Source organism: Pleomorphochaeta naphthae, from assembly GCF_055396005.1.
The window spans coordinates 1251104-1366446 of record NZ_AP042457.1 but is presented as its reverse complement, the minus strand read 5'-3'; the positions used below and the strand labels follow the sequence as shown (position 1 = coordinate 1366446).

At 28.2% G+C, this 115343-nt stretch carries 99 protein-coding genes and 2 pseudogenes (2 of these 101 running past the window's edge); 56 read left to right on the top strand and 45 right to left on the bottom strand.

Annotated features, from left to right (window positions below):
- From ACZ5SO_RS06235 to ACZ5SO_RS06215, 5 genes are all read left to right on the top strand, one after another.
- On the top strand, positions 1–594 hold the 3' portion of the coding sequence (locus ACZ5SO_RS06235) for a carbohydrate ABC transporter permease (protein WP_464627510.1). Its footprint begins 312 nt before the window's first position; the window shows 594 of its 906 coding nt (coding positions 313–906); its start codon lies off the left edge, out of view; its stop codon occupies positions 592–594.
- A gap of 36 nt (positions 595–630) precedes the next feature.
- Positions 631–2043: an ABC transporter substrate-binding protein gene (locus ACZ5SO_RS06230; RefSeq protein ID WP_464627509.1), complete on the top strand. Its 1413-nt coding sequence runs from the start codon at positions 631–633 to the stop codon at positions 2041–2043.
- Between the two features lie 74 nt (positions 2044–2117).
- Complete coding sequence (locus ACZ5SO_RS06225) at positions 2118–3392, top strand: CehA/McbA family metallohydrolase (protein ID WP_464627508.1); 1275 nt, start codon at positions 2118–2120, stop codon at positions 3390–3392.
- Positions 3393–3797: 405 nt separating this feature from the next.
- Positions 3798–4964 carry an AAA family ATPase gene (locus tag ACZ5SO_RS06220; RefSeq protein ID WP_464627507.1) on the top strand — a complete coding sequence of 389 codons (1167 nt, stop codon included), beginning with the start codon at positions 3798–3800 and terminating at the stop codon, positions 4962–4964.
- Positions 4965–5124: 160 nt separating this feature from the next.
- Entirely contained in the window at positions 5125–5424 is a 300-nt protein-coding gene (locus tag ACZ5SO_RS06215; RefSeq protein WP_464627506.1) for a hypothetical protein, read from the top strand.
- A 166-nt stretch (positions 5425–5590) separates the two neighbouring features.
- Here ACZ5SO_RS06215 and ACZ5SO_RS06210 read toward each other — a convergent pair whose 3' ends face one another.
- From ACZ5SO_RS06210 to ACZ5SO_RS06195, 4 genes are all read right to left on the bottom strand, one after another.
- Positions 5591–6232, bottom strand: coding sequence for a helix-turn-helix domain-containing protein (locus ACZ5SO_RS06210; RefSeq protein WP_464627505.1), 642 nt, complete (start codon positions 6230–6232; stop codon positions 5591–5593).
- Between the two features lie 208 nt (positions 6233–6440).
- On the bottom strand, positions 6441–7712 hold the full coding sequence (ltrA, locus tag ACZ5SO_RS06205; protein ID WP_464624523.1) for a group II intron reverse transcriptase/maturase: 1272 nt from the start codon (positions 7710–7712) through the stop codon (positions 6441–6443).
- A 569-nt stretch (positions 7713–8281) separates the two neighbouring features.
- Positions 8282–8464 (bottom strand): IS3 family transposase, encoded by a 183-nt coding sequence (locus tag ACZ5SO_RS06200; protein WP_464627836.1) that lies wholly within the window; start codon positions 8462–8464, stop codon positions 8282–8284.
- A 161-nt stretch (positions 8465–8625) separates the two neighbouring features.
- The gene (locus tag ACZ5SO_RS06195) at positions 8626–9900 is read right to left on the bottom strand and encodes an ATP-binding protein (RefSeq protein WP_464627504.1); all 1275 of its coding nucleotides are present in this window, start codon (positions 9898–9900) and stop codon (positions 8626–8628) included.
- Between the two features lie 1405 nt (positions 9901–11305).
- Between ACZ5SO_RS06195 and ACZ5SO_RS06190 the strand changes: the two genes are divergently transcribed.
- Positions 11306–12397 carry an AAA family ATPase gene (locus tag ACZ5SO_RS06190; RefSeq protein WP_464627503.1) on the top strand — a complete coding sequence of 364 codons (1092 nt, stop codon included), beginning with the start codon at positions 11306–11308 and terminating at the stop codon, positions 12395–12397.
- A 116-nt stretch (positions 12398–12513) separates the two neighbouring features.
- Entirely contained in the window at positions 12514–14772 is a 2259-nt protein-coding gene (locus tag ACZ5SO_RS06185; RefSeq protein WP_464627502.1) for a S8 family peptidase, read from the top strand.
- 271 nt (positions 14773–15043) lie between these two features.
- Here the strand turns inward: ACZ5SO_RS06185 and ACZ5SO_RS06180 are convergent, their stop codons facing one another.
- The 6 genes from ACZ5SO_RS06180 to ACZ5SO_RS06155 all read right to left on the bottom strand — a co-directional run bounded on the left by ACZ5SO_RS06180 (position 15044) and on the right by ACZ5SO_RS06155 (position 23949).
- A complete protein-coding gene (locus ACZ5SO_RS06180) occupies positions 15044–17944 on the bottom strand; it encodes a cellulase family glycosylhydrolase (protein WP_464627501.1) in 2901 nt (966 codons plus the stop codon).
- A 3-nt stretch (positions 17945–17947) separates the two neighbouring features.
- Positions 17948–18778 carry a carbohydrate ABC transporter permease gene (locus tag ACZ5SO_RS06175; RefSeq protein WP_464627500.1) on the bottom strand — a complete coding sequence of 277 codons (831 nt, stop codon included), beginning with the start codon at positions 18776–18778 and terminating at the stop codon, positions 17948–17950.
- Positions 18775–19656, bottom strand: coding sequence for a carbohydrate ABC transporter permease (locus tag ACZ5SO_RS06170; RefSeq protein ID WP_464627499.1), 882 nt, complete (start codon positions 19654–19656; stop codon positions 18775–18777). Before ACZ5SO_RS06170 ends, ACZ5SO_RS06175 begins: the two co-directional genes overlap by 4 nt.
- Positions 19657–19711: 55 nt before the next feature.
- Positions 19712–20971, bottom strand: a complete 1260-nt coding sequence (locus tag ACZ5SO_RS06165; RefSeq protein ID WP_464627498.1) for an ABC transporter substrate-binding protein — start codon at positions 20969–20971, stop codon at positions 19712–19714.
- An 85-nt stretch (positions 20972–21056) separates the two neighbouring features.
- Complete coding sequence (locus ACZ5SO_RS06160) at positions 21057–22166, bottom strand: response regulator transcription factor (protein ID WP_464627497.1); 1110 nt, start codon at positions 22164–22166, stop codon at positions 21057–21059.
- Entirely contained in the window at positions 22156–23949 is a 1794-nt protein-coding gene (locus ACZ5SO_RS06155; RefSeq protein ID WP_464627496.1) for a sensor histidine kinase, read from the bottom strand. The genes ACZ5SO_RS06160 and ACZ5SO_RS06155 overlap by 11 nt, the downstream gene beginning before the upstream one ends.
- 355 nt (positions 23950–24304) lie before the next feature.
- On the opposite strand from ACZ5SO_RS06155, the gene ACZ5SO_RS06150 reads away from it, so the two are divergent.
- From ACZ5SO_RS06150 to ACZ5SO_RS06090, 13 genes and pseudogenes are all read left to right on the top strand, one after another.
- Complete coding sequence (locus ACZ5SO_RS06150) at positions 24305–25648, top strand: DUF6880 family protein (protein WP_464627495.1); 1344 nt, start codon at positions 24305–24307, stop codon at positions 25646–25648.
- 717 nt (positions 25649–26365) lie between these two features.
- Positions 26366–26566: pseudogene (locus ACZ5SO_RS06145) on the top strand (nucleotidyltransferase domain-containing protein); the annotation flags it as partial.
- Between the two features lie 231 nt (positions 26567–26797).
- Positions 26798–27061: a hypothetical protein gene (locus ACZ5SO_RS06140; RefSeq protein WP_464627494.1), complete on the top strand. Its 264-nt coding sequence runs from the start codon at positions 26798–26800 to the stop codon at positions 27059–27061.
- A complete protein-coding gene (locus ACZ5SO_RS06135) occupies positions 27054–27425 on the top strand; it encodes a hypothetical protein (protein WP_464627493.1) in 372 nt (123 codons plus the stop codon). Before ACZ5SO_RS06140 ends, ACZ5SO_RS06135 begins: the two co-directional genes overlap by 8 nt.
- A 681-nt stretch (positions 27426–28106) precedes the next feature.
- Positions 28107–29354: a WG repeat-containing protein gene (locus tag ACZ5SO_RS06130; RefSeq protein ID WP_464627492.1), complete on the top strand. Its 1248-nt coding sequence runs from the start codon at positions 28107–28109 to the stop codon at positions 29352–29354.
- A gap of 366 nt (positions 29355–29720) precedes the next feature.
- The gene (locus ACZ5SO_RS06125; RefSeq protein ID WP_464627491.1) at positions 29721–30317 is read left to right on the top strand and encodes a hypothetical protein; all 597 of its coding nucleotides are present in this window, start codon (positions 29721–29723) and stop codon (positions 30315–30317) included.
- A gap of 706 nt (positions 30318–31023) precedes the next feature.
- Positions 31024–31905: an ROK family protein gene (locus ACZ5SO_RS06120; RefSeq protein WP_464627490.1), complete on the top strand. Its 882-nt coding sequence runs from the start codon at positions 31024–31026 to the stop codon at positions 31903–31905.
- Between the two features lies 1 nt (position 31906).
- Complete coding sequence (locus ACZ5SO_RS06115) at positions 31907–32629, top strand: GntR family transcriptional regulator (RefSeq protein WP_464627489.1); 723 nt, start codon at positions 31907–31909, stop codon at positions 32627–32629.
- A 24-nt stretch (positions 32630–32653) separates the two neighbouring features.
- Entirely contained in the window at positions 32654–34396 is a 1743-nt protein-coding gene (locus ACZ5SO_RS06110; RefSeq protein ID WP_464627488.1) for a class I mannose-6-phosphate isomerase, read from the top strand.
- Between the two features lie 89 nt (positions 34397–34485).
- On the top strand, positions 34486–35754 hold the full coding sequence (locus ACZ5SO_RS06105) for an ABC transporter substrate-binding protein (RefSeq protein WP_464627487.1): 1269 nt from the start codon (positions 34486–34488) through the stop codon (positions 35752–35754).
- Positions 35755–35772: 18 nt separating this feature from the next.
- Positions 35773–36636 (top strand): carbohydrate ABC transporter permease, encoded by an 864-nt coding sequence (locus tag ACZ5SO_RS06100; protein ID WP_464627486.1) that lies wholly within the window; start codon positions 35773–35775, stop codon positions 36634–36636.
- A gap of 2 nt (positions 36637–36638) precedes the next feature.
- Positions 36639–37469 (top strand): carbohydrate ABC transporter permease, encoded by an 831-nt coding sequence (locus ACZ5SO_RS06095; RefSeq protein WP_464627485.1) that lies wholly within the window; start codon positions 36639–36641, stop codon positions 37467–37469.
- Positions 37470–37480: 11 nt separating this feature from the next.
- Positions 37481–39937: a glycoside hydrolase family 38 N-terminal domain-containing protein gene (locus ACZ5SO_RS06090; protein WP_464627484.1), complete on the top strand. Its 2457-nt coding sequence runs from the start codon at positions 37481–37483 to the stop codon at positions 39935–39937.
- A gap of 381 nt (positions 39938–40318) precedes the next feature.
- On the opposite strand, the gene ACZ5SO_RS06085 is transcribed toward ACZ5SO_RS06090, so the two are convergent.
- Positions 40319–41473, bottom strand: a complete 1155-nt coding sequence (locus tag ACZ5SO_RS06085) for an IS110 family RNA-guided transposase (protein WP_464624022.1) — start codon at positions 41471–41473, stop codon at positions 40319–40321.
- Between the two features lie 254 nt (positions 41474–41727).
- Here ACZ5SO_RS06085 and ACZ5SO_RS06080 point away from each other — a divergent pair, with 254 nt between their 5' ends.
- On the top strand, positions 41728–42015 hold the full coding sequence (locus ACZ5SO_RS06080) for a DUF3892 domain-containing protein (protein WP_464627483.1): 288 nt from the start codon (positions 41728–41730) through the stop codon (positions 42013–42015).
- Positions 42016–42116: 101 nt separating this feature from the next.
- Here ACZ5SO_RS06080 and ACZ5SO_RS06075 read toward each other — a convergent pair whose 3' ends face one another.
- The 8 genes from ACZ5SO_RS06075 to ACZ5SO_RS06040 all read right to left on the bottom strand — a co-directional run bounded on the left by ACZ5SO_RS06075 (position 42117) and on the right by ACZ5SO_RS06040 (position 51401).
- Positions 42117–43094 carry an ADP-ribosylglycohydrolase family protein gene (locus tag ACZ5SO_RS06075; RefSeq protein ID WP_464627482.1) on the bottom strand — a complete coding sequence of 326 codons (978 nt, stop codon included), beginning with the start codon at positions 43092–43094 and terminating at the stop codon, positions 42117–42119.
- Between the two features lie 8 nt (positions 43095–43102).
- Positions 43103–45205 (bottom strand): ADP-ribosylglycohydrolase family protein, encoded by a 2103-nt coding sequence (locus ACZ5SO_RS06070; RefSeq protein WP_464627480.1) that lies wholly within the window; start codon positions 45203–45205, stop codon positions 43103–43105.
- A gap of 184 nt (positions 45206–45389) precedes the next feature.
- Positions 45390–46859, bottom strand: coding sequence for an extracellular solute-binding protein (locus tag ACZ5SO_RS06065; RefSeq protein ID WP_464627479.1), 1470 nt, complete (start codon positions 46857–46859; stop codon positions 45390–45392).
- 21 nt (positions 46860–46880) lie between these two features.
- Positions 46881–47768: a carbohydrate ABC transporter permease gene (locus ACZ5SO_RS06060; RefSeq protein WP_464627478.1), complete on the bottom strand. Its 888-nt coding sequence runs from the start codon at positions 47766–47768 to the stop codon at positions 46881–46883.
- 1 nt (position 47769) lies between these two features.
- Positions 47770–48693 carry an ABC transporter permease gene (locus tag ACZ5SO_RS06055; RefSeq protein WP_464627477.1) on the bottom strand — a complete coding sequence of 308 codons (924 nt, stop codon included), beginning with the start codon at positions 48691–48693 and terminating at the stop codon, positions 47770–47772.
- A 9-nt stretch (positions 48694–48702) separates the two neighbouring features.
- Positions 48703–49017 (bottom strand): DUF4387 domain-containing protein, encoded by a 315-nt coding sequence (locus tag ACZ5SO_RS06050; RefSeq protein WP_464627476.1) that lies wholly within the window; start codon positions 49015–49017, stop codon positions 48703–48705.
- Positions 49014–50384, bottom strand: a complete 1371-nt coding sequence (locus ACZ5SO_RS06045; protein ID WP_464627475.1) for an acyclic terpene utilization AtuA family protein — start codon at positions 50382–50384, stop codon at positions 49014–49016. The genes ACZ5SO_RS06050 and ACZ5SO_RS06045 overlap by 4 nt, the downstream gene beginning before the upstream one ends.
- Before the next feature lie 3 nt (positions 50385–50387).
- Complete coding sequence (locus ACZ5SO_RS06040; RefSeq protein WP_464627474.1) at positions 50388–51401, bottom strand: LacI family DNA-binding transcriptional regulator; 1014 nt, start codon at positions 51399–51401, stop codon at positions 50388–50390.
- A 694-nt stretch (positions 51402–52095) separates the two neighbouring features.
- On the opposite strand from ACZ5SO_RS06040, the gene ACZ5SO_RS06035 reads away from it, so the two are divergent.
- Positions 52096–52227, top strand: a complete 132-nt coding sequence (locus ACZ5SO_RS06035) for a hypothetical protein (RefSeq protein ID WP_464627472.1) — start codon at positions 52096–52098, stop codon at positions 52225–52227.
- A gap of 171 nt (positions 52228–52398) precedes the next feature.
- On the opposite strand, the gene ACZ5SO_RS06030 is transcribed toward ACZ5SO_RS06035, so the two are convergent.
- Positions 52399–52956, bottom strand: a complete 558-nt coding sequence (locus ACZ5SO_RS06030) for a CD3072 family TudS-related putative desulfidase (protein WP_464627471.1) — start codon at positions 52954–52956, stop codon at positions 52399–52401.
- 534 nt (positions 52957–53490) lie between these two features.
- Here ACZ5SO_RS06030 and ACZ5SO_RS06025 point away from each other — a divergent pair.
- The 5 genes from ACZ5SO_RS06025 to ACZ5SO_RS06005 all read left to right on the top strand — a co-directional run bounded on the left by ACZ5SO_RS06025 (position 53491) and on the right by ACZ5SO_RS06005 (position 57166).
- Positions 53491–54111, top strand: coding sequence for an ECF transporter S component (locus ACZ5SO_RS06025; protein WP_464627470.1), 621 nt, complete (start codon positions 53491–53493; stop codon positions 54109–54111).
- Positions 54112–54163: 52 nt separating this feature from the next.
- Positions 54164–54973: an energy-coupling factor transporter transmembrane component T family protein gene (locus tag ACZ5SO_RS06020; RefSeq protein ID WP_464627469.1), complete on the top strand. Its 810-nt coding sequence runs from the start codon at positions 54164–54166 to the stop codon at positions 54971–54973.
- Positions 54958–55809, top strand: coding sequence for an energy-coupling factor ABC transporter ATP-binding protein (locus tag ACZ5SO_RS06015; RefSeq protein ID WP_464627467.1), 852 nt, complete (start codon positions 54958–54960; stop codon positions 55807–55809). Before ACZ5SO_RS06020 ends, ACZ5SO_RS06015 begins: the two co-directional genes overlap by 16 nt.
- On the top strand, positions 55809–56621 hold the full coding sequence (locus ACZ5SO_RS06010) for an energy-coupling factor ABC transporter ATP-binding protein (RefSeq protein ID WP_464627466.1): 813 nt from the start codon (positions 55809–55811) through the stop codon (positions 56619–56621). Before ACZ5SO_RS06015 ends, ACZ5SO_RS06010 begins: the two co-directional genes overlap by 1 nt.
- Before the next feature lie 119 nt (positions 56622–56740).
- Positions 56741–57166 (top strand): C-GCAxxG-C-C family protein, encoded by a 426-nt coding sequence (locus ACZ5SO_RS06005; RefSeq protein WP_464627465.1) that lies wholly within the window; start codon positions 56741–56743, stop codon positions 57164–57166.
- 87 nt (positions 57167–57253) lie between these two features.
- Here ACZ5SO_RS06005 and ACZ5SO_RS06000 read toward each other — a convergent pair whose 3' ends face one another.
- From ACZ5SO_RS06000 to ACZ5SO_RS05990, 3 genes and pseudogenes are all read right to left on the bottom strand, one after another.
- The gene (locus ACZ5SO_RS06000; RefSeq protein WP_464627835.1) at positions 57254–57613 is read right to left on the bottom strand and encodes a TIGR00366 family protein; all 360 of its coding nucleotides are present in this window, start codon (positions 57611–57613) and stop codon (positions 57254–57256) included.
- Positions 57610–57873: pseudogene (locus ACZ5SO_RS05995) on the bottom strand (IS3 family transposase); the annotation flags it as partial. The gene ACZ5SO_RS06000 and the pseudogene ACZ5SO_RS05995, both read right to left, overlap by 4 nt.
- Positions 57874–58059: 186 nt before the next feature.
- Positions 58060–59091, bottom strand: a complete 1032-nt coding sequence (locus ACZ5SO_RS05990) for an ArsR/SmtB family transcription factor (RefSeq protein WP_464627464.1) — start codon at positions 59089–59091, stop codon at positions 58060–58062.
- Positions 59092–59407: 316 nt separating this feature from the next.
- On the opposite strand from ACZ5SO_RS05990, the gene ACZ5SO_RS05985 reads away from it, so the two are divergent.
- Positions 59408–59569 (top strand): hypothetical protein, encoded by a 162-nt coding sequence (locus tag ACZ5SO_RS05985; RefSeq protein ID WP_464627463.1) that lies wholly within the window; start codon positions 59408–59410, stop codon positions 59567–59569.
- A gap of 60 nt (positions 59570–59629) precedes the next feature.
- Positions 59630–59818 (top strand): hypothetical protein, encoded by a 189-nt coding sequence (locus tag ACZ5SO_RS05980; protein WP_464627462.1) that lies wholly within the window; start codon positions 59630–59632, stop codon positions 59816–59818.
- Between the two features lie 90 nt (positions 59819–59908).
- On the opposite strand, the gene ACZ5SO_RS05975 is transcribed toward ACZ5SO_RS05980, so the two are convergent.
- Positions 59909–60895, bottom strand: a complete 987-nt coding sequence (locus ACZ5SO_RS05975; protein WP_464627460.1) for a phosphorylase family protein — start codon at positions 60893–60895, stop codon at positions 59909–59911.
- A 190-nt stretch (positions 60896–61085) separates the two neighbouring features.
- Between ACZ5SO_RS05975 and ACZ5SO_RS05970 the strand changes: the two genes are divergently transcribed.
- The 3 genes from ACZ5SO_RS05970 (at position 61086) to ACZ5SO_RS05960 (ending at position 64620) form a co-directional block, all read left to right on the top strand.
- Positions 61086–61850, top strand: coding sequence for a GNAT family N-acetyltransferase (locus ACZ5SO_RS05970; RefSeq protein WP_464627459.1), 765 nt, complete (start codon positions 61086–61088; stop codon positions 61848–61850).
- Positions 61851–61891: 41 nt separating this feature from the next.
- A complete protein-coding gene (locus ACZ5SO_RS05965; RefSeq protein WP_464627457.1) occupies positions 61892–62893 on the top strand; it encodes an SGNH/GDSL hydrolase family protein in 1002 nt (333 codons plus the stop codon).
- A 134-nt stretch (positions 62894–63027) separates the two neighbouring features.
- Complete coding sequence (locus ACZ5SO_RS05960) at positions 63028–64620, top strand: potassium/proton antiporter (protein ID WP_464627456.1); 1593 nt, start codon at positions 63028–63030, stop codon at positions 64618–64620.
- 59 nt (positions 64621–64679) lie between these two features.
- Here the strand turns inward: ACZ5SO_RS05960 and ACZ5SO_RS05955 are convergent, their stop codons facing one another.
- The 6 genes from ACZ5SO_RS05955 to larA form a co-directional block, all read right to left on the bottom strand.
- A complete protein-coding gene (locus ACZ5SO_RS05955) occupies positions 64680–66215 on the bottom strand; it encodes a hypothetical protein (RefSeq protein ID WP_464627455.1) in 1536 nt (511 codons plus the stop codon).
- Positions 66216–66572: 357 nt separating this feature from the next.
- Positions 66573–68078 (bottom strand): BspA family leucine-rich repeat surface protein, encoded by a 1506-nt coding sequence (locus ACZ5SO_RS05950; protein ID WP_464627454.1) that lies wholly within the window; start codon positions 68076–68078, stop codon positions 66573–66575.
- A 395-nt stretch (positions 68079–68473) separates the two neighbouring features.
- Positions 68474–69856, bottom strand: coding sequence for a GntP family permease (locus tag ACZ5SO_RS05945; RefSeq protein WP_464627452.1), 1383 nt, complete (start codon positions 69854–69856; stop codon positions 68474–68476).
- A gap of 124 nt (positions 69857–69980) precedes the next feature.
- Entirely contained in the window at positions 69981–71156 is a 1176-nt protein-coding gene (locus tag ACZ5SO_RS05940) for a UxaA family hydrolase (protein WP_464627451.1), read from the bottom strand.
- 11 nt (positions 71157–71167) lie between these two features.
- A complete protein-coding gene (locus ACZ5SO_RS05935) occupies positions 71168–71497 on the bottom strand; it encodes a UxaA family hydrolase (RefSeq protein WP_464627450.1) in 330 nt (109 codons plus the stop codon).
- A gap of 17 nt (positions 71498–71514) precedes the next feature.
- Positions 71515–72786 carry a nickel-dependent lactate racemase gene (gene larA / locus ACZ5SO_RS05930; RefSeq protein ID WP_464627449.1) on the bottom strand — a complete coding sequence of 424 codons (1272 nt, stop codon included), beginning with the start codon at positions 72784–72786 and terminating at the stop codon, positions 71515–71517.
- A gap of 216 nt (positions 72787–73002) precedes the next feature.
- Between larA and ACZ5SO_RS05925 the strand changes: the two genes are divergently transcribed.
- Positions 73003–73686 (top strand): GntR family transcriptional regulator, encoded by a 684-nt coding sequence (locus ACZ5SO_RS05925; protein ID WP_464627448.1) that lies wholly within the window; start codon positions 73003–73005, stop codon positions 73684–73686.
- Positions 73687–73861: 175 nt separating this feature from the next.
- Positions 73862–75172 (top strand): AAA family ATPase, encoded by a 1311-nt coding sequence (locus tag ACZ5SO_RS05920; protein WP_464627447.1) that lies wholly within the window; start codon positions 73862–73864, stop codon positions 75170–75172.
- A gap of 20 nt (positions 75173–75192) precedes the next feature.
- Here ACZ5SO_RS05920 and ACZ5SO_RS05915 read toward each other — a convergent pair whose 3' ends face one another.
- Complete coding sequence (locus tag ACZ5SO_RS05915; RefSeq protein ID WP_464627446.1) at positions 75193–75582, bottom strand: TrmO family methyltransferase domain-containing protein; 390 nt, start codon at positions 75580–75582, stop codon at positions 75193–75195.
- Positions 75583–75690: 108 nt separating this feature from the next.
- Positions 75691–76284, bottom strand: a complete 594-nt coding sequence (locus tag ACZ5SO_RS05910; protein ID WP_464627444.1) for a hypothetical protein — start codon at positions 76282–76284, stop codon at positions 75691–75693.
- A 207-nt stretch (positions 76285–76491) separates the two neighbouring features.
- Here ACZ5SO_RS05910 and ACZ5SO_RS05905 point away from each other — a divergent pair, with 207 nt between their 5' ends.
- From ACZ5SO_RS05905 to ACZ5SO_RS05875, 7 genes are all read left to right on the top strand, one after another.
- Complete coding sequence (locus tag ACZ5SO_RS05905; protein ID WP_464627443.1) at positions 76492–77337, top strand: alpha/beta hydrolase family protein; 846 nt, start codon at positions 76492–76494, stop codon at positions 77335–77337.
- Positions 77338–77664: 327 nt separating this feature from the next.
- A complete protein-coding gene (locus ACZ5SO_RS05900) occupies positions 77665–78789 on the top strand; it encodes a glycosyltransferase (protein ID WP_464627441.1) in 1125 nt (374 codons plus the stop codon).
- A 34-nt stretch (positions 78790–78823) separates the two neighbouring features.
- A complete protein-coding gene (locus ACZ5SO_RS05895; protein WP_464627440.1) occupies positions 78824–79936 on the top strand; it encodes an ROK family transcriptional regulator in 1113 nt (370 codons plus the stop codon).
- A gap of 51 nt (positions 79937–79987) precedes the next feature.
- On the top strand, positions 79988–81331 hold the full coding sequence (locus ACZ5SO_RS05890) for an ABC transporter substrate-binding protein (RefSeq protein WP_464627438.1): 1344 nt from the start codon (positions 79988–79990) through the stop codon (positions 81329–81331).
- A gap of 52 nt (positions 81332–81383) precedes the next feature.
- The gene (locus ACZ5SO_RS05885) at positions 81384–82505 is read left to right on the top strand and encodes a carbohydrate ABC transporter permease (RefSeq protein ID WP_464627437.1); all 1122 of its coding nucleotides are present in this window, start codon (positions 81384–81386) and stop codon (positions 82503–82505) included.
- Positions 82502–83410, top strand: coding sequence for a carbohydrate ABC transporter permease (locus tag ACZ5SO_RS05880; RefSeq protein WP_464627435.1), 909 nt, complete (start codon positions 82502–82504; stop codon positions 83408–83410). The genes ACZ5SO_RS05885 and ACZ5SO_RS05880 overlap by 4 nt, the downstream gene beginning before the upstream one ends.
- Before the next feature lie 223 nt (positions 83411–83633).
- Positions 83634–85706 carry a glycoside hydrolase family 3 C-terminal domain-containing protein gene (locus ACZ5SO_RS05875; protein WP_464627434.1) on the top strand — a complete coding sequence of 691 codons (2073 nt, stop codon included), beginning with the start codon at positions 83634–83636 and terminating at the stop codon, positions 85704–85706.
- Positions 85707–85737: 31 nt separating this feature from the next.
- Here the strand turns inward: ACZ5SO_RS05875 and ACZ5SO_RS05870 are convergent, their stop codons facing one another.
- Positions 85738–86343 carry an HD domain-containing protein gene (locus tag ACZ5SO_RS05870; RefSeq protein WP_464627433.1) on the bottom strand — a complete coding sequence of 202 codons (606 nt, stop codon included), beginning with the start codon at positions 86341–86343 and terminating at the stop codon, positions 85738–85740.
- A gap of 469 nt (positions 86344–86812) precedes the next feature.
- On the opposite strand from ACZ5SO_RS05870, the gene ACZ5SO_RS05865 reads away from it, so the two are divergent.
- From ACZ5SO_RS05865 to ACZ5SO_RS05855, 3 genes are all read left to right on the top strand, one after another.
- On the top strand, positions 86813–87532 hold the full coding sequence (locus tag ACZ5SO_RS05865; RefSeq protein WP_464627431.1) for a hypothetical protein: 720 nt from the start codon (positions 86813–86815) through the stop codon (positions 87530–87532).
- A gap of 63 nt (positions 87533–87595) precedes the next feature.
- On the top strand, positions 87596–89497 hold the full coding sequence (locus tag ACZ5SO_RS05860) for a hypothetical protein (RefSeq protein WP_464627430.1): 1902 nt from the start codon (positions 87596–87598) through the stop codon (positions 89495–89497).
- A gap of 16 nt (positions 89498–89513) precedes the next feature.
- Complete coding sequence (locus ACZ5SO_RS05855; protein ID WP_464627429.1) at positions 89514–90131, top strand: hypothetical protein; 618 nt, start codon at positions 89514–89516, stop codon at positions 90129–90131.
- A gap of 48 nt (positions 90132–90179) precedes the next feature.
- Here ACZ5SO_RS05855 and ACZ5SO_RS05850 read toward each other — a convergent pair whose 3' ends face one another.
- The 6 genes from ACZ5SO_RS05850 to ACZ5SO_RS05825 all read right to left on the bottom strand — a co-directional run bounded on the left by ACZ5SO_RS05850 (position 90180) and on the right by ACZ5SO_RS05825 (position 96930).
- Positions 90180–91349 (bottom strand): AGE family epimerase/isomerase, encoded by a 1170-nt coding sequence (locus tag ACZ5SO_RS05850; protein ID WP_464627428.1) that lies wholly within the window; start codon positions 91347–91349, stop codon positions 90180–90182.
- A 7-nt stretch (positions 91350–91356) separates the two neighbouring features.
- Positions 91357–92331, bottom strand: a complete 975-nt coding sequence (locus ACZ5SO_RS05845) for an alpha/beta fold hydrolase (RefSeq protein ID WP_464627427.1) — start codon at positions 92329–92331, stop codon at positions 91357–91359.
- Positions 92331–93821 (bottom strand): DUF4127 family protein, encoded by a 1491-nt coding sequence (locus tag ACZ5SO_RS05840; RefSeq protein ID WP_464627426.1) that lies wholly within the window; start codon positions 93819–93821, stop codon positions 92331–92333. The genes ACZ5SO_RS05845 and ACZ5SO_RS05840 overlap by 1 nt, the downstream gene beginning before the upstream one ends.
- Before the next feature lie 40 nt (positions 93822–93861).
- Entirely contained in the window at positions 93862–94701 is an 840-nt protein-coding gene (locus tag ACZ5SO_RS05835; RefSeq protein WP_464627425.1) for a carbohydrate ABC transporter permease, read from the bottom strand.
- Complete coding sequence (locus ACZ5SO_RS05830; RefSeq protein WP_464627424.1) at positions 94701–95582, bottom strand: carbohydrate ABC transporter permease; 882 nt, start codon at positions 95580–95582, stop codon at positions 94701–94703. The genes ACZ5SO_RS05835 and ACZ5SO_RS05830 overlap by 1 nt, the downstream gene beginning before the upstream one ends.
- Positions 95583–95652: 70 nt before the next feature.
- Positions 95653–96930 carry an ABC transporter substrate-binding protein gene (locus tag ACZ5SO_RS05825; RefSeq protein ID WP_464627423.1) on the bottom strand — a complete coding sequence of 426 codons (1278 nt, stop codon included), beginning with the start codon at positions 96928–96930 and terminating at the stop codon, positions 95653–95655.
- A 127-nt stretch (positions 96931–97057) separates the two neighbouring features.
- Between ACZ5SO_RS05825 and ACZ5SO_RS05820 the strand changes: the two genes are divergently transcribed.
- The 6 genes from ACZ5SO_RS05820 (at position 97058) to ACZ5SO_RS05795 (ending at position 103496) form a co-directional block, all read left to right on the top strand.
- A complete protein-coding gene (locus ACZ5SO_RS05820; RefSeq protein ID WP_464623952.1) occupies positions 97058–97363 on the top strand; it encodes a transposase in 306 nt (101 codons plus the stop codon).
- Positions 97324–98292: an IS3 family transposase gene (locus ACZ5SO_RS05815; protein WP_464627830.1), complete on the top strand. Its 969-nt coding sequence runs from the start codon at positions 97324–97326 to the stop codon at positions 98290–98292. The genes ACZ5SO_RS05820 and ACZ5SO_RS05815 overlap by 40 nt, the downstream gene beginning before the upstream one ends.
- A gap of 293 nt (positions 98293–98585) precedes the next feature.
- Positions 98586–99605, top strand: coding sequence for a LacI family DNA-binding transcriptional regulator (locus ACZ5SO_RS05810; RefSeq protein ID WP_464627421.1), 1020 nt, complete (start codon positions 98586–98588; stop codon positions 99603–99605).
- A 6-nt stretch (positions 99606–99611) separates the two neighbouring features.
- Positions 99612–101060, top strand: coding sequence for an FAD-dependent oxidoreductase (locus ACZ5SO_RS05805; protein ID WP_464627419.1), 1449 nt, complete (start codon positions 99612–99614; stop codon positions 101058–101060).
- 380 nt (positions 101061–101440) lie between these two features.
- Positions 101441–102346, top strand: coding sequence for a ribokinase (locus tag ACZ5SO_RS05800; RefSeq protein WP_464627417.1), 906 nt, complete (start codon positions 101441–101443; stop codon positions 102344–102346).
- A 142-nt stretch (positions 102347–102488) separates the two neighbouring features.
- The gene (locus tag ACZ5SO_RS05795) at positions 102489–103496 is read left to right on the top strand and encodes a LacI family DNA-binding transcriptional regulator (RefSeq protein WP_464627416.1); all 1008 of its coding nucleotides are present in this window, start codon (positions 102489–102491) and stop codon (positions 103494–103496) included.
- Between the two features lie 163 nt (positions 103497–103659).
- On the opposite strand, the gene ACZ5SO_RS05790 is transcribed toward ACZ5SO_RS05795, so the two are convergent.
- From ACZ5SO_RS05790 to ACZ5SO_RS05770, 5 genes are all read right to left on the bottom strand, one after another.
- Positions 103660–104193, bottom strand: a complete 534-nt coding sequence (locus ACZ5SO_RS05790; RefSeq protein ID WP_464627415.1) for a permease — start codon at positions 104191–104193, stop codon at positions 103660–103662.
- A gap of 4 nt (positions 104194–104197) precedes the next feature.
- Complete coding sequence (locus ACZ5SO_RS05785; protein ID WP_464627414.1) at positions 104198–104680, bottom strand: permease; 483 nt, start codon at positions 104678–104680, stop codon at positions 104198–104200.
- A gap of 290 nt (positions 104681–104970) precedes the next feature.
- Entirely contained in the window at positions 104971–106155 is a 1185-nt protein-coding gene (locus ACZ5SO_RS05780; protein ID WP_464627412.1) for a permease, read from the bottom strand.
- 2 nt (positions 106156–106157) lie between these two features.
- On the bottom strand, positions 106158–106523 hold the full coding sequence (locus tag ACZ5SO_RS05775; RefSeq protein ID WP_464627411.1) for a putative zinc-binding protein: 366 nt from the start codon (positions 106521–106523) through the stop codon (positions 106158–106160).
- 1 nt (position 106524) lies between these two features.
- Complete coding sequence (locus ACZ5SO_RS05770; protein WP_464627410.1) at positions 106525–106764, bottom strand: thioredoxin family protein; 240 nt, start codon at positions 106762–106764, stop codon at positions 106525–106527.
- A 119-nt stretch (positions 106765–106883) separates the two neighbouring features.
- Between ACZ5SO_RS05770 and ACZ5SO_RS05765 the strand changes: the two genes are divergently transcribed.
- Positions 106884–107252: an ArsR/SmtB family transcription factor gene (locus ACZ5SO_RS05765; protein WP_464627409.1), complete on the top strand. Its 369-nt coding sequence runs from the start codon at positions 106884–106886 to the stop codon at positions 107250–107252.
- On the opposite strand, the gene ACZ5SO_RS05760 is transcribed toward ACZ5SO_RS05765, so the two are convergent.
- Positions 107249–108016, bottom strand: coding sequence for a GntR family transcriptional regulator (locus ACZ5SO_RS05760; RefSeq protein ID WP_464627407.1), 768 nt, complete (start codon positions 108014–108016; stop codon positions 107249–107251). The two genes, ACZ5SO_RS05765 and ACZ5SO_RS05760, sit on opposite strands and share 4 nt — an antisense overlap.
- A gap of 493 nt (positions 108017–108509) precedes the next feature.
- On the opposite strand from ACZ5SO_RS05760, the gene ACZ5SO_RS05755 reads away from it, so the two are divergent.
- The 5 genes in view from ACZ5SO_RS05755 to ACZ5SO_RS05735 are tightly spaced (at most 59 nt apart) and all read left to right on the top strand, a layout consistent with a single transcriptional unit that may run on beyond the window.
- Positions 108510–109901, top strand: a complete 1392-nt coding sequence (locus tag ACZ5SO_RS05755) for an ABC transporter substrate-binding protein (protein ID WP_464627405.1) — start codon at positions 108510–108512, stop codon at positions 109899–109901.
- A gap of 59 nt (positions 109902–109960) precedes the next feature.
- Entirely contained in the window at positions 109961–110830 is an 870-nt protein-coding gene (locus ACZ5SO_RS05750) for a carbohydrate ABC transporter permease (RefSeq protein WP_464627404.1), read from the top strand.
- Complete coding sequence (locus ACZ5SO_RS05745; RefSeq protein WP_464627402.1) at positions 110830–111651, top strand: carbohydrate ABC transporter permease; 822 nt, start codon at positions 110830–110832, stop codon at positions 111649–111651. Before ACZ5SO_RS05750 ends, ACZ5SO_RS05745 begins: the two co-directional genes overlap by 1 nt.
- A gap of 3 nt (positions 111652–111654) precedes the next feature.
- Complete coding sequence (locus tag ACZ5SO_RS05740; RefSeq protein ID WP_464627401.1) at positions 111655–113772, top strand: ADP-ribosylglycohydrolase family protein; 2118 nt, start codon at positions 111655–111657, stop codon at positions 113770–113772.
- A 1-nt stretch (position 113773) separates the two neighbouring features.
- Positions 113774–115343: the 5' portion of an ADP-ribosylglycohydrolase family protein gene (locus ACZ5SO_RS05735; RefSeq protein WP_464627400.1), read on the top strand. Its footprint extends 506 nt past the window's final position; 1570 of the gene's 2076 nt are visible here — the first part of the coding sequence; the start codon lies at positions 113774–113776; the stop codon falls past the right edge of the window.

Here is a 115343-nt window from a genome sequence, read left to right as displayed (position 1 = left end):
GTTTTTATGGCTTCTTTAGCCGGTTATGTTATTTCGAAGAGAGATATTCCATTTAGAAAAGGTTTAACCACTTTTGTTATGTTAACCATGGCTATACCAACTGAATTATCTATGATCGGATTATATTCCATAAACAAACAGTTAGGTCTTATAAACACATACACTGCTTTAATTGTAAATGGCATGATAGCAGGATTTAGTGTCTTTATAATGAGAAATTATTTTTTAAGTATACCAACCTCTTTAGAGGAATCTGCAAAGTTAGATGGAGCTTCGGAATTTAGAATATTTCTTTCAATATATATGAGATTGTCAACATCTGCTGTAATGACAATTGGAACTTTAGAATTTATTAGAAGATGGAACAACATATCCATCGTAGTAACTTTGATATCAGATATGGATAAATGGACATTGCCAGTAATCTTGAAGATGCTTTTATTTGATTCAAATTCAACATCTGGGAATATATTCATATTCGCAAACGCAAAGATGGCAGCTGTTGTTATAACTGCCATACCATTAATATTGTTATATTTTGTTTCACAAAATGCATTTGTGAGTGGAGCAAAAACAGGAGCAATAAAGGGTTAATAATTAATTGAAAAATTTCATTTAAAGGAGAAACAAATGAAAAAATTTATTTATTTAACGTTGATTGTAGGAATGCTTTTTTCTACACAAGTTTTCACTCAGGGGCAAAAGGAAGCTGATCAAGACGTAACAATTAGAGTTTTAACTAATGTTACTGGAGGAAAAGATAGCGCTGAAAATGAACTTTTTACTAAGGAGCTTGAAAAGGCAACAGGACTAAATATTGACTTTGAAAAAGTTCCAGCTAATTATGATCAAGTTCTATTACAAAAATTAGGAGCTGGCGAAAAATATGATTTAATTTATTTAAATCAAAGTAAAATGTATTCTTTAGCAAGGCAAAATGCACTTATGGATATAACCTCAATGATTAACAATTCTGATGTTTATTCAAAGTATGTTGATAATGCAGAATTAAAAAAGATTGCTTTTAATGGAAAATATTATGCAGGTTTTAATAAGTTAGAAATCAACCCAATGCCTAATGTTAATAAGGCAATTACTGATAAAGTTGGTGTAAATCTTGCTGAATTAAATACTTTAGATGAATATAAAGATATGCTAGTAAAAGTCAAAAATTATATGGAAAATGTAGAGAATAGAAAGCCTTATTATCCTATGTTTGTTTATATGAAAGACATTTGGGATTTACAACCTTGGTTTTCTTCTGTTGGAGCTAGAAGAGGTGTTACTTTCGATGAAAATGGTAAAAAATATGCACCATATTTAGAAGATTCATCTAAAGAAGTTTGGATGTGGCTAAAAGATTTATATCAAGAAGGTTTATTAGATCCTGCTTCATTTACTGGTAAAACAAGTGATATGAGAAGTAGGATGTGGCAGTCTCAAGATATTGTTTTAGATTCTGATTGGCTAGCTTGGACAGGTTTATACAACAATAATGCAAAGCAAGCTGGAACTTACCCAGATAAGGTAAATGTTGTAGCCTTACCTGGAACAATTGGACCTGATGGAATATATAGACTTGAACAGGGTGGGGCCTCACTATGGTCTATTCCTTCTAATGCAGAACATCCTGAAGAAGCATTTAAATTGATAGAATTCTTTGCTACACCTGAAGGTGGTCTACTCCTTTCTGCTGGGATTGAAGGTCATGATTACAACGTAGAAAATGGAAAGATAGTATTTACGGAAATTGGCGTTGCTCATGCCAAAGATCATGGTGCTCCATTCCCAATTTGTAAGAGCTTTGATTATTCACAACTTGGTGAAATGAATCCAGGTGTCGAAGACGCTTTAGAAATAATTAATAGAGATGATGTTGAAGTTGCACCAATGTTAGATGCTAATGGAACATTAGATACTACTATATATTATCAAACAATTTCAAAATGGATGACAGATTATATGTTTGGTAAAGTCGATATTGACACAGCTTTAGCAAATGCAAAAAAAGAACTAATTAATAATGGAGTGATTGATTATTAAAAATGTATAAGAAGTAAAATGATATTGTAAGGAGAAATCTCCTTGCAATATCTTCCTTATTAGAAAGAGAAGATATGAAACAAATAGAGATAAATAAAAGATATTATAATAACAATCAACTTAAATACGTAAAAGTTCCTTTTATTTTAGATAGTGAAGTTGATCACATAGAGATAGAATATGATTATCAGAGGTTTGATGAGAATGCGGATGAAATTAACATCATTGATATAGGATTATTCGATTGTGAAAACAACTTTAGAGGTTGGTCGGGTTCAAATAAAACAAGTTTATTTATTAGCGAATTCTATTCAACTCCAGGATATCAAAAAGTAAAATTAGAAAAAGGAACTTGGTATATTGCTTTAGGACTATATAAAATAACAGATTATGTTGATATTAAAATATTGATTAAAATATATTTAAAAAAATATAAATGGTATTCTAGCGATCTTCATATGCATACAGTAAATAGTGATGGCGACTATAGAACAAGTGAAGTAATTAAATATTGTAAAAAACAAAAAATTGATTGTATAGCTCTAACAGACCATAATAATACTGTACAAAATAGAGAAAGTATTTCAGATAAAGATTTATCAATTATTCATGGAATGGAATATACTAATTATAGAGGGCATGCTAATTTTTATTTCACAAAAGGTAAAACTGATTTTTTACTTGATCCATTAACTAATTCATTTGATGAAATGAAAGAGTTGTTTATCTCTATGAAAAAACAAGGTTGTGTTATTTCTTTAAATCATATTTTTGATACATATTGTCCATGGCTTTTTGGTTTTGAAAACTTCCCATATGATGTTATTGAAATTTGGAATGGTTTTATGACTGAGGATAATATGAAAGCTGTAAAATGGTGGCACTCATATATATCAAAAGGAAATAAACTTCCTATAATTGGAGGCTCTGATACTCATAAAATGCTTCCATTAAGAACTTACGGACTCCCAACTACTTTTATATATTCAGATTCTAAAACTCCAGATAGTTTGTTAAATTCTATTAAAAATGGTAATTGTACAGTTTCTTATTATTTAGATGGACCAATAATAGATTTTACTATAGAAGAAGTGATAGTAGGCGAAAGTATAAAGTTTAAAGATAATTTAAAAGGAAAGTTAGTCATTAAAAATGTTAAAAGAGGGCAAGAAATTCATCTTATTTCTGAAAAACAAGTTGAGATGAAGTGGACGACTAAAGATTCGATAGAGTTTAATGAAACTTTTGATGTTCAAAAGAGGCTATTTTACCGAGTTGAAGTTTATCATAAAATTGAGGATAAAGTTATTTTAGCAGCTATTTCTAATCCTATTTACATAATGGTTTAATACGAGATTATAAAGAAAACTCCATAAATTTCATACAAAAAAGTCTTCTATCATAAAATTTTAAAAGTTTTGTATCGATTTATTACAGCTTCAGTAGTATAACTTTTGGGCAATTATTTAAATTAATGTCATCTTTTTAATTTTAAGAGACAAACAGAAATAATTTAATTTTATGAATAATTATATCAAAAATGTTAATAGTAAATAGTCCACAAAAAGAGATCTTATCAAAACTTTGAAATATATTTAAAAATTAAAAATTAAAATTAAGTATTAGGGTATAACTCTTTTTTTTTTTAAATATACAAACTGTGCCAAAAAAATGCAAAATTAATAGAAAATAATAGATAAATAAGTAAATTTTCGTTAAACTATGTAAGAAATAGCCACTGTTTGGAGTATATTATGATTTTGGAATATGGAGCGAAAAATAGCTATTCATTTAAGGATTGGTTACAAATCAGTTTTGAAGCTGCTAGAAAAGATGTTCCTGACGAATATAAAATTAAGGGTACGCAAATTATGCCCTATCTATGTTTAGAGGGAAGTAATGCTTCTGGAAAAACAAATGCACTAAAAGTATTATATTTTATAATAAGTTTTATTAGGGACTCCTTTAATAGTAAACCAAATGAAAAAGTAATATATGATACTTATTTTTATAATAATGAAAAAGCTGAGTTTTATTTAAACTTTACTTTGGATGATTATTTAATAACACATGCAAAGTATTTTTATGAATTAACTTTGGATGATAGAAAAGTTCAAACAGAGCGTTTATCTGAAAAAATTGGGACTAAAGGTAAAAAGATTGTATTTGATAGACGAGAAACAGTAGTAAAAGATAAATATTTTAATACACCTAATAACTTAATATATAGAGGAAATGTTTCTTTTTTTTCCACATTGTTCCAATATGAAATAGAAAAATGCAATCCATTTAAAGACTATTTTAGTAAGGTATTCTCTAATGTTTCTTATTTTGGAACTTTTAATTTATATAGTTCTAACATAAGTAAGCTATACTATGATAATCCAGATGTTTTAAAAACTATAAAACAAGACATATCTAGATTTGATTTAGGGTTAGTCGATGTTAAAGTTAAAAAACGTGATGATCCCTCTTTGGCAGAAGAAGATAACTATTATCCTGTTTTTTACCATAAAACTGAGGATGGTTTATGCCCATTGTTTGAATATTCCCAATCTGCAGGAACTAAAAAATTGTATTACATTCTATTATATTTTTATTATTTAATTTCCGACGGGGGTCTACTAATTATGGATGAAGTTGATAGAGAACTTCATGATGAGATAGTAAAAGAATTACTATTAAAATTTAGTAGAGAAAACAATCCTAAGGGAGCTCAAATAATATTTACTTCATATAATTCTCGGTTATTAGATACTGCAAAAAAATATAGAAGTTATTTTTTTGAAAAAGAGAATGGTGAAAGTTTTTGTTACCGAGCTGATGAAATACCTTTAAAAATAAGAAATGATAGATCGTTAACTTCACTATATAATAATGGAGAGTTAGGTGGACGACCTAATATTGACAAAAATGAATAGGAAAAATTCCAAAAAAAAAAAATTAAAATCATTTGAAATACCAAATAACTTAAATATAAATGTTTCAAAATATTGCTGTTTCAATTTTAAATATTTTAGAAGTACTAAACATTCACAATCTCTTGAACGTTGGCAAAAAAATTGAATTTTGGCTGATTTGATGATTAAATTAAAGGGGTTTTTCCAATTAAGTGTTGAGGAATTAAAGCAAACTTCACGTTTAAAAGTGTATGGGCAATTTCCTTCATCTAATGTAAGTGAGTTCAAAAAACCAAAAGATTTACCAGATGATGGCATACTTTGGAGTAGCTTTAGACTTACTGGAGTAAAAAGGTTAATAGGTTTTTTTGTTTCAAAAGAATCTGAAATAGAAAATTGGGTAAATTTAAAAAATACTTTTTTTGTAGTTTATTTAGATAAAGATCATAAATTTTATATTAGTCATAAAAAAAATAAATAACTTTTGAGAAAAGATTTTTGTATTTATTGACAGTTAATAATTCTTTTTTAATTGAAAAACCATTTTAAATATAAATTTTCATGGTGATTTTGTACCTTTTAATCATACTTATCCCGAATTATCAACCTCAATTTTAAAATTGAATTAGTTTTTAATAGATTCTATTTTAATTTGATACTTTTTTCTTCCTATATTCTTTAGGAGAGCAATTTTTATACTTTTTAAACTGTTTAGAAAAATAGCTAGTATCTTGTATTCCGCTTCTAAAGGCAACTTCTGTTATAGGATAGCGCGTAGTTGATAAAAGTTCACAAGCATAGTCTATTCGATATGAATTTAAATAATTGATAGGAGTTTTGCCACTTAATTCTTTAAATAAGGAACAAAAATACTTTTTATCATATCCTGCAATATTTGCTAGATCTTTCAATTCAATTTTTGAAGATAGATTTATTTCAATATAATGAATAACTCTCTTAAATTGTTTAATTTTTTCTTGGGAGATGTTAGAAAATTCTTTCTTTTCATCATATAAATGATGTTTTGTAATTTGATAAAATAGTTGCAATAAACAGCTAGTTACATTCAATTCATATCCATAATTTTTAATTCTCATAGATTTAAAAATACTATTTATGTTGTTTTCTTTCTTAGTGTTTTCTCTAGGAAGAAAAGTGTTAACTCTCTTTTCTCCTATAAAAAAACTATTTAATAATTTACCACATTGACTATTGTTTTTATATAGGTAATTTAAATTGAAAACTAAACATTGGTATATACAGTTTTTTGGAATTCCTCTATGTTGCATAATCCACTACACTTGGACAATGTTATTCCATCATTTGGACAACGTTATGTTTATTTGGACAAATTAAATTTTCCAAACTTTCTGTGTGAAGGTCGAGTAGAATTCATCAGCCATTTATCTCCGGTATAAATGCAACTGATGAAGACCCTCACAGAACCGCACGTGCGCTATTAACGCATACGGCTCTTCATTTTAACCTTTTAGAAACTTACCATATTTGAACATAGATTCTTGGAATAGCAATTGGGTTAAATTTCACTATTTGCTGGAATTTCTCCCAGTTCATTTTGTGCTTTTGCCCTCTTCTTTGAAGAGTCCTAAGTAATCGCTTAACACAAAAGCATCGAAATTTACTCATAGCTTTGCTATTTCCATTTACTCCATAGTATCGATAATGTCCTATAAGCTTTCTATTGAGTTTATTAATTATCTCAATAACTGGTATATGCATTTGTGATTCTATCCATAGTTTTACTTCTTGTCTTTTAGCTTTTAATTTCTTTGGGCTGGTAATTATGGCTACTTTGTAATAACCATTTCTTGTTTTACCATTGATAAATTTAAAACCAAGAAATTCAAATGTTTCTTTTGATTTAGAATTTCTTCCAAATGGAATTATTCTAGTTTTCTCAGTTGCAACTTCCAATTCAAATTTAGCTAATCGCTTTGGTAATACAGCATAGAACTTCTTTGCATCTTCTTCATATTCAAAAGTTGCAAGAAAATCATCAGCATACCTAAATATGAAAGCTTTGCCTTTCATCCTAGGTCTTACTACCTTTTCAAACCATAAATCTAAAACATAATGTAAATACACATTTGCTAATACTGGAGATAAGTTACCACCTTGTATTGCACCTTTATCAGTTTCAAAGAACTTTCCTTCTTCCATTACTCCTGCTATCAAAAATCTCTTTATATATCTAAGAAAATTCTTATCGTTGATGTCATTTTCTAAAAATTTCATTAACCAATCATGAGATAGATTATCAAAGAAGCCTTTAATATCAGCTTCAACAATCCAGTTAATATTATTTCTCATAATATTATGATTAATATCTCTAATAACATCATGACAGCTTTTATTTGGTCGAAAGCCATATGAAGTAGATAAAAATCTAGGTTCATATACATTAGTTAATACATCTGCCATAACTTTTTGTACTAGTTTATCTTCATAGGATACTATTCCTAAAGGTCTAAGTTTTCCATTAAGTTTTGGAATGTATTTCCTCTTTGTAGGTTTAGGATGATATTTAAAGCTTTTCATACGATTACATAAATCTTTTAAATTTTCAAATAGATTGTCATTGTATTCATCTTTAGTAATATTATCTATTCCTACTGCTTTGTTCTTCATTTGTTGTAAATGGGCTTCATAAAGATTCCTTTCACTAACATAATGCATTAAGGTTTGTAACTTCTCATCCAAATGCTTTAAGGATGTTTCCCTAATTCTATTTGCTTCATTTTCCATCATATTATTATTAGCCTCCAGTACTAATGATGTTTCAACGCCTAGAAACGTTTAAAATGTCTCCCCCTTCGCTCCGCTTACTTTCATAAGTTTCATCACTACTATGAGTAAATCCGACTTCTTTCCTTCCATAAAGAATATTTTAGTTTTCACACCTCAATACTCTCTTAGCAAATATTTACAAAAGGTTAAGACCTCCCAGGTACACTATATATACCTTATGTGCTCGCCATGCCTTACAATCCCGAGGGAATCTCCAAAACCTCGCATTAACGGTTTCTTCTTGTTGTCTGCTGCCAGTCCAAAAGCATCGACTTCCCTTTGTCTGTGTAACGGGACTAAAACAGCTTCAGTTACCTTACGGCTCTCACACTCCTTTACCTACGCTTAAATCTAATATTTCTATTTCGACTCCAAGGCTAAGTTCCAGTGATTTGCTAAATCTTACTGGAGTTGGTATTTCACCAACTTATATATATAGCGCCGAACTGGCGCACTGGACCCCACTTCAAGGACAAAAGTAAAAAAACTTAATCCTTTTTTATAATATTCTAGAAGTTAAAGTAGTTTTTCTAAGCAACTTTAACTTCTACCTTATGTTTTCCTGGAATTATGTAATTTCCCTTTCTAATATATTTGTTATATTCATTAGGTGTCATCTTACATAATTTCCATTGATATCTTTCATTATTGTAATATTTCATGTAATCATCTATGCAGTTTTTAAGGTCTGTAAATGAGTTACAATCTGTTATATTTATCTAATCTTTCATGTGCCCAAAGAAACTTTCTTGATAAGCCTAATTTTAATTGTCTACTTTTGGATATAATAATAGAAAATGATAAGGTCCTATTTTATTTGTTACTTATAAATTGATTGATTCTTCCTTTATCTTTTATTTTTTTAAAATTAACATTAATTTTTTAAACAAGTAATTGGTACAACAAATACACCATCATCCCTTTTGTAAGCATAATTAGTCCCTGTTAAAACCATTAAAAATGAAGGTTTTTTCATTCTTTTTGTGTTAATCCTACTAGAAAGTTTTATCAAATTCTTTGCACCTTGATCTATTCTATTTTGGTCAAATAATTTTATTTCAATTAATCCATAATTTCCATTATCTAAGTGTATTATTGAATCAATTTCAAAACCCTTATTATCTCTAAAATGGTATAATCTGCCATTTAAACTTTCAGCATAAATTCTCAAATCTCTAATACACATTGCTTCAAACAAGAATCCAGCGGTTTTTAAATCATTCATTAAATCTATAGGGCCAATGTCTAGAGCTGCTGTAGCAATGGAAGGATCTACAAAGTACCTAGTAGGCTTTGTTCTTATAGCTGAGGCTGAACGTAAATTTGGATTCCAAGCATTTAAATTTTCTACGATAAATAGTTTTTTCAAGGCTTCTATATAAGAAGCAACTGTATCAGTACTCAAAGATTCTGGTTCATTATTTTGTATCATATCTTTTTTTATTTCGTTTAATGAAATAGGAGTACCAATATTTCTAGATAATGAACGCATTAAAGAAATAACACGCTCCTCACTTCTTTTAACATTATCTACTTTAGATATATCTGAGTGAACAAGCATATCATAAAAGTTTTTTGATTGTGCTAAAGCAATTTCTGGTTTTTGATTAATTGCTTTAGGCCATCCTCCTCTACAAATTAAAAAGAATATATCTTCTAGTGTTTTATTTGTTTTTCCTTCTATAATATCCGGATTTGAAAATAATTGTTTTATAGAAACCTCACCAGTTGAATCATTTGATTCAAAAAGAGACATGGTTCTCATCATTAAATTTGTAATACGTCCAGCACCTGAATGCATTGTTTTATCAGAATCGGGAGGAGTTGCTGATCCTGTTAAAATAAATTGGTTAAATTTATCTCTTTTATCAACTTCAAATCTAATTGAATCCCAAATAAAAGGGATTACTTGCCACTCATCTATTAGTTTAGGAGTCTCACCTTTTAAAAAAAATGATGGATTTGCTTTAGCTAGATTAATATTTTGTTCTAAGTTTTGTGGGTCTTGCATAAATACAGTACTTTTTGCTAATTGTAAAGCAGTTGTTGATTTACCACACCATTTTGGACCTTTAATGCATACTGCACCAGTGCTTTGTAGTTTAAATTTTAATATATCATCATATATTCGTGGTAAATATTTTTTCATTTTTGTCTCCTCTATTTATGATTATAATTCACTAATAATAGTAAAATCAAGTTAATTCCGTTGTTTGTACTAAATTTATTCGGTTGTTTGTACTAAATTTATTCCGTTGTTTATACTAAATTTATTCCGTTGTTTATACTAAATTTATTCCGTTGTTTATACTAAATTTATTCCGTTGTTTATACTAAATTTATTCCGTTGTTTATACTAAATTTATTCCGTTGTTTATACTAAATTTATTCCGTTGTTTATACTAAATTTATTCCGTTGTTTATACTAAATTTATTCCGTTGTTTATACTAAATTTATTCCGTTGTTTATACTAAATTTATTCCGTTGTTTATACTAAATTTATTCCGTTGTTTATACTAAATTTATTCCGTTGTTTATACTAAATTTATGCCATTGTTTGTACTAAATTTATTCCATTGTTTGTACTAAAATCATTTTGTTTGTATATGAAACTCTGAAAGTCCAATTGATTTACAAGTAAATTCCAATAACATATCAAAGGGACTTATAAACAATTTCTTTTGCCAGTTTTTGTTGTCCTCTTAAAGACAAAATTATTATTTCCTGCTTTTATATGTTAAAGTAATTACTTTTATTTAAAAGTTTACAAAAATATATGAAGTTTTTGTAAAAAGTTTATAAAGTTTTACAAACTATTTTATTTTCAAGACATTTTCTCTTTTATTATCAATGAATTAATTAAATTACAGATAAGTTTAATAAGGCAAATGTTTATTCATTTGTTGATTTGAAACTTTATTCAAAGCTTTTAATAGAGAAAGTGGATATGAAAGTTTAGGGGTTCGAACCTCCTAAAAAATATTTATTATAAGTAATAGAAACTGAAATATAGAATTTGTTAGAAAGGAATTGAAACCTTAACTTTATAAACTATTGATACCATGTAGAATAGTGAATAATTATAGTCAATTAGAACATTCCAGAATTCTTCTTCACTCTCATCAATGATATTTGTATTTTTTTTTCTAAAGTAATAAGTGGCAAATTTATACTAAAAGAAAGATTAATATCTTCCTTATTATTTTTTTTAAAAGAATATACAATTTCATCATAGATCCCTACTGTAAAACAAGTGTAGTGGATTATGCAGTTAACATTAAAGAAATAAGGAAAAATATGAAAGAAATTGGACTACTTTTCAATTGTAATTAACAAATATAGTCATAAAATTAATTATGAAACTTAAAAATTTTATATTTTCAATAAAGGACAAAATCGCTTGTGTTTGACATTCAAAAATAATAAAAATTATACCAAAAGTATGATATAATATAACACTTTAGATATATAACTGTACAAAATACTCTCAAATTTGCACAATAAATTGACATTTGGTTCTTCCTTTAATAATATACTTAAAGAGGAGATTTTTATGTATACAGAGATATTAAAAATCATTGAAGGTGGAATTGTTGGCGATAAAGAAAAAGTTTATAACTACACAAAGGTATTATGTAAAAATCTTGAAGCAGCAGGGGATAAAAAATTCTCGAGAAAAATTAATTCAATAATTGAGAATAACAGTACAAGACTTGTAACTTTGGATAGTTTTAATTCAAAGCCTGTCGATAGAGAAAGTAGAATGGATATGGTTGAAGTATTTATTCCCGATGACAATTATGTTAGTCCAATTTTAAAAAGATATGTATATGAAGAAATTGATGAGTTTATAAAAAGTTATAATCATAGAGAGGCTCTGCAAAAGACAGGTATTGATTTTATAAGCTCATTATTACTATATGGGCCACCTGGATGTGGAAAAACAACTGTAGCAAAGTATTTATCTTATAAAACCAAATTACCTTTAGTAACGGTTAGGTTAGATGGGTTAGTTTCTTCTCTCTTAGGCAGTACTTCTAAAAATATCAGGAAAGTATTTGACTATGCCTCAAAAAGAGATTGTATTTTGTTTTTGGACGAATTTGATGTAGTGGCTAAATTAAGAGATGATAAGCACGAGCTTGGCGAATTAAAACGAGTAGTTAATAGTTTATTACAAAATATGGATAGTTTTAGTAATAATAGTATGTTAATAGCTGCTACTAATCATCCTAATTTATTAGATTCTGCAGTATGGAGACGATTTTCAAATATTATTCATTTGGAAAAACCTAATAAAGAAGAGATTTATGAATTAATCAACCTTTATACTGAAAGTGTAAAGATGAATATTAATAATAATGCTAAAAAACTTGATTTATTAGTTTCAGCTTTTTATAATTTTAGCCATGCGGATATCAAAACAATAATTCAAAATTCGTTAAAAAAAATGATTATAAATGATGAAAAGATTTTAAATAATTGGGATGTATTATTTCATTGCTATTTATACAAAAACCATAAAATAAAAAGTGAGGATGATTTAATATTCTATTTATTTAAATATGGAGTAACCCAAAAAGAAATTAATGTAAATTTTAATATTTCAATGAGAAAAGTTAGGGAGATTACTAAATGTAATTAATAAATAAGGACTTTCATATGAATAGAGAAAAATTACCAATTAAAATTTTCAAAACATGAAAAACTGATATTAAACTTGTTGAAGGTGGAGGTTCAAGTAATTTACCAAAATTTGTTTTGGAAGGTGATGCTTTGAGAAAACAATCTAATTTTTTGGTTAATAAAGCTCAAAATGCATTATCAAAATTCGAAATTACAAAATATTTTGATTATAGTGTGCCTGCTGTTGTAAAAGCTAAAATCAATAATAAAGCTTTAGCAAAATCATATAGAAACAAAATTAATAAAATCTTCTCACTTAAAAATGAGTATAATTTTTTGACAGTTTTTAATGAGAATAATATGTTAATTAAGATTAGGGATAAAAAAACTTTTCTTCAAATAATTAAGAATTTAGGAGATTTAACAAATAATTATGGGATATCTGCTATAACCGATTTAGATTATTTTGTTCCAACTCTTTCAAATTTTTCAAAGAATCAACACAATTATTATAAAATTCATTTAATTAATTTTGAAGATGAAGAAATAAATAATAAAAATAAGGAAAGATTTCTTACATTTTGCAAAAATCATGAAATAAAAGTAAAAGAAATTACATATAATGATAACCGGTTTTTCTATAAAATGGATAAAATAGCTCTTGATTCATTAATTGATTATAAGGCAGAACATATTTTTAATTCTATTTTTTCAATAAATCCTATGCCAAGATACCAAGTTCAATTGGACACTTTTGGAAAAATCCCAACTGTAGATTTAAAGAAACCAAATAAAAATGAGAGGTATGAAACCATAGGAATTTTAGATTCAGGAATTAAAAACATACCATTTTTAGAACCTTGGTTAGTTGAGAATAAATACAGTCCCTATCCTGATTCATATTTAGATAAAAGTCATGGAACTTTCGTTTCAAGTATAGCTGTATATGGGGATTTTCTTGAAGGTAAGAATTGGGTTAGTAATAAATGTGTGAAAGTTTTAGATGCCACTGTTTTCCCTGATATTTCAAAAGAAGGTATTAGTGAAGAGGAATTAATCTATAATATAAATTCAGTTATTAGCTTATATTATAAAAAAGTAAAGGTTTGGAATTTGTCTATTAGTTCGATTGATGAAATCGATGAATTATCTTTTTCTGATTTTGCTATAGCATTAGATGAAATTCAAAAAAAATATAATGTGCTGATTTGTAAATCAGCTGGTAATTGTAGTAATTTTTTGTACAATCAACCGAATGGGAAAATATGCAAAGGAGCCGATAGCGTTAGGGCCTTGACTGTTGGATCTATAGCTCATAAAAAAGATGAAAATGATTTATCAGAAATAGATGGCCCATCTCCCTTTACTAGATTTGGTAGAGGCCCATCATATATAATAAAACCTGAGGTTGTCCATTATGGGGGGAATGCTGGTAAAGATACAAATGGAAATATGTGTACTACAGGTGTTTGTGGCTTTGATTTGAACAACAATGTTTGTACAAGTGTTGGAACTAGTATGTCAACTCCTAGAATAACAACATTAGCAGCTAGGCTTTATCAAGAAATAGGTGGTGATTTTAATCCATTATTACTAAAAGCTTTGATAATTCATTCATCTAATTTTGCATATACTACCTATATTGAGAATGTAGAAAGAGTCAATCAGGTTGGTTTTGGAAGACCTCAAAATGTTACTGATATATTGTATAATTCTTCAAACGAAATAACACTAATTCTAAATGAGAGATTGAGTAAAAAAAGGAAAATAGACATGTTTGATTTTCCGATGCCAGAGGATTTAACTGATGGTACTTATTATAACGCACAAATTATTGTTACTTTAGTTTATAATCCTATATTGGCACCTTCTCAAAATTGCGAATATTGCCAATCGAATATTGACATTAAATTAGGTACATATAAACGCTTAAAAAATAAAGACACTTCAAAGAAAAATATTCTAAATCCAATTGGAAGAGATGGTTCTAAAAATTATTTACTTTCTTCGATGTACAGTAAAAGAAAAAATATAGCTAAAGATGAGTTTGCCTTATTTGAAGAATTATTAATAAAATATGGTGATAAGTACTATCCAGTAAAAAAATATTCCGTTGATTTATCTAGATGTACTAATAGCAATAAATTATTTTTAACAAAGGATAGAAAATGGTTTTTATCTGTCGAGGGGGTATTTAGAGAATATATTGAAAATAAAGCAAAAAAAGATAAACTACAATTATATCAAGATTTTGTAGCGATAATTACTATAAAAGATGTAAATAAAAAGCATAATGTATACGACAAGGTTTCGCAAAAATTAGAAGAATATAATTTTGAAAATCATGAGATACAACAAGATGTTGAATCTCATATTCATTATACAAATATATAATTAAACGAATCAATTAATTTTATTATTTACATTTCTGTAAGCTAGGAGATTAATTGAAAAAATATTAAGTAGTTTGATGAAAGCTTTGTTTGTATTGGCATGCTCACAATTAGCAAAAATTTTATAAGATAAATCAAAATGAGGTAGAATTATTACTTTTTAATTGTGAGCAAACTATACTTAATATATTAATTACAAAAAATGAATTGGTTTTCTAATTTGATTAATATATATATTGTGAATTCATATTTATTTTGTATTAAAACTATGATTATAAACATTCATAAACTATTGTTGATATTGATTTTTTTTGAATCATTAATTCTAATAATTTGTTATTTAGTCTTAAATTACATTTTTTTGGAGTATTTGTAGTATTCAATAAAATTGTAAAAACCTGTTTTTCTTTTTTAAAGGATAAAACTTCTATATCTTGTGTATATGAAGATGATGCAATAATAACTGAATCTGTTAACTGCTTAAAGTGCATTAAATATTGATATTCTTCATTAATCATTAATTCATTAAAATTTTCATTAGCCATTAAAGGAGAAATACAATAGTTATTCACGGTATTAGGACCACCTTTTGCATCGAGTAAAAGATTCCAATCTAAGAAAATATCAAGCCCAGAATTTACATCTCCAATAATTTCATGAGCATATTTTTGTGCGTTTTGGAGATGTGTATTGTTTGTTTTAGTTAACTCAATACAATTTTCTGTAGAAATTAATAATAGATTGGGGAATTGTTTTTTTATCATTTCCAATTGTTTGAAATGATCTCCTGAATACCAATGGAATCCGATTGCTTTTAAATATTTTTTAACTTTTGGCGTTTTATATAATTCTTTACACCTATTATAAGCACTGTCTTTATTATGATCCCATCCAATAATTATTACATCCGTGAGATTGTTTTTAACTAATTCAGGTCCTAAACATTTACTTATAAAATTTGCTTCTTCTTCAGCTGTATAAATACATGAATCCCATGTTTGAATTGCATTAGGTTCATTTTGAGAAGAAAGGGCAAATATTTTAAATCCTTTTTTCCTATATTCCATTAAATATGAAACGAGATACTTTGACCATAATTTGTAATATTCTTTTTTTAATTTACCACCTAATACTCTAGAATTATTGTCTTTCATATATTTAGGAGGAGACCAAGGTGCGAAAATCAGTTTGAGGCTATTATTATAGCTATAGGCTTTTTGGATAAATGGAATAATATATTTATTTGCATGTTTTAATGTAAATGAATTAATATCATCTTCTTTTTCAATTTCACTATATTGATAAAGAGAAAAATCACAACTATCAATAGGGACTCTTCCATATTTATAATTAAGACCTTCACTACTAAAATAGAGATTTAAAACTTCATTTTGCAATGATTTTGGTAATTTCGAAAATACATATGCAGAAGATTGAGTAAATGCACCTCCAAATCCTTTAAAGGTTTGTTCTTGAATATCTGATTGGATATCAATTATATTGTTTTCTTCATTATTTAAATCTTCTTTTAACATTTTTGTTTCTTCATAAGTAGTAAAAGAATCATTATACGTAGTTGTTGAAATAATTTTAGCTTTATTATTTGTAGTATTGAAAGATATTTCATCAAAATATAACTGCCCCTCTACAGTATTTAAATTTATGAAATTTATTAGGTTTGTATTTGTAATTTTGAATCTAATTTCCATTAAATCATTATTATTAATTGAAATAGTTTCAGTTTTTTGATTATCGTAAGTTAAATAAAAAGAGCCTTCTCCTTTTAGTTTAATGGTTATTGTATGAGTGCCTTTTTGTAAATTAATAATGTATGAAAGTTGTTCACCTTGATATTGTTTTACTAAAATCTTATCTGTTTCATTTTGTGATTCCCCATTCATCTTTTGGTAATCAGGTTTCCCAATATGGTTATCAGCAAATACAAATTCAACTTTTGTATCTTCTCTAAATTTCACTAAACTAGTATGTTCCTTTTGTATTTTGCAATAATCAAATCCTTCACAAGGAATTACCAAAGGAGCTGTTCTATTTAATGCATTTAATACCTGATTGTTAATTTTTACTTTTGTTAGATTTCTTAGAAGGTTTGTGAATATGTTTTTATAATCGACTTTCTCTTCTTTTGTTCTAGTTTCTAAATATCTTAGAATTTTATCCCATTGTTTAGGCCTAGAAAATGATATGGGAGAGTTAGTATTATCCATTTTTTTATAAGTCCAAAAACTATAGTGGATATTAAGCCTTTCATACATAGAAAAAGCAATTGTATACCAATCTATATTATTCTCTCCACCTTCGCCCATTAATAAAGGAGTATTAAGAATATTAGAATATTTAATAAATTCTTTAAGGCTTTCTTGATCTGGATTATTCCAATATTTGTGAAATTGGAGCATTATTTTATTTTTTTTAACTTCTTCAGAGGTTAGATTATTAAAAATTGAAAAGTCAGATGCCCAATGTACTCCTTCTAATATAATTATATGGTTTTTATCAATTTCTCTTATAGATTTTATTAATTTTCTATAAAGTGGGAGCACCATATCATTATACTGATTAAAGAAATTTGGGAGAGGCTCATTTAACAAATCATATCCAACTATAATTTCTTCTTCTTTAAAATGTTCAGCTAATAGCATCCATTCTTTTTCTAAAATATCCATATTTGATTTATTAGTAAAAAGTTCAGGTTGATCATTTATGCTATCATCTATATTTTGCCCAGTTTGTCCTCCTGGTGCAGCATGCATATCTAAAATTACATAAACTCCATATTTTTTGCACCAAGAAATACATCTATCTAATACCATTAAAATTGAAGTATTAAATGAAATATTATTTTTATCATCTGTATTAAATAATATCCTAGAATTAAAGGGAATTCTAATACAATTAAAACCATGATCAGCTATTAATTTAATATCAAATTCACTTATATACTTATCATAATATTCACTCCAAAATTTTGAAGAGTATTTATTTCCACATGTTTCTTCTATTAATTTTTCAATTCTTCTTGGCCTATCACAAGAGGTAAAGAACTTTAACATATATCCTTCAGGTATTAACCAACCTCCTAGACCAAATCCTTTAAGAAATATTTCTTTATTATTTTTAATTAGTTTTTTATTTTCAATTGTTATATATTTCATAAACTATCCTTTTAAAGCTCCATCTGAAATTCCTTTTAAAATCTCTTTTTGGAAAATTGAATAAAATATAATCACTGGTATAGCAGCAAGAATTAAGGAACTTAATATTGCTGTCCAATCACTACTATATTGGCCAAATAAAGTATTGGTAGATAGTAGTAATGTATACTTTTTATTATCTGAGATGACTATTAAGGGTAGTAAAAAGTCGTTCCAAATCCAAAGTAAGTTAGTAATACAAACAGTCATTGTGATTGGTTTTAAAAGAGGGAATACTATTCTTGTATAAACTTTAAAATCATTACAACCATCTATTATTCCTGCTTCTTCTAATTCTTTGGGAATCCCTTTAACGAAACCGTGGTACAAAAATATTGCCATACTAACTCCTAATCCTGAATAAACAAATCCAAAGCCTATAAGTGAGTTTTTAATATTTAGTGCTAATACAATTTTATATAAGGGAATCATTATCGAATTAAAAGGAATTAGCATAGAAAATATGAAGGCTGAGAATAAAAAGGAAGAAAAATTTGTTTTAATTCTACATAATTTCCAACCTGCCATTGAAGAAAATAATATTATTAAACTAACTCCAATAGTAGATATTATTATAATATTAATTAGACTTCTGAAATAATGCATTTTATTAAATGTTCTTATATAATTTTGAAAATTTAGTTTATTTGGAAAAGCTAATACATTGGTTAATAATTCACCATTTGTTTTAAATGAATTGATTAGTGCCATAAATAGTGGAAATATCCAAATAATTGCAAGTAGGATTAAAAATATCCAAATTAAAAATTGTTGCATTTTAAATTTTTTTTTCATAATTCAATCTCTCTGTTTTTCATCACTTTTATTTGGATTATGGTAACTATAAAAACAATTAAGAATAGTATTGTTGATTTAGCAGTGGCATATCCAAATCTAATATTATTTTTAAATGCCTCTTCATATATGTTTATCGATACAGATTGTGTAGCTCTTCCTGGGCCTCCTCCAGTGAGTGAAAATATTACATCAAAAACTTGGAATCCTGCATTTAATGTCCAAAATACACAAATCGTTATAGCATGTCGTATCATTGGAAGAGTAATTTTATGGAAACAAGTCCAATTACTAGCACCATCTAAATACGCAGATTCTTTTATTTGATTTGGAATTCCTTGTATAGCAGCTATATAAATAATCATTAAATAACCAACCATAGACCATGCTGAGACTATTACTATGGCGATAAAACTCCAATTAGGATCTCCTATCCAAGAGTGATCTAGAAACTTTAGTCCATAGTTATCTGCAAAGTAATATAGTACTTTTGTGAATATAAACATCCACATATAGCCCCCAATTATCATACTAATCATATTTGGAAGATAAAAAAGTGTTCTAAATGTTCCTTTTGCATTGTTTAATGATTCAATTAAATTTGCTAACAATAGAGAAAGAATATTGGCCACAATAACCATTACTACAACATACTTTAACGTAAATAATATAGAATTCCAAAAATAAGTATCACTTACAATTTCAATGAAATTATTAATTCCAATAATATTATAGTCTTTGTTTAATCCATTCCAATCTGTAAATGAAAAGAATATACCGATAATAGCTGGTAGTAGTTTAAAAATAAAATAAACTAATAGAGCTGGTAGTGTAAAAATTAAAAGATTAAGATTTTGATTTGTCTTAGTTTGCATCATGTACCTCTGAAAAATATAAACGGGAAAAATTTTCCCGTTTATGTTTTAATTAGTATTATCGATTAAGTTTATTAGCTTCTCTAAATGTTTTATCTAATCTTTCAATAATTTGATCGACAGTAACTGTCTTTACATAATATTCTTGTAAAAGTTTTCCTTGCTCATTTGTAACAGCTGAAGGAAGTACTAAATCTTGATATGATTGTCCTTTTTCTACGTATGAAGAAGCATCCTTTACCCAACTAGAAGATTCAAAATTATGGCTTATAGCGACAGGATTAAATTGGCAACTTTCGAATAGTGCTGAAGAATCTTTATCATCTAGAACATAATTTGCAAACTTTAAGGCAATTTCTTTTTCACTACTTCCAGGATAAACACCTAGAGTTGTAGATGTAGATAGATTTACTTTTGCACATTCTGGATTCTCATTAACAGGGAGAGCAAATACTCCTAAATTCATATTTGGATTAGTAGCCATTATAGTAGCTGAAGCCCAGGTTCCTTGTACAAACATTGCGGCTTTACCCATTGCAAATTCTGCTGCACCTGATTCAGAACCTTGTTCCATTGCTCTTTTTGTTCCATTTTCCATAATAACGTCTATTACATCAAATATTTCTCTCATTTCCTCATAACTAGCATCATCATTATACATTCTAGATAACCAATCAGGATTTTCAGTTGAGACTTTTCCTCCTAATAGTAAGGCTGTCATTAATTGTGGAACCCATTGTTCTTGGAAGGCTAACATAAAGGGAGTGTATCCATTTTCTTTAAGGACTTCACAAACATGTTTTAATTCGCTTAAAGTATATGGAACTTCAAGTCCACATTCTTTAAATATATCTTTATTATATAATGCGGACCAAGCTTGACTTTCAATTGGAACAGCTAACATTTTATTATCAACAACTACAGTATCTTTAATGTTATCATATATTTTATTTGCTACCTCTTCATTTGATAAATCCTCTAAATTACCTGCCTCATAATATGTTTTTATATTATTGCTATGTAGAGTATATAGATCTGGTGCATCATCTCCTGCTAACCTTGCTTGAAGAACACTCTCATATTGATCACTACTAGGCATTTCTAAATTTATCTTTACTTTAATGTTCTCTTCATTAAGCATTTTCTCTTCAAATTGTCTACTATAAGTTTCCCACTGATCCATAAATCTTGGAAAACTCATCATGACATCTAATTCAACTTCTTTAACTGGTTCATCAACAGAACTTTCTTTTTGACCAGTTGCAAATACAGAAAATACACTAAAAAATGTTAGTGTTAAAATAATTAATTTTTTCATACTACCTCCTAATCCAAATTTAAATGGATTTTTTTGTTTATGTATTGAGTATAAATCCAAATCTTTGGATTTGGTGTAGTCAAAATTAATCAGTTTTATTGTGTTTTTTTAATATTAATCTAATTTCAGAAGGTGTCTTTTGGTAATATCTTTTAAAAGTTTTATAAAAGTGGGCATTATCAAAGAATCCTGAAGCTTCTGGTATATTTTTAAGTGGGAATTTTAAATCTAATACTAATTGCATAGCTTTTTCCATTCTTAATTTGATGATATATTTTGTAAAGGAAATTTTATATTCTTCTTTAAACAACTTGCTTAAATATTCTTTGCTTACTGAGAAAAGATCAGCTGTTTTTTCTAATGTGATTTCATTTAAATAGTTTATTTGTATATATTCTTTAATTTTGGATATATCGAGTTTATTTCTTTTGTTTTTAAATTCAGAAATTTTTAAAATAGCTTCTATATATAATTCTTTTAAATACGTTAACATTCTGATGAATTTAGTCTCATATCCAAATACAAATGATGTGTATTTGCTTGAGAATAATTGCTTATACTGATAGCCAGAGTTCATAATATAATTTTGAAGATTGTATAATAATCTATAATAAAAATAAATTAAAAAATCTCTTCTCTCAATCTGTTTAAATTGATTTTCAATTTCTTTTTCAAGTATATCAAATTCTTGATTAATCTTTTCTAAAGAACTAGAAATTAAAGCATTATTAATCAGAGTTAAACGATAGTCTATATATTTAGCAAATTCTATTGAAACAAAATTCAAGTTAAAACCAACTTTTGTTTCAGTCCTTTTTTCCTTTATTTTTTGTACACAATTTCTAAGTTGTGTGTTTAAAATATCGGGCTTTATAGGTTTTAGTATGTAGTCACTTACACCAAGCCGTATTGCATTTTGAACGTAAGAAAAATCATCGTAACCTGATATCATAATAATAAAACAATCGAACCCACTCTTTTTTATATTTTCTATTAGTTTAAGGCCATCTATTCTAGGCATACAAACATCTGTAATGACAATATCAGGATTTGTTCTGTTAATTATTTCAAAACCAAACTCTCCATCTGAAGCTTCACCAACAACTTCTAAGCCTAATTCATCCCACTTGCCGATTCCTTTTACGACTTCTCTCGTCCATTTTTCATCATCTATAATGACAACTTTATAACTCATTAATTGTTCCTTTATTGTTATCTTTTTTTGATAAAAGATGAAGTATTATTTTAGTACCACCATCTTTTGGGCAGATTATTTTTAATCCACAATTAGAATTTGAACAGAATAATTTAATTCTAGAATTAACGTTGCTCAGACCAATATGGGAGTTTCTATCTAAGCTTTTATTAGGAGATTTTTTCATAAGTTTATTTAATTTTTTACATTCATCAGTGTCTATTCCCACGCCATTATCAGTGAAGATAATTTCTATATTATCATCATCAATTCTTTTTCCTTTTATTGTTATAATCCATTTTCCATTTTTATGGGATAGGCCATGTGAGAAACTATTTTCTATAATTGGTTGAAAAATAAGCTTTGGAATATGACAGTCGAGAATGTCATTTGAAAAATCTATATCATATGATAATTTATTTGGGAATCGCATATCTTGGATAAAAAGATAACTTTTTAAATTGGTAAGCTCTTCAGAAATTGGTACTGAATCTTGTGAAAAATTTAAAGAATATCGTAATATGTCACTTAGATTTAATGTCATTTCATAAATATCCATCATTTGTTTTGAGACAGCCATACCGCCGATAACTTGTAGTGAGTTATACATAAAATGAGGGTTAATTTGTGCTTGTAGCGCTTTAAGTTGAGCTTCTCTTTTTTCAATCTGAGTTTGATATTTATCAGCAATTAAATTATGATTTTTTTTCGCCATAGTAATAAAACTTTCATTTAGAGTATCTATTTCATCCTTGTTATCTTTAATTTTAATTTTTAAGTTTTCCTTAATAGATTCTGGTTCATCAATTGTAAGGTTTTTTACACGATGAGATAGGTTTATAATTGGTTTTGTAATGTACCTCGAGAAAATATATACAAAAATAATCGAAATTATAAGAGTTGCTATTGTAATAATTAAACCAACAAAACCTGATTTTCTTTGTGCTTCTTTTATAACATCATTAGGTATTTTCAATAATATTTCCATTTTATTTTTACTTACCGATTTATAAAACCAATAGGAATTGTTAAAAAAAAGCTCATTAGTTTCATTATTTTTGATTTTATCTTTTATAGTAATAATTTCATTTTGTTCCTCTTGTATCATAGTCCCGACAGAGGAAAGTAAAATATCATTTTGATCATTTAATATATAAACACTTTCATTACTAGTCATTTTAATATTATCAATTATATCTTGGAGAGAGTAGGGGCGTATGTGAACAACCATTAAGGCTATAGGTTGTTTGTTCTCAAATTTAAAGAATTGATGAATTGCGAGTATTTCATTATCTTGTTTTATAAAAACTAGATTAGATTGTTTATCTAAGTCTCTAATTTTCCAAGATGCAAGCTTATTGTTGATAGGCTCGATAGAAGCACCACTTCTAGCACATATTAATACTTCATCTCGTTTGTAATTATATAAATCAATAGCATTAATATCACTATTAAGGTTAATTTTAGAATTCATAAAGGATATCAATTCCCACTGGCTTTCATAATCGACCTCATTTCCTTCATAGCACCAATCTGTTATCGTATCATTCATCGAATCTACAATTTCGAATTGATAAAATAAATTACTGTATTTATCTATCTCAAGATCAAGTCTGTCTTTGAGCCATCCAATGCTCATTCTTCTATTATATATAAGTTGCTCTTCCATAGATTTAAAAGTAATTTGAAGGGAAGTAATAGTAATAATTATAATAGGAATAATTACAGCACAGAGCATACCTATTAATAGCTTTTTTCTAATAGATCTTTTTTTTATTAACATTAACTGTAATCCCCTATATAATTAGTAATTCGATTTATTTTATATGTAATTTTTAATTATAAGCACTATTTAGGTTAATTCAAGTGTTTTAATTTATACTTGTGTTATGGAAGGTTATATTGTTGGTAAAAGAGGTTTTAATTAGAAAGCTTTAATTTCAAATAATAATGTAGGCTTTTTTTTGAATATTTTATAAGTTATGAAACCATTAATTAAATAACAAATTCTTTATTAATGCTTATACTAATCTAAGTTGCGTGACAAATTAATTCACAAGTGTCATAATTTGATATGAGATTAACAAAGTTTTATATAGTAATAATTTATGAATATTTAAAGACGAAAGGAGCATTTTATGAAAAAAAATGATAAAGAAGTATTAAAGCAATTAGGAATAGATAATATAATTTTGTTAATAGAAAAATATGCAGATAATGATGAATCATTTTATAATTACCTAGGCAATTATTTCCAAAGTGAAGATGAAAATTATCAAAGGTTAGCACAAGTTTTTGAAAATATAAAAAATGAAAATGAATTCACTTTAAAAAATGTGTTAACTAATTACTTTAAAGATATTGAATTATTAATATCAGATTGCTATAAAGCTATAGAATTAATAATAACTTTTTATGATAATTGGGATACGCTAACGACAATTTTAGATGACTATTATTATAATAATGAAGAAAATTATGATTTTTTCTCAATTATAGCTAAAGGCTTATTATTTAAATATATAAGAAAATGTGATGATCGCAAGTATGTTTTAAATAAGATCCTTAAGTTAATATTTATGGAGGGTTTTGATACAGATTACTTTTTTGTAAGTGGTATTTCAAAATCCCTTACTAAAGATGAACAAAGATTATTAGTTTCACATCTCTTAAATAAATCTTCTAACCTAATATTTATAAACAAAAACTTAATTGCTAATATAGCAAAAAATATTCCAGATGGAGAACTCTTTGAAGAAGCCTTAGCTAGTAATAATACTAACAAAGATAAATCTGATTTGTTGGAAATTGTAAGTGTATATTGTGAAGAAGGAAAATATGAAATTGCATTAAATAAAATGGCGGGGTATGCAGTTAAAAATAGCAGCGATAAGGAAAGAAAGTTAGAGCTTTTAATTAAAATCCATGAGGGGTTAGGTAATGTACTCAAAGAAATTGAATACTCACAACTCCTTTTCGAAATTCATCCAACGCTTAAAAAGCTACAACAATTAACTGCCTTACCTATTTCTTTATCAAAAAATGAATTAATCAATAAGCAGATAAATAAAATTTTTAATTCTGAAAACAATGAGTATTTCAGAGATAATATGAAATTTCTATTTGATGTAGAGCGATATAATATCGCTGAAATATATTTTTATAAAAATATAAAAAATAGAGAAGAATTAGTATGGTATAATTATGATATTATCAATAACTTTTTAAAGGTTAAAAATTATTTAATAGTAACTATTTTGTATAGAGATGTTGTATTAAAAATTTTAGATAATGCTAGAACAAAAGAATACGATAAGGCTGTGAATTTAATTAAAAAATTAGAAGATTTAAGCCATAAAATAACAGATTGGAAGCAAGTTCCAAAACATGACGCATTTTGGGAATATATACATAAAAATCATGGAAGAAAATATTCATTTTGGAAAAAATATCATACTAATGCTGAAATAGTTGATATTTAAAATTAAAAGCTTTACTTAATTATTGTTTAAATTAGAGTATTGAATATAATCTTTATTTGAATTAATTAACTTATGTTTAGCTTATGCATGACATCTCCTTCTATTTTTTTTTCTTAAAAAAAATTAACAAATTATAAATAAATGACAAATATATTGGGAAAAGGAAAGACGGATTGCTAACAATTTGAGAAAATTGAAGATAGAAATTTAATTTGTCCACATGAACATAACGTTGTCCAAATGATGGAAAAATAGAGTCCAAGTGTTGTGAGAGATGTATTATACTAATAAGATTTAAGTCCTATGATACAAATTAAAGCTTTATTTTTAAATCTATATGATGTGTAGTTTTGCATAATGAGGTAATATTAAATTAATCACATTATTAGCTATTTATTTTTAAGCATTTATTTAAAATCTCTCGTATAACTTGTAGAAAAGTTGTTATAAGTAAAAGTGAGAACAAATCCTAGATTTAATAATTTGAAATCAATGCTTATAGCATATATTGATGTGTTGAAGGGAAAATTAGAGTTAAAAAACTTGACAAATAGCAATAATTATAAAATACTTAAAATAATAAGATAATTAACAATATTAATTTGTTAGTTATATATATTTGATACACAATAACATAGTTTAAAGGGGCGAAAGAATTATAAAAAATTATGAAAAAATAGATAAAATACTTGATAAAATAAAAGAAGAAACTTAAAAATTAATAATAATATAGATTCAATTGTAGTTTTTGGTTCAACAGCAAGAAAAGAGAGAAATAAAAATTCTGATATTGATTTATTACTTTTATATTCAGTTTATCCAATTCAGGAACAATTAGAAAAGCTTCACCATTTTATAGACAATATCATAGACGAGACGAATATTAGCATCGCTACAAATATCAGTATAACAAGTCACTTCTTAAAACAACTAATTTCTGGAGATTTTTTTTCAATTACAATAGTCCAAGAGGGGAAATGTTTATTAGATAGTGAGATTTTTAAAAGCTTCAAGTATATTATTTCAAATCAAATATATGAGAGAAATGATGATAAAGTAAATAATTATTATAATGAAAAAATTTCATCATTAGCAAAGGACTGTAACAAATATTTTAATTTGGTAATTGATAGAACCTACCTTTTATTAATGAGTTTTTTGTACAAAGAAATAGAATTAACTAATAGCGCAAATACATGGGATATCAAATTCGATTATCATGATAGTGAGTATATAAAGAAAATATTAGGGACAAAATATCCCAAATTGAGTGATGAAATAATTGACTTTATTAAATTCTATGATTGGAATTTTAAAAATAAAGAAAAAAAGAAAATCAAATACAATATTTTTGATTTATGGCAAATTCATAACCGTATTTCAAAAAATATAGGAGGAGAAAAATATGAGTAATTTTGATGATCCTTTTGATTTTGGGAAAAAGGACCCTTTCACTCTAAGCAATAATGATCCATTTAATCTTAATAAAGACCCTTTTAGACAATCAGATAGAGTTCCAAACTTTAATAATCCAGGAGATGCTTTTATCACTAATAGAACGCCAATCCCCTTTACATCAAATAACCCAATTATAAATACGAATAGATCAAGTCTAACAAGTAATAATTTAAATATAAGCTCTAGTGTACCATCACTTTCAACAAATAATTTAAACATAGGAACAAATGGTCCAATAGCTACAACAAACAAATTAAATATAGGATCTAATGGACCAATTTTTACAACTAATGATCCTTTCAAAAATAATAAGTGGTAATTTATAATTATTTTCAATTAGACAAAAAAAGTTTACAGATTCTAATTAATAGAATCTTTGACTTTGATTATATGACACTTAAGATTTTACCACTATTAGTATTTCATTAATATTGGATTATGAATCAATTATAAAAAAATTATTAGCTTCTAAATTATATATTAGTAATTGAGTTCTATTTTTTTGTAATCTTAAGTCTGCTTGTTTAAAAAAAAGTGGACAATGTATAAATTAGTGTTTAATTTGATTAATATTACTAATTGTTAAAATTGTTGTATTTTTCTTTTCATTCATTAATTTAAATAGAGGATTTGGAGAAAGAACTAGAAGAATTATAAAAATAAAATAAATGATAGCTTCTTAGATTTTGATTATTTTATCAATAATATTTGTGAATAATCCTGTCTATTTGATTAATATTTTTAACAATTAAAGTAGTGCAGCTTTGATAGGTTTTGTTTTAATTATATCATTTAAGATCATCTTTATACCTGTTTAAAGGTTAACCTTAAAAATTGAAATAATGAAAAACCTTATATTCCTATAATCTTTTTAACTAATCATTAAATAAGAGCTTTTTTAATTAAATATAAGCAATAAAATAATGATTAAGTTATAGGCTCAATAAAATAAATATTAATAACTAAGTTTCGAAATCCGATAAACAAATAAGGAAAAGCAATGTCTAATAAAAACAAAGAACTAATAATTGTGACCGATGAAATAAACTATGGGTTGGTAGATTTAGATGGGAATAGGGTATTAGATTATGTTGCTTCTTCAATTATTCAATTTGATAATGATACTTATGCTATAGAGAACAAAGGTTTTTACCAACTATATGATTCTAATTTAAAACTTCTAAATGAAATGAAATTAGATAGAATTTCATATATAGGTGATGATAAATATTTAGTATCAGTGACAAAAAGAAGATATCATAGCTATGAAGGTATTATTACAAAAAAAGGAGAATATATAGTAGAACCTAGATATGATAGGATAAATTTTTTTGATAAAGATGATCCTATTTGGTGTGAAGCTGAAAACAAACGAGGAGTGAAAATTCTATTTAATCATAATGGTGTTGCTTTTCTTAAACTAAAAGGTAAACGGTTTAGTTTAGTACACTACCTAGGTTTTGGGTTTCTTCGTAAAGATCATCTAAGTTTGAGAAAACTAGCTAAAGATAGTCCATCTATCCAAAGATGTGATTCAATTTTGGCTCATGTTGATGATATTACTACTCATGTATTAGATTTTGAAGAGAATGTTCTAGATGTTTCTGTTTTAAATGGTAAGATTTCTTTATTTGAGAGGAATTTATTTTTGGTAGAAACAATAAATGGTTATATGTTGTATGATAAGGATTTTAAACCTTTATTTGAAAAAGATGTTTTAAATGTTGAAAAAGGATCTGATGGATTGATAAAGATAAGTCAAGATGATGATAATATTAACTTTTATATCAACAAAAAAGGCGAGAAACAGTTTAAAAGAGAATTTAAATTTTGTACAAAATTTTCAAAAGGTTTTGCATGGGTTGAAGAACTTGATGGAACAAAAGGGATTATAAATACTTGTGGTCAATTAATAATTCAAAGTGAAAATAAATTAGAAGAGGGGTTTGGAGATAGTGAATATGCTATCGTTAATGATAAAATTAATTACAAAATAATTAATAGAAAGGGAGAAACTATTACAAAACTAAAGTATCATTATAAAAATTTAACTGAGTTCAATTGTTATATTGAAGGTGTTTATGAAGAATTTTCTAGTAAAGAAGAACTAAAGGATATGAGTGGTGAAGTTTTATTATCTCGAATAGGGCTTCTTCCTTTTTCTATTATAGAAGGAAAATATGGTTATAGTATATTTAATGGGGAAAAAACTATATTATTGAGTAAAAAAGGAATAAAAGTATACTGAGACGAGTTACTAGACAGAAGAAAAATAATTTCACGAATCCTTGTTTTTTTTATCACAATAAAATCTTCTAATTAATTTTAGAAGTATTGTTTCCATTGTTTTGTCTTTAATTTAATTTAATGTTAAATGGAAAGTAGAAAATATATATCAATTAATTTATCAAATCTTAATAAACATTATAGAAAATATTTTGTTCTGGAATAAGTTTTATTATCTTAGCATATGTTAAGTTAAATCTTGAAGTCATATTATAATAAAATAATGCAAAGAAAATCTATTTATTTATAACAACTATTTTATTATTTTATAGTTTTTATCTGTACTCTATTTTTTTTATGTGTTAGGATGAAACTAATTGGGGGATTTATGAAAAAAAAATTCATCTTATTTATTACCGTTTTATTTGTTTCAGTAGGAATTTTTGCCGGCCCATTTGGTTTGGATATGGGAATGACTTTTGATGATTTAAATAGGGAAGAAATTTATTATAACCAATTAGATGTGGGCGTAGATACTTATTTTGTTATTCCACCACTTCCTCATAATGAATTTGAAAGTTATGTAATACGGGTAGACCCTGATGAAGGTATTTATTTTATACTAGCTCTTAGTAGTGATATAGAAGATTCTGGATATGGATATAATACGAAAGATCACTTCGATAATTTAAGATATTTAATTTCTAGAAGCTATGGTTCAAATGAAATGATAGAATATTTAATGTCTGATTCTATTTGGAATGAAGACATTGATTGGATGATGAGCCTGTTACAAGAGGATAGGATACATTTAGCAATTTGGAGTGAAGATTCCGGAGCAGCTTTACCTGAAGATATCGAAGAAATTCAGTTAGGAGCAACTGCTAATTCTAGTAATGTTGGGATTATATCATTAAGCTATTATGGACCAAATTTTTATTATTTAAATGAAAAATCATTAAATTTTGAAGCTTCAGTATTTTAAGATGATATATTAATATTTTTCTGTTAATCATATTTACAAAAGCTAATTTAAATTTTGTTTTTTTGTGATATTATTTTGCTTGATTTTAAATTTGTTATAATAATTTTCTCCTTAATATAATAAATCAAGTGATTTATTTATAAGGAGATTTTAAGACAGGCTTGATATTTAATTGATTTTTTATATATGAAGTTTTTCCAGTTTGTATCGGGTCAAATAAAAATAATGATTTATTTTCATTATATTTAGTAATTGAATTATAATTTAAATCATGCATTCTACTATTTTTTAGATATTTGTAACAAAAACTTTTATTACTTTCTAAATTTCTAGCTATTACACGAGTTGATAGATTAATATTAATATTATTAATTGTAATAAACTTGAAAATTCCATTTTAGTAAGTTGGAATGATAATGCAAATAAATTGAACTTTTTATTGAAAAATACAATCATAATTTCATTAAATTAAAAATACATACGAATATTGCATTGCAAAAATTAAAAATAGAAACTCTGTGACGTTGCATTGAAGATATAGAGCTAGCAATATATGTTTTTTTAAGAGAGTAGATTTTGAAGACTTTCTATTTATAAATCTAGAAAATTTTTCATTGATTTTACTTCTTTAAATTATTTTAAAATATAATGCTTGCTTTTTGAGTATAATTATAATATTATAACATTATATTAATAGGAGGTATTCTTGGATACTTTATTATGTGTTGATGTGGGAGGAACAGAAATAAAAAGTCTTCTAATAGATTTAGAAACAAAATCTATTGTAGTAGAGCAAAAAAAATTCCCATCAAAGTCCAATTTGAATAAAATAGAAATATTGAACCATTTTTCATTTGTACTTAATAAAATGAAAAAAGAAAATAATACAATTTGTGCAATTGCGATGGCTTTCCCTGGACCGTTTGATTATGAGAATGGTATAAGCTACATGAAAGGTATAAATAAATATGATAGTCTTTATGGTATTTCAATAGAATCAGGAATAAAACAATTAAATAATAATTGGATTAATTCTTGTAAGTTTATTTTTTTACATGACATAGCTTCATTTGCTCTAGGGTGTTGTCAGTTAAATCCAGTCTATAATAAAGAAAAAATAATGTATTTATGTATTGGAACAGGCGCTGGGACCTCTTTTACTAATAAGGGAGAATTAGACTTATCTCAAAATCTTCCAAAGAATGGTTGGATTTATAATGAACCTTTCAAAGACTCAATAATTGACGACTATATTTCAGTTAGGGGGTTTAATAAATTAAGTTTAAAATATTTTGGTAAAATTATTGATGGTTATAATTTGCAAAAATTAGGGGAGCAAAAAAACAAAAAAGCTCTATTATTATTTGAAGAATTTAGTAGGTGGTTATTTGAAGCTTTGTATCCATTTTGCGAAAAATATAAGCCAGATAGGTTGATATTAGGTGGTCAGATTGCTAAAGGTTTCTTTCTTTATTCAGATGATTTGAGCAATTATTGTAAAGACTTTAATATTAAAATAGATTGTAAATATGATACATCCGAAGTAATTTGTTATGGACTTTTAAAAAAATATCTAGAGGAGAAATAAAATGAGTTTAAATAAAGAAAAAGGAGCTAGCCCTTTATATTATCAACTTTATGAAATATTAAAAGATAAAATTAAAAAAGAAATATATAGTTGTGGAGATATTTTACCGAGCGAAAAAGAGTTAATGAAAGAGTATGAAGTTAGTCGGATAACCGTTAGACAAGCAATAAGTAATTTAACACAAGATGGGTATTTAGAGGCTAAAAGAGGAATAGGCACAATAGTAAGATATAAAAAAATTGATGAGCAAATTAAATCAATTAGAAGCTTTTCTGAAGAAATGCAAGAACATGGAATTATTATGAAAACTAGTTTTTGTAGTGTTAAAGAAATTAAGGCTAGTAGTAAAATTGCTTTATACTTGAACGTAAATGAAGGAGATAAATGTTTAGAAATCAAACGTATAAGGTGTGCTGGAGATATTCCGATAGTATACTCAGAAACATATATTAGAAAAGATTTAAATCTTGATACAGATGAGAGGTATTACACAGACTCATTTTATAAGTATTTAAAGGAAGAAAAAAATATTATAGTGCATAGAGCACATGATACCTTAGAAGCTGCTTCCGCGAATAAGAAAATTGCAAAGCTATTAGAAATTAATGAAAAAGATCCCGTTTTTATAAGAGTTAGACAAAGCTTTAATAAAGATAATGATTTGATTGAGCATACTACAAGTTACTATCCTGGAGAAAAATATAAATATTCAATGGATTTATAAAAACATATTAAGGATGAATTAAAAATGAAATATAATAATTATGGCAATTATGACTTGAACCCTAAAATTAGGCTCAAGCAGCCTGATATTGCCTTAACAATAGGATATAAAGATATTTTAGAAACATTAAAAGAAAAATTAGGTTATAAATCTAATATTCTAATATGTGATTTATATCCAGGAGTAGATGAGATAGAAGTATTAAATGAGTTAAAATTACTTAACCCCTCTTTATTAATAAATACTAAAGATTTGTTATTTGATTGTGATACTCTTGATGATATTTTCAAAGATAATATAACCGATGATAGAGTATTTGGTTATATGTCTCAGAAAACTGTCAAGGATTGTTTTGATCCTGACTTAGTTGAGGCTGCAAGATCCCAAATAATTGAAATAAAAAATGATAATAATCTTATAATAATTTTTGGAGTAGGCGCTTCTTATGTATATGAAGAAGGTTTGTTAGTTTATTTTGACATGCCTAGATGGGAAATCGAACTTAGATATAGACAAGGACAAAGCAATTGGTTAGCTAATAATCATAATGATGCTATTTTAAGTAAATTCAAACGAGGTTATTTTATTGAGTGGCGTATTGCTGATAGGCATAAAATAAAATATTTTGATAAAATTGAATATTTAGTTGATACTACATTAAAAGATTTTCCTAAGATGGTTAGTGGTAATAATTTTAGGATGGCTTTAAATGAAATAGTAAACAGACCATTTCGAATGAAACCATATTTTGATCCTGGTGTTTGGGGTGGTCAATGGATGAAAAATACTTTTCAACTTGATCCTTGTAAAGATAATTATGCTTGGAGTTTTGATGGAATTCCTGAAGAAAACAGTATTAACATTCAGTTTAAAAATGATTATATAGAAATTCCAACAATGGATTTGGTATTATACAGACCAGTTGAACTCCTCGGAGATCGTGTTCATGCTAGATTTGGTAGAGAATTTCCAATAAGGTTTGATTTACTTGATACAATGGAGGGAGGGAATTTATCTCTTCAAGTTCATCCTTTAACAGAATATATACAAGAGAAATTTGGTATGCATTATACTCAAGATGAAAGCTATTATATTCTAGATGCGAGTAAAGATGCTTGTGTTTATCTTGGGGTGAAAGAAAACATAGATCCTAAAGAAATGGAAAAAGAGTTAATAAGTGCTGAGAAAGGTGAAATATCATTTGATGCAAATAAATATATAAATAAAATACCAGTTAAAAAACATGATCATGTTTTAATCCCTGCAGGAACAATACATTGTTCTGGTAGGAATACTATGGTATTAGAGATTAGTGCAACACCTTATATATTTACTTTTAAACTTTGGGATTGGGATAGAGTTGGACTTGATGGAATTCCTCGGCCTATACATTTAGAACATGGCTTAAATAATATTCAATGGGATAGAAATACAAGCTGGGTTTATACAAATATTGTAAATCAAGGAAAAATTCTTAGTGAGACCTCATCAACAAAAATTGAAAGAACAGGTTTACATAGTAGAGAATTTATAGACACTTTAAGAGTAACAACTGAAAATGAACATATAGTAAAGATGGAAGACAGTGTCCATGTTTTGAACCTTGTAGAAGGTAAAGCTGCTCTTATAGTAAGTATTGGTAATTCTTTTGAGCCCTTTGAGGTGCATTATGCTGAAACATTTATTATACCAGCTAATGTAAAAGAGTATATTATAAAACCCATAGTTGGTAAAATTTCGCTAATTATTGCTTCAGTAAGAAAATAAAACTATAAATAAAAACAAAAAATATTTATTGACAAATTATTATATTGTAATATTATTATGTTATAACATTTAAAACAAAGGAGTTAAAAATGAAAAAAGTTATGAGTGTAGCATTGTTAATGATTGCATCTTTATGTGCAGTTTTTGCAAGTGGTAGTGATGAAAAGAAATCGGTTAGCGAGAAGGGTATGACTAAAACAGTTACTTTAGCTAATGATAAATTAGTTTCTGTAGATTATTCAATTATTGATGAATTTGAAAAAACAGCTGAAGAAACTACTGGAGTTAAGTTAAATATATCTTCATCTCCAGATACAGCTTCTTATCAAACTGTAATTCAACAAAGTATAAGAGACTCATCTGCTCCAGGTTTATTAACTTGGTGGAGTGGCCCACAATTAAATAAACTTGTTTCAAACGATTTGTTATATAATCTAGATGACATTTGGGATAATTATTTAATACCACAAGGATTGTCAGAAGACATCAAAACAGCTCTATCTTATGAAGGACATGCTTATGCAGTACCTTATAGTATTTTGTATAATGTTACATTTTACAATAAAGATGTTTTTGAAAAAGCTGGGATAGAAAAAGAACCTGAAACTTTTTCTGAATTTTTAGAGGCTTGTCAAAAAATTAAAGATAGTGGAGTCACTCCTATTGGAATAAAAAATGACAGTTGGGCTGGTTTTATATGGTTCCAACAAATGATTTCAATTCAAAGTCCTCAACTATATTTAGATTTGTGTGATGGAACAAAAAAATATACTGATCCTGAAGTTGTAGAAGCAATGCAAGTTTGGAAAGATATGATTGATGCAGATTATTTCTCTAAACCAATGCCATTATTAGATTGGCGAAAAAGTTTAGCTACCGGAAGTATTGCTATGATGTTAGAGCCAACCCCTGAAATAACAGTATTTGGTAGAGATTATGGCTTAGTCTCTGATGTAGATTTTGGTTCTTTTGCCGTACCTTCAGCAACAGGTGATAAGAGATCAGTTTTCTTTGAAATAGCACCTATTGCAGTTGCAAAGTCAAGTAGCGAGCTTGATAGTGCACTAGAGGCATTGAAGAAATGGTATAATAAAGATTTACAAACTTTCTTTTATGAGAATTTAGGAATTGTAAATACAAGCACAGTTGTTGTAGATGATCCAATCTATAAAGAAATTATGGATTATACAGCTGACTCAGAAAATTATGCATTATTACTTAGATATTATGAAAATACTCCAGAAAATGTCAGAAATGTTGCTTTAGATCAATTTATGAAATTTCAACTTAAAAATGTGGGTGTTGAAGAAATGTTAGAAACAATACAGAAAGAAGCTGATAAAGTTTTTAGCTATTAAGAATAATTAGGAGTTGTTTTGAAAAATCGAATTAAACTAATATCAAAGGATTATTTATACATCCTTCCAGCAGTAGTATTTATTGGTTGTTTTTTTATAACCTCTATAATCTTTACCTTTAAAATTAGCTTTTATACTTGGGATGGATTTTCAGACAAAATATTTGTTGGATTTAAAAATTATGTTCTATTATTTAATGATGCAAATTTTAAAATTTCTTTATTAAATACACTTGCATGGGTGCTAGGATATTTAGTGGTTTCTTTATTGTTCCCACTTTTATTAGCTACATTTATTGTTAATTCATATTTTAGGCAACTTCTAAGAAATGTTTTTTATCTACCAACAGCAATATCACTTACTGTTGGTGGGTTGATAATGTCGATTATGCTCTCAGGTTCTGGGATTCCTAAAATTATGGAACTTTTTAATAGACCTGACCTAGTGTTTGATTGGTTATCTATTCCTTATTTAAATACTTTTATCATGATTTTAATAACATCATGGCAAGGTATTGGTTTAAACTTATTATTATTTATTGGAGCAATAACTTCAGTGAATACATCACCAATTGAAGCTGCTATTATTGATGGAGCAAATAAAGTTCAAGTTTATATAAAAGTAGTTTTTCCTATGATAAAAGGAACTATAAAAGTTGTTTTATTAATGGCATTAGTTAATGCCTTTAAGGTTTTTGATAATATTTGGGTAATGACTAAAGGAGGACCATATCGAACTTCTGAAACGCTTGCACTTACAATGTATAAAGAATCGTTTATTTATGGTCATTTGGGAATAGGGGCTGCTATTTCAATAATTTTATCAATAGTTGTTTTATTGATCTCGTATTTTTATTTAAAAGATACGTTTAAGGATAATTAAATATGTTAAATAACAAAAAAAGTACTTCAAAAATTATTATTACCTTAGTTTTGCTTATGTTAGCTTTAATCTGGATCCTTCCAATATTGTTTGTATTTCTCAATTTATTTAAAGGTAGAATAGAATATAATATGGGAAGGGGAAGTTTTTGGAGATTACCAGAAGGTAATAATTTTACTGATAATTTTAAAAATATAATATATGGATTACCATTATTTAATGGAGTCTTTAATAGTCTCATATATGCCTTATTTGGAAGTTTATCCTCTCTTATAATTGGAACATTAGCTGCATATGGCCTTTCTCATCTTAATATAAAACATAAAGGTTTTTGGTTTTTATTTATTTATAGTGGAACAGTTTTTCCATTTCAATTATATCTGATACCAATATATAAAGCATATAATACAATAGGCTTTTATGATACAAGAATAGGAATGATTCTATTTTATACAGCAATTTGTATTCCTTTTATTATGTTTGTTATGAGAAATAACTTTTTGGAAATTGATGCTGAAATAACAGAATCAGCGAAAATAGAAGGGGCTACTAATTTTCAAATTTTAATACAATTGTTTTTACCTATGGTGAAAGCATCTTTATCTGTTGTTTTTTTAACTCAGTTTGCATGGTCTTGGAATGATTTAATGTTTGGATTAACATTTACAAAATCTGATAATGTTAAAACAATCATGTCAATACTTTCTGTAATGGATAAAAATAATCCACCATTATTATTCTTAGCTTGTGTAATCGCTTCAATACCAACAATAGCACTTTTCTCATTTTTACAAAAAAATTGCGAAAAAGGTTTACTATATACATCGAAATAAAAGAGGTCGCTATGAACAAAACATGGAAAATATTTATAATACACCATTCTCATACAGATATTGGGTATACAGAGAGACAGGATAAAATTATAAGATATCATTATTATTTTATAAAACAAGCAATTGAAATTTTAGACAAGATTCATAATGGTGAATTAAAGGACTGTGAAGGTTTTAAATGGCAATGTGAAAATTATTGGCAAGTTGAGAATTTTTATTCATATGCTACTAAAAAAGAGATTCACAAATTTGAAGAATACGTAAAGTCAAAAGAAATTGGTATATCTGGAAATTACTTTAATTTAACTGAATTAATAGATGAATCTTCTTTATCTCACGGTTTTGATAAAATGCGTAAATATGGTATTGAAAAAAAAATTGATATTAAATGTGGCATGAGTGCAGATATTAATGGTTTTTCTTGGGGCTATGGAGATGTTTTATTTGATAATGGAATAAAAAATTTTTATTCTTGTTTACATCCCCATCATGGAATGTTCCCATTATTTAAAAAACAAATACCTTTCTATTGGGAAACTCCTAAAGGTAATAAAGTATTAGTGTGGAATGGTGAACACTATCATGTTGGAAATGAGTTGTTTTTAGCTCCTTATGCTGGAAATTCTTATATGTATAAGGATGAATATCATAAGCCAATAAATGAAAACTTTTTCTTTAATTCATCTAGAGAAGAAACAGAATTAAAAGAAAAGGAAATATGTAAAAATCGAATTGAAAAATATTTGAATAATCTTGAAAAAGAAGAATATCCTTATGATTTTGTACCAGTAATGGTCTCAGGAGCTTTGACTGATAATGGTTTCCCTAATCCAGATTTAGCAAAAAGAGTTAATGAATTAAATAAAGAATACGATAATAAGATTTCATTTGAAATTGTAACTTTAGATACTTTGTTTTCCCATATAAGAAATAATTGTTTAGATATTAAGAGTTATAAAGGTGATTGGACAGATTGGTGGGCTGATGGAATTGGATCAACGCCTTCATCAGTTATGGTATTTAGGGAAGCCCAAAGAAAATTAGATTTATGTGAAAAATTAGATCCAAAGTGTGAATTAATAGACAAAATAAAATTAGATAAAGTTAAAGATGAGCTTTTATTGTTTAGTGAGCACACTTGGGGGTATTCTTCTTCAGTTAGTGAACCCTGGGATTTTTTAGTTGTGAATTTAGAAACTAAAAAAAATGCTTATGCAACCAATGCTAATACTCAAGTATCATTTGCTTTAGACGAAATATTAGCTAAGAAAGGCGAATGTGGAATTAGATACCAAAGACATCAAAATTTTAAAGTAATAAATCCTCATCCTTTTAAAGTTATGTCTAATGTGAAATTATTTGTTGAATATTGGGAGTATCTTGATGGAATTCAATTTTGTTTAGACACTCAGTTTGAAGTTGTTGATAAAGAAACTGGTAAAGTTATTCCTCATCAGATTGTCAAAATTCCAAGAGCTTACGAGATTGAAATTATTTTAGAGATGGAAGCTAAAGCTGAGAAAATTGTATATTTAAGATTAGCCTCTACTAAGAGAGAATTGACGATTAAAAATCACGCTCATATTGGAGCTGATCAAATTGAAGACATTGTCATAAATGGAGAATATGAAGTATCAGTAGATAAAATAGAGACAGATTATTTTGAAATAAACTTATCACAGGATGTTGGAATAGTTAGTATAATTGATAAAAGCGATAAGACAAATATATTAAAAGATGATTTTGCTATCGCTCCATTCAACGGTTGTTATGAAATTACAAAGCCTAAAGATAATAATCAATTAGAAGTAAGGCGTAAAATGGGCAGAAGTCGTAAAAGTCCCGCAACTCAAAGATTTGTAGGCAAATTAACAAATCTAGAAATAATTGAAGAAGGGCAAGTATATGTTAAGCTTAAATTAGAGTATAAATTAAAAGGTACTAGAATCTATAATGTATTCTTCAAAATATTCAAACATCTTCCAAAAATTGATGTTAGTGTTATTTTAAATAAAAAAAGTAGATGGGACCCTGAAAATGTTTATGTTTCTCTACCTTTTGAATTAGATAATCAAAGCTATAAATATATAGATAAAACGGGAGCAATAATTCGTCCTGGAATAGATCAATTGCCAGGTAGTTGTACCGAATTTTATCTGTTACAAAATGGTGTTGTGTTAGAAAATGAACATAAGAATTTGATTATTTCTACATTAGATGCTCCTTTGGTAACATTTGGCAGTCTAGATTCAAAAGCTATTCGTTTAGATATTGATGGTAAAGAATTTAACAAAAAAGAGACATATTCTTGGATAATGAATAATTATTGGGAGACTAATTTTAAAGTAGATTTAGGTGGATTTTATGAGTTCCATTATTCAATTGAAGTAACCCAAAAAGAAGATATAACAATGGCATTTGAAAAATGTAAACAAATGAATGAGGGCCTAATTTCTATGTATATTTGATTAAATTATTTTATTAATTCTAACGGTTTTATAGGAATCTTCTGTTGAAAAAGAATACAAAATAGTAAACCAGTGCTTTAAAATATATTTTGTGGAGGCTCTACTCATTGAGTATTGCCTCTACAAATATTAAATGTTGTTTTTAAATTTCTTTCATTCGTAAGTGTCAACTTAAATGGGACATATTAGGTGTATACCCTTTGATTTAATAATTCAATATAATATTTTCAAAAAGTTTTGAATTAAAATTTCCATATATAATTATGAAAAAAATAATTTTATTTTACAGTTAACTAACTATATGTTATTATTTAGTTAGCTATAAAACAATTAAAAAGGAGTCAACTATAAACAATTATGATTAAGGAAAAAGATTTTAAATTATTGAATACTAGCTTTTTCGCCTCTAATCAAAAGGGCGTAAATAGCCCTAATAAGTTTATTTGTTGTAGCAATCATAGCTTTTCTATGAGGGAAACCTTGTTCTCTTTTTCTAGAATAATATTCAGCCAAAACTGGATTGCTTCTAAGGCTATTAGTTGCCATCAGATAGCAATATTTTCTCAGGACTCGATTCCCTCGTTTGGAAATTTTACCATGCCTATCTTCCTTTCCAGATTGATAGATTGTTGGATCAGTTCCTATGAAAGCTATCAATTTTTGGTAGCGACTAAATCGGTGAATATCTTGAATCTCTGCCATAAAATGTGCAGCAGTTGTATCACTAATACCAGGGAAAGAAGTAATAATCTCTATCTCTTGTGGATGAATTTCTTTTTCCATATTTATGAGAGCTTTTGTAAGTTCTTTGTCTTCCTTTTTAAGATAAAGAACAGTTTTAGCTTGATGCTTGGTAATAGCTGCATGAAGATCTACACCCACAGAATCTTTAGCCAATTCTTTGGCTTTTTTAGCAAGCTTTTTATCTCTCTCAGTACTTTTTACTCTAGTTCCTCTAATAGCTTTAGCAAGTTGTACAGTAGAGGCAGAAGCTACTTGTTTAGCAGAACCATACACAGACAACAAATTGAGCCAAGAATCAGTAAAAACGTTAATATTATGCAATTCAGGGAAGGATACAGCTATATCTCCCTTCAATCTAGTCTTAGCTTTTGCAAGTTGCTCGCTATTAGCAATCCTATCTCTAGAGAGAAGTTTACTTTCAGATTCCAACTCAGTTTTTCTCCCTTCAAATTGAATACTAGGGTTATTTGCATACCCTGCAATAAGGAGAGCATCGGACTTATCAGTCTTAGTTTTCCTTAAGGTAATTGTATCCTTGTATTGCTTAATAAGCAACGGATTTACAACATAAGCTATCATGTTGTGATTTAGTAGATAATGATAGCAAGTTAAGTGATATTTCCCAGTGGATTCCATGACAAATGTAGTATCTTTGTTAATTCCGGGAGTAGATAATAATTTGTTAAAACCAGTTTTATTTAGTGGAAAATTGTCTTGTGCGATAACACCTGTATTGCCAAGAATACAAAATGTAGCCGAAGTACTTGAAATGTCGATACCAACGATACTCATACTAACCTCCAAGGTTAAAAATAGGTTCCATTTTCCAATCTCCCGCATGAATGAAACTCAAAGATTTAATCAACCGATAAGGAAAACTGGGACCGAGGACAGACTCCTTTTAAAACTTTAAAGTTTATTGAAAATGAGGCCCTCTGCCCACAATTATATCACTTATAAAAACATATCATCTATTTATTTATAGATGGTAATAAACAATAGAAATTATACTGGTATTATAGACCAGTTATTATTAGGAGGAAGTAATGGCTTATTATGTCGAAAAAATTAAAATGAATGAGGGGCATAAGGATAGTAATCACTGTATAGATATTAAATATTTATATATTGATTTTGAAAATGGGAAAGGACTTCAAGGATATTCTAAGGCTAGTATTTATGATTATCTTTCTAATCATCCTCAAAGTATTAAGGTGTTTAAATCCCCATTCCCTTATGTAGTAAGAGCTATAAGTGCAAATGGAGAGAAATATGTACGCTCTGAACCAAATGATACTGAAAATGATAATTTACTAAAATTACCTAGAGTGTAGTATTATATCAAGAAAATCTAGTATTTATAATTTAGCTAAAAAAATGCAACGAATATTCTTTCGCTGCATTTTAGTAATAAGGCAATTTAAATATTTAATAATTAAATCAAATCACCTAATTGTTTTCCCATTTCTAAAATATCTATTCCTTTGGTAAAGTCTAAACAAGTACCACTAGGGTATCTAGTTTTTTGAACCCATTTGTCTGGAATAGCATCTAAACCATATTTTGCACCTAAGATAGATCCTGCAACAGCTCCTATAGTATCTGCATCTCGAGCAAAGTTACCAGCTAAGATAACACCTTTTTTAAAAGATGAATGCTCTAATTTTAAACATGCAAATGCTGCAGGAATGGCTTCAGCTGTTGTTGCCCAAGTTGTGGTTATTAATTCATCGTGAAGAGGCATCCATGCATCTAGTAAATCATTATTACTTACTATATCCATGGCTCTATTCATTGAATAATATAACCAACTTTCTTTTGGAATAACTGCAATTGATTTCTCAAAGATTTCATCCCAAGGAGCGTCAACCATAGCAAGAGAAACTGCAACTGCTACGGCTTGAGCGCCCCAAACGCCATCTCTAAAATGACTCACTTCAGCATCAATTTTAGAAAGTCTTACAGCTTTTTCCTCTTGTCCTGCACAAACAATTCCAACAGGGGGAATTCTCATAGCAGTTCCATCACTCATATGGAAAGTGTTAAATTTACCACTTTCCGGGGGTCTAAGGCCTTTTTTTAAGTTTTCAGCAGCTCTAATTTCACTTTTGCCACCTCTTTTAAACTCATCTTGAACAACAACATCTTCAAGCCAAGCATTTACTACATCATCACTTGTAAAATTACCTTTAGTTTTTATTAAAGTCTTTGCTGTTAAAAGAGCAAATTCTGTATCATCGGTGCTCCATGCTGCCCCTGAATTAAAGTCTGTGGTAATGCCGTAGTTAACTCTATTTTCTTTCATTCTTGCAGCGTCTCCAAAGCTATCTCCAATAGCTAGGCCTGATAAAGCACCACAAGCTCTATTATCTCTGAGGCTTTTGTTTTCCCTCAATTCTTCAACAGTATACATGATATCTCCTATAATTCTCTAATACTTAAAGTTCCAAATGATGTTCTACCACCATCTTGCATTGATAATCCAACCATTCCATATTTATATGAATTGTCGAAGCAAGTTAACTCTAAATTGTTATTTATATATAATGATAAAATATTATTTTCACATCTAAATTTTACTTTATATTCTTTATCTCTAGTAATTTCAAAAGCTTTATTTTTTAGAACTTCAAATTTTCCATTAACTGTTTTTCCAATTACAATTTTACCTTTGTAAAAACCACCATAATAGCCCCTTTGAGCTCCTTGAACTCTAAGAGCTAATAATCCATTATTTTTACTTTCTATTGTTATGTCAGTTTCAATTTCTACATCTTGAGTATAATAATTACCAGTTACAGCTTCTCCGTGATTTAAACACATTACACTTAATTTATCTTCTTCTATGTTCCAAGCTCCATGATTGATAGCAAAAGGTGTTATGGTTCTAAATTCTAGCTTTTGTTTATCCATTTTAATAGAATAGTTAGCTTTACCTGTAATTGTAAAATCATCTAGATATAAGAATCCATAATCATAAGCCCTAATTCTTGAATTAGATTCTAAGCTTATTCCAACTTCATCACAAACAGCTCCATCAAGATCTGGGATTGTAAATTCAATCTTAGTCCAGGTTTTTTCTTCTAATGTTAAACTCTTTAGATAAACAAGTTCTTTTGTTGAACTGTTTCTTACATAAGGTGTTATTATAAATTCTGAAGCACCTGAGAATTTATCACTATATATGTACATACTAACTTTTTGATTTGGGTATGCAGTAGGGGAGAATGCAGGTGAGTATCTCTCATCATCAAAGTCTTCTCTTCTATAAAATGGTTTATAGTAGATTCGGCTTGTTTCTCCTCTCTTCATTCTGTCATAAATAATTCTAAGGCTTCCTTTCCCACTGTGAGAGAACTCAGTTGAATGACTTATTTGAGTTTGATTTGTATTCGAGACCCTAAAGCCGTGAGTGGAACCTGGAAGTTCAAAATCAAAGTTAATTTCACCTTTTGTTGTTTTAACTTGGTCAGGAACTTTTTCTCCTCTTAATTTATAAGCCCAACTTACTAAATCCTTTACATATGTTGGTACATCTAGAGTGTTTAAGTATCCACTTATTCCACTTAATACTATAAAGTCGTTTATTGGTTTTCTATAACATTCTTTAATTTTAGAAAGGCCATCTTTAACTCCCATAATAGATCCAACATTACCTGCGTTACAGTCTGTGTCCCATCCTGCCATTGTTGCAATCTCAACAGCTTCATTTATATCTTTTCCATATAATAGAGCCATTATACAAACACCAGCATTAGGAATTATATGGCACACTCCTTTGTACTTATCATATCCCCAATTTTCTTGAAGATATTTTAAACAGTCTCTCCAATTTTCACTATTATTATTATAAAAGTTAATAACTGCATTTACTACTTTTGAATAAGTAGATTTTTTAGGAATAAAACTAAGGCCTGTTTGTATTATTTGATTTATATCATCACAAATGTAAGCTTGAGCTATACAAGATGCTATAAAACTTGCTCCATACAGTCCTTCTCCGTCATGAGAAACACTTGCAGCTGTTATAGCATATTCACTTGCCTTTTGAGGATTGCCAGGCCATACAAACCCCCAAGTGTCAATAAAAATTTGTCCACCAATTTGTTCGGCTCGCGTTTGCCCATTAACTTCTATACTTCCGCTAAGTGGGGGATTGATACCGTTTTTCAAATTTAGATAAGCAGTATGTTCGGTTGAAACGCCGTATCCACCCCACCAAAACATTCCGATTTCTTCTCTTGCATAGTTTAACCAAGCTTGAGCTACATCATTTGCTTTTAGTGCTTCCTTATAATTTCCATCATCAAGAGCTCTCAAGAAGTAGACAGGTCCGTTAACATCATCATCTGCTGCAAAGTTTTTAAAATCCTTTACGTAATTGACAATATTTCCATAAGCTCTCTCTATTCTCTCTGATGTCCAGACAGTTGGTTCTACCGGTGCTCCTAATCTTATTCCTATATTCATTGCAAGAAAACCTGCATAGGTTTTATCAATTAGAGTTTCTAAATTTAATTCCATATCAATCCTCTACTAAATCTATCTAATTCAAATTTTATAGAATTAGATTAGATATAATTTTTTAAATAAGAAAAGTTTAATAGCTCTTTTAATTTATTATTTTTATTTATTTAATTATCACTTTGGTTGTTATTAATCAAATTAAAAGAGCATAATTCTTATTATTAAATATTTAGTTTAAAAGTTAATTTAAAACTGTTGCTAAATATTCGCTAATTTTATCTCCACCAGCTGCATTCCATTTAGTAACAAATTCATCAAACTTATCAATACTCATTTCACCTCTTATAATGGCAGTTGAATATTCTGTGTAAAGTTTATCCATTGAATCTTTTAGTGGTAATAAATCATCTGGTAAGATTACATTAATGTCTGATGCATAATATTCATTCATCATTTCTAATGATTCTATTGCTGGTTCACTCATAACAGATCCATCAATCATTGATGTATCTAATCCGTTTAATGTATCCCAGAAACGAGCCCACCATTGAGTAAAGCTATCTGTTAATTCGATAGTACCATCAGCTTTGGTTATATGATGAATTCCTTCGATTCCTAGTTTGTCTATAACTCTACCTTCATCAGATGCCATATAATCTAAGACAGCAAATGCTGCATCTTTGACTTCAGAGTCTACATTAATTGCGAAACCACGACTTTCTTTTGTTACATCAACACTGATATAAGATTGAGCAACACCTTTTGCTGGTGGTAGAACAACTACTTCAGTTTCTTCTCCGTTAGTTTGAACCATTTTGTTATTATAGATATTTACAACAGCTCCTGCAGTACCACAGATCATGCCAGATTGGCCTTCGTAGAATGCTTTTTCCTTTGTGTCCCATTGTTTAGTAATATAGTTATTGTCTAATAGACCATCTCTATATAGTTTTGCATAGAATGCTAATTTAGCTTTTTCAGCATCTGTTGCTTTTGTATAAACCCATTTGCCATTTTCTTTAGTTAGAGTAGTTGTTACACCGAAAGCACTGTTAAATACTGAATCTAACTTTAGTATTGTTCCATCTGTAGTTAATGGCCATTCACACAAGCCTTTATCTTTCATTTCTTTTAGGAAATTATAATAATTATCAGGTGTTGGATTTTCCATTAATGCTTTTGAAGATGATAATTGATTAAACCAATCTCCTCTAACAACTGGAACACTAACACGAGGAGGTGCTAACCATAATAGGTAAGGGTAGTTTTTCATTCTTTCAATATTATGATTATCCATAATATTTTTAACATTTTCAGATGATGCAATGTATGAAGTCAAATCTTCTAATAGACCCTCTTGAGCTATTGGTAAATCTCCCCCTTGGAAATAGATTAAATCAGGTGATATTTGACCAGTTCTAAAAGCAATTGGTACTACTGTAGCATAGGAACCTGAAGGTGCGTTTAATATTTCTAGATTAATATATTTACCTTGTTTAGCTAAACCTTCTTCAATAGCTTTAACCATTTCTGGATTACCAGCATCATCAGGATTTACATCCTTACAGAGATATGTAACTGTAACAGGATTTTCTTTTGTTCCATATACATTAGTTACATCAACTTTCTCACTTTCTTTTGATCCACTTGCAAAAGTGAATCCCATCGCAACTGTAAGAACCATTAAGGCTGTACATAATTTTTTATTCATAAAACTTCCTCCAATTTTGTTTTATTCTTTTATTGATCCAGCTAAAGCATCTTTTGTGTAGAACTTTAGAACTACTGGATAAATTATTAATATTGGTATTATTGCAACTATTATAGTTGCAGCTTTAAGAGCGTTATAATCAACTCTTGCAAAATCATTGTAGTTGAATATGTTTTGCTGTCCGATAAGTGATACGGTATCGCCTAAGACTACAAACTGTCTTAAGATAACTTGTAGAACTGTATCTTTTTGATTGAGGATGTAGATACTTGCTTTAAAATATTCGTTCCATCTAATAACTGAATAGAACATTGTAATTGTTGCTATTCCCGCAGAAGATAAAGGAACTATTATCTTTGTTAGCATGTTCATATGAGATAACCCATCTAATGTTCCAGCTTCAATTATGTCTTTAGGAACTCCTTCAAAGTATCTCATCATTATTACAAGGTAATATACATTAACACTTGTAATTAATATTACTGACCATCTTGAACCCATTAGTCCTAAGTCTTGTACTACTAAATATTCAGGTACTAATCCTGGATCAAATAACATCATAATTATTAAGAAAACCATAATTGGCTTTTTTAATGTTAAATTTGGCCTTGTTAGAGCATATGCAGCTAAAGATGTTAGAGTAATATTTATTAGCGTTCCGACAACTGTAATAAATATAGAGTTAAAAACACTTCTCATTAATACAGGATGATTAAAAACTATTCTGTAATTTATAAAATCTAAGTCTTTAGGTATGATTCTAATTCCACTCATTGAAACTGATGCTTCTGGAGAGGATAGTGACATTGCTAATATATTTAAAAGCGGTACTATCATAGTTAGAGCTATAAACAGTAAAAGAAGTGTTAATAATATCTGTTTGGGAGAAAGTATCTTTTTTAGTTTCATTTTACCAAACTCCTTTGCCTGTTAATTTTTTACTTGTAAAGTGGGTAAATAGTACTAAAAATACGCCAACCACTCCTTTAATTAAACTTACCGCTGTAGCAAGAGAGTATTGCCCAGATTGTATTCCTATTCTGTAAATATATGTATCAAGAATATCTATTGAGGACAAAACTGCATCATTTGAGAAGTTAAGAACTTGGTCAAACCCCGCATTTAGAAAGAATCCCAGATTTAATATAAACATGGTAACCATTGGGATAATTAATGCTGGATATATTATATTTTTAATAATTTGCCATCTCGATGCTCCATCTATTTCAGCAGCTTCATATAGGGAAGGGTTAATGGCTATGATTGCTGTAAAATATATGATTGAATCCCATCCTAGAGATCTCCAACCTTCACAGAAATATAATACCCATTTAATCCAGTCTTTACTTGTCATAAAGTCAATTGTTTTTTCAACTCCAAACATATGCAAGATTTCATTAACCCCACCATCAACAGAAAGCATTGATATCCAAATACCTGCTATTACAATCCAAGATAAAAAGTGAGGTAAATATGATATTACTTGAACAACTTTTCTTGTATTACTACTTCTAAGTTCATTTAAAAGAATTGCAAATATTGGAAAGGCTGGAAATAATAGGACATATTTCATAAAGCTGATTACTAAGGTATTTTTTAATATCTGTAGAAAATCAGGAGAAGCTACAATCATCTTAAAATATTTTAATCCTACAAATGTCCAAGGTGACCTTGAGTTATATTTGTAAAATGCAAGTCGCATGTTAAAGATAGGGAAAACCCTAAAGATGATAAAATAAACAATAGTTGGAAGTAGCATAAAGTATAAAACCTTCTCAGATTTTAATTTTTTTATGAGTATTTTATTTCTCTCTTTTTTCTCTAGTGTATTCATTTTACCCCTCTATTTAATTTCAATATCTAATAAAGGAGCATGTTGCTGCGCTCCATATACATCTCTATCAAAACAAGTCCCACTTGAAACTTTTCGATTCATAGTAACTTTTATTCCCATTGCTCGATCGAAAAAAACAATATCGCTTATATCTTCAATGTCTAAGTTATATAGTTGTGCTATATTTTCTTTTGTAAAAACATTAGCTTTTTTAACTCTTTCATAATTTTTAACTTCATCAAATAATATATCTAGCGTTATTTGGAATGGGCCACTATTTTTGCTTCTTAAAACCCTAGCTAAGTCTTTTAAATAACTACTCATTTTTTAGTACTCCTTATTTCAATAGGGAATAGGGCAGATGGATCATCTACTTGCATAAGGTGATAGACTGAAAACTCATAAACAGCACCAAATTCAACATCACTTGGAGCAAAAGGGAAGGCTAGGTTTCCAGCTGTTGATTTTCTACCTTCATAACCAAAGTGCATAAAAGTTGATCTAAGAGATGCACAAATTGCAGAAGCTAAGTCTTGTGTTTTTGCAATAACTTCAAACATAACGCCAATTTCATGAGGCAAAGATTTGTTAGTCTCAAGTTCTCCCATAACACCATTTTTACCGTAGTTATAGAATTGGATTTTAAAATCCTCTTTATCTACGTTTTCATATTGGTTTATGACGCTATCTTTAACTAACTCTTCAACTTCTTCAATTTTTTCTATTAATAGTGGGTCTCTAACTCCTGCTATTACAAAAGTCCTATATGCAACTTTTCTAGCTCCCTCTAGCTTTATCATGTAAGAATCTGTTTGATGTAATTTACTATTAGTTACTCTAACAGTTCTTTCATCTATCTTTCTAAAGTCACATTCACTTAAATCTTGAATTATTCCAGGACCATGTAATAAAAAGGGATGATCTTTTTCATAAAAGGTGTGAGCTGCAACACTTGTAGGGCTACATTTTCTCTCTTTATTTGTACTAAATACATCAAAATAAGTTTCATGAAGTTCACCCATCATACAATCTTTAGTAGTGCCAGGATCACAGCAGAGAGCTCCGCATTCTAAAATTTTTCCAAGATGATAAGATAGGGCACTGTCAAAACCCTTAGAGATCCCGAAGGCTGCGAATATTGCAGGATCATAAGCTCTACCACAAACGATTATTTGAGCTTTTGTCTCAATAGCTTTGATTATTGGTTCAACACCCATTTGTGCTACTACAGAATTTGTCTCATCTAGGATGTCTTGTGTTAAAGGAGCGACATTATCTCCAAGCGGGGTAACTAAACCTTGTTTAAGTTTATCCTTAATTACATTTTTATCAATATCTGCAAAAACAACAGCTTGTTTCATATCATATAAATTGTTTTCTCTAACAATTTCATCAATAATATCAAGAGTCCAATTTATGTGAGAGATAGCACCACTTCCACCACTAGAACCAACAATGAAGGGAATGTTTAGCCTTTTAGCACCGAGGATGATTCTACTTAAATCTTGTTTGCAAGCTCTTTTGCTAACTATAGCAACATTAGCCCCTAATTTGTGAGGACCGGCATCAGTTGAACCTGCATCAACGATTATTGCATCGGGTTTCATTTCCAATCCTCTCTCAAATGAGGATGTTGGAAATCCATAACCCAATATTCCACACGGCGATAATATCCTAATTGATTTTTCCATATATTATTTTAACTCTCCATTGATCTTTTGAACTGTATCTCTAATCACTAAATTTACTGGTAGTTTATAATTTCTGTTTACAGGTTGCCCTTCAATAACTTTGATAATTATCTCAGCAGCTTTTTCACCAACATCTCTTTTAGGTTTAGCAATTGTTGTAAGGGAAGGGTGGATAATTGATGCTAATGGAATATCATCGATTCCAATAACTGATAGATCATTAGGCACTTTAATATTTAACTCTCTACATTTATTAATAAGCCCAACAGCAATTAAATCATTACCTGCTAAAATTGCAGTTGGAGGATTATCCATTTTACTAATAGTCTTAGCTAAGTCATTTCCGCCTTCCATGCTGTAACCTACAGAAAAGTAATAATCTTCTTTAAATTCAATCCCATGTTTATCTAAGAAATTGTGGTAAATACTTAGTTTGTTTTGATGTGATTTGCCACCAACAACATCTGTGTGAGAAGCAACAACTCCAATTTTCCTATGGCCGTTTTCATATAAATACTCAAGAGCTTCATTAAAGCCTTCTAGAGTATTTGAACCAACACGAGGAAAGTGCGATTTAAGGTATGCATTACCTAATAAGACAATTGGTAAATCTATTTTATTTAATTCAGAAGTCAATTTGGTTGAGCTATTTATTAAAATACCATCAACACCTTTGCTTAAAGCAAGTTCTAAATATTTTGAATATTTATCTTGTTTCCAATCAGTATTTACAAGGATCAAACTGTAATCATGTTGCTCTAAATAGTCTTGAGCACCTCTAGCAACTTCAGCCCAGAAATTGTTAGTAATATCTGGAATTATTAGTAAGATAGTTTTTGTTTTGTTTGTTCTTAGTGAAGATGCTAGGGAGTTTTTAACATACCCAAGTTCTTTTGCTGCTTTTTCAACTTTAGCTCTAGTTTTATCACTTACACCATAGGAGTCGCCAGATAGAACTCTACTCACAGTGCTTTTTGATACTTTAGCTAGTTTTGCAACATCTAAAATTGAATACATAAATTTAACCTTCTTTTTTTTGAAACAGTTTTGGGAACGTTCCCAAAAGTAATTATATCATATTATTACCATTTTGCAAGATTTTTTTTAAATGGTCACATTTTAGCAGGGTAGGATGATGAAATAATCAAGATGAAAAATTATATTATAATGTTGTTATATAAAAAGTTATAAAAATAAAAATTTATGAAAAAATATTTATTTTTGAGCTAAAAATGAAGAGAAAATAGCATGAATTAATTACTTTTTTCTCTTTTATACAATTTTTTTTATTGAAATTTATTCAATTTAGTTAAGTCAAATATTGCTTTAATTATTAACTTTTAAGTCACCTACAAGAAGTAAAAATGTGGTAATTATCATGCAAAAAACTTTAAGTGGAATACTCCTGAGTGTAATGAAAGTATAATGTCTAAGAGTAATTTAATTGGAAGGAAAAGATTAACGGAACAGAGCTAAATTATATTAATTATCACATTCAGAGAAGTTTTTTTCTATTGTTCAATTTTACTCTGTTAACTTTATAATTAGTTGCAATTAATTCATTATATATTTTTGTTTCAACAATAGCACCATTTTAATTAAATGCATTCTATGCTCTAACTCGGACAGTATTATAAATTCTCAAATTAATGGTTCACTTTAAATAAAAACAATTAAAGGATATCCCAATATGAGGAGTACTCAAATTTGTATGATTAAAGAAATTATTCGATTGAAATTTGAATTTAATCTATCAACTCGTGTAATAGCAAGAAGTGTTGGATGTAGTAAAAGCTCTGTTGTAATGTCTTTAATTTGCCCAAATGAACATAACGTTGTCTAAATGTAGTGGATTATGCGTTATTTCTAGTTATAATGTTTGAAAATAAATCTAGGTTAAATTTTTCAGAAAAATAGGATTATATAGACGAGCTTAAATTAAAACATTTAACCTTAAATCTCGCATATATATAATATAATAAAACCTAAATAAGTATAATAAAACTTAATAAATTCAATCGATTAACGATAAACATTTATCCCTTTCATCAGCAAATAGGGCCGTAACTACTACCTTATCAGTTAAGTTGTTTTCGCTTAGCATTTTTCTCAATACTTCTATAAATACGCCATTACCTTTATCTAATTTACAAGAAGAGAGGGTTTTATCAAGATCTTTTCTCTCTTCAAAAGACCCGTACCAGTTTCCATAGCAAGTATAATCAACACCACAGCTTGGGCTTCCATCAATACCAACAATCCCTAAGACTTTAAACATATCAGGGTTAGCTAAATATTCTTTAAGTTGATCAATAATTGGTTGTAATATATTCCTACAATGATTTTTAAAAAATACATTGTTAAATTGATTGCTAACATGCCCCCATCTTTTAGCACCATATAGAGTAAACTCAGGGCAGGGAAGTTGGATGATTTGAACATCATTTTCTATAGCTTTGTTTAAAAAATCTTTTCTAAGTTCTTCTTCAGCTGCCATTTCTTCTTTATTATACATTACTACTTTTGATGCTACATTTAATAAGCAATGAGCAACAAATATAACTTTTTTCATTAAAATTGACTCCTTAATAATAGATTTAATCAATAGAAAACTTTAGAAATCATATTGACTTAATAGGAATTATCATATATATATCGAAATAACAACAATCATTTACTTTTTGGAAATATAATGGAAAATATAAAATATGTAAATAAATTTCAGCAAAGAAATTTTCAATTAAAATTTAACTTAATAAAAACATTCACTAACTTAAATTATCATTTAAGAATTAGTAATAAGAAATTTTCTAACAATCAAAGAAATTGCTTTTCATTAATAAAGCAAGAGAGTTCTAATAATATAAAAAGTTATCATTGTTTATCTTTTCAATGAAATTAATTAAAAATTATGATTTAACTAGTTTATAAACTCTTAAAACTGTTAGTAAATCAAATATCTTCATTGTAATATTTTATAAACCAAAAGTCTTTCATTCTTAAATTATGAAATTAAATTAATAAACTAAAAAAATACTAAAAATACATCTGTTTTAATTAATAGAGGTAATTAAAACTAGTGTTTTTAAATATAGGAGAAAAGAAAATGAAAAATAAAGCGGGGGAAAAGTTTTCAATTAAAGAAGACTTTTCAATGTTAGCATTGTTAATTATTCCTGTTGGAGTTGCCGTTAATTTTGTAGGTGGACAATTAGCATCTTTACTTAAGTTGCCATTGTATTTAGATACAATTGGAACAATCTTTACTGCCATGTTATGTGGTCCATGGGTTGGGGCATTAACAGGACTGTTAACAAACATTGTAACAGGTATAGTAAATCCTGTAAATTTTGCTTTCATTCCAGTTTCCGTAGTTGCTGGTTTAGTGACAGGAGCATTTGCTAGGGCAAATTTCTTTAGTGTTTGGTGGAAATGGTTAATCTCAATGGTAGTAATGGGAGTAGCCTCAATTTTAACTGCAGCCCCTATTGTTGTATTAATGTTTGGTGGAGTTACAGGAAGTGGAGCTTCATTAATAACTGCTACAGTTATGGCAGCTGGTGCTAATATTTGGTCAGCCTTTATAGGTACTGAAGGTCTCTTTAATATTTTAGATAGAATCGTTTCATTTTTAATTTGTTTATCAGTAATTAAAGTCATACCAGTTAGAAATTTAATTAAGTTTAGCTGTGGTATGTTTTATATAAAAGATAAAAGAGAAAATTAATTAACGATAAAATTCAAAGTATTAGCTAATTTATAGGGATGTAAAGAAAAGTATGGAAAAAAATTTTACAGAGATGATAAAAGAGAGGAAAACAAATAAAATAGCAGGATTGTATCCTTCAACTAAATTCAAAGTTGTAATTTTATTTTCAATTTGTACAATAATTCTTAACACTATAAAATTAGCACCTCATAAATTAGCTTTGCTGCTAATACCTTGGTTTTTACTAGTTCCAACAATATTTATTATTTCAGATGAATTTAAAAAATGCATAAAATCAATGAAACCCATAAGTTTTATAGCAATTTTTATAATGCTAGTTCAAACCTTCATAGTTTCTGGAGGTCAAACTTTATGGCAATGGTACTTTTTATCTGTGAGGGAAAAAGGATTGCAGAGTGCAATTTCTTTAGGTTTTTTAATACTAAACATTGCAGGAATTTTTGTTTGGGTGTTTCAAACTACAAGTACTAAAGAAATTTCAAGATGGTTAGAAGATACAAAATTGAGCTTTAAGGCAGCTTATATTTTTTCTTCAACCTTAGAGATGATAAATGTTTTTAGCACAAGAAGTAAAATAATATTAGACGCACAGAGAGCACGTGGAGTTGAAACCGAAGGTAATGTTATAACACGAGCGAAAGCCTTTATTCCCACCCTTGTACCTTTAATACTCAGTGGGATTATGGGATCCGAAGATAGAGTATTAACTTTAGAAGCTAGAGGGTTTTCTATTAAAGGTAAAAAAACGCATTTGTATAATTTAGAAAAATCTGGGTATGAGAAGCCTGTATTAGCAATAAGTATTGTTATAGCAATATTAATTTTAGTGGGGAGAATAGCTTTATGGATTATGAAATAGAATGTAAAAATGTATCATACACTTATCCATTAGCAGATAAACCTGCAATAAAAAACTTAAATCTTCAAATAGAGAAAGGCAAACTCTATGGGATTGTTGGAGAAAATGGATCTGGTAAAACAACACTTTGCTCAATTTTAAGAGGATTTATTCCAAATTTTTATAAAGGAACTTTAAGTGGAGAAATCTTAATTCAAGGAAAGCCCTTACCATCTTACAAAGATCAAATTGCTAAAAAAATTGGATATGTTTTTCAAAATCCTTTTACTCAAATCAGTGGTATAAAAAGTACAGTATTTGAAGAAGTTGCTTATGGTTTAGAGAATTTTGGAGTTGATGTTACTGAAATTGAAGAAAAAGTATTAAATATAATGGAATTAACAGATATCATGGACTTAGCAGAAAAAAGTCCTTTTGAGCTATCGGGTGGGCAAATGCAAAGAGTTGCATTAGCCTCTGTTATAGTTTTAAACCCAGAAATTTTAATAATAGATGAACCAACAAGTCAATTGGATCCACAAAGCACTGAAAGTATATTTAAGATAATAAAAAAGTTAAAAGAGAGAGATAAAACAATTATTTTAGTAGAACACAAGATAGATTTATTAGCTGAGTACTCAGATGAGATGATTGTACTTTATGACTCTAATGTAATTAAACAAGGAAAATCTAGAGAGGTATTATCTGATATAAGTTTAAAAAAATATGGAATTAAACTTCCTCAAGTAACTTTATTAGGCGAAAAATTAAGAGAAGCTGGCCTATTAATCGATGAGCTTCCAATAACTAAACAACAGCTATTAGATATAATTGATAAACAAAGGAGTAAAGTCTAATGAAAGATGTAATATTAAAAGACGTTAGCTTTTCTTATCCTGGTGATTTTCTAGCTGTTGATAATATAAATATGTTAATAAAGGGTGGAGAAAATATTGCAATTATAGGGCAAAATGGAGCTGGAAAAACAACAACAGTTAAGTTAATGAATGCTTTGTTAAAGCCAACAAAAGGAAATGTGATTATTGGAGATTTAAATACTAAGGATTATACAACAGCACAAATTTCTAGACATGTAGGCTATGTATTTCAGAATCCAGATGATCAAATATTTCACTCTACAGTGGAAAGTGAAATTGCTTTTGGACCTAAAATATTGAAACTAAGTGATTCTAAAATTAAAGATAGAGTAGATTATGCATTAGAATTAACAAATCTAACTAGATTGAGAGAGGAAAATCCATATAATCTACCACTTTCAATTAGAAAATTTGTAACAATAGCAGCAGTAATAGCAATGGATACTGATATTTTAATTTTTGATGAACCTACAGCAGGGCAAGATGAAAAAGGTAATAAACAACTCTCTTTAATATTAAAAACACTTCATAGCAAAAATAAAACATTAATAACAATCACTCATGATATGGAATTTGTAGTTGAAAATTTCGAAAATGTTATAGTAATGGCCAATAAAAAAATAATAAAAAGAGGTAAGTGTGAAGAAATTTTTTGGGATTATGAAACTTTAGAAAAAGCAAATTTAAAACAACCTATTGTTAGTGATATCTGTAGGAAATTGGATATAAATAGTAAAGTTGTGAATTTAGATCAAGCTGTGCAAAATATTATGAAAAAAATTACTACTTAAACTAAGATTGCAAATGATAAAATAAAAGTCACTTGATTAGTTCATAAAACAAAGACAATTATTAAAATATTTTATATCATAATAAAAAATTAAGATTATAAAATAATTAGGGAGATTTTATGAATGTAGAGGAGCTTAAAAGCATAGCAAAAGGGTTTCATAGTAAAAATTATAATTGTGCACAAGCAGTTGCTTGTACCTTTAGCGACATTATTGGAGTTGATGAAAAGATTCTTTTTAAAGTTTGTGAAGGCTTTGGTGGTGGAATGGGAGATCACAAAGAATGTTGTGGAGCCGTTACCGGTGGTATTGTTGTATTATCATTATTAAATAGTAGTGGAACAGTTGAGAATCTTACAAAAGCAGAAACATATAATTTATCAACAGCTCTTAGAAATAAATTTATTGATAAATATGATTTAACAACTTGCTCAGTATTAAGAGAGAAAGGTACAGATGATGATCATAATATCTGTGATGATTACATAACAGATTCAGTTGAAATGGTTTACAATATTATAAAAGATGAAAAATTGATAAAATAATAAATAAAAGAACCGCTGTAAGTTTAATTACAACGGTTCTCAGCTATGTTATTTTTAAATCTATTTTAAATAATTAAACATTATAGTTTAATTATATCCTATAACTGTTGCTATAGAGATAGCTACAGTACCAATTACAGTCCACCATATAAATAATGGGAACATGAATTTTAACCATTTTTCATATGGAACTTTAGCTACAGCAAGTACAGCCATTAAAACACCTGAGGTTGGAATAATAGTATTTGAGAATCCATCTCCCCATTGGTAAGCTAATACTGAAATTTGTCTAGAAATTCCAATAATATCGGCTAAAGGAGCCATTAGAGGCATTACAATAGCGGCTTGTCCAGAACCAGATGGAACAAAAAAGTTAAATACTAAGTTAATTAAGAACATAAAGACTGAAGATAGTACAGTTGGAAGAACTGGATTATCAACACTTATTTAGACAAATTTGCTAAGGACAATTCTCTAAATTCTTTTGGGCTCATATAGCCTAAAGTTCCATGTAATCTCTTATTGTTATACCAATTAACATAATCAAATAATTCTAAATCTAATTCATTTTGTGAAATAAATTTTCTATCATATGCAAATTCTGTCTTTACTATTTTATAAGTAGACTCTGATACTGCATTATCAAAGGGACACCCTTTTATTCTTAAGGATCTTTTTATATTATTTTCTTTTAATATTTTTCCAATTTCAGAAGTCTATTTTCTTCTTTCACTCATGTTGTATCTCCATTTTTCTAAGATATTAACATGTCCTTATCTTGATTGTCTAATATAGTATATCCTATCCATAATTTTACATATATGCTAGACAGATAAATAAGAAATTAAATATTCTTTAGATAGTTAGATATATTAGAAAGGTAGGTAGATGTTTTATTCATTACTTAGTAAACCTAATAAATCTTGTGATACATAATCCAAATAATCTTTTAAAGATTCTTTATTTATTGTGTAATATAATCTTTTAACTTCACCTTTTTTTATAGTTAGTAAATCAGCTTCGACTAAAATGTTTAAATGATAAGAAAGCGTTGCTGGTTTCAAATTAAAATAAGTAGCAAGTTCAGTACTATACCATGGTCTTTGTGATGTAAGGCGAATTATCTCTAATCTTTTAGGATCTCCTAAACAGTTAAATAATAAATCTGATTTAGTTTTAGCAGAGTGTTGAATAATTTGTGTATCAGTCCCTCCACCAACAATAATTGTTTTAATATCCCAAAGTCCAAAAACATCATTATCTAAAAAGAGTGAAAAGTAAAAATTTATATCATCTAAGTTAGGATATTCTTTTATTAAACTATTTAAACCTATCGCATTACAATATTCTTTATTATTTTTTTGTAATAAAGAATTGTGCCATTTAAATTTATTAAGTCTTAACTCAGAAAAAGAATCTTTACTAGGTAAGTAAACATCATTATTAAATTGAACGAGAGTAGAGTAAAGCCTTTTTATAAAATTATCTGGATCTTGTAAAAATCCATATATAAGTTCGGATTCTTCTCTAATGTCATAACCAGGATGTAGCCCATCATTTATAATAGTATTGTATATGTTATCAACAGATATATCATCTAAATCTAAATTAATAAAATTACTAATTATATGAGAAGAAAAAATTTCCGCTGAAGTATTTTTAATTAAATCGATAAAATCTTCAGGAGTGTTAATTTTAGGGTTTTTAACTATTAGATTAAATAGATAAAGTGGAATTAATATAGTTTTACTAGTGAGAATAGAAATATCATTGATTAAAAAAGGTGATAATTTCTTTTCATACTTTTTTGCCCAATTATCCAGTTCTGGGATACTAGGATAATCAGGATTTAAATTTCTATTTCTAATGCCAAAACGTCTTAAGGCAAATATAAAATCTACCGCTTCATTATATATAAAATTCATAAACTAATAATATACCTTTTTATTAATTTTGACAATGATTATTAGATATAAATCTACTATATATTAAAAAAACTCTTGCCAAAAAGTAAAAAAAATAAAATTTGTAATCAACTACATAAAATATATCTTCCAAATATTTAAATGAAATTAAAAGTGAAATGATACAAAATGAGGTTTTTTCTTTTATATATAAATCAATTCTTATTTAAAATATACTCTATGTTAGAAATTAATCTAATATAAATAATAAAATGCTTGACTTATATTAGAAATATATCTAATATATATGTATAAATTAGATTAAAGGAGCATAGCTATGTTATATTCAGATTATGAGATTGAAGTAATGTCTAAAGGACACAGAGAACTAATTGAGAGAGATTATAAGGGATTTAATAAAAAGTATAAGCATAATAAACCTAGTAAACTAAAAAAAGCATTAAGTTTATTTTTTATAGTTAAAGTTCAAAGTTCATAAATTACAATATTTTAAATAAACATATCAGATTATATATAGTTTAAAATGGAGGAGAGATTTATGTTTTATAATATTCACGAAATTGAGATGATGCATAGATATAAAGCTGAAGCTTTACAATCTAAAGTACCTAATTATTTTATAATAGAACTTAAAAACACCAAAGAGAGAAAAGCTTCTTCACCTCTTTATAAAATTGGTGAGATATTAATAATTTTAGGAAGACGTTTACAATTAAAAGTGGCTTAGATTTATTATATAATTTAGTTTTAAAGTTAAAAAAGGCTGATTCAAAAATTAAATCAACCTATTTATAAAGTAATAAATTAAAATTATTATCTATTCTTCAATTAAAGCATCAATAATGGCTTTACTTACTAAAAATCCATTTGTCATACCGATTGAGAATGCTCCTGATGAAGAATTTAAACTCTCAGTAACACTTTGACCTTCATGAGGTCTATCAAAGTTTACAGCATCTCTAATAACGATTAATTTATCAGCAAGATTAAAGTTTTTTGCTACAACACCAAAAGCGTTGTCTTCCATTTGAGTTACAGTGTAAACACCGTCTGCATCATAGGCTTCACAAACTTTTTGTGCATGGTAGGCTGAACTTTCGCCGTGCCAATATGAGTCTCCTGTTACAGAAATACCAGAATATATAGAAGGTTTAACGCTCTCATTTTGATTATATAAAGCTCTATAAGAAGCTGCATCTTCACTATCAACAAGTTCAATATTTTTAGTGATATCAAGTGCCCATTGAACTAAATCTTCATTACATACAAAATATCCACTATTATCATAGCTCGTAGATCTTATAAATCTTGAATCATCAGCATCTTCTGGGTTATCGCTTTCACTCCAAGAGTTTCCTAATTCATAATCAACTAAGCTAGATGCAATAACAACATCGCCAAGAGTTCCTACATTTGGATCAATTCCTGAGCAACCAGAAATAACAATGTATGTATTTGTAAAATCGAATTTTGGATAAGATAATATAGCAGTCAGAGTTGAAGCAGCTTGTGCCTTGCCCATTCCAGCTATTGTTCCTGCAACCCCATCTTTGTTAACATATAAAGGTTCAATTAATCCATCAATATCGTAAGAAGTAGAATCAACAAAGTAATTCTCATAAAAATGTTGGAATTCTCCTGCAAAATCCCCTTCATTTTCTCCAACTTCAAACATACCAAAAACTAATACTTTTATTTCTTGTTTTGTTTCTTGAGTTTCACTATATCCTTCAGCAAATATAGACGTTGTTGCAATTGTTGCAATAATAGCAACAATAAATGATATTTTTAGTATTTTTTTCATAAACCCTCTCCCTAATGCAACATAGTAAAAACTTTTTGTTGTTTTAGTCAATTGATATTATAAAATTTGTAATAATTTGTTGCATTGGGATTGTTTTGACTTACTTTATCAAAAATAAATATTTCTTTAATTGTGCTTATAGTCCAATCATCATATAATACTATTCAAAATATAATTAAATGGAGTAAAGATGATAAGAAAATGCACAAGTTGTGATTTGGATATTTTAAATAACTATCTATATAAAAGAAAAGAATTAAATCTTTTTATGATAAGTGATATAGAAATCTTTGGATTTGAAGATGAAAATTTAGAAATCTTTATCGATCAATACAACAATGAACTTAAAACAGTATATCTTAGATATTTTAATAATTTATGTGTGGTCTCTTATGATAATATTCTTGATTTAGATTTTATAAAAAATATTGTTGAAAAACACTCTATTGTAAATATCAGTGGAGAAAAGGATTTAATTCAATTAATTAAATTAGACGGTTTTATTACCAAGGATTGTTATTTTTCTTCACTAAATAAACTTCAAATTAAAGTTGATACTACTGGGGTTTGTGAATTAACAATAGATAATTTTGAAGAATATTTAGAAAAATCAAATGAAGTATTTAACACTAACACTAAGGTTGAATCTATAAAGGCTGAACTTGAAAAAAATTCTAAACATATATTTGTTTATAAAGAAAATGGTGAAGTTGTGAGTGGGGTGAGCTCAAGTGCAGAATCAAAAGAACTAGCAATGCTTTTAGGTGTTTTTACTCTTGAAAAATGGAGAAGAAGAGGGTTAGCTTTAAAATGTGTTTATGCAATATGTGAAAAGCTATTAAATGAAGGAAAAACTGTTTGCTTATTTTATGACAATCCAAATGCTGCAAAAATGTATGAAAAGTTAGGATTTAAGTTTGCTGGATATTTTTCTATTTTAAGAAGAGATGAGTAATTATTATGCCTCATTGTTTTAAAGGTAAAATAAACTGATATATGAATTTTGATTATACTAAATTATTAAAGAATAGAATTCTAGTTACATCTGAAAGGGGATATTTTAAAGCTTCTCGTTTTAGCGAAAAGCAACTTAGCTATTTTAAAAGTATTGATAATTTTTATGCGCTTGAGTCTAATTGTACCTCTGGAGTAAGTTTAGAATTTAAAAGTGATACGACTATATTTTCTTTTGATTTTATTTCTGAAGAAACATCTCAATGCATAGTAAACTTTGATATATTTGTAAATGATCAGTTTGTTGTAAGTAAGAAATATAATACTGTGAACTTTAAAAAGTATTACTTAGTCTTTAAGACAGATAGTAAAGGTTTAAAAAAATTTACTATTTATTTCCCGCATTCTTCTTCTATTAAAATCAATAATTTTCAACTTGAAGATAAGGCATCATTTAGTTATGTTGAAGACAAAAAGAAATTACTTTTAACACTAGGAGATTCAATTACTCAAGGATACAATGCAACAAATCCAAAGGACACATATGCTGTAAAACTTTCACGAAAATTAGATATGGATTTAATAAATCAAGGACTTTCAGGGTATTTCCATGATGAAAATTATTTAGATGAAAACTTGTCCATTAAGCCATCAATTATTATCAGTGCTTTTGGAACTAATGATTGGGTAATGATTAATAATTTATATGAATTAAAAGTTAATATTTTATCTTATTTTAAAAAATTGCATCAGATTTATAATAATATACCTATATTTATAATCACCCCAATCTATAGAAATGGGTATTTAAGTGTTTTACCTCTTGGATCATTTTTTGATGTAACCTCAACGTTAATAAAAGAAGCACAAAAATTTGATAATTTCTTTATTATTGATGGGTTAGACCTAGTTCCCCATAATCCAAAATATTTTGATGATAATGTGCTTCATCCAACAAATGAAGGTTTTAGTTTTTATAGCGATAATTTATACGAACAAATAGTTCAAAGGCTAGAAATAAATAAATTCAATCAAAATAGTTAACACATTAATTGAAAAATTTAGTATTATATAAATAATAGTGGGAATATTTATAAAATAAATTTATATTTTATAATCAATTAATTACAATTCATATATTTTTTGTAATTCTCTAAAACTAATTCAAGGAAATTCATATGGTAAACATGCTTTTAATAGCTTCAATAATAATTTTATTATCTATGTTTAGTAGTAAACTATCACAAAAGATTGGAATTCCAAGTTTAATCTTGTTTATCGCTTTAGGTATTCTTTTTGGAGAAGATGGTATTTTTAAAATACCATTAAATGATTTAGAATTAGTTAAAGAAATCTGTTCAGTTTCACTTGTTTTTATAATCTTTTATGGAGGATTTAACACAAGATGGAAAACTGCTAAGCCAATAGCAGTTAGGGCTGTATTATTATCGACAATTGGTGTTCTTTTAACAGCAGCAATAGTTGGGCTGTTTTGTTATTACGTATTAAATATAAAATTATTGGAGAGTTTTTTAATAGGATCAATAATAAGTTCTACAGATGCAGCATCAGTTTTCTCAATATTGAAATCTAAAAGATTAGCTTTAAAAAATCAAAGCGCTCCTTTATTAGAAGTTGAAAGTGGAAGTAATGATCCTAGTGCATATATGTTAACTGTGATTATCTTATCTATGATGGATAATCCTCTTTCCTTTAATAAATACCTTAGTATGTTAGTAGTTCAGTTTATATTTGCAATACTAATTGCGATTGCACTTTCATATGTAACTAAATATGTAATTAAATATTTTAATTTAGAAAATAATGAATTGTTAATAATATTTTATGTTGGATTAGTTCTTCTTGTATTTGCTTTCAGTGAAAAAATCGGAGGCAATGGCTACCTTGCCACATATATTTACGGGATAATAGTTGGAAATCAAAAAATAAAGAATAAAACAGTTGTAACAAACTTTTTTGATGGAATTACTGCTTTAGTCCAAATCTGTGTTTTCTTTTTATTAGGATTATTAGCCTTCCCCTCTAAAATACCAAATATTGTGTTAATGGCTTTAGTAATAGCTTTATTCTTAACTTTTATTGCAAGACCGGTTTCAACTTTTTTAATATTAAAACCATTTAAATGTTCTATGAACCAAATAGCCTTAGTTTCTTTTGCTGGTATTAGGGGAGCTTCATCTATTATATTTGCTATAATTGCTACTGTAAGTACTACACAAATTGATAATGATATTTTTCATATAGTTTTTTGTATTGTTTTATTATCTATTCTGTTTCAAGGATCTTTACTTCCTATAGTAGCTAAAAAATTAAACATGATAGATGTAACAGGAGACGTTTTAAAAACATTTTCAGATTATAATGAAGAAAATGATGTGCAATTTATTAGACTAGTGATAAATGAAAAACATCCTTGGAATAATAAAAGAATAAAAGATTTAGTTTTGCCTGTCGACATATTAGTAGTTTTACTGTTGAGAGATAATAAAGTAATTATTCCAAGAGGAGAGACTGAGATTTTAAATAATGATGTTTTAATTATGGCTGCCCCAGGTTTCTGTGATAAAACGAATATTGAATTAAAAGAAATTAAAATCGAAAAGAATAGCGATTGGCTAAATAAAGAAATAAAAGATATTGAAATAGCTCCATATAAGTTGATAACAATAATCAAAAGAGGCTCTCATGTTATTATTCCCAATGGTAAAACAATTATTAAAGACAAGGATATCCTAGTGGTGTTAAATTAAAAAAAGGCCAGCTTCTCAAAAAAGTAGAAAAGCTGGTCTTTTATTTTAAATATTAATTATTATTTAATGTAAGGAGAAATCTTACTTATTAGTTTAGATTCAAGTTTTTCATTAAAATCATCTAAGAAAACATCTATAGTGTTTAAAACGAAATCACGTGATTTTATTTGTTTCATTAAACCCTCATAAATATACATATCGGCATCAAAATTAAGCTTTCTTTCATCATTATCTGCGCCATAATATGTATATTGATATGAATAATAATTTCCCATTTCCGATTTGAGTAATAAGAAAGGAATAAAGGTATGATTATTTAGTGTATCCATATAAGATAGTTGTTTAGCATCAGTAAATGAATCAAAATCAAGATTACGAACATATGAAATGTAATCTGAACGCCATAGAGCTGGGGTATTTCCTAATAATTTAAAACCTTCATATTGATTTAATAAATATTCTAAGTTAAAGAAATCAACATTATTTTCTACAGTTGCGACAGGTGCTTTAATTTTTATTTTTTCACCACTAGCACTAGTTAATTCAGTTGTAGTATTCTTATAAGGTGCATCTAAGTAAGAGAATGAAAAACCAAAGTCTGTTCCATCATTGAGAGAAATTGTATCACTACTTAGTAGTTGATTTGTATTAAGATCTGTTATCATATAATTTATTTCTGCTTCACCATTAACAACAAATCTTGTTTTCTTAACATCCCAATCTTCAATTCCAGTCACATTATAATTAACAGCTTGGTTTACTGATTTTATTGAGTAACTTGTTGTTGTGTAAGTGTCTAAAAATATTAAGATGTCAGCATCATATTTATTAGCAGTAGATACAGCTTTTTGATATGAAGATGTTGTATTTGAAGTATATACAATATCAATTAAAGTATTAGAGCTATATTTAGCTTTTATCATTTGAACTAAATCACTTTTAGAATTTTCTTCTTTTTGAATTATTGCTAATTTAACTGTAGCTTCTCTAACGGCTTGTTCATAAAACTCTTCAATATTAGGATAATTGTTTACTAATTTTTTTACTGCTGTAAAATAGTTCAAAGCTTCTTTAGCATTTTCTCTTCCTTCAAGACTTAATTTTTCTTTACCGAAAGTAAAGTAAATTTCTGCTAATTGTTGTTTAATTACATTTTGATCAGCCATCAGTTGTTTAGAGTTTGGCTCTAAATATATATAATTAGCATTTTCTACTAAAATGTGAATTTGAATTAGTTTATCATATAATGAGATAATTTCATCTAAATCGTTTACAGAGGCTTCAGATTCTGTCAAATTAGCTTTTACCCAATCAGGTAAATCCATTGAAATCGATGTGACAGTGTTTCTACTTTTGAGAAAAGTAATTTTGTCCATCCATTCTTGGTTTGCTTGTTTCCAAGCAGTATCAAGAACTTGTTTTGCATCTAAAGAATTAGGATCTTCATTTAATGCAGCGATAGACTGAGAAATTGCTTTAGTGTAATTTCCATCTCCAAGAGCTTTTTGTGCCAATTCAAGTGATGAAGCACAAGAAATAAACATTAACATGGTAATGAGAACTAATGAACTCAGTTTAAAAAATCGTTTAGTCATAGTTTTTCCTTTTTTTATTTTTAAAATGGATTTAATACACTAATTTAAGCAAATGTTAAATAAAGACTATTATCCATAAAAAAGTTACTTTATTATTAAAATAATAGGTGAACTATTTTGAGTTGTCAACTATTATAATAAGAAATAATATATTATAAAAATTATAAAATCAGTCTAGTTATTATATCTTTTATAAGTAATTAAAATAAAAGAATTAGTATTGATTTTAATATATACTTCTAAAAAATTTATTAGTAAAAGAAAATTAGCAATTATTTAATTTTATCAAATAATTAAAGGTTTGTATCCATAAGGTAATTTTAATTTCGAAAATATAATTAAGTCTCAATTTATAATTTAATCTTGCTTGAGTAATTTATTTTTATTGTATTTTCCAAAAGTAAAAATATCAGAAATATTAGTTTTTTCATTCAATTTCCAAGAAGAAACATCGTGATTGAAACTAGAAAAACTAAACATACTATCCATATTTTCTACGTTTGAAACATCCCATGAGGCAATATCTTGATTGAATTTCGATTGACTAAACATAAATCCCATATCTTTTACTTTTGAAACCTTCCAAGAAGAAATATCATGATTAAAAAGTGAAGTAGAAAACATAGAGTACATTTTACTTACATTAGAAACATCCCATGCAGAAATATCTTTGTTAAATATAGAATCAGAAAACATCCAACTCATGTTTTTAACGTTAGAAACGTTCCATTTTGAAATATCTCTATTAAAAATTGAATTAGAAAACATCCATTTCATTGATGTAACATTTGAAACATCCCAGGCAGATATATCTTGATTAAAGGAAGAATTACAAAACATTTCATCCATATTCCTAACATTAGATACATCCCATGAAGATATATCTTGATTAAAATTAGAATTAGAAAATAGGCCCTTCATGGTTTTAACATTTGAAACATTCCAAGAAGAGATGTCCTTATTAAAAAATGATCCAGCAAACATTTCTTTCATGTTTTTTACATAAGAAACATCCCAAGAAGATATATCATTATTAAAATAGGAGAAGGTAAACATTTCTTTCATATTTTCGACATTAGAAACATTCCATGAAGATATATCTTGATTGAAAATAGAATTATAGAAAAGTTTTTTCATATATTTAACATTAGACACATCCCAAAGAGATATATTTCCATTAAAACTAGAATCTTTAAACATTTTATTCATATTTTCGACATTAGATACATTCCAAGAAGAAATATTCCCATTAAAAACAGAGCCCATAAACATTCCTTCCATGTTAATAACATTTGAAGTATCCCACTGAGAAATGTCTCCATTAAATTTTCTAAACCCTTTTCGATTAGAAAATAAATAATTCATGTGCTCAATATTTGAGACATCAATACAGTTTAAATCACAATTATAACCTTTTTCATTAATAATAATGCTTATTATATGTGATAATTCTAAACTATCCTTAGGTTGATAAATATAATTCACATTTGGTTTCTCTTTCTTTAAATTAGTTATTTTATCTTCTTTTTTAGGTGCAGGGGTTGTATCAAAAGGAATGGCTTTCTTAAAAAAAGTATTTAATAGCAAGTCAAGATAAGATGCTGTGAGTATTTTATCAATCCCAAATTTATAATAAAGAGTTTCAATTAGAACTTGAGGTTGATAAACATCTTTTTCTTTATCAAAATTTAGAATAATCTTATCTAATATAAATAGACCTCTATAATCTTCAGATATAGTGTCTTTTAAGATATCAATTAATTTTTGTTTGTTGTTTAAAATATCAATTCCATACTTTTCGAATATTTGCTTTAGTTTATCTTCAGTGTATTTTAACTTGTTTTGGAATAAAATTTCGTACATGACAATTCCTTAAAATAATATATTAATATAATTGTACCACAAATTATTTGATAGTTGTAAATTTTTTTCTTTGTAAAATAAAATTTTTTTAGGAAAATCATAAAAGTATAGTTTGAAATTAACATTAGAAAACTTAGAGCAAAAAAATTTGAAATTAAATGGATTCTATAATTATAATCTAGAATGGTGTATATTCGTAATAATCTAGTTTTGGATTAAATAAAGTATATGTTTAAATTTATCAAAAAAGAAATTATATTGTAAAACTATCATTTATATTCTTAATTTTAAAATAAATTTTAAATTAAAAGAAAAGCCTCTTATATCAATTGGTTATGGATTTGATATAAGAGAGCTATTTTAATAAATATAGTGAAATAACTACATTTATGGAGTTACATAAAGATATTTCCAATTAATAAAGTAATAAATCCAACTGTTGACATGGTTAATACACAGCCAAACCAGTTTTTAAACATGTCATTGATGTCTGTTAATCCTATAGATTTATTGACAACCCAGAAATAACTATCATGAACATTTGTTATACCAATAGAACCAATACAACATGCTAGACCTGCCAAGTATGGATTTACAGAAGCCATTTCAAGAATAATTGGAGCAGTTAGAGAGCCTGCTGTCAACATTCCAACTGTTGCTGATCCAGTGATGATTCTTAAAAGATATGCCATGAAGAATGGTAATAAAATACCAGGGATATTTGAACTAAGCATAAGATTTGCAATTGCAGTACCTGAACCACTATCTTTTAAAACTTGTCCTAAAGCTCCACCTGCACCTGTTACAAAGATAATTACACTAGCTTGCTCAATTGATTTATCTAATAATTTTACAACTTCCTTTCTGTCAATTTTTCTAGCTAAAGTAAAAATAGAGACTATTAAACCAATCATAACGGCAACTACAGGATCACCTATTAATGCAATAAGACTACGAGTCGTTCCTTCTTGCATACCTACTGCTTTGGCTAAAGTATTTAATAAAATTAATACTATAGGAAGAAGTATAGGCAAAAATGAAAGGAAAGTACTTGGTATATCTCTATCATCAATATTATCTGAATAACTATCTAATTCTTCTTGTGTATAATGTCTATCAATTAACATTCCACTATCATTTGGATCTGGAACTTTATATATTTTTTTACCAACCCATCTAGCATAAAATATGCCAGCTATAGAAATAGGAATTGCAAATATCAAACCAAATAAAATGAATTTACCCATATCTAAACCAAAGTATCCACTTATAGCTAAAGGTCCTGGAGTTGGAGGTACAAGTGAGTGTGTTGTTAATAAAGCAGCACCTAACGCACAACCAATTGTGACAATTGAACGGCCTGTTTTTCTTGATAAAGATTTTGCTAAAGGTGTTAGAATAACAAATGCACTGTCACAGAAAACTGGAATAGCAACAATAAAACCTGTTATAGCCATAGCTATATCTTCTTTACCTTCTCCTAGAAGACGAATAAAAGTTATAGCCATTCTTTTTGCTGCGCCACTTGCTTCAAAGATAGCTCCCATCATAACCCCGAGACCTATAACGATACCTATAGAACCTAAGGTACCTCCGAATCCAGTTTTGATAGATGATGTGATTGACCCAAGTGGTAAACCGATTAATAATCCGGCCACTACAGATCCAAGAATCATAGCTACAAAAACGTGAATTTTAGTGCGTGTCGAACAATAGAAAATTAATCCAATCGCTACTAACAACCCAATGATTACTCTAGCAATACTAATATCACCCATAATAATCTCCTCCTTTCATATTAAAAACAAAATTTTTATAATAAAGTTATAAATAGAAATTACCTCTTAACTATTTAATACCTTTTAATAATTACATGAATTAATGCGTCATTTATCACTTTTATTAAATAACTGGGCCTAAACAATAGAAGTCCATAGATTTATTGTAGTTTATTGATTCACCTTTACTCTTTTCGCCATTTGCTACACGTAAAAGCATTTCAAATGTTTCTTCCCCAATTTCAGCAATTGATTTTTCACCAGTAGTAATTAACCCCGCGTTTATATCCATATCATGTTGCATTCTTTCATAAGTGATTGGATTACCACATATTTTAACCACAGGGACTACAGGAAAACCTTGAGGAGCACCTCTGCCTGTTGAAAATAAAATGACATCTGAACCTGCAACAGCCATTCCCGAAAGAAGCTCTATTTCACGGCCTGGAGAGTCTTTAATCCACAAACCTTTTCCTTTTGGAGCCTCTGTATAATCAATAACTCCTTGGATAGTTTTTGTTCCAGATTTGACAATAGCTCCTAAAGATTTTTCCTCAATAGTACTAAGACCTCCCTTAATATTTCCTGGAGTAGGCTGACCTTTTCTCATGTCAACACCAATAGCTTTGGCTCTATTTTCCATTTCAGTGACAATACGACCAATTTCTGAAGCGACAAAACTGTCTTTAGCTCTTCTTTGAAGAATGTGTTCCGCTCCAATAAATTCTGTAGTTTCACCAAAAACAACTGTGCCTCCTAAATCAACTATTTTATCAGCGACGTATCCAATTACTGGATTAGAAGCTATTCCTGAAGTTGTATCTGAAGCGCCACATTTAATTCCCATAACAAAGTTTGATATATCAACTTCTTGTCTTTGTAAGGATGAAATTTGTCTAATTAATATTTGTGCTTTATCCATTCCAACTTGAATTGATTTACTTGTTCCACCTAGTTCTTGAACATTTATTCTTTCAACAGGTTTTCCAGTTGCTCTAATTTCTTTCTCAAGACGATCTGTATCGACACCTTCACAACCGAGACTTACAATAAGGACAGCTCCAACATTTGGATTTTCACCAATTTTAATAAGACAATCAGTGATTCTTTTTAAATCAGGAGGTGTTTGACAACAGCCTTGGTGGTGAATAATTCCTTGAGTTCCTGCTGTATTATTTACAATCGATTCAACAACTTCATCTACACAAACGACTGATGGAATAACCGCTACATAATTGCGGGTACCAACTTTACCATCTTTTCTAACATATCCATAAAATTTATATTGTTTGTTATCCATAATTTTTCTCCTTACTTATTCATATTGGTTGTAATTGAATTTTGTTTTTTAGCATCCCAGTCACCACGTCCGCGAATACTTTCAATGTTATGAATATGAACATATTCACCTGCTTTGATTTCTTTACTTGCAATACCAATTTCTTCACCATATTTAGTTACTTGTTGACCAATGGTTATATTATTTAATGCTATTTTGTGACCATATGGGATGTCATTTAGAACCTTTAAGGTCCATGAGTCTCCTTTTTCTGTAAGAATTTCTAAAACATCGTCTTTTTTTACGTCACTAAATACAGTTGCAACATTATCTTTTTCATTAAGTTTGATTGCCTTACTCATATCTTTATCTCCTATTATTATTTTATTATTACAGCAACACCATCTGGAATTACTGTTACTTTTGCTTCATTTCCTTTAATTTCATAAGCAATTTTCATTGCTTTATTTACATCATTTGCATATATAAAACCCATTTGTTCTACCAAGTTTTGCTCTAAGGAAGAAACCAAAATGATTTTATATTTTAACAAAGCTGCAGAGAAATATTGGACGCACCATTGCTCAGGTATAGTCTTTTCCATTGGAGTATCAAGTATTCTTTTATGAATTTCTTTTGGTGATCCACTTTTCATCATGCGCCCAAAGTGTTCACCACCAAGACCTTCACTACATGAAGCTACTAAAATTGCAATTCCATCTTTTTTGATACACTTTAAAGCACTTGATAGACCTTTAGGACATTGATATAAATTTTGATCTAGAGGATAGCCCCCATTAGTTGTAACTACTATGTCACTCATAATTGCTTTTGCACCATTTTCTTTTAATAAAAAGTTGCATCCTTTTCTATGAGCTTTATCAACATCACCTGCGTAAGCAGCTTTGATTTTTTTGTTTTCATCCAAAAGAACATTTAAAATAAATGCTATCTTTGATAATTTAGCAGCACTAGCCATATCTTCATGAATAGGATTCCCATCTAATACTCCTGTAGTAGATTGAGGATTTGCCATTTGTGGAGCGCTGTGATTGATGTTAACGCAAGTTGCAGAAGCAATTCCTGGTAGTATACTTTTCCTTCCACCTGAGAACCCAGCAAAAAAGTGTGGTTCTATAAAACCTTCGGCTATTAATAAATCTGCATCAACTGCAATTTTATTCATTTCAAATTTTGAACCTGAAGGTAATTGGCCAAGATAAATGTTATTATTATTATCGAAAGCATCATGATTTATTATAGTTTCTTCATCTACTATTTTTTTACCAAATCTTTCAATCATTTCCTCTTTGGTCATGCCTCTATGAAGGCCAGTAGCAATTAAAATAGTAACCTTAGCGTCCTTATTTGAAGATCTTATTTCGTCTAATAATAAAGGCATTGTAATACTACTTGGAACCGCTCTTGTATGATCGCTAGTTATAATAACAATATTCTTCTTACCTATAGAAAGTTCTTTAAGTGTTTTACTTTCAATAGGATTTGATAAAGCATTAAGAACTATTTGTTTTTCATCTATGTTATTGTTTAATTTTTGACCTGTTATACTAATAATTCCATTTAATTGGTCTGTATTGATGTCTAGACTAACTGTATTTTTTCCATAAGGAAGTAATATATTTTTAAGCATTGTTTCTCCTTAATAAATGTATAATGTATAATAAATCATGCATGCATGATGTATCTTTAATATTATTGTAATTACTTATAACATTTGTCAAGAAAATAAAAAAATAAATTTGAGATTGAATTTTTAGCAATTAAGGAAATCAAATAAAGTAAAATTTCTAGTAATTATTTATTATTAATAGTATATTAAAATTACAATATTGATTGAGGAAATAAAATGGTGAAACAAAACAAACGAATTATTAAAACTATTAAAGAGCAAGTTTATGAAATTTTAAGAACTGATATTATAGAAGGAAAATATGCTCCAGGAGATAAAATAAGTGAGGTTGACGTTGCTTCTCAATTGAATGTAAGTAGAACACCAGTACACAGTGCTGTAACTGAATTAATAGGTGAAGGACTTTTAGAAAGCGTACCAAATAAACCCGTGATAGTAAGGGAGTTATCTAGAAAACAAATTCTTGATATTTATGAATACAGAGTACTTGTTGAATCGTTTTGTATAAAAAAAATAATTGAGAAACAACAACCCGAATGTTTGAAAAAACTATTAGAGTTTAAAGAAAAGTTTTCTAAACTAAATGATTATTCAAAAATTCATCAATATACTTTAGTAGATACTCAATTCCATCAATTTTTAGTAGATTGTAGTGGTAATGATGTAGTTTCAGATAGTTACCACAATTTTTCAATAATGATTACTCCTTTTAGAGTTACTTCATTAACTAGTCAGACAAGGTTTAATGAATCTGTTTTAGAACATTCGCTTATCATTGATTATATACTTTCGGGTGATGTTGAAAATGCTATAAAAAAAGATAAAGAGCATTTAGAATTAGCTTTAAAAGAAATAGAAAAATATCTTGAAACCAGAAAAAATATAGATAATTCAATTTAGATAAAGTAAAAATTATCAATGTTTTGTAGTTTTTAAATTATATTACTTTTATGAATTTAATTCTTATTTAAATGAAGATTTCGTATTTTTAATTTGACAGAAGAACCTCTTAGTTTTATTGTTTATATTTAATATAATTGATTTATATCAATTAAATAAACAAAAGGGACACATTATGCTATTAAAATTTGTAGTGAAGAATTATAAGTCTTTTAAAGATGAGACAACTTTTAGTTTTTTAAGAAGTGATACATCAAAATCCTCAACAAGTTCAGTTAAATTATATAATGGTAAATATGAAATTTATCATTTCAGTGCAATTGTAGGAAGAAATGCTTCTGGTAAAACTAATTTTATTGATGCTTTATCTGCTTTTGTTAATCTAGTATTGAATAGTAAATATCTAGGACCTGATGGTAAAATTAATATATATAAACCATTTTGCTTAGATTTATCTAGTGAAAAAGAGCCAACTGTTTTTGAAATAGAATTTATATCTAAATTAAATCACTATAATTATAAAGTTGAATTTAATGATGCTGAAATACTTTTAGAAGAACTATATTTACTCCAGCACAATAAAAATAAATTAGTTAAAATATTAATCTTTGAAAGGCATTTACTAGATATAAAATTTGAAGAAATGGTAAAAGATACAATAGAAAAATTTCAAAATGTAATAGATTCCAATAAATTAATATTATCAGTTATTGGAGGAAAGTCGAATTCTAGTATTATAGAAGATGTGGATTATTATTTTAAAAACGAACTTCGTATTTTTTATTTGCAAAAAGATATAGAAAGACATTTAAATAAATTTAAAACAGAGAAGTTAGTGAGAGATTTACCAGAAGTAAAACCTTTAATGAAAGCAATTTTAAAATCTGCAGATACCCAAATTTCTGATATTAACATTAATATGAGTGATGAAATATCAACTATGTTAAATAATAAAGGCTTAGATAATTATCCTAAGGGTAAATCCCTAGTTGACGAGTTATCTAATATTACAAGTTTAACCCATAGTGTTTTTTCTAAAAATCATGAAAGGTATGAGAAAGTGTTTTGTGATTATGAAGGAAGTGAAGCATCTTCAACTATGAAATTATATGAAATATCTGATGAAATAATTAATGCTTTAATCACTGGTACAACATTGGTTGTAGACTCATTTACAAGTTATTTTGATTTTAATGTAGCATCATTTATTGTTAAATTATTTTCCTTAAAAGAGATTAACAAAAAAGGTGCGCAACTACTAGTCACTTCAAAAGATTTAAATTTAATTGAAAACCTTAATTTATTAAAAGACCAAATTTGGATTGTTGAAAAAACAAATAACGGTGAAAGTGATTTAGTTTGTTTTAATGACTTAAATGAACAAGGGCTTAAGGCTTTGGTAAAAATGACAAATATTGATAAAGATACTATATTATTAAATTTACTAAAAAAAGCTATTTCTAATTTTAATGATGGAATAAATTAAAAATAACGTGCAAGTCTATATTATTTCCCTATTTTAATATCAATAATGGGCGTTCCATTAATCATATCACCTTTTTCAATAGTGATTGAATCTTCGTCTATGTCTAAGATTTTTGTAGTTGTAATTCCAAGGCTATTAGGCCTTCTAGGAGATCTACTTGAAAAAACGCCGATTGGTTCTTTTGAAAAACAGGTAGGAGTTACTAAATCATAACTTTTTGACTTATTAAAATAGAATATGATTGTGATATCCATTCCAACTTTTAAGTCTTTAATTCCAATTTTAAATTTATCAAGTATCTTAATTACTTCTTTGCTATATTTTCGATTTCCATTTTTATCACCTTTGTAATAAAAATCATCAAATTCACTAACTACATAGCCAATAGGCTCTATTTCAAATTTTTCCATCTTTTAGTTCCTTAAAATAAGTTAATATTAACTAACATAATTAAAGATACTTTTCTAAATGATAAAAGTCAACAAAGAGTAAAGAAAAGACATGTATTATGCTTACAATTAAATAGGGAAATAAAGACTTACTTTATATAGCATTTTTACCATGTAGAATAATGCATAATTATAATCAATTAGTTGATTCCAGCCCTCTTCCTCTGTAGGCTCAATGCTATTAGTTGGCTTGTTTTCTAATATAATTAATGGTAAAGATAAAGATAGTGCTAATTTAATATTTTTTTTAGATACTTTGTTTGGTAATAAACAGGATAGTTCACCAATAGGCCCTATAGAAAAACATGTATAGTGAGTGTGGATATTGGAAAAATCAAACTGCATAAAAACATCGCTAGCAAGACCAAAATTAAAACTAAAATTATTTAAGTTAATAATATTATAATTTATCGTTCCATGAAAACAAATAGTTTCAAAGAAATCATGGAAACTTGCTTGATCAAATTTATCGCTTTCTTCAAGAATTGAAAAGAGAGGGTAACTAATAGTCGCTTTAACATTTAAGTTTTTAAAGTTGTTATTTAAAGATAATCCAATATCATTTAAATTTGCATCAACACCTAAATCAAAAGTAGAATTGGCTAATAAGAAGAAATTTAAATTAAAGAATATTAGGCATAAGATAATTACTTTTTTTATCATTAAATCATTATACTATAGGGCCTTTAGTAAATCAAATTATTTTGGCTTTAGCAAATATTAGTTTGAAAAAGATTGAATTTATTTGAATTTATTTGAAGTTGATAAAAAGAAGTAAATTAAATATTGTCTAATTAGCTTTCCATTAATATTATTATTATAGAAGATATTTTAAGCAGATAATATTTATTTAAAAAGGAGCTTTTTAAAATGAAGAAGTTTTTTTTATTAATAACAAGTTTTTTTGTTTTTGCAATGGGCAGTGCTTTTAGTGCTAGTTCAAATGCCTCTAATGCAATAAAAAGTCCTGTTTTTGTTCGAACCACAATACAAAGTAATATAGAGACTAAGAGATTAAAATTTAATGTTGATGGTGAGAGTGTTTCTGGTACTTTAACTATCCCAAAAAATGGTAAAGATTTTCCTTTAGTAATTATTGATTCACAAAAAGAGGAGGATATGGATGGAATGGAGAGTACTTTTTCACTTCTTGCCTCAAAGTTAATCAAAGAGGATATTGCTTCTTTTAAATTTGATCCTCTAGAAAATGATGTTGATTTATCCTCTGCTATTCAAATAGTAACTGATTATTTAGCTAGTTTAGATAAAATAGATAAGGATAGGATTGGTTTATTTGGATGGGCTCAAGGTGCTGAAGATGTTAAAAATGTAATAGCTGATGAAAGTGATATTTATTCAAGTATTTTAACTTGGTCTAAAAAAACTGATAATGAAATAACTATTACTAGGGTTTCTACTATGCCTAATAGATTTAGAAGGTATTTTAGACATAGAAGATTCCCCTTTGGTCCTAACCGTGTAGTAGTCAAGTATGGCGATGGAAGAGCTCTTCATTTTGATACTGCTTTTAGTGGTCCAAGGGTATATTATTCAAGTAGAAATCTAACGGAAGATAATGCTGATGTAAGTTATTTCAAAACTGAGGTTTCCATATCTAATAACTCTCCATCCGTCTATAAAATCTATACTAATGATTTATCACAAATAAAAGATAACTTAGATGAAACAGTTGATTGGTTTTCTCAAACTTTATAATTAACTAACTATAAAATTATAATAAAATAAGCTTCCACTCTCAATTTAGCGATATAAATTAAGTTGAGAAGGTGGAAGTTTTTTTTGTAAAAAAATCAAATAGTTTTTTGCTACTTAATGTGAATTCTACTTTAAATTAATCAATTTTGTTGAAATTTTAAACTTATTATTTTATTATTAAATTTAGTTTTAATTAATAATTTGTATTCTAAATAATATTTTATTTACTTACCATAAAAGAAAATAAAATAATATTTGACAAATATAATATCTAGGATGATAATTAATTAGTTGGTAAATCCAATTAATTATTTGGAGGTTTAATACATGTCTTGTTGCTTAGTAGTCCCAACATATTGGAGTACTGATTCTATATTAAGTTGGAAAGTTTTTGATCATCCTTTTAAAGTAGAAGAAGAAGGTACTTTATTAAGGACTTTAGAAAATTTAAGTAAAAATAACATCAAGGAAGAAGTTGTCATTTTACCTGTTCCTTGTTTAAAGGAAATAGTAGATAAAGTTAATAGTATAGTTAAAAAAGTGTCCAACTTAGATATTACAGTTATAGATGAAGTGAAATATGGAGAGATAAAAAAGACATTAGAAAAGGCTGGTATGGATCAAACTTCACTTTGTCTAGTTGATTCATATTGCTATGGTGGTGTTAGAAATCTTGGATTAGCATATTCTCAAATAAATGGGTATGAAAATTCAATTATGATAGATGATGATGAGCTTCTTTACCCTGATTATATAGAAAAAGCTTTAAAATATATAGGAAGTGAATATAAAGGGGATATAGTTCTTGCTAAAACAGGTTGTGTCGAAGATAACTTAGGTAGAAAAATATATGAAGGACAAGCTCATAAAAGTTTAGAGTCCTGGCCAAAAGATTTGAAGTTTAATGAAGAAGTAAATTCGATGTTAACTTCACAAAATATATTGACACCCTCATCAATAGCTTTTGGTGGGAATATGGTTCTAAATAAGAGAATTTTTTCAACTGTTCCTTTTGATCCTTTTGGGACTAGAGGAGAAGATGATGATTATGTATTAAATTGCAAATATTGTGGGTATAAGATGTATTTTGATCAAAACTTAGTACTAATTCATCTTCCTCCTACAAGGAACCAAAAGTATTGGACTAGACAAAGACAAGATATAATTAGATTTAGATATGTTAGAGAAAAGGCTAAATTATTTAATATAAAGCAAGAAGAATTAGGAAGTTTTTTTAGTTATTTTGTTGGTGATGATTTAGAAAAAAAAGCAGTTAATTCAAGTATTGATGCAGCCCTTTCATTTGAAAATACAAATCGTCAAGAATTTATAGGGTTTTTGACAAACGCAAAGGAGGCCGTTGAAGAGAGAAGAGAAATTTTAGAGAGGAAAATTGAAACCTTTAAAAGGTTAATTGATGTTTGGCAAAGAACAATGAAAAAGTTTAATTGACAAGTCATTGTAAAAAGTGTTTAATTTAAAAGTTATGGATAACAATTTACCCTCAAATTATAAAATTCTTCATGAAATCTGGTTAAATCCCGGTCAAAGTCGTGCTCAAATTTCCAAAAGATTAAATATTGATAAATCAACTGTTTCGGTAATAATCAATAAGATGATTGAGAATAGTGTAGTTAAAGAAAGTAGTAAGTATGATGATTTTGTTCAAGGTGTAGGTCGTCGCCCCATTATGCTTGAAGTTGATGGTAATTATGGCTATATAATAGGTGTTGCAATTCAACATCATAGTTATAAAGTTGTAGTTGTTGATTTTGCAGGTAACTTATTGTTATCTGAAGACCATAACGAGGTAATAACTCAAAACAATCTAAAACCAATTATAGAGATGATATATTGGAAATATTTAGAAAAATTAAAGCATTTTTCAGGCCATTTTCTTGGAATAGGAATAGGTGTTGGAGGTTTAATTGATCACAATGATGGAACAATTATTTACTCAGTTCCACTAGAAATAGTGCAGCCAAATAAAGTTATTAATGAGATTAGAAAAAGTATTCCTATTCCTGTATCTATAGAAAATAATTCCAATTGTGGAGCTATGACGGAATTAGTCTTTAGAGACAATAAAACAATTAGCCCTGAAAATCTTTTATTTTTGTTTATTGAGTTTAAACATTCACTTTACAGTGACAGTGGACATGGTAGAATTGGAATAGGTTTAGGTATTGTAATTGATGGAAAAATTCATTACGGTACAAATTCTTTTGCTGGTGAATTTAAAAGTATTTTCTGTAAGAAAAAAGAATATTTTAAGCAACTTTCTCAAGAAGAATACAATTTAGATAATTTACTAGAAGATCCAAAAGTCATGCAAAAAGTTGTTAGAGAAATTTCATTAAATATAGGTTTTTTAATGAATGTATTAGATATTAATGAAATAGTTATCGGTGGTGATATAGAAAATATCGGATCTGATATAATAAAAGAAATTGAGAGTGCAATTAGAAATAATTGGCAATTTCCAATTCAAAGACCAATTAATGTCAGGTATTCATCACATGGCCCAGAAACTGTAGCTTGCGGCGCAGCTGGGAAATTAATCACAGATCTTTTTGTAACAAAACAAATTCCTCTTTAAAACAATATTTTCTCTCTCAAATTAATAGATAATCATTTTGAGGAGGATAAAATGAATATAATTAAGCGAATTTCATTAACCTTAGTATTACTATCCCTTGCAATGGGGACTTGTTTTGCACAAGGGGATAAAGAGTCGTGGGATAGTTCAGATGGAAAAGTTACACTTAAAGTTTTAAATTATTATGATACTACTGAACCAGGTTATGAAAAGGAAAGGCAAATTTGGCAAAATTTTAGAGATGAAAATCCTGATATTAATCTTATTACAGAAGATTTATGTAATGAGGCTTTCCATCAAAAGGTGTCAGCTTATGTAGCCAGTGGTAATTTACCAGATGTCATGTACATGTATCCATCAGGACGTTCAGCTGTTTTACATAAAAATAAACTTGTGAAAGATTTAAAACCTTTATTAGGCGATGAATTTTTATCAAATTTTGTGTCTACCACTTTAGATGTTAAAACACAAGGAGCGGGGTATCTTGCAGAATTGCCACAGTCAATTTGTTATTCGACTGTAGTATATACTAATAAAGCTTTACTCGATAGTTTAAATTTAGGTATTCCAAAAACTTATGAAGAACTAAAAGCCATGGTTCCTATTTTAAAAGCTCATGGCATTCAAACTGTTTTAATGGCTAACAAAGATGATTGGGTTATGCAATCTTGCTTATTTTCTACCATAGCTGGTAGGTATGTTGGAACTAAATGGTTTGATGATGTTAAAGAAGGAAAAGTTAAATTTACTGATCCAGAATTTGTACAAGCTTTAAAGATGCTTGAAACCATGTACAAAGATGATGTTATTTCAAGAAATACTATTCAGATAGCTTATGGAGAAGCTCCAGGTTTATTTGCCAGTGGTAAAGCAGCATTTTTTGTTGATGGTGATTGGAAACAATCAGCATTTTTAACAAATCCGACGACTGGTGAATCTTTAATTTCTCCTGAAAAACAAGAAAGAGAGTTAGAATTGATTCAATTTCCTGCATTAATAGATGAAAAATATCCAGGTGTTGTTTCAGCAACTTTAGGCTGTGGGTTTGGAATTTCTTCTGCAATTTTGGAAGGAAGTGAGAAAGAAAAAGCAGCTGTTAAACTAATTAAGTATTTATATTCTAGAGAAGTTCAACAACAATATTTAGATATCGGTAGGTATGTACCTTCAAGAAAAGATGTTTCTACTGATAACGTAGAGCCAATTATAAAGAAAATGATGAAATATTATAGTCAATCAGATAGCACATGTTATGTTTTAGATTCTGTTCTCGATCCTTCTGTTTATACTGTATTAAACAAAGTTCTCCAAGAAATTGGTATGGGAACAAAGACTCCAGAGGCAGCTGCTGAAGAAGTCCAAAAAGCTATGGACTTATATATAAATATGCAATAATTTTTCTTGCCCGATACTTATAGTGTCGGGTTACTTTAGTTTGGAGTTTATTATGATAAAAAAAGAAAGGGAAGAAAAAAATGCTTATAAACGATTTGTTATACCATCGTTTGTTATTTTTCTTTTTGTAATGGCTTTTCCTATTATTCTTTCACTTATATTATCTTTAAGTAATTTTTCCGGTGGAAAAATGTTCGGTGGGACAAATTGGAAAATCACAGGGTTTTCAAACTATTTGTATTTATTTAAAGACTCATATTTTTGGAATGCACTTTTAAATAATATATATCTAGTAATAATTTCAGTTTTTGGACAACTTCCTTTAGGTATGGTCCTTGCTTATTTAATATATAGAAAAACAGTAAAAGGTGGTGAATTTTGGCAAGGTATTTTATATGTTCCTTCTGTAATTTCAGTAATAGTACTAGGAATAATGTGGAATCTTATATTTTCTCCTTTTGGACCTGTTTCTCAAATAATAAATAATTTTAATTCAGCTTCATTTACAAAAGAAATTATGGTTGTACTAAAATCACATTTAGATGCTACAGGAACTTTAATTACTAATGAATCATTAATCAAAGATTTGATAAATCTAAATGATAAAACAGCTCAACTATTAGGAGATCCAATATCTGTATTGACTAATTTTTTTGAATATAATGCTTCAAATAATTTAGATGAAATAGCTTCATTGTTATCCAATCTATTATGCCCCAAGTGGTCTGCTTCATTTTTAAATGAAAAGGGAGTATCTATGCTTCCAATTTTATTTGTGACATTGTGGTGTTGGACAGGGATGTATTTAATCTTATTTTTAGCTAATATGCAAAAAATAGATCCACAAACACTTGATGCCGCTCAAATCGATGGAGCAAAAGAGAGCTCAATATTAAAATATATAATACTTCCAGAAATGTCAGGTTCAATATTAAATTCAGCAATTCTGTGTATATCAGGATCCTTAAGCACTTTTGATTTAATATATTCTATGACAGGAGGAGGTCCAGCAAGAATTACACAAGTATTATCTATTTATATGTATGAGAAAGCCTTCACCGGTACTCCAAATTATCCTTTATCTAATGCTATTTCCATAATGATGGTTATTTTTAGTTTAATACTTATTCAAATTACTAAAATCATACAAAATAAAGTGGAGAGAAGAAAATGAAAACTATAAAAAGCCATAATATTGTAAGTGTAATTACAAAAACTTTAGCCTATTTAGTTATGATTTTATTTGCATTTATGGCAATAACTCCAATATTTTGGTTGATAATTAATTCCTTTAAATCAACTATAGAATTTCAGACTGATATGGTAGGGCTTCCTAATAAATGGATTACTTATAATTACAAAGAAGCTTGGAAAATTGGTAATTTTAGTATTTTATTTGTAAATTCAACGATATATACAATTTTTTCAGTTGGAATAGCTACAATGCTTTCCCTGATGACGGGTTTTGGTTTTGCTAAAATAAAATCCAAAGCAACAAAACCAATTTATACAATTCTTCTTTTAGGGATTCTTCTTTCGATTCAAACTTTGATGGTACCCATTTTTATTCAATTTTCACAGATTGATATGACAATAGGTCAATTATTAGAGAATCTTAGGATTTGTAGGGCAAGTAATTTTCATTTATTTTATAATTCTCGAATAGGAGTAATTATAGTTTACATAGGATCAATTCTCCCAATCGGTATATATTTAAGTTATGAATATATTAAAGGGATACCTACAGAAATGGTAGAAGCAAGTCGAATTGATGGGGCAAGTTATGATAGAATATTTTATTCAGTAATTTTACCAATGTCTAAACCTATAATGATTACAATATTCTTACTTAAAATTCCTCAAATTTGGAATGAATTTGCTTTAATTAATATATTAGTTACAAAACTTAATTTGCAATCATTACCTCTTGGTATATATAAGTTTTCAGGAACATTTGCTACTGATTATGGTAAACAATTCGCTGCTTTAGTTATCGGATTATTACCAATGTTAATATTCTATATTATATTTAGGAAGCAAATTACTCAAAGTATTGGCGAAGGTGCGTTGAAAGGTTAATCATTTTTTTTAAAAAATGACTTAAATTTATTCCCAACCTTATTTTAAAGAAATCTAAATGTTAAATAGTAATAGTTAATAATATAGTAACAATGTAAATTTTATATATGGACAACTAGCAAAGAGGTACTTTAAACTTACTTAAAATTATTGCTATAGAATTCAAATTAAAAATATAAAATATATTATTATATTAAAAGGAATAATTTAACTCGGAGGGAAAATGAGAGATAGATCTTGGGCAATCGAAAAAGCGAAGGAATTAGTTTCTAAAATGACATTAGAAGAAAAGGCTTCACAAATGAGGTATGATGCTCCATCTATAGATAGATTGAATATAAAAGAATATAATTGGTGGAATGAAGGACTTCATGGTGTTGCAAGAGCGGGTGTTGCAACTATGTTCCCTCAAGCTATTGCGTTAGCTGCAACTTTTGATAAAAATTTAATTAAGGAAATTGCTGAAGCAATAGCAGATGAAGCTAGAGCTAAATATAATATCGCACAAAAATTACAAGATTATGATCTATATAAAGGCTTAACCCTATGGTCACCTAATGTTAATATTTTTAGAGATCCACGATGGGGTAGAGGTCATGAAACTTATGGAGAAGATCCGTTCTTAGCGGCAGAGATGGGCTGTAATTATGTTGAAGGCATACAAGGAGATGGAAAGTATCTTAAAGCTGCAGCTTGTGCTAAGCATTTTGCAGTACACAGTGGCCCTGAAAATGAAAGACACCATTTTGATGCAGTAGTATCTGATGAAGATTTATATAATACTTATTTACCCGCATTTAAGGCTTTAGTTGAAAAAAGTGAAGTTGAAGGTGTTATGGGAGCATACAATAGAGTAAATGGTGAACCAAGTTGTGGTAGTCCTTTTTTACAAGATATATTGAGAAATAAGTGGGGTTTTAAAGGGTATTTTGTATCAGACTGTTGGGCAATAAGAGACTTCCATAAAAATCATAAAGTAACTGAAACTCCAGTAGATTCTGTAAGTTTAGCTGTTAAAAATGGTTGTGATATAAATTGTGGTTGTGCATACAAGTTCATTTTAGATGCAGTTAAAGAAAATAAAATAACAGAAGAAGATATAGATAAGTGTTTGGTTAGAATTTTTACTACAAGATATTTATTAGGAATGCATGAGAAAACAGATTATGATAATATCTCATTTGATGTTGTTGAATGTGAAGAACATGTAAATTTAGCAATTAAAGCAGCAGCCGATAGCACAGTTTTATTAAAAAATGATGGTATTCTTCCTTTGAAAAAAGAGAAATTAAAATCAGTAGCTGTAATTGGACCAAATGCAAATAGTAGAGAATCTTTGATAGGGAATTACCATGGAACTTCTTCAAGATATATAACAGTTTTAGAAGGAATTCAGGATGAATTAAAAGATTCATCAGTCAAAGTTAGATATTCATCTGGTTGTCATATTTCAAGAGATTTTACAGAAGATCGAGCTAAAAGAGGGGATAGACTCTCTGAAGCTATAACTGTAGCTAGTTTAAGTGATTTAACAATTATTTGTGTTGGTTTAAATGAAAGTCTTGAAGGTGAAGAAGGTGATGAGGGAAATAGTTTTGCCTCTGGTGATAAAAAAGATTTACGTCTACCGGGTTTACAACATGAATTAATAAAAGAAATTGATAAACTTGGTAAACCATATATTGTTGTATTATTAGCAGGTAGTTCAATTGATTTAAATTATAGCAGTGAAAATGCAAATGCTATACTTCTAGGTTGGTATCCAGGAGCTAGAGGTGGTAAAGCAATTGCTGATATTATTTTTGGAAACAGAGAGCCTTCAGGAAAACTTCCAATTACTTTTTATAAATCTACAGATAAACTTCCACCTTTTACTGATTATTCAATGAAAGGTAGAACTTATAGATTTGATGACAGTGATAACATTTTATATCCATTTGGATATGGATTAACATATTCAGATATAAAGGTACTTGATGCAAAGATGAAAGTGGAAAATACTAAAATTTTTGTTGAAGTTACAGTTCAAAATAGTGAAGACCATGGTGCTACAGAAGCTTTGCAAGTCTATTTAATTGATTCAACTAGTGATGAAATTTCCCATTTATGTGCTTTTGAAAAAATTAAATTAGAAGCAGATGAGACAAGTGTAAAGACTTTAACTATTGATATAGAAGAACATCCAATAAAACTTGAGAAAATTATTGATTATGAATTTAGTGTAGGCTTTTCTCAACCTGGAAAACTTAGTGAAGAATTAACTAATAAGAAAAATATTTATTTAAATTTAAAATAGTTATTTTAGCTACATTGAAAAAGAGAGAATGTTAAATATTATGGATATTCCATTCTTTATAAAATTGATCTAAGAATGTTTTTAGAAAAATAGTTCTCTCTTTTGCTAATGTTTTCCCATATTCTGTGTTCATTAGAGATTCAATTTTTAATAATTTGTCATAAAAATGTTTAATAGTTGAATCTTTTTTTGTGTCTGGATCATATAAAACGTTTCCATTAGCTCCACCATAAGCAAAGGTTCTAGCTATCCCAATAGCTCCTATTGCATCAAGTCTATCAGCATCTTGAACGATTTTTCCTTCAATACTGAGTGAAGAAGAAGCATGTCTTTTGCTAAAAGAAATTTTGCTTATGTCTGTGCAAATTTTATCTATATATGAAGGGCTTTTCCCATGTGAGGAGAGAAAATTTCTTGCATTATCTAGGGTACCACTCGTGTTTGGTGATATTTTATAATCATCCACATCATGTAATAAAGCTATTAACTTAACTTCTTCTAAATTGCACTTTTCAGTTTCACTTATTATCATAGCTATTTTATAAACTCGTAAAGTATGTTGAAAATCATGACCGCTACTGTCATTATTAAAAAAATTTTTTACATAAGCTAATGCATCATCAAAAATATTATCCATATAAGATATTATATAAAGCTTTTAATTAAATTTATAGTATAAAAATGATTTTTGCACTGAAACAAATTTATTATTATTTGTGTAAAATAATATGTATCAGTTGGTGTAAAGTTCAGATTTTTTTTAAATTCAGTATTTAGAATAGTTTTGATTGGAAATATTTAAATAAAAATAAGTAAAAAATATTTTAAATTTAGAAATAAATATAAGGTATTTGAGAGTAAATAATTTATTACTTTGTAAATAATTATATGTAAAATTAGTTGGTATTGATTTAATTTTAAATACCTAAATTTAAATGAATGTTTGTTTTGATTAATTAGTTTTTTCAATTAAACTATTGTGTAATCTGAAATATCATGTTATAATCAAAATATTATGGCTAGTCATTTTTGATGCATTTTAAAGGAGTTCTCGACTAATATTTATTTATATAGGGGTTTACTGTAATTTTTAAGGAGGACTACCTATGAAAAAAAATTTTATTATCTTAAGTTCCATTATTTTTATTTTATTATTTTCATCATCTTGTGCCACAGTTCATGAACCAGAAGTTGAAATGGGGAAATTAGCAAGTCTTTCAGAAGTCGATTTGTATACAATTTCAAGAGGAGAGGCCGAAGCTATAGTCAGAAATAATTCAACCGGACATTATGCAGATGTATTTGTAATTTTCGGGCAAAGTGACTCTGTACTAGGATATAATAAGACAACGGCAAGAGATTTAGCAATATTAGATGCTAAGAAAAAACTTTCAACGTATATGAATGGGGTAGTCTTTAGTACTAATAATTATAAACAAATTGCCGATGCAATAGAGCAGAAAATTAAAGATGAATATTCTGATGATATAAACAATGCTGGCTCAGTAGATGCTTCAGAAGCTTTGAAAGCATTTATGACTAGTTTATCATATACTCAAATTTCATCATTTTTAATTGAAAAAACTCAGTACCGCGACGCAGTTTCTCCTTCAGGATTTCCTTATGTAGAAGCTAGAGTTTTGTGTACTGTATCAGATCGTGTAATCAATGAGATCCAAAAATTAATTTCAATTGCATTTGAAAATGATGAGATAATGAGCAAAGAGTCTATTGAAGTACAAAGGGCTTGGATGGAAGCAACAAAAGAAGTAGCCACAACAATGTTTAAAGAAGAAGCTCCTGCTTATTTTGATTCAATACAATAGACTTGTTTAAAGACAAAAAATGGTATGATTTAGTTGTTCGAATTTTGACCCTAGGAGGTTTTAATGAAAAAAACTATAATTATTTGTTTAAGTTTTATACTAGTTTTATCTAGTTGTGCTTCAACAATGGATGTTATTCGTTATTCTTTTTCAGGACCTCCTACATGGGTCGAAGATCCAACCTTTTCTATATCATCTAATTCAAAAACTTACATTGGTGGTCCATCTAAAACTATTCAAGAAGCAAGGAATCAAGCTTATAGTGGTTTAGCTAGTTATGTTATTCTTGATATCAAATCTAAAGAAAATTTTTCAAATAGTGTTAGTGCTAATGAGAATGAGAGAACTATAGATTCTTCATATGATACAAATCAGCAAACAAATTCTGCAGTCACTTTAGTTGGAGTGAGTGAAATAAATCGTTGGAGACATCCAGTTACTGGTGAATATTATATTAGATATGAGATATCTAAAGATGATTATGAAGAATCTAAAATAGCTACAGAAAAAAAGTTTCAAGAATTGACGACTGTTGATATGAAGTTAAAATCAGCTATTTTAAATTTAGTAAATAACCCATCCAAATCATTTATTACTCAATTAAATAATTCAAAAGATTTATACATTTCTGTAATAAATCGAGAATGGGATACTCCCTTATATATTGAGCCTAGCAATCATTTGACTCATGGTGATACTTATTTAGCTAATTACATAAGTGGCTTAATTTCTTCTTTAAATATAGAATTGGTTACTGACGACTTAGTATGTGAGGACACACAATCTAAAACTTTAGAATTTCAAGTAAGGTGTGATTTATATTCTGACCTTTCAAATATTAAATTTATTTTAACTAACTTAAATAATGACAAAACTTATAGATCAGTAACTAATTCCTCAGGACAGCTTTTTTTTACAATCCCTTCAACAGACTTAGAACTTGGAACACTTGTATTGGATTGTACTGTTTATGGATTAGATATAGATACGAAAATTGAAAACATTATTTATCCAAATTCTAAATTAGATTTAGATGTTATTCATACCCCGCCTGTTCCCTCTAGTATTTATTTAAACTTATCAAATCCCCCATGGTCATCAGTAAATTTAACATGGAATCCTGTAGAAAGTGCTACAAGTTATAAAATTTATAGAAGTACTTTCAAATCAGATAATATTTTAGAGGTAGGTGAAACAACTGATACTTTTTTTATTGATAAAAATTTAGAACCTAATACCAAATATTTATATAAGATTGCGGCCGTTCATTACAGTGGAACAGCTAGTCTTTTATCAAAAGCTAACTTAATTCAGACAACTGAAAAACCTGTATTAGATCTAAATGTGTCCAAAACAAAAGCATATGGGGATGATTCTGTAGTATTTACTTGGACAAGTTCTAAATCGTTTTATCCTAATGACGTTATTCTTAGAATAGAATTAACAAAAGATAATAAAGTAGTATATTTTATTGATAATATTCCCAATTTAGGTAGTTATGAATGGATTGTCCCTTCTGATGTAGAAGAAGGAACTTATTCAGTTTCAATTACTGATAATATTTCTAATTTAACAAATCGTAAAAATAAAATTATTCGATTAAGTGGTGCACATGAACATGATGGGAATAATAAAAAAACAATTGGGAGTCTCTCATCTAAGCAAAAATACACTTCATCTGGCTCTGTTTGTTCTTATGAGGTGGTAGACCAATTTGAACTTAAGGTAAATGCTTTCTTTTTTCATTCCTTTAATGTTTTTGTTAAACCAACAAGTAAGCAAACAGACTTACAAATTAAAATTATTGATTTAGATACTGGAAAAACAAAAGAAATAATAAATGACAATGGGTTTGGAATAAGTGAATCAAGAGATGTTGGTTTATCTGGTGGAAATTATTTAATTAATGTCATGTATCTAAGTGGAGCTGGCAGTGAATATACTTTCACTTGCAAAAGATTATAAAATTTAAGGATATTTAATGAACATATTTTGTATTTTAATTTCATCAGCAATTTGGTATTTGTATGGTCCTAGATTATTTAAGGTAATGAAATATTTATTTCAATATTCTAAAATAATGACCTATTTTTGTATTTTTTTTACTTTTGGTTTAATTTTAATCGCATTTTTAATAAAAAAGAGAAAGTGGTTTTTTTTAACATCAAGTCATGAGTCAGCTCATAAAATAATGGCTGTTTTATTATTATCTCCAGTAACTGAATACCATGTAAATCAAGATGGAAGTGGATCAATAATGCATTCTGGTAAAAGGTTTAGAAGATTAATATCTTTTGCTCCATATTTCTTTTTTCCAATTCCAATTTTAATAATAATCTTTTCTTTATTATTTAAAGAAGATAGCATTGTTTTACTAGTTTGCATTTATTCTTTTTTGATAGGACTAAGATTTGCAATAATAGTTTTTGATATTTCTAGATATAAAAAGCAAACCGACATTACACAATATGGGGTAGTTCCATCTCTTATAACAATTTCGGCACTACTTTTATTATCAATAGGTATTTTGATGTCATATTTGTTAGAACCGTTTACTCTTTCAGGAATAAAATTCTTTTTATTTGACGTTTTTAAATGAATAAAGCTGAAAGATTTTTTTTCTTTCAGCTAAATATACTCATAATTGTTATTGAATTTTATTAATTAAATCTAAGCAAACCATATACATTCTTGGAATATGGAAAGGTCCTTTGTAGAAATTCCCTTTTAATCTTGTAGCTAAGGTTCCATCTCTATGTAGATATCCATACCACTCACCATTTTTATTATCTACAAAATGTGATTGAACATAATCATTAACCATAAAGAAATTATCTAAATATTTTTGTTTTTTTGTAATATAGTAACAATAGAGGCTAGCAATCAAAGCTTCACACTGTGGCCACCAAAACTTCATATCTTGATGGTATTCTGCTATCGGTTTTTTTAGAGCGTCAGTATATTGAATAATACCACCATATTCTTTATCCCAACCTTCTTCCATCATCCAGTCATACATTTTTAAACCTAGATTAATTAAATCATCACGTTTTCTATCAATCCCCATTTCCATTATAAACCAAGAAGCTTCAATAGCATGTCCAGGATTTGTTATCCTTCCTTCAAAGTGATCTTTTTGAAAAGACCCATCAATAGCAACTTGTTCTAAAACGAGCTGTAAATCATCACGAATAAAATTATTTTTAATTTCCTCAATTAAGTTATCCATGTATGAGTTAAGTTTATCTTCTTTTGATGGATCAGTTTTTTTAACTTCATTTAACACATTTAATAAAATCATAGAATTGCCAAAAGCTTTTGATTCCCTGAAACTTTTTGGAATTAAAATACCTTTAGTGGTTCTCAAATGTTCGACAAAGTCTAATAACTTTAAGGCCTTATTTTTATATTCTTCATTATTAGTAATTCTAGCGTAAGTTGCGTATCCAATAATTGTGAAAGTTTCACTAAAGAAGTACCTAATTCTTTTAATAATAGGTGAACCTTCTTTGCTAACTTTAAAAAACATCCTATTATCACTATCAAAACAATATTTATCAATAAAAGAAACTAAAGAATTACAAGCGTTTAAATATCTTTCATCTTTATAAATTTCATAAGCTCTTGCAAAAATCCATAGAGCTCTACCTTGAAACCAAACTGATTTATCAGTATCTAAAATAGAGCCATCTTCATCTAGAGCAGTATATATACCTCCAAATTCACTGTCCATCCCATATTTTAGCCAAAATTCTAATTCACCATTAATAAGTTGATCAGTGTAAAGCTGTTTAATTTCATTTAATTTGTTACTCATATTTTTCCTATAAATTATTCCTAAAAAATTGGAAGATTTCATCGTTTAAATTTAAAAGAGCTTCATGATCAAAGTCATGAAATAAATTCAACTCTTTTTCACATTTTAATCTGTTATATATAGCAAATTGAGTTGAAGGAGGGCAGGTAGTATCCTTTAACCCACTTGTAAACAATACCTTAGCCTTAATTTTTTCCGCCATATTTTTAACATCAATATAACCAAGAATGTTAAAAAATTCATTTTCTTTTTTATGATGAGGATCAAAATTTCTAAAAAACTCATTAATACCTTCATAAGCATCATGTGCTAAATCAAGATCCCAAACTCTTTGATAATCACTAAGGTATGGATAAACTGGGGCTGCGCATTTAATTTGTGGAACTAGGGATGCTAGTGCAATGGTGAGACCACCACCTTGGCTATAACCTGTAACTCCTATTCTATTTTGATCAATATTTTCAAATGTTGTAATGATTTTATATAATGTGTAACAATCTAAAAAGATATCTCTATAATATAAATTTTGATAATTTCCATTTAAAGCATCAACAACACCGCGAGTTAAAAACGAAGTAGAATAATTGCAACTGCCTGCAAAATAATCTTCACTGCTTCCACTTTGGCCTCTACAATCCATAGCGAACACACTATATCCTTCACTTACAAAGGGAAGTAGGCTTGTCCATTCACCAGCGTTACCACCTAGACCATGAAATTTTATAATACAAGGATGAATATTTTTATCTTTAGGTACTAACATCTTTGTATGAACTTTTACATTTTTTGTAGAAGTAAAATATAGGTCATAACAGTTAGCAATTTGGCTTACAAAATCAGCTTTTTTGATTTCTACATTTAGTTGCACTTTATCTCTTTCAAATAAAGCTTCTTTCCAAAAATCATCAAAATCATCTGGTTTTGGATTTGTTCCAAAATAAGTTTTTAATTGGTCTGTGTTCAAGTCAAAAGGAATTTGCATTAATTTTTATCTCCAAGTTCTATATCAATTTCAAACAATCTAAACCAAGGAAAATTTATTGATTTGATTGTAAAAGGTAATTTATTATAATACATTTTTAAATTATCTGTTAATTCTTTTTTTATTTTATTTTTAATTAAATTGTCATTATTATTGATATATCCTGTAGTAACTTGTATATTTTGATTTTTTAATTTTTTATAATATTTTTTTCTAATTATGCTTTGGTACACACAATCATCAGCTATTCTATAAAAAAATAGTTTATCACGACTATATTTATTTCCATAAAGATATTGCATTATCCCTGAAGAAATAGCAGTCCCGATCGTGTTCCCTGAAGTGTTCCATGCGGCATAAGAGAGCATATTGTCATTAATTTCATTAGCGAATAGGGATTTAACGAAAGATAAATCTGAGCCATTTGCAAAAGCTACATCACAAATTATAAAAGGTTTATTTAATTTTATTAGCTTTTTAAAAGCGATATCATTATAAATATATGGTTTCTGAGACCAAGAATCACACATTTTTTGATTGCTTGTATGTACAAATAAAATAATATTAGCTTTCATAATATCAGGCTCATAAATAGCAGAGGAAACTGTAATTTGATATTTTATACTATCTATTAAAGCCATTCCTTCATATTTTGGTATCAAATTTTGATCTTCTTTTCTATCAAACATAATTGAGATAGAAGGTTTTGTTGTTAAAGGTCTCAAAATACAACGACAAAGCAAAGCTGAACCAACTTCATCTGCTCCTGGATAAGTTATAACTTTATCTTCGATTTTATTTTCTTTTAGAAAAGAAAAAATAATTTTTTTGTCTTGTGGTCCATACCCAAATTCTGAGGAATCGTCTTGAGGAATAACAAAATAATCAATAATTTTGTCTTTCAATAGCAAAGCACAGTTAATAATAATTTCTCTGTTTTTTCTTCTTCTATTTTCATAATCTTGGATTATTTCTCTTGGAATTAATTTAGTTGTTTGATTTAAGATATTATTTTCTTCTTCAGATAAAAATGATTTTTCTTTTTTATCGAGAAAATATCCTCGTTTATAAATGTACTCACCAAATTCTTGGTAATAATTTGGTTCTTCTTCGCTGCTTGAATATGAAGGGGTTCTCATAACTAAAGCAAATATGAAAATGTTAATTTGTTTTATTTTTTTTACTTTAATTATAAGATTAGTAAATTTATTTAATCTTTTTTTTAGAATTGAAAGATCAGTTGAATGAATACGACTAGGTAAAAGTCCTCCATAAATCAGCATTTCTAATGAGATAACAGCAGCATCGCAGTGATAAATATTCTCTTCAAGCCAATCATAAATTAGTTTTAAATTAGCCGGATTTTTTTTGTTTCCCATATATTCATTAGGTATCTTAATTAATTCTATTTTATTATCTTTTATGATATTCATTTCTGGGAATTTATAATTGCAAGGCCTCTCATCTAGAGGCATATATAATATTTTCATAGTTTATCCTTACTAAGTTTTAGATGTAAAAACTGTTTTGTTATCCTTTTACTGCTGATGCAATGCCACCATCTATAAAGTTCTTTTGGTTTAAAATAAAGAAAATCATAACAGGAATAACAGCGAGTAGTGCACCAGAGGCAATTAGTCGCCAATCGTTTGTGAAAGTACCTTGTAGTTTTTGAACACCAAGAGGTACAGTATACAAGCTTTGGGAATCTAAAACTAATAAAGGCCATAAAAAATCACTCCACATATTAATAAATGTGAATATGGCTAAAGCAGATAATGTTGGTTTTATAATAGGTACAACAATAAATCTTAGTACAGTTAGAGATGATGCTCCGTCCATAAAAGCTGACTCTTCTAAAGATATCGGTACGGTAATCATTGCTTGCCTAATTAAAAATACTCCAAAAGCTGTGACTGCATTTGGTAAGATTACCGCAGCTAGACTATTTTTAAGCCCTAAATGTACTATAGTCACAAAGTTTGGAATCATTGTTAATTGTATAGGTATCATCATTGTTGATAATATTGCAAAAAAGATTATTTCCTTTCCTTTAAATTTCATTCTAGCTAGTGGATAAGCAGCAGTAACCGCTAATAGTAAATTTAAGATTACACAAAATGCTACTACTATTGATGAATTAATATAATATCTTAACATAGGAATGGTTTTAAAAACTTTAATAAAATTAGTAAAAGTTATATGTTCAGGTATGAATTTAGGAGGCATACTAAAAATATTTTCATTTGGACTTTTTAATGCAGTAGAGAGCAACCATAAAAAAGGGATAATAGATACAATAGATACTAAGATCATAAGAATATATTTTATAATTATTTTTGAGATTTTTTTTGATTTATGATTAGACATTATGCAACCCCTTTATAAGTTTTTTCACTATTTTTCATACTAATAAAGCTAAAAATAAATAACAGAATAAAAAGAACAACTCCTATAGCACTTGCATAGCCAAATTTAAGTTTATCAAAGGCAGTATCATATATTTCATAGACCAATGTTCTAGTTGAGTTAAAAGGTCCACCTGCAGTCATAACATAGATTTCATCAAATACTTTCATAGCCGCCATAGAGGACATTATTGCTACTACAGCCATTGTCGGTGCTAATAAAGGAATGGTTATTTTAATTAATTGTCTGAAAGGCGTTGCACCATCTATAGTTGCGGCTTCATATAGTTCTTTGTTTATACTTTGTAATCCAGCTAAATACAAAACCATGTAATACCCTATTCCTTTCCAAATAGTTACTACCATAATTGAATAAAGAGCTGTATTTGGATTTGTTAAATAAGAAATTGGTTCTTTCATGATATGAAGTATATCAACTAAAAAAAAGTTTAAGATACCATTTTCCATATACATCCACTTCCAAATAATTCCAGCGACTACCATACTTGTTACTACTGGAAAATAGTATATGGTTCGAAAAATTGTTACGCCTTTTAATGATCTATCATTTACTAAAACTGCGATTAACAAGGGTAAGATAATTAGAATAGGTACAACAGTTATAAAATACTTTAGAGTATTAGAAAGAGCTCTGTAAAAAGAGGTACTAAGAAAAAGGTTTTTATAATTATCTAGACCAATCCACTTAGGAGGAGATAGTAGATTGAAATCAGTGAAGCTATATTGTATTGCTCTAGCTAAAGGATAAAATACAAATATAATAAGAATAACCAATGTCGGAAAAAGGTATATATAAGGGGCAAGTTTGTTCTTGGATTTCATTACTATTTTCTCCTAATTTTATAAATTAGATGGCAAAGTATGCCATCTAATTGTAATCTTCTATTATTCTTTAGTTTGTAAGTAAAGAATTAGCTTGATCTTCTGCTGCTTGTAAAAGAGTGCTAGGATCTCCATTTCCAGTTGCAGCTTTAGCAAAAGCTTCAATAAATGCATCACGTATCTCAGTCCAATTTTGCATTGGAGGGAAAATCATTGAACCTCTGGCAACTTCTTTTGCACTCATAATTCTAGCTTCAGTAGCAGCTGTTCCATCAGAAACTGAGAAGAAATCATCTTTTAAAGAAGCCTTAGTCGAAGGAACAATAGCTCCAGCAGCTTTGGCAAATTCAACTTGATTGCTATTATTAGTTAAGAACTTTGCAAAGTCTAAAGCTTCTTCAAGCACTTTCGAACTCTTGGGAACTACAATATTCATAACAGCGATATTTGATTTACCATTTTTGCCAATGATTTGAGGAGCAACACCTGTTTCATCATATATTTCTTGTGAATTATCTTTTATCATTCTAGCATGAGAAGTTCCTCCAAAGAACATAGCTAATTCTCCTGTGCTATATAATTGAATAGCTTCGCCAGTACCTGATTTAGATGTAATTGTTTCACTAGGAATTAATTTTTCATCTAACATTTTCTTGTAGTATTTACTTGCTGCAATTACTTCAGGAGTATTAAAATTAGCTCTAGTATAATCGTCGTTAAACAATCTTATTCCCATTCTTTCTAATTCTTCCATAATAAATTGATCTTGGAAAAAAGTCATATATCCATAAGCTCCGGTTTTATCATGAATTTTTTTTGCATAAGTATATAATTCATCGAAAGTTGTTGGGTATGAGTTTTCATCTAGCCCTGCTTGTCTGAAAATAGATTTGTTATAATAAATCATATTAGAAGTAATGTACCAAGGAAGAGCAAAAACTTTATCATCATAAGTGCTTGCCTTCCAACATCCTTCAAAATAGTCATCTTTTACATCAGCAGCTTTCTCATTCATGTTAACTAATAAATCATTTTGTGCTAATTTTTGTGAAAAAGGTAAATTTAAATTAATTACATCAGGTAAAGTGTTACTTGTAGCTGCTGTTAGAACTCTAGTTTCTGTATCTCCCCATGGAACATCAATCCAGGTTACTTCTACAGTTGGATTTTGAGATTCAAAATCTTCAATAACACCATTTATATAGTCATCAAAAGTTGGAGATAGTGACATTGTCCAGAATGTTACCTCTTTCTTTTGATCTAAATCTTTTTCATTTGCTCCTTGTGCAAATAAACCAGTAGTTACTAAAACAAAAATAGTAACTATAAAAGCAAGACTTTTTTTCATAATATTCTCCTCTTTTTGTTTTCTAATATTTTTATTAGAAAAGTATACTGAGACGAGTTACTAGACAACAGAAAAATAATTTCACGAATCCTTGTTAGTTTATTCCCAAAGGAATAATATATTAATTATGGGTAGAAAAAGAAGGACAATTAGCAAAGACACAAAATTAAAGGTTGCATTAGAAGCAATACAAGAGGAAGCTACAGTACAAGAAATTGCAGCAAAATATCAAGTTACACCAAGTATGGTTTCATTGTGGAAAAAAAGTTTATTACGGCATGATTTATCTCCTTTTGAAGAATCAAAGAAAAATACAAAAACTGAAAAAGAATTAGAAGAAGCAAAAGATAAAATAGAGTTCATTACCAAAGCTTATGGTAAATCTCAGCTTGAATTAGAGCTTTTAAAAAAAAAGATGAATTTATTGGATTAGATCTTTGCGAACTTATTACTCCAGGTCTTAAATATTTTTCATTTGGACATACTATTGAATGTTCAATAAGTAAGCAATGTAATATATTAGATATAAGTAGAAGTCATTATTATGATTGGTTAAATCATCATATAGAAAGAGAAATAAAATATAGAGAAGAGAGAAAAATTGATTATGAAAGAGCAATGATTATACTTAAAGCTTGGTCCCCAGTTCCATTTTTAGGATATAGAAAAATATCTGTTATATTAATAAAAAAAGGATATAAGTGGGCAACAGAGAGCATTGTAAGGCGTTTAATGAAGGAATTAGGGATATATAGTGCTATAGCAGTAAAGAATACTTCTAGAGCTAAAAAAGGTAAAAATCATAAGAAATACCCTTATCTGTTGAGAAACATGGTTATCCAATATGTAAATCAAGTATGGGCTACAGATATTACTTATATAGCATTACCCCATGGATTTGTTTACCTTTGTGCAATAATAGATCTTTACAGTCGTAAAATACTTTCATGGAAATTAAGTAATACAATGGACGTATATTTTTGCATTGAATGTTTAGAAAAATCCATAGAAATTTATGGAGTACCATCAATTTTTAATAGTGACCAAGGTAGCCAATTTACCTCAAATGAATTCCTTGCAGTATTAAAAAGAGAACATATTAGAATTAGTATGGATTCTGTTGGTCAAGCAATGGATAATATATATATGGAGAGAACTTGGAGAACTCTAAAATATGAACATATTTTTCTTCATGATTACTCTACCATGAGTGAATTGGAAGAAGGATTGGATTGGTTTATTAATTATTTTAATATTACAAGGCCACACCAATCGTTGGGATATTATGCACCAAATGAAATTTATTACAATGCATTTACTGGTGCAGCGAAAAAAGAGGAAAAACTACTGAAATATTCGTGAAATATTTTAGAAAGTGTCTTGATTCGCATCTCACTATAAAGTGATTTAATTTGATCAAAAAAAAATAATTTTTATTTTTGCATCAACGTTATACCAATTATATTAAGTTATTTTTTATATTTGTCAAGTTGTTTTTATTGAAAGATTATAAAATAGTTTTAAATTGCAGATAATTACTGAAAATAGGTGAGTTATTAATTTATACAAAAAACTTTGACATTTTAATTATTTTCTATTAATATGTAAAATACATAGATTCATCGATGAGTCAATTCAGTGAAAAAGGTTAGCCTATGGAAAAACAAACTACATTAAAAGATATAGCTAAAGTTGTTGGAGTTAGTCCAAGGACAGTGTCCTCTGCACTAAGTGGAACTGGAAGAGTTTCTCAAGCAATGAGAATTAAAATTCAAAGTGTAGCTAAAGAGATGAATTACAAACCAAATTTACAAGCAAGGGGTTTGGTACAAAATAAATCATTTCTAATTGGTACAGTGTTTCCTTATTTAAATGTAAGTTTCTTTAATGAAATCATAAGTGGAATAGAAGAAAAAGCATCTGAAAATGATTATGATATACTTTTAGGAAATGCAAATTTGCAAACAAAAAAAGATGGAAGAATTGCAATAGAGAGAATGATAAGAAGAAATGTGGATGGTCTTATATGCTCTCCAGATTATAGGGAAGTAAATTTGTTTAAAGAGTTATTAGATAAAAATATTCCAACTATTCAAGTAATGACTAATATTGACGGTTTAGATTTACCTTTTATTGGAGTTGATAATAAATATGGTGGTAAGAGGGCAACAGAACATTTGATTTCTCTTGGTCACAATAAAATTGGTTTTATTGGCACAAATCGTAATCACTATAGTGAAATTGAAGATAGAAATAACGGGTATATGCAAGCTTTAGTTGAAAACGGTATTAAACTTGACATCGAAAAATATACTGTTAAAGCTAATCAAACAATTGAAGGTGGGTATGAAGCTACAATAACCTTATTAAAAAAAGCACCTAAAGTGACTTCTATTTTTGCTTCTACGGATTATGCGGCTATCGGTGCTATTAGGGCTTTATTAGAATGTGGAAAAAGAATACCTGAAGATGTTTCAGTAGTTGGGTTTGATGACATTGATTTTGCTTCAAATCAAATTGTGTATCAATTAACAACAGTTGCACAGCCTAAAAGAAAAATTGGTTTATTAGCTTTTGAAATGTTTTTAGATCTCTTAGCTGGAAAAAAAGTTGATGATATAATTCTCAAACCTGAATTGGTTATTAGAAATACAACTCATAAAATAAATAAGTAAGGCGTTATGAAAAATATTGAATATGATTTAATAATTATAGGATCATCTCTATCTGCAACCTGTTCTGCAATTGAAGCGAGTAGATGTAATTTAAAAGTAGCTCTTGTTGATGAAAATATTTCATTTGGCGGTATGATTACTGATGCAGGTGTTTCTGCTTTTGATGGTAATAATCAGATAGCTGGTGTAATTTTTAGGGAATTTAGACAACGATTAAGAGAATATTATAAAACTGATGAATTAGATACAGGTTGGGTTTCAAATACTTTATTTGAGCCTGAAGTCGGTCAAAAAATTTTAGAATCTATGATAGATAATAGATTTGTTGATTTATATCTATCATCTAAAGCGATAAAAATATATAAAAAATCTATTTCTCCTTTAGTTATAGAAAGAGTAGAATTTCAATTTGAAGATGAAATTATTTCAATTAAAAGTAAATATTTTATTCTATCAGATGAATTTGGAGACGTTTTAGAAAAATTAAACATAAAAAATCATTACGGATTAGAGCAAGATATGGATGCTCCTTACACACTTTCTCACCCACAAGACTTTACATATACCGCAATACTCCAGTTTGATAATACTCTTAAAGTAGTTGATGATAGACCTAGTTGGGCATTTGAGGGAGAATTTAAGGGTATTCTTAAAGGTCAACAATTTACATTAACTGAAATGTTAGAGTATGGACTTATCCCGAATAATAAAATAATGTTAAATTGGCCTATTCAAGGTAATGATTATTATGGTAATTATTTTGAACAAGATAGGAAGATTTTGTTTCAAAAAGCTAAAGAAAAAACCATGAGACTAGTAAAAAATATACAATCAAGTATTGATCCTTCTTGCAATTTAAAATTATCAGAAACTAGTTATCCTAAATCAAAAGATTATCTTCCCTATATTCCTTACATTAGGGAAAGTCGAAGAATTTATGGCAAGGAGACTTTAACTTTAACCGATTTGATAAGTGATAAAATTTTCAAAAATGCTATTGCAGTAGGAGATTATCCTTTAGATCATCATAGAGATTTAGATAAATCTTACAAAAAAATTGATTTTCCTCAAATACATCCTTTTTCTATTCCTTTTGGGTGTTTAATTCCTTTAAATACTAAAAATATTTTGGTAGTAGAAAAGTCTATTTCAGTTTCTTCCATAGTAAATGGAACTACTAGATTACAACCTGTTGTTATGCAATTAGGTCAAGTTGCAGCTTTGGCAATTTACTTAGCAAAAAAACAGAATATTGATATTGAAGAATTAGATATTGAACAATTACAAGATTTAATTTTAGATAAAAATGGTTACTTGTTTCCAACACATGATATTTCACCTGATGATATAACTTTCAAGGATGTTCAACGAAGCATAAAAAAAGGAAATATAAAGTTGGATTATTATAGTGAAGGATGGGTAAATAAAGCTAGATGTTTAATCAATTATAAATAAAATGCTATTTTATTAACAGAATTCTTTTCTGAATTTACTAACTTTTTTATTTAAATATTGATATACATGATTTTAATCTATAATACAATATCAAAGAATTACTAAAAACAAATTTCAACAACAGTAGGTATATCAGCCTTATATCTAAAACGTATTATCACTATAAAAAATTCTTGACAATTAGTAGCAGTATGTTAACATAAAACAATGAATTAAACGTTTACGTAATCGATTAATTGATTATGTTAAAGACAAGAAATAATAGCTTACCCACATAGATTTAACATTCAACTGTAGTATTGAATTTTACAGGATAAGAATTTAAGAATAGGAGTCTGGGAAAAGACTCCCTAACTTAAGGCTGAAAAGGATAATAGATTATGAAGATATTAAATTTTGGATCTATAAATATTGATTATGTTTATAAAGTAGATCACTTTGTTCAAGCAGGGGAGACAGAGAGCTCAATTAGCAGACAGATTTTCCCTGGTGGAAAAGGATTAAATCAATCAGTAGCTCTAGCAAGGGCAAATGCAAATGTTTATCATGCAGGAAATGTTGGCAAAAGTGATGGACAATTTTTGAAACAACTAATGAAAGATTCGAATGTAAATGTAGAGTTTGTAAGAGAAGTTGATGGTGCTACAGGACATACTATTATCCAGGTAAATAAAAAAGGAAATAATTGTATCCTCCTTTATCCAGGTGCTAATAATATGCAAGATGATGCTTATGTAAAAAGCGTTATTAGTAACTTTGATAAAGGGGACTATTTAATTTTGCAAAATGAAATAAATAATATCCCATTAATTATGGAATTAGCACATGAAAAACAAATGATTATTTGTCTAAATCCCTCTCCATATAATGAGAAAATATCTAAATTAAATTTAGAATATGTTGATTATTTTCTCTTAAATGAAATTGAAGCTGCAACTATGGCTGAAATTAGTGAAGTTGATACAAACAAATTGATAAACAATTTAAGAGCTAAATATCCTCATGCAAAATTTATATTAACACTAGGTAGTGAAGGTGTTATATATTTTGATAAAGATAATATATTCAAGCATGGAATCTATGATGTTGAAGTTGTTGATACAACAGCAGCTGGAGATACTTTTACAGGCTTTTTTATATCTTCAATAGCTAATGGAATTTCTATTGAAGAAGCCTTAAGAAGAGCTTCAGTAGCCTCATCTATTGCAGTATCAAAAAATGGAGCAGCTGTTTCTATTCCTGAATTAAAAACTGTTTTAGATAGCAAATTAAGATTGGTACTATAATTTAATTGATATAAACTAGATGAATAATTTTTTACTAGCAAAAGTTTTTATAACTGTTTACTATTAAGAATATATTATATTTTATGATTATATTTTATTAATTTATTTTATAATTATAAAATAATGGAGCAAGATTATATATATGAATACATTAAAAGATGTAGCAAAACTTGCTGGAGTGTCTACTGCTACAGTTTCACATGTTATAAATGGCACAAGGTTTGTTAGCGAAGAATTACAACAAAAAGTAAACAATGCAATGGCTGAATTAGATTACCGACCTAATATGATGGCTCGTGCTCTAAAAATGGGATTTCAAAAAACGATTGGGATAATAGTTCCAGATTGTACAAACCCCTTCTTTGCTGAAATTTCTAGGTCTATAGATAGGTATTGCTTTAGCAAAGGATACAATATTATTTTATGTAATACAGATAATAATCTTGAACAACAATCTTCATATACGAATATGCTCATATCAAAGCATATTGATGGAGTTATTTTTATTTCATCTGATAATACAGATGAAGATATAAATAAGTTTTTAAAAAATTCTATTCCGGTTGTAATAGCAGATAGAATTGGAAAAAACAATAATGTAGATAGTATAATTGTAAATAACGAAAAAGGCGGTTATCAAGCAACTAAATATTTAATAAATCATGGATTTACAAAAATAGGTTGTATAAGTGGTCCATCTTTTATATCTTCAAGTTCACAGAGGGTTTTAGGTTACAAAAGGGCATTAAAAGAGGCTAATATTGAAATTAGAGATGATTTTATTTCTGTGGGAGACTTTCATTTTGCTGGAGGTATAGCAGCTGTTGATAATTTTTTGAAATTAGATGATAAAATAGAAGCTGTATTTGCAACAAACGATATGATGGCCTTAGGCTTTATAAATGCTTTGAAGAATGTCGGCTTAAATGTACCAAATGATATCTCAGTAGTAGGCTATGACAATATACAATTAGCACAATTTATGACTCCTAAATTAACTACAGTATCGCAACCACTTGAAGATGTTGCAAAAACCGCTACAGATCTTTTATTAGATAAAATTAAGAATAGAAAAACTTATAATAGTTCAAAATTAATTACATTAGATCCACAATTAATAGAAAGAGAATCATGTATTTATAAAAAATAGTTTTTACAACAAAATACAATTTGAAATATTTTAAACATGATAATAAAAATCTAGAACAACTTTGAGAATATTAGCCATTGCCCATCAAGGCAATTAGCAAAATTTACTAATAAGAATTTGATAAGCAATGGATTTATTTAATTAGTTTAAATATATAACAATATTAATTTTGTTCATTCATTTCATAAATTGCTTTTTCTTCATCTTTAGAAATAAAGAGGGAGAGAATATGGGCTATTATAATAACTCCTGGAATATCAATTAATAATCTTGTAAGTGCAAATTTATATCCTAAAGCAGAGATTTCGAATAAAAGCATTGGGATTTTAGTTGTAGACCAAGCCCCTATGAAAATCAGAATATTTCTAAATTTAACACCTTTTTTCATAAAAACAGCAGCAACAGGAAAAGCTCCATATAAAGGGCCTGCCGCAGCTGAACCAAGTATAATTGATAAAATTACACCTTTCAGGCCGGAATTATCACCCATATATTTTACCATTGTTTCTTTTGGAACCCAAATATCTAAAAGGCCCAATAACACAAAAATAGGTGGAATAACTAGTAACATCTCTTTTAATTGAGTTTCAGTCATAATAGCTATTGATTTTCCAAATTCAATGTTAAAAGAAGAATATATAATAAGGACAATCAAAAAGATTAAAGAAAATTTATATTTTTTTATAAAAGTTTTCATATCATTAAGCTCCTAAGCCAATCAAATAAGCAACAACAAAAGAAAATAAAAATGCTAAAACATTTCTATAAACAGAAAGCTTTTTCCCAAAATATTTAATTTCTACAGGGAATGTTACAATTCCGACCATCATTAATGTAGAAATAAAAGCAGCGATTTGCATATAACCTGCACCACCCTGTAATAGCATATTAGCAGTTGGAAAAGCTACAAAACCAGGAATAAGGGTAATAGCACCTACAATAGCTGAAATTAAAACACCCCACCAGCCAGAATCTTCACCAATTAATTTAAGAATCATTTCTTGATCCATTATTGTAAGTAATACACTTACTATTAAAATTACAACTAAAAACTGAGGAAGAATATTCTCAAACGATTTCCAAGCCTTACGAAGTGCTTTTTTCGTTTTTTTCCTATCCTTTATAAATGATATAATCAATAAAGAACTTGTAGCTATATATAAAAGTAAATTCAAAATTATCACTCCTTGAATATTAGAATTTATTGAAATTAAAAATATTAATTTATTATATTATTAAAAATGATTAATAATAAAGATTTTTGTCCTTTTGAAACTGGAATTATAAACATATAATTGTTAATGTAAAATAGATTGTATGACAAAATCATATAACTTTTTAAAGAAAATATTTTATTATTATCAACAATATAAAGCTTGTTAAAATTAAGCAGCAGCAAATTAGCTACTGCTCAATATATTTTGACATGATACATATAAATTAGCAAGCTTAGGATAAATAAATTATCATAATGTTAAACAATAGTACCAAATACCCAACCTGCTAGAGTAGAAAATACTACTACTAATAATACATAGACCGAGGTTTTTTTAATTCCTAATTCACCACCGATAACTAACATTGAAGGAAGAGATAAGGATGGACCAGCTAATAGTAAGGCTAAAGCGGGACCTTGTCCCATTCCTGAACCCAAAAGCCCTTGGACAATTGGAATTTCTGTTAAAGTTGCAAAATACATAAATGCACCTGAAATAGAAGCAAAGAAGTTAGCGAAAAGTGAATTACCACCTACTAGAGAAGAAACCCAAGAAGAGGGGATTAAAGCTTCATGATTAGGTCTACCTAGTAAAAATCCAGCAATTAAAACACCCCCGAATAATAAAGGTAATATTTGTAAGCTAAATTCTCTAGTTGCACCTCCCCATTCTACTAAATCATCTTTTGTAAACCATTTAATTAGAGAGAAAATTAATAAGATAGCGAAGATAGCTGAAATTACATATTTAAGTCTATATATAGAATCCCATACAGCACTAGCACCGCTTGATGGAGCCCAGTTAATGAATACTAAGATTCCAATCATTGAAATCATAAAAGTTACCATTTGGCCTAGACTTCTAGCTTCAGGACCGCTAATATTTTGAAACAATCTCTCGTCAGCTAAACGTTTTTCATCTTCTTTATAAAATATCTTTTCCATAATTAGGCCAATAATAAAGGCGAAAACTATAGAAACAATCATTCTAGTTAAACCGAGCTGCCATCCAAAAACTTTATATGATAAAACTATAGCTAAAATATTAATAGCAGGACCAGAGTATAGAAATGATACAGCAGGTCCTAAGCCAGCTCCTTTTTTATAAATACCTTTAAAAAGAGGTAATACTGTACAAGAGCAAACGGCTAATATAGCTCCGGATACAGAAGCTACAGAGTAAGCAACTAATTTATTGGCTTTAGGACCAAGATATTTCATAACAGCTTGTTGATTTAAGAAAACAACAATAGCTCCTGCAATAAACATTGCAGGAACAACACATAGAAGTACATGTTGGTGAGCATAGTCAGCAAGCATTAAGAAGGCTTCTTGTATAGCATTAGCTACTCTTTCATTTGTAAAAGGAATGAAAAAAATAGTTAAAAAAACAGCAATAACAATTAATAATTTTTTATTTTGTGATAGTTCTTTATGTGCCATAATTAAACTAAGCCCCCAATTTTTTTAGATACATTATCAACAATCTCATCAGTAATTTTAGTTTTACCTTTTTCTACACCAAAATCTGTAGTAATAAAATGTTCAAAAGGAATTTTTTTGCTTTCAAAAATTTTCTTACCACAAGAGGCAGGACAACCATCAATAATAATATTTTTGTCTGAGGACATTGCAGAAACTTTAAAACCGGAAATATCAGCACCTAGTGCTGCTAAACAAGTCATTGAACCAATATTTTGTGCAGAAAGCTTTCTAGCAACTTTATCAGCTAATTCCCCAGTATTAGCAGCACCAGAGCAAGAGTAAATAAGAGTGGTATTTTTATTGCCACAAGAACAACTACAACTCATTTTATTTTCCACCTTTAATATAATCAGAAATTTGATCTGGTGTTAAAACTTTTCCAACTGTTTTAACATCACCGTCGATTGCAAAAGCTGGTGTCATCATGACTCCCATTTCCATCATCTTGTCAATGTCAGTAATTTTTTCTACTGAAGCCTCAACACCTAGTTTATCAATAGCTATTTTTGCATTTGCTTCTAAAGCTTTACATTTAGGGCAACCTGTACCAAGAATTTGAATAATCATAAAACATCTCCTTATATTTTCCATTATTGGAAACTTTGATGTTTCCATTATTGGAAAATAAGAAAGTTTTGTCAATATAAAAACTTGACAAAGTTTCCAAAAGATGAAATATTCAAATCATGACTAATGAAAAAAAAGAAGAATTAGATAATTTAGCAAAGCTGTTGAAAGTCCTTGGACACCCCATGAGGCTTGCTATGGTTGAAGAATTAAAGGTTAGACCTTGGTGTGTATGTGAACTTGCAACAAAATTAAATTTAAACAATCCAACTGCTTCAAAGCATCTTTCTTTATTAAAAAGTGTCAATATTATAACAATGGAGAGAAATGGAACTCAAGTAATTTGTACTTTAGTAATGCCTTGTGTAATTGAGATGATCCATTGTGCAAATAAGGCAGTTGATGGAGAAATTAATTTACAAAAAGATAAAGTAGAAGATAAATCTACTTTACCAAGTTGTAATAATAAATGTTCACTTAATAATTAAAGTTGTTTTTCATTTCTTAAAGAAACAGTCTGAAATTTAATCTTATCTCCAATCCAAATAGTTTTTGAATATTCTAAAGGATTATTATTTTCTAAATATGAAATACTAGAAATAATTAAGCAAGGTGTTGTAAATTTAATATTTAACTCAGTCATTTCGGCAGGAGTTAAAATTGAAGATTCAATGGTATTGTTAATTTTGTTAGGGTTGTAATTATAACGAGTAGATAAGGTTAAGCTAAGCCTATTATTAATAAGACCTTCTTCTAAAATATTTGGAACTTTTTCTAAAGAAAGCCAGGAATTATTAATACCAACAGCTAAAGTTTGATTATAAAAAACTCTTTTTATATAGCAAAGAGGAGAGTCCTCTTTTATATTTAAGGCCTTATTTATCTGTGGGATAGGATTAACTTGTTTTAATTCAATGATTTTTGGAGTAAAAATTACTTTGTTAGTACTTTCATCTCCTTCATAATAAGTCTTGTTAAAGCCAGGTAATTGAAGAGTTTGGAATATAGGGTGGGGATTACCACACAAAACAGAACCATAGCCTTTAATTTTTTTTATAATCCCATCTTTTTCTAATTCAGATAAAGCTTGCCTAAGAGTAACTCTACTTACATTATACATTTGAGCTAATGTATTTTCAGATGGAATCTTCTCATTAATTTTATATCCTTGATTTATTAAATAAGTTTTAATATCAGTTGCAATTTGATAATAAAGTGGTATTGGTGAGAATCTGTTTATGTTTCTTTTCATTTTAATCTCTTCTCTTTTAGTTAACTTGTATACATGTACATATAAGATATACATATCATATAATTGCTTGTAAGTAAAGGAAAAAAATACTAAATATTTATTAAGCTAAAATAAAATAGTGCATAAGGCTGTTAAAGTTAAAGCATAGAATGAACTATAAATTTAAAGTAAAAAAATAAATATTATGGTTTTATAAAATAAAAACATAAAAAAAACTTTTAAAAAAGTAAATGAGTAAATTGTAAAAATTAATTGATGTTTTTACTGTATATATGAATTTTATTATCAAATTTCCCTAAAAAAGATAATGTATAAAAATACAATATTGTTATAATAAATCATCTATTATTCACTTAATTAACAAGAACCTGTACAGTTTAATAAATAAATATTCATAAAATGTATAAAAATTAAAGAAAACTAATTGACAAATTGTCTACTTGTGTTAATATGTATACAAGTTTGTATAAGAAGTACAAGATAGGAGTGAAAAATGAAAAAGAGTTTAGTTGTTCTATTTTCAGCAATGATGGTAGCTAGTCTATCATCATTTGCTTCAGGGGAAAAAGAAAGTAGTAAGGAACAGATAACAATGTGGTTCTGGGGTGCTGCTCCAGAATATCGTGAAGCATTAGATGAGGCTTTGGTTCAACCTTATAACCAATCCCAAGATAGTTATGAATTAGTTATAAGTTATGATAATGCAGTTGATAATAATATAGCAACAGCATTAGCAGCTGATGGAGGAAATGCTCCCGATATTATTTATGGATCAGGACCTGCATTTGTATCTCAATACGCTCAAGCTGATAAATTGGCTAATTTAACACCATATTCAGAAAAATATGGATGGGAAGATAGAATTTTAACACCAATTTATGAAGCTGGAAAAGTAAATGGTAATTTATACAGTCTCCCAGGTGGAACAATAACCATGGGAGTTTTTTACAATAAAACAGTATTAGATGAACTAAGAGCAAAAGATTCTTCCTTACCTTCAACCGATCCAAAAACATTAAACGAAATTGAAATGTTTATGGATGCAGCATTAGCTAATGGATATTATGCTTCAGTAACAGGAAATAAAGGTTGGAAACCTGTAAATGAAAACTATTCAACAATCTTTATCAATGCTATAGCAGGCCCATCTAATGTTTATGAAGCTTTAAAAGGTGAAAAAGATTGGACAGATGATGAGTTTGTTAATGCAATAGAAAAATCAGCAAGTTGGTATAAAAAAGGATATTTAGGTGGAAGAATTCAAAACGGAAAATTAGTTATAGATTATCCAAACCTAAACTTTGATGAATCATGTCAATTACTTTCAAGTGGAAAAGCTGCATTCTTTGTAGGACCATCAATGGCTTTCCAATTTATGAAACCATATTTCCAAGGTGAAAAATCTAGTGAATTAGGCTTTACAGTTTTCCCAATGGGAGACGGAATTGATACACAAAGTTATGTACTAGGAACAGTAAATTCATTCTCAATTTGGGAAGGAAGTGACAAAAAAGATGAAGCTGCAAAAATTATAGATATGATGATGACATCTAGTTTCGCTGAAACATTAGCAAACGTATGGCCAGGATATTGGGCTTTGCCACTTAAAGAGTTTAACCCAAATACAGAAGGATTTAGTGATTTATCTAAAGAATTTGTAAAAACAGTACAAGCTATGTACACAGCAACTAACGAAGGAAATTTTGGAATCCATATTTCAACATTCTTCCCACCATTAACTCAGTCAGTCTTAGTTGATATCGATAGAGTTTGGTTAGACGATTTAGATGCTAGTGAATATTTAACTCTTGTACAGCAAGAATTTAATAAAGATGTAGAGAAAGGCTCAGTTCCTAATATACCTCAACCAAATAGTGTACAATAATAATTAATTATCAACCTTGGATTTTTCCAAGGTTGATAAGTTAAAGGGGCCTTAATTAGATGTCATTAAACAAGAAAAACATTTTCGATTACATATTTGTTTTACCCGGATTATTATTAAGTGTATCAATAATATTAATTCCTGGGGTATTAACAATATTTTATGGTTTTACAGACTGGAATGGAGTTTCCTCTGATTTTAATTTTATAGGATTAAATAATTTTAGAGAAATCTTCAGCGATGATATATTTTGGAGAGCTTTTACCAATAATATAAAATGGACAATTATGTTTGTAACAATCCCAGTATTTATAGGGCTAGTAAGTTCATTTTTTCTATTATATGCAAAAAAAACTTTTAAAGTATATCAAGCAATATACATATTGCCATACATATTAGCACCAGTTACAAATGCTTTATTATGGTTAAATATTATTTTTAATCCTGTATCAGGCTTAATTGGTTTTTTAAATGAACATGGCCTTAGTATAGGAGCTCCACTAGGAAATGTGAGTAGTGCACTTTATGCAGTAGCTGGCGTTGATATGTGGCATTATTGGGGTTTTTTGACTGTTGTTTATTTTGCTTCCTTAAGACAGACTCCAATAGATCAAATAGAAGCTGGAGAATTAGAGGGTTGTAATTTATGGCAACTATTTAGATATGTATATTATCCAAATATTTTACCAACTTTAAAACTTATGTTTATCATGATTATCATATTTAGTTTTATGACATTTGACTATGTCTATTTATTAACAGGTGGAGGACCTGCTAGGGCAACTGAAGTATTAAGTACGTATGCTAACTCATTCTTTACGACCTTCCAAACAGGAAAGGCTGCTGCAGTTGCTTTTATAATGTCATTATTTGGTCTCTTATCAGCGTCAATTTATGTAAGACTTAGTAGAAGTGAGGAGTTAGAATAATGGATAAGAAAAGAAAGTTTAATTGGTATCAAATTATATTGGTACTATTAGCTATAATATCAATAGCTCCTTTTTATTTAGTGATTGTAAATAGTTTTAAATCTCATGTAGATATAGTTGCAAATCCAATTAATTTACCAACTTCGTTGTCATTAAAAAACTTTAAAACAGCATGGAAGTGGGGCTCTTTTGCAACAGGTTTTATAAACAGTGTTAAATTAAGTGGAACTGCAGTAATAGTAATATTATTTTGTTCATCAACTATGGCTTATGTTTTAGCAAAGAAAAGAATTAAAATCGTTCCAGCCTTAATTGTATATTTTATGGTTGCAATGACAATCCCAATTCAACTATTTATGTTCACATTATATTCAGTTGTTTCAAAACTACATTTGCTTGGTAACTTATATGTTGTTGGTGTACTACATGCCGCACTATATATGCCAACTGCAGTATTTTTGATGAGAACATATTTTTTAAAAATACCTAAAGAGTTAGAAGAGTCAGCTAGAATAGATGGAGCATCCTCTTGGCAAGTTTTATATAAGATAATGCTACCAATAGTAAGTCCAGGATTAATTACAGTAGCAATTATAGTTGGTTTGATGAGTTGGAATGAATATCTACTTACAGCAACCTTCCTTCAAACTAAAAATAGAAATGCAACATTAGGATATCTCTCAATGAATGGTACATTTACCCAAGACATGGGAACAATGATGGCCGGAGCTTTAATATTAATCCTCCCCATAATTATTTTCTTTATAGTAGTTCAAAACAAATTTATTGATGGAATGGTAGCTGGAGCAGTTAAAGGATAAAAAATGGATAAATCAATTCAAAATAAAATATATAGTGGTGTACTTGGAAAAATTATCGGAGTTTATTTAGGCCGTCCAGTTGAAGGTTGGTCTTATGATAAAATTAGAGAAAGTTTTGATCAAATAGATTATTATGTTAATGATATAACAAAAGCACCTCTAATAGTTCCTGATGACGATATATCTGGAACATTCGCATTTGTTAGAGCAATAAAAGATAGTGGATATAATTTTAATATTACAAGCAGAGAGATAGGTGATACTTGGTTAAACTATATAATTGAAAACCAAACAATTCTTTGGTTTGGAGGACTTTCAAGATCTACAGAACACACAGCGTTCTTAAGACTTAAAAATGGAATAAAAGCTCCAAAAAGTGGCAGTATTGAGTTAAATGGAGAGGCAATAGCAACGCAAATTGGATCTCAAATTTTTATAGATTCCTGGGCTTTTTTATGTCCAAACGACAGTGAACGGGCTGCTTATCTAGCAAAGCAAGCTGCAAGTGTAAGTCATGATGGAATAGCAGTTGATGCAGCAGTGTATTTAGCTAGCATGGAAGCTTCAGCCTTTGGAGAGAGAAATTTAGATAAATTATTAGATTCAAATTTAAAATATGTTCAACACAATAAAACTTTCTTAAATTTAGTTGATGAAATAAGAAATAAATGTGCTACAGAAAAAGATTGGAGAGATGTTAGAGACTACATAGAAGAAAATCACAGTTATGATAAGTATATGGGAAACTGTCCTATTGTAACAAACCATCTCTCAGTATTGATGTCTTTGATTTATGGAAAAGATTCATTTAGTGATAGCATATCAATAGCAGCATCAGCTGGTTGGGATACAGACTGTAATGCCGGAAATGTAGGTGCTTTAAATGGAGTTAGATTAGGCTTAGACGGTTTAGATGAAGAAGCTGATTTTAGAACACCTGTAAAAGATAGAGCTTTAATTGTTACAAGTGATGGAGGATCTTGTATATCTGATGCTGTAATAGAAACAAAAAAGCTAATTCATTATTCAGACAAATTATATAATAAAAAATCATCATTAAGTGAAATGAGATATAGTTTTGAATTTCCATCAAGTGTACAAGGCTTTATGAAAAGTGAAAGTGCAAAAATGAGACAAACTATAACTAGCATATCCAATTCTTTAGAGTTTGATGGAACACCAGGATTAAAAGTTGATTTTAAAAATTTAAGTAAAGCTATGGTAGCAGATTTTAATGTTGAAACTTTTACTGATTTACAACCAAAAGGAAAAGATGGGACAAGTTATTTTGAAGTATTTTTAAGCCCTAGTATATATTCAGGACAAAAAGTCAAAGCACTTTTAGATGTACCAAGTAATTTAAAATTAAAAGCTAAGATGTATATAGATTATTATAATAATGATGCATCTTTAAGTAGAAAAAGAAGTGAAGAGTTTTTATTAGATTCTCATTTAAATGAAGTTGAGTGGGAAATCCCAAATACAAATGGTTTTCCAATTTTTAGACTTGGTTTTGAAATAAGAAGCGAAAAGAAAACAGATGGTTTTGTAATCTTAAGATATATGGATTTTAAAGGAGCTCCTAAAAAATTCTATATTCCTCGTTCATATGAAATGAGCAAAGATATTACACCCTGGACAACAAATACAATTTGGCTAAAAACCTTCATGAATAGTGCATCAAATTTTTATCCAGATTATACAACAACCTTTTCTCTTTCCCATCCTGAAAAATATGGAGTAGTAACAATTGGAACAGTAGATTGGGATAATTACAGAGTAACTTCAACCCTCACATACTTAATGAATGATAGTGCAGGATTAATAGCAAGAAGTGAAGGACATAGAAGATTTTATTCCCTAACCATTGAGCAAGGTGCTTTAAAGATAATTATGAACAAAAATGAAGAGAGAATAACGCTCTCTGAAGTTAATAATAATTATAAGTTAGATTCAAAATATACCTTAACTTTTGAAGTAAATAAAAATAAGTTAAAAGGCTATTTGAATGGGGAACTTTTAGTAGAAGCTATTGATGATACTTATACATCAGGAGCAGCAGGATTCATTGTAGATAGAGGTGCTATTTTAGTAGATACCATGTTAATTGAGGGATTATAAATTGTTAGATAAAAATATAAAAGAGAAAATATATGCTGGAGTACTTGGAAAAATTATAGGTGTATATATGGGAAGACCTGTTGAAGGTTGGAGTTATGAAGCTATAGAACAAAGATTTGGAGAAGTAGATTCATATGTGAATAAAGACTTAAATATACCCTTAATAGTAGCTGATGATGATATATCAGGAACCTTTGGTTTTTTTAGAGCGATGGAAGATTTTAATTATAAAAAAGAATTGAAGTCTAAAGATGTTGGAAAAACTTGGTTAAATTACATAGTAGAAGATAAGAGTATTTTATGGTGGAGTGGTTTAGGTAGATCTACAGAGCACACAGCATATTTGAGATTAAAAAATAACATTGATGCCCCATTAAGTGGTAGTACTAAGTTAAACGGAAGGACATTATCAGAGCAGATAGGAGCACAGATTTTTATGGATGCCTTTGCTCTAATGTGTCCATCAGATAGCGATAAAGCAGTTTATTATGTAAACGAGGCTGCTAAAGTTAGTCATGATGGAATGGCTGTGGAAGCTGCTTGTTATTTAGCTGCTATAGAAGCTAATGCATTTGATGAAACAAATTTAGATAAACTACTTGATAATAATTTCAAATATGTAAAAAACTTACAGCTTAAAAGCATGATAGAAGATGTAAGAAATATATGTGAAAGATATGATAGAAATTCATGGAGAGAAGCCAGAGGTGAAATAGCAAAAAAATATGGTTATGATAAATTTAATGGACCTTGCCATATAATACCTAACCATGCCTTAGTATTAGCCTCATTAATATTAGCAAAAGACAGTTTTTACGATTCAATAACTATAGCATCTTCAGCTGCATGGGATACAGATTGTAATGCTGGAAATGTTGGCTGTATTAATGGGATACGTCTTGGTCTAGAGAATATCAATCAAAGGCCGTTTTTGAGGGATGAAGTTGCAGATCGTCTTTTAGTAGTAACAAGCGATGGAGGTTCTTGTATCTCTGATGCAGTTATAGAGACAAAAAAGATTATCAAAGCAAGTGAAATTATTAGTGATAGTTATAAAGAAGAAAAAGAAAATAGATTTGATTTTTCCTTTGCTAAGAGTGTCCAGGGCTTCTCTTTATGTCCATATGTAGATAAAGGAGCTTTCCATAAAACAAAAACTCCATTTCAATCTTTAGTTAGTGATGAAAAAGCAGGCTTAAACTTACAAGTTGATAATTCTATTTCTATCTCTACACCAACATATATCGATTTTAGTGAATTAGCTAATAATTTTACTACAATAGCTAGCCCAACAATATATGAAGGTAATAGAGTAATTATGAATTTACAAAGTGATAAAATATCTACTTTAACTCCATATATACTATATTATGATATGGATCAACAAATTTGTTATAAATCAGTTGAAGATTATAAAATAGATATTGGGTTAAATAGTATAGAATTCGAAATTCCAAATATAGAAGGTATGCCAATTTTTAGACTAGGTCTAACCATAGAATCGAAAAATGCTCAAATTAGGATACTTAATATCGATTGGAATAACACCCCAAAATATTTTGCTCAAAAAG

Bases quoted from the DNA above. Each gene is read 5' to 3' on its own strand.
- ACZ5SO_RS06230 (WP_464627509.1), top strand. From the start codon at position 631: ATGAAAAAATTTATTTATTTAACGTTGATTGTAGGAATGCTTTTTTCT.
- ACZ5SO_RS06225 (WP_464627508.1), top strand. From the start codon at position 2,118: ATGAAACAAATAGAGATAAATAAAAGATATTATAATAACAATCAACTT.
- ACZ5SO_RS06220 (WP_464627507.1), top strand. From the start codon at position 3,798: ATGATTTTGGAATATGGAGCGAAAAATAGCTATTCATTTAAGGATTGG.
- ACZ5SO_RS06215 (WP_464627506.1), top strand. From the start codon at position 5,125: ATGATTAAATTAAAGGGGTTTTTCCAATTAAGTGTTGAGGAATTAAAG.
- ACZ5SO_RS06210 (WP_464627505.1), bottom strand. From the start codon at position 6,232: ATGCAACATAGAGGAATTCCAAAAAACTGTATATACCAATGTTTAGTT.
- ltrA (WP_464624523.1), bottom strand. From the start codon at position 7,712: ATGATGGAAAATGAAGCAAATAGAATTAGGGAAACATCCTTAAAGCAT.
- ACZ5SO_RS06195 (WP_464627504.1), bottom strand. From the start codon at position 9,900: ATGAAAAAATATTTACCACGAATATATGATGATATATTAAAATTTAAA.
- ACZ5SO_RS06190 (WP_464627503.1), top strand. From the start codon at position 11,306: ATGTATACAGAGATATTAAAAATCATTGAAGGTGGAATTGTTGGCGAT.
- ACZ5SO_RS06180 (WP_464627501.1), bottom strand. From the start codon at position 17,944: ATGAAATATATAACAATTGAAAATAAAAAACTAATTAAAAATAATAAA.
- ACZ5SO_RS06175 (WP_464627500.1), bottom strand. From the start codon at position 18,778: ATGAAAAAAAAATTTAAAATGCAACAATTTTTAATTTGGATATTTTTA.
- ACZ5SO_RS06170 (WP_464627499.1), bottom strand. From the start codon at position 19,656: ATGATGCAAACTAAGACAAATCAAAATCTTAATCTTTTAATTTTTACA.
- ACZ5SO_RS06165 (WP_464627498.1), bottom strand. From the start codon at position 20,971: ATGAAAAAATTAATTATTTTAACACTAACATTTTTTAGTGTATTTTCT.
- ACZ5SO_RS06160 (WP_464627497.1), bottom strand. From the start codon at position 22,166: ATGAGTTATAAAGTTGTCATTATAGATGATGAAAAATGGACGAGAGAA.
- ACZ5SO_RS06155 (WP_464627496.1), bottom strand. From the start codon at position 23,949: ATGTTAATAAAAAAAAGATCTATTAGAAAAAAGCTATTAATAGGTATG.
- ACZ5SO_RS06150 (WP_464627495.1), top strand. From the start codon at position 24,305: ATGAAAAAAAATGATAAAGAAGTATTAAAGCAATTAGGAATAGATAAT.
- ACZ5SO_RS06140 (WP_464627494.1), top strand. From the start codon at position 26,798: ATGAGTTTTTTGTACAAAGAAATAGAATTAACTAATAGCGCAAATACA.
- ACZ5SO_RS06135 (WP_464627493.1), top strand. From the start codon at position 27,054: ATGAGTAATTTTGATGATCCTTTTGATTTTGGGAAAAAGGACCCTTTC.
- ACZ5SO_RS06130 (WP_464627492.1), top strand. From the start codon at position 28,107: ATGTCTAATAAAAACAAAGAACTAATAATTGTGACCGATGAAATAAAC.
- ACZ5SO_RS06125 (WP_464627491.1), top strand. From the start codon at position 29,721: ATGAAAAAAAAATTCATCTTATTTATTACCGTTTTATTTGTTTCAGTA.
- ACZ5SO_RS06115 (WP_464627489.1), top strand. From the start codon at position 31,907: ATGAGTTTAAATAAAGAAAAAGGAGCTAGCCCTTTATATTATCAACTT.
- ACZ5SO_RS06110 (WP_464627488.1), top strand. From the start codon at position 32,654: ATGAAATATAATAATTATGGCAATTATGACTTGAACCCTAAAATTAGG.
- ACZ5SO_RS06105 (WP_464627487.1), top strand. From the start codon at position 34,486: ATGAAAAAAGTTATGAGTGTAGCATTGTTAATGATTGCATCTTTATGT.
- ACZ5SO_RS06095 (WP_464627485.1), top strand. From the start codon at position 36,639: ATGTTAAATAACAAAAAAAGTACTTCAAAAATTATTATTACCTTAGTT.
- ACZ5SO_RS06090 (WP_464627484.1), top strand. From the start codon at position 37,481: ATGAACAAAACATGGAAAATATTTATAATACACCATTCTCATACAGAT.
- ACZ5SO_RS06085 (WP_464624022.1), bottom strand. From the start codon at position 41,473: ATGAGTATCGTTGGTATCGACATTTCAAGTACTTCGGCTACATTTTGT.
- ACZ5SO_RS06080 (WP_464627483.1), top strand. From the start codon at position 41,728: ATGGCTTATTATGTCGAAAAAATTAAAATGAATGAGGGGCATAAGGAT.
- ACZ5SO_RS06075 (WP_464627482.1), bottom strand. From the start codon at position 43,094: ATGTATACTGTTGAAGAATTGAGGGAAAACAAAAGCCTCAGAGATAAT.
- ACZ5SO_RS06070 (WP_464627480.1), bottom strand. From the start codon at position 45,205: ATGGAATTAAATTTAGAAACTCTAATTGATAAAACCTATGCAGGTTTT.
- ACZ5SO_RS06065 (WP_464627479.1), bottom strand. From the start codon at position 46,859: ATGAATAAAAAATTATGTACAGCCTTAATGGTTCTTACAGTTGCGATG.
- ACZ5SO_RS06060 (WP_464627478.1), bottom strand. From the start codon at position 47,768: ATGAAACTAAAAAAGATACTTTCTCCCAAACAGATATTATTAACACTT.
- ACZ5SO_RS06055 (WP_464627477.1), bottom strand. From the start codon at position 48,693: ATGAATACACTAGAGAAAAAAGAGAGAAATAAAATACTCATAAAAAAA.
- ACZ5SO_RS06050 (WP_464627476.1), bottom strand. From the start codon at position 49,017: ATGAGTAGTTATTTAAAAGACTTAGCTAGGGTTTTAAGAAGCAAAAAT.
- ACZ5SO_RS06045 (WP_464627475.1), bottom strand. From the start codon at position 50,384: ATGGAAAAATCAATTAGGATATTATCGCCGTGTGGAATATTGGGTTAT.
- ACZ5SO_RS06040 (WP_464627474.1), bottom strand. From the start codon at position 51,401: ATGTATTCAATTTTAGATGTTGCAAAACTAGCTAAAGTATCAAAAAGC.
- ACZ5SO_RS06035 (WP_464627472.1), top strand. From the start codon at position 52,096: ATGATTAAAGAAATTATTCGATTGAAATTTGAATTTAATCTATCAACT.
- ACZ5SO_RS06030 (WP_464627471.1), bottom strand. From the start codon at position 52,956: ATGAAAAAAGTTATATTTGTTGCTCATTGCTTATTAAATGTAGCATCA.
- ACZ5SO_RS06025 (WP_464627470.1), top strand. From the start codon at position 53,491: ATGAAAAATAAAGCGGGGGAAAAGTTTTCAATTAAAGAAGACTTTTCA.
- ACZ5SO_RS06020 (WP_464627469.1), top strand. From the start codon at position 54,164: ATGGAAAAAAATTTTACAGAGATGATAAAAGAGAGGAAAACAAATAAA.
- ACZ5SO_RS06015 (WP_464627467.1), top strand. From the start codon at position 54,958: ATGGATTATGAAATAGAATGTAAAAATGTATCATACACTTATCCATTA.
- ACZ5SO_RS06010 (WP_464627466.1), top strand. From the start codon at position 55,809: ATGAAAGATGTAATATTAAAAGACGTTAGCTTTTCTTATCCTGGTGAT.
- ACZ5SO_RS06005 (WP_464627465.1), top strand. From the start codon at position 56,741: ATGAATGTAGAGGAGCTTAAAAGCATAGCAAAAGGGTTTCATAGTAAA.
- ACZ5SO_RS05990 (WP_464627464.1), bottom strand. From the start codon at position 59,091: ATGAATTTTATATATAATGAAGCGGTAGATTTTATATTTGCCTTAAGA.
- ACZ5SO_RS05985 (WP_464627463.1), top strand. From the start codon at position 59,408: ATGTTATATTCAGATTATGAGATTGAAGTAATGTCTAAAGGACACAGA.
- ACZ5SO_RS05980 (WP_464627462.1), top strand. From the start codon at position 59,630: ATGTTTTATAATATTCACGAAATTGAGATGATGCATAGATATAAAGCT.
- ACZ5SO_RS05975 (WP_464627460.1), bottom strand. From the start codon at position 60,895: ATGAAAAAAATACTAAAAATATCATTTATTGTTGCTATTATTGCAACA.
- ACZ5SO_RS05970 (WP_464627459.1), top strand. From the start codon at position 61,086: ATGATAAGAAAATGCACAAGTTGTGATTTGGATATTTTAAATAACTAT.
- ACZ5SO_RS05965 (WP_464627457.1), top strand. From the start codon at position 61,892: ATGAATTTTGATTATACTAAATTATTAAAGAATAGAATTCTAGTTACA.
- ACZ5SO_RS05960 (WP_464627456.1), top strand. From the start codon at position 63,028: ATGGTAAACATGCTTTTAATAGCTTCAATAATAATTTTATTATCTATG.
- ACZ5SO_RS05955 (WP_464627455.1), bottom strand. From the start codon at position 66,215: ATGACTAAACGATTTTTTAAACTGAGTTCATTAGTTCTCATTACCATG.
- ACZ5SO_RS05950 (WP_464627454.1), bottom strand. From the start codon at position 68,078: ATGTACGAAATTTTATTCCAAAACAAGTTAAAATACACTGAAGATAAA.
- ACZ5SO_RS05945 (WP_464627452.1), bottom strand. From the start codon at position 69,856: ATGGGTGATATTAGTATTGCTAGAGTAATCATTGGGTTGTTAGTAGCG.
- ACZ5SO_RS05940 (WP_464627451.1), bottom strand. From the start codon at position 71,156: ATGGATAACAAACAATATAAATTTTATGGATATGTTAGAAAAGATGGT.
- ACZ5SO_RS05935 (WP_464627450.1), bottom strand. From the start codon at position 71,497: ATGAGTAAGGCAATCAAACTTAATGAAAAAGATAATGTTGCAACTGTA.
- larA (WP_464627449.1), bottom strand. From the start codon at position 72,786: ATGCTTAAAAATATATTACTTCCTTATGGAAAAAATACAGTTAGTCTA.
- ACZ5SO_RS05925 (WP_464627448.1), top strand. From the start codon at position 73,003: ATGGTGAAACAAAACAAACGAATTATTAAAACTATTAAAGAGCAAGTT.
- ACZ5SO_RS05920 (WP_464627447.1), top strand. From the start codon at position 73,862: ATGCTATTAAAATTTGTAGTGAAGAATTATAAGTCTTTTAAAGATGAG.
- ACZ5SO_RS05915 (WP_464627446.1), bottom strand. From the start codon at position 75,582: ATGGAAAAATTTGAAATAGAGCCTATTGGCTATGTAGTTAGTGAATTT.
- ACZ5SO_RS05910 (WP_464627444.1), bottom strand. From the start codon at position 76,284: ATGATAAAAAAAGTAATTATCTTATGCCTAATATTCTTTAATTTAAAT.
- ACZ5SO_RS05905 (WP_464627443.1), top strand. From the start codon at position 76,492: ATGAAGAAGTTTTTTTTATTAATAACAAGTTTTTTTGTTTTTGCAATG.
- ACZ5SO_RS05900 (WP_464627441.1), top strand. From the start codon at position 77,665: ATGTCTTGTTGCTTAGTAGTCCCAACATATTGGAGTACTGATTCTATA.
- ACZ5SO_RS05895 (WP_464627440.1), top strand. From the start codon at position 78,824: ATGGATAACAATTTACCCTCAAATTATAAAATTCTTCATGAAATCTGG.
- ACZ5SO_RS05890 (WP_464627438.1), top strand. From the start codon at position 79,988: ATGAATATAATTAAGCGAATTTCATTAACCTTAGTATTACTATCCCTT.
- ACZ5SO_RS05885 (WP_464627437.1), top strand. From the start codon at position 81,384: ATGATAAAAAAAGAAAGGGAAGAAAAAAATGCTTATAAACGATTTGTT.
- ACZ5SO_RS05880 (WP_464627435.1), top strand. From the start codon at position 82,502: ATGAAAACTATAAAAAGCCATAATATTGTAAGTGTAATTACAAAAACT.
- ACZ5SO_RS05875 (WP_464627434.1), top strand. From the start codon at position 83,634: ATGAGAGATAGATCTTGGGCAATCGAAAAAGCGAAGGAATTAGTTTCT.
- ACZ5SO_RS05870 (WP_464627433.1), bottom strand. From the start codon at position 86,343: ATGGATAATATTTTTGATGATGCATTAGCTTATGTAAAAAATTTTTTT.
- ACZ5SO_RS05865 (WP_464627431.1), top strand. From the start codon at position 86,813: ATGAAAAAAAATTTTATTATCTTAAGTTCCATTATTTTTATTTTATTA.
- ACZ5SO_RS05860 (WP_464627430.1), top strand. From the start codon at position 87,596: ATGAAAAAAACTATAATTATTTGTTTAAGTTTTATACTAGTTTTATCT.
- ACZ5SO_RS05855 (WP_464627429.1), top strand. From the start codon at position 89,514: ATGAACATATTTTGTATTTTAATTTCATCAGCAATTTGGTATTTGTAT.
- ACZ5SO_RS05850 (WP_464627428.1), bottom strand. From the start codon at position 91,349: ATGAGTAACAAATTAAATGAAATTAAACAGCTTTACACTGATCAACTT.
- ACZ5SO_RS05845 (WP_464627427.1), bottom strand. From the start codon at position 92,331: ATGCAAATTCCTTTTGACTTGAACACAGACCAATTAAAAACTTATTTT.
- ACZ5SO_RS05840 (WP_464627426.1), bottom strand. From the start codon at position 93,821: ATGAAAATATTATATATGCCTCTAGATGAGAGGCCTTGCAATTATAAA.
- ACZ5SO_RS05835 (WP_464627425.1), bottom strand. From the start codon at position 94,701: ATGTCTAATCATAAATCAAAAAAAATCTCAAAAATAATTATAAAATAT.
- ACZ5SO_RS05830 (WP_464627424.1), bottom strand. From the start codon at position 95,582: ATGAAATCCAAGAACAAACTTGCCCCTTATATATACCTTTTTCCGACA.
- ACZ5SO_RS05825 (WP_464627423.1), bottom strand. From the start codon at position 96,930: ATGAAAAAAAGTCTTGCTTTTATAGTTACTATTTTTGTTTTAGTAACT.
- ACZ5SO_RS05820 (WP_464623952.1), top strand. From the start codon at position 97,058: ATGGGTAGAAAAAGAAGGACAATTAGCAAAGACACAAAATTAAAGGTT.
- ACZ5SO_RS05810 (WP_464627421.1), top strand. From the start codon at position 98,586: ATGGAAAAACAAACTACATTAAAAGATATAGCTAAAGTTGTTGGAGTT.
- ACZ5SO_RS05805 (WP_464627419.1), top strand. From the start codon at position 99,612: ATGAAAAATATTGAATATGATTTAATAATTATAGGATCATCTCTATCT.
- ACZ5SO_RS05800 (WP_464627417.1), top strand. From the start codon at position 101,441: ATGAAGATATTAAATTTTGGATCTATAAATATTGATTATGTTTATAAA.
- ACZ5SO_RS05795 (WP_464627416.1), top strand. From the start codon at position 102,489: ATGAATACATTAAAAGATGTAGCAAAACTTGCTGGAGTGTCTACTGCT.
- ACZ5SO_RS05790 (WP_464627415.1), bottom strand. From the start codon at position 104,193: ATGAAAACTTTTATAAAAAAATATAAATTTTCTTTAATCTTTTTGATT.
- ACZ5SO_RS05780 (WP_464627412.1), bottom strand. From the start codon at position 106,155: ATGGCACATAAAGAACTATCACAAAATAAAAAATTATTAATTGTTATT.
- ACZ5SO_RS05775 (WP_464627411.1), bottom strand. From the start codon at position 106,523: ATGAGTTGTAGTTGTTCTTGTGGCAATAAAAATACCACTCTTATTTAC.
- ACZ5SO_RS05770 (WP_464627410.1), bottom strand. From the start codon at position 106,764: ATGATTATTCAAATTCTTGGTACAGGTTGCCCTAAATGTAAAGCTTTA.
- ACZ5SO_RS05765 (WP_464627409.1), top strand. From the start codon at position 106,884: ATGACTAATGAAAAAAAAGAAGAATTAGATAATTTAGCAAAGCTGTTG.
- ACZ5SO_RS05760 (WP_464627407.1), bottom strand. From the start codon at position 108,016: ATGAAAAGAAACATAAACAGATTCTCACCAATACCACTTTATTATCAA.
- ACZ5SO_RS05755 (WP_464627405.1), top strand. From the start codon at position 108,510: ATGAAAAAGAGTTTAGTTGTTCTATTTTCAGCAATGATGGTAGCTAGT.
- ACZ5SO_RS05750 (WP_464627404.1), top strand. From the start codon at position 109,961: ATGTCATTAAACAAGAAAAACATTTTCGATTACATATTTGTTTTACCC.
- ACZ5SO_RS05745 (WP_464627402.1), top strand. From the start codon at position 110,830: ATGGATAAGAAAAGAAAGTTTAATTGGTATCAAATTATATTGGTACTA.
- ACZ5SO_RS05740 (WP_464627401.1), top strand. From the start codon at position 111,655: ATGGATAAATCAATTCAAAATAAAATATATAGTGGTGTACTTGGAAAA.